Here is a 92,166-nt window from a genome sequence, read left to right as displayed (position 1 = left end):
TGCCCTCGGCACCGCCGAGATCGTCAGAGTGGCATGACACCAATGGGGAAAGGGGAAGTCACGCCTTAAGCCGGCGTTGCGCAACAACGCCCATCACGATCGCCGACATGTCCGCGAGGACTTCGTCGAGCGTGTCATGGGGGTGTTCCTGTCCAACTACGTGGAAACCGCCGCCTGAGCGCGCCTGATGTGCCCCGGCAGGGGCCATCATACCCGGGCCCGGGGCCTTGGCATATCTCTGATAGTTGACGGCTGCCGCGGGAGCGGCGCCGGTTCACGCTCCGCTCGGGTCGATAGATCGCCCCGTTCTTGTCACAGCATGATGTTTGTTCTGATAGGGCGCGGCAGATCATCACGGTATTCTCTTCGCCACGCGCAGTCTGCCGTCACTTGCGTAAAATGCGCTGTTGCCGACGGCACTGGGGCCGGTGGCGTTTGCCGCTCAGCTTCAGTGTTTCCAGAGGTTGCACAAAGTCCTACGCGGGCCGTACTGCCATAGCGCGTCCCATCCTTCTAAATCATTGAGATTTATCAGCTAGTAATGTCTCGAAGCTCAGGTCAATCGGCGACGCGAACCTTGCCATTGGTTTTGCGGAAATAGGGATCAAGACAGGTCATCTGCGCCTTGTTTCTGGTTTCTTCATCGCCTGGCACGGTCGAAGTTGGGGTCGGATACCTTTCGTGAGCAGAGAGGTGATGCCTGACATTTATTTCCGTACTATTTGTAAAATCATTCTGTTTTCATATAGTTGATATGCATATCTGATGTGATGGGGGAGGTGTGGGCTGCGGGCCTGTGCGGGGCGCGCTCGGCAGCCTGACGCGGGGGATCAGCCCCGTGGCGTTCCCTTGTAGGCCGGCCGTTTCATCTCGAAGAGTTCACCGCCGCGGAGATACCAGCCACCGCCGTGCATCCGCGCCACCAGGTCAAGCGCGGGAGCATCGACATGGCCGAGTTCCGGGTCAACCATGAAGCGGTCGGCAATGTGAACGGCGACGACCGTGCCGATCGCGATCATCTGCCTGGGGCCTGTCATCACCGCGCAGTGCAATTTGCATTCGAACGACACTGGCGCCTCGGCCAGACGCGGTGGTTGGATCAGGGTGGAGGCGGCGGTTTCCAGTCCTGCCAGTTCGATTTCACTTACCTCTGGCGGCGCATTGACCGAGGTCTGGTTCATCTTTTCCGCCAGATCGGCCGAGACCAGATTCACCACGAATTCGCCGGTGGCCTGGATATTCTCGGCCGTATCCTTCAGACCGCGCGTCGGATCCGGCTGCAGCCCCAGCGCCAGTGTCGGTGGTTCCGATCCCATCACGTTGAAAAAGCTGAAGGGTGCGACATTGACGACGCCATCCTGCGACCGGGTCGATACCCAGGCGATGGGGCGCGGGGTCACCGTGGCGGTCAGCAGCTTGTAGATGAACTGCGCCGGGTGGTGCGAGCAATCGTAGAACATCGCTTATTCCTTGACGAGCCGCGCAGGCGGAGCGGCGCGGAGCTTCGGGGACAGACTGAGGGCCTGGAAATCGACATAGCGGTTGGTGATATCGAAATCAATTTTGCCGATGTGGGCGGAGGGGCTTTGCGGCATTGAAGGCCCCTCGATATCGGAGGAGGAAGGCTGCATCCGGCCCGGGAAAGGGTGTGGGATGAGATGGTCGAAGCGGTGGCCCCGGCACGTCGTGCGCCATGCTCGGGCCCGAGGGGCGTGGACAGAAGTCGCCAGGGATCACAGGTTGCAGGCGATCGTCCTTGTCCCGCCCTGGGCCATGCGTCCGGCTGTTTCTGGCCCGTGGAGCAGGGGGGGACGGAACGGGCAGGGCCTCTCTGTCAGACCGAGACCTTGGACAACAGCTCCTCCCGCCCGATGGCGGATTTCTCACCCTTCAGGATCACCTCGCCCCGGCGCAGCACCACGACGCGGTCGGCCAGCCGATAGGCGAAGTCGAAATACTGTTCGACCAGCACGATGGCCATGCCACCGCGGTCGCGTAGCAGTTTGATGACCTCGCCGATCTGCTGGATGATATTGGGCTGGATGCCCTCGGTCGGCTCGTCCAGCAGCAGGAGTTTCGGCTTGGTGATCAGGGCGCGGGCGATGGCGAGCTGTTGCTGCTGCCCGCCCGACAGATCGCCACCGCGCCGGGCGAGGAAATCCTTTAGGATCGGGAACAGCTCGAAGATCTCGTCCGGGATGACATGTTCCGAGGCGGGCAGGCAGGCATAGCCGGTTTCCAGGTTCTCCTTCACCGTCAGCAGCGGGAAGATTTCGCGCCCCTGCGGCACGTATCCCACGCCCTTGTGTGCCAGTTGATAGGAGGGCAGAACCCCCAGGGCTTCGCCATCCAGTTCCACCGAGCCGCCCGATCGCGGATGGGTGCCTGACAGCGCTTTGAGGAGCGAGGTCTTGCCGACCCCGTTGGTGCCCATCACACAGGTGACCTCGCCGGCCTTGGCCTCGAAGGAGATGCCGTTCAGGATCCGGCTGTGGCCGTAATGCAGGGTCAGGTTCTCGGTCTTCAGCATGTCGGCCTCTCGGGACGGTTGGCGGATGCGCGGCGCCACGGGTTGCGGGGGGCGGAGCTTGGTGGTTTTTCCCGCATCGCTCAGCGCCCCAGGTAGACGTCGATGACCTGCTGGTTCGCAGTCACGTGATCGAGGCTGCCTTCGGCCAGGACCGCGCCCTCGTGCAGCACCGTCACCTTGCAGTTCAGCCGGCGGACAAAGTCCATGTCATGTTCCACCACCACCACGGCGCGGGTTCTGGCGGCCTCGACCAGGATATCGGTGGTGTGTTCGCGTTCGGCCAGCGTCATGCCGGCGGCGGGCTCGTCCACCAGCAAAAGGCGCGGTTCCTGCGCCAGGAGCATGCCGATCTCCAGCCATTGCTTCTGGCCGTGGCTCAGCTCTCCCGACTTGCGGGAAAGCTGGTCGGCAAGGCCGATCTGCGCTGCCAGCTCCTCCACCCGGGCCTGATCCTGGGCGGCGGGGCGGTAGATCAGCACCGGGAAGGGGCCGCGCTTGTTCTTCACCGCCATCAGCAGGTTATCCTGAATGCTCTGATCTTCGAACACGGTGGGGCGCTGGAACTTGCGCCCGATGCCTTCCCGCGCGATCCGTGCCTCGTTCATGCCGATCAGGTTGATGCTCTTCTCGCCCCAGAGCACGCGCCCCGCATCGGGCCGCGTCTTGCCGGTGACGATATCCATGAATGTCGTCTTGCCGGCGCCATTGGGGCCGATGATCGCCCGCATCTCGGCCGGGCCGATGGTAAAGGAGAGGTTGTTGATCGCACGAAACCCGTCGAAGCTGACCGAGACGCCGGAAACCTCAAGAAGCTGACCTTTCATTCCACCGCCTCCTTCTCGCGCAGCGATCCCTGATCAGGGCCGAGGTCATCTCCATGCCGGTCGGGGCGGCGGCGATCGGCGATCAGATCGAACAGGCCACCGATCCCCTTGGGGGCAAATAGCGTGACCAGCACGAAGGATAGCCCCAGCACGATCAGCCACCAGTCAACCCATTTGACGGTATAAAAGCCCAGGTTGACGTCGGGCGCTTGGCCGCCGGTGAACCAGGTCGAGATCAGAGAGACGAAGACTGCCCCGATCACCGCGCCATAGAGCCGGCCGCGCCCGCCGATCGCCACCCAGACCGCCAGATAGATCGAGGCGATCGGCGCGATCTCGGCCGGGTTGATGATGCCGGCCTGCGGGTAATAGAGCGCCCCGGCGATCCCCGCGATCATTGCGGTCAGGGTGAAGATCACCAGCTTGTAGCTTTCCACCGAATAGCCCAGGAACCGCACTCGCGCCTCATTATCGCGAATGCCGCGCACCACCGATCCGAACTTGCCCGAGACCACCCAGGCCGCCAGAAGATAGCCGAGCCCAAGGGCGAGGGCCGAGGCCCAGAGGAACCAGACCGAGACTGTGGATTGCGGCACCGCGTTAAGCCCGGGCAGGTTCTGCAGGCCCGACAGGCCGTTGTTGCCGCGCAATCCGCTGTCGTTCTGGAAGAGGTAGAGCGACAGCGCCAGTGTCATCGCCTGGGTCAGGATCGACAGGTAAACCCCGGTGACGCGAGAGCGGAAGGCGAGCCAGCCGAAGATCAGCGCCAGAAGGCCGGGCAGGGCGACGACCAGAAACAATTGGATCGTCAGGCTGTCGGCGAAGGACCAGACCAGGGGAAAGTCGCTCGATCCCACCACGCCGAATATCTGGTTTCCGATGGCGTCGACCACCTCTTGCGGGGTGGGCGGGATCGGCGCCTCGGCCAGCGAGGTCTCGACGATGCCGCGGGTGCGTTCGTACATCAGCCACATGCCGATCATGTAGCCGCCGAGGCCGAAGAAGGCGAAATGGCCCAGGGAAAGGATACCGCAATAGCCCCAGACCAGATCCATGGCGACGGCCACCAGCGCCAGGCAGAGCGTCTTGCCCAGCGTCTTGACGAAGGACGTGGACATGAGGCCCACCCCGAAGCCTTCGGATACCGCCGTTACCCCCAGGGTGAAGAGCGCCAGCAGGGCGAGGAAGATCAGGACCGAGGGGTTGCGAAAGACGAAGGATCGGGTCATGCGCACGCCCTCCGGTTCGGGTGATGGTTCACCGGGGGCGTCAGTGGCATCGACCATTGGGTCCGCCCGGCGGCATCGTCGGGCAGCGCCGGCACTGCCCCCCTACGGGGCGGGCGCTTTTGACATGAGGTGGGACGGCGATCTGATGGTGCGCCGACCGCGCCTTCCTCAACCCCGCCCCGCGCGGCGCGGGCGCTGCCCTGAGTGCTTTGAAATGATGAGATAAACATGCTCAATCCCCCGCCGCGCGGCCCTTGAGCGCGATGATCCCGCGCGGCCGGAACTGGATGAAGATGATGATGAAGACGATCATATAGGTCTGTGCCGCCAGCGTGTTCGACGGGTTCAGCCATTCGATGCCCTTTTGCAGAAAACCGATCAGCGTGGCGCCCGCCAGCGTGCCCCAGACATTGCCGACACCGCCGACCACCACGGTCATGAAGCTTTGCACGATGTAATCCTGCCCAAGCTCGGATGTGACCTTGGCGAAAAGCCCGATGGCGACGCCGGCGATCCCGGCGATGCCGGAGCCGAGCCCGAAGGTCAGCATGTTGACCCGGTCGGGGTTGATCCCCATGGAGCCCGCCATCTTCGGGTTCTGCGTCACCGCCCGCGTCTCCAGCCCCAGCCGGGTGCGGTTCATGATCCAGAGGTAGATGGCCAGGAACACCAAGGCGAGCACGAAGATGGCGATGCGGATATAGGAAATCCCCACCACGTCGTTGAGTTCCCAGGCGCCGTCCAGCCAGCCCGGCGCGGTCAGCGGCCTTGCCTGGGTGCCGAATATGTTCTTGGCAAGCTGTTGCAGCGCGATGGAAATTCCGAAGGTCGCCAGTAGCGTTTCCAGCGGCCGGTGATAGAGCCAGCGGATCACCAGCCGCTCCATCGCCACGCCGGCGCTGAAGGTGACCGCGAAGGCCAGCGGAATGGCAAGGATGATCGACAGCGTGTAATCGGGCACGATCTGCTGCACCACATAACCGGTATAGGCGCCCATCATGATGAATTCGCCATGCGCCATGTTGATCACCCCCATCACCCCGAAGGTGATGGCGAGCCCGATGGCGGCCAGGAAGTAGATCGAGGCGAGCGACAGCGCGTCCAGTGTCAGATCAAGCGCCTGGTTGAGCCCGACGCTGGTGGAAATCGACGCAAGCGTCGTAGCTGCGGCACTGGTCACCACGGCAGAAGGTTCGTCATAGATTGCCCAGAACCGGCCGTTCTTCACTGCGGTTTCTGCATCCTCGCCGGGGGTGAAGGGCGGCACCAGACCGTCCCTGGCCAGGGCGGCATAAGCTCGGTCGCGGGCGGCTTGGGTGTTCAATTGGCCGATCGGTACGCCGCCGACGCGGCCACCGTCGATATGGGCGATCAGCGCCGCCTTGCGCTCGTCGATCGTGGGAATGGCGGTGGCGGCTCCGGCGGCGACCATCAGGGCATGGGCGTCGTGAACGGACAGCTCGGCGCTGCCGGGGCTGAGCTCGTGGGCGATATTGCCGCTGGGGGGGGCGGCCGAAAACATCACCTTGGTCGCCAGCAGCGGATTCAGCGCCGCCCGCGCATCCACCCCGATATCGCCCTTGAACGACCGGATGGCGGCGACGCGCTCGTTTTCGGCACTGGAGAACCGGATGGTCAGCAGCCGCAGCATGCGCTCCTTGGCGGCCTTGATCGCGGCGTCGGTCTCGCCTGCAATCGAGGCAGCAAGCGCCTCCAGGTGCGACGGTTCGGCATCGCGGGTAATGGCATCGAGCGCCTCGTGCCGCTTGGCCGGGTCGGGGTCGGTCAACTGGAACCGCACCAGCGCCGCGCCGATCAGCCCGCGCACCCCCGAATTGGGTTTGAGCTGTTTCAGATCAGCCCCCGACATGGCGCCAAGGTCGCTGCCACTGTCGAAATCGAAAAGCTCCACGCTATTGCGGTCAATCTCTTTGCCGCGAAAGAACAAACCGTCGCTCTGACGCTGATACATCTCCTTGGCCTGCCAGCTTTCCAGCACGGTCTGCGCCTGCGGCAGGCCAGAGCCGACGATGGCGTCGATGGCCTTCGCCACGGTTCTGCGCGAGGCTTTTTCGATCAGCGCGCGATGGGCCTGGAGGACGGGTTGGATGCCGCTCTCCTCGGCCGCGAGCGGGCCGGGAAACAGGGCGAGACAGGCCAGCGCGAGGCAGGCCAGAAGGGAGACGATCCGCGATCGTGTCGGCATGGGCGGCGCTCTGACTGAAAGAGACGGGGGATCACCCCGGGGGCGGCAAGGGCCCCGGGGTGCATGCGGACAGCCGATCAGTAGTTGGACTTGATCTGCACGCAGCTCTTGGTCTCGGTATTGTACATACCGCAGCCCAGATCCTTCCAATCCGAAGTCAGCACCGCCGATTCCGGCAGATAGTCGGTCCAGGCGTCGCCCGGCACCGGTTCGGTCTGGCTGATGACGTCGAACTGGCCGTCGGCCTGGATTTCGCCGATCAGCACCGGTTTTGACAGGTGGTGGTTGACCCCCATCTTGGCCGTGCCGCCGGTCAGGTTCGGGAATTCCTGGCCCCACATGTGTTCTCGTACCGCATCCACATCGGTGGTGCCGGCCTCGGTCACCGCGTTCACCCACATGTTGAAGCCGATGTAATGCGCCTCCATCGGGTCATTGGTGACGCGCTTGGGATCGCCGATGAAATCATGCCACTCCTTGATGAATGCGGCATTCTCCGGCGTGTCGGCCGACATGAAATAGTTCCAGGCCGCCAGATGGCCGACCAGGTTGGTGGTATCGAGACCGGAAAGTTCTTCTTCACCGACCGAGAAGGCGACGACCGGGATATCATCGGCCGAAATGCCCTGTGCCGCCAGTTCCTTGTAAAAGCCGATATTGGCGTCGCCGTTGATGGTCGAGATCACGCCGACCTTCTTGCCGTCGGCCCCCAGCGCCTTGACGTCCGAGACGATCTTGGACCAGTCTGAATGGCCGAAGGGGGTATAGTTGACGAAGATATCTTCGGCCGGGATGCCCTTGGCCTTCAGATAGGCCTCGAGGATGTTGTTGGTGGTCCGGGGATAAACATAGTCGGTTCCAAGCAGCGCGAATTTCTCCACCCCCAGTTCATCCAGGAAGTAATCGGTCGCCGGGATCGCCTGCTGGTTCGGCGCGGCGCCGGTGTAGAACACGTTTTTCGAGCTTTCCTCACCCTCGTATTGCACGGGGTAGAACATCAACCCGTTCAGCTCTTCCAGCACCGGCAGCACTGATTTGCGGCTGACGCTGGTCCAGGCGCCGAAGATCACATCGACCTTCTGCACTGTCAGAAGTTCGCGCGCCTTTTCGGCGAAAAGCGGCCAGTCAGAGGCCGGATCCACGACTTCTGCCTCAAGCTGACAGCCCAAGAGGCCGCCTTTCTTGTTCTGTTGGTCCACCAGCATAAGCATGGTGTCCTTCAGCGTGGTCTCGGAAATCGCCATCGTGCCCGACAGCGAATGCAGCACACCCACCTTGATCGGACAATCCGCGGCCATGGCCGCCGTGCTCAGGGCCGCAAGGGCAGTGGTCGCGGCCAGTGCGCGTTTCAAAAATGTCATCGAATACTCCCCGCGGGGTAAGAGACAAGGTTGAACGCATGTGGGCGCGCGCCTACATCTCCTCCCGCAACTTTTGTTGCACCCGTGCGGCGGCCGGACCGAATTCCACCTCAGATGGCCGTCACACACCCCCAGTCGTTTCCGTCATTCTTGTGTTGCGTGTCGCCGGGTGGTTTGGAAAGCGTCCTCGTAACCGGGGTTTTCAGGCAATCGCCGCCAAGGCCGGGAACCGTGTGGTGCCGCATTTTGCCCAATTTGCGGGCAATATTGCGTGGATGGACTGGAAAATAATCAAAGAGTGTCTCGGATTTTGGCTTCCGTAAGGGAAGTCTGGGCCGTTGGTCAGGCAGTCGGGCGCGTGTCACGGTCTTGCCGGCAGGGGCTTGCCGAGGCGCTGGAAGCACCGGGTGGGATTTAACGCCGGCGGCCAGATCACCAGCGGTCTGAAGCCTGCAGGCAGGTGACCATCGCGGGGGCGGGCCTGAGGCGAAGCCGTGGAGAAGAAGGCGACAGCCCTGGCAGAAGCACACGGGCCTTACCTGCAAAAGGCGACCGGCGCAGTGGTTTTCCCGGATGGATTGACTGGGCGCTTCGGCATAGGATCGGGCGAAACAAAGGATCCGAGGCGATGAACGGAAAAGCGAAATTCAACCTCTGGTACTGGGTGGCGGCCTTCTTCGGGCTGATGGTGATCCAGTATTTCTATGTCACGGCCACTCAGGTCGCGACCATTCCCTACAGCCAGTTCGAGAGCTATCTGAAAGACGGCAAGATTTCCGAAGTCGCGGTCTCTGATCAGTATATCCAGGGCAAGTTCAAGGAGCCGGTGGACAATCGCCCGATGTTCGTCACCACCCGGGTGGAGCCTGAACTGGCCAAGGATTTGCAACAATACGATATCGTCGTCAGCGGCCAGGTCCAAAGCACCTTCCTGCGCGATCTGGCGTCCTGGGTGATCCCGGTGGCGCTGTTCGTCGGCATCTGGATGTTCATGCTGAAACGCATGGGCGCCGGCGGCATGGGCGGCGGGCTGATGCAGATCGGCAAATCCAAGGCCAAGGTCTATGTCGAAAGCGATACCGGCGTCACCTTCGACGATGTCGCGGGCGTCGACGAGGCGAAGGAAGAGCTGGTCGAGATCGTCGATTTCCTCAAGAACCCGGCCGATCACAACCGTCTGGGCGGGCGGATGCCCAAGGGCATCCTTCTGGTGGGCCCTCCGGGCACCGGCAAGACGCTGCTGGCCAAGGCCGTCGCCGGTGAGGCGGGCGTGCCGTTCTTCTCGATCTCGGGTTCGGAATTCGTCGAGATGTTCGTGGGCGTCGGTGCCGCGCGGGTGCGCGATCTGTTCGAACAGGCGCGGCAGAAGGCGCCGGCGATCATCTTCATCGACGAACTTGATGCCATGGGCCGTGCCCGTGGCATCGGGCCGATGGCCGGCGGCCATGACGAGAAGGAGCAGACGCTGAACCAGCTTCTGGTCGAACTCGACGGGTTTGATAGCTCCTCCGGCCTGGTGCTGCTGGCGGCCACCAACCGGCCCGAGATCCTCGACCCGGCGCTGTTGCGCGCGGGCCGCTTCGATCGGCAGGTTCTGGTCGACCGGCCGGATCGGGTGGGGCGGGTGCAGATCCTCGATATCTACATGAAGAAGGCCAAGATCGCCTCGGACGTGGATGCCGAACAGATCGCGGCACTGACCCCGGGGTTCACCGGTGCCGATCTGGCCAATCTGGTGAACGAGGCCGCGTTGCTGGCCACCCGTCGCGATGGGCAGGCGGTGACGATGGAGGATTTCAACAACGCCATCGAACGGATCATCGCCGGGCTTGAGAAACGCAACCGGCTGCTGAACCCGAAGGAACGCGATATCGTCGCCCATCATGAGATGGGCCATGCGCTGGTGGCGATGACGCTGCCGGGGGTCGATCCGGTTCACAAGGTGTCGATCATTCCGCGCGGCATCGGCGCGCTTGGCTATACCATCCAGCGCCCAACCGAGGATCGCTTTCTGATGACGCGGGAGGAGTTGGAGAACAAGATGTGTGTGCTGATGGGCGGGCGCGCGGCGGAATGGGTGGTTTATCGCCATCTGTCCACCGGCGCCTCGGACGATCTGGTCAAGATCACTGATATCGCCCGCGCCATCGTCACCCGCTATGGCATGGACGACAAGCTGGGCCATGTGGCGCTGGAGCAGGACCGGCGCGCTTTCCTGGCCGGAGATCAGCCCTATTACGGCCCGCAGGAGCGCAGCTATTCCGAGGCGACGGCGGCGGCGGTGGATGCCGAGGTGCGCAAGATCATGGCCGGGGTCTTCGACCGGACCGTCAAAGTGCTGGAAGAGCGGCGGAATATCCTCGAGGCCACGGCGAAGCTATTGCTGGAAAAGGAAACGCTGCTGGCCAAGGACATCAAGTCGGTGATCGAGGCCGAGAGCGCGACGGCACCGGCTGCCGCCAGCTGATCTCCCCGCCAGGGGGGAGGAAGGACGCCATGCCGTCGACGCCGCAAAGGGGCCATCGGCGGCATGGTTTCGTTTCGGCCCCTATACGGGCTGCCGGTGTTCCTGTCGGGACATCAGCAGCATCAGCACGAAGCCGGTTACCGAGAGGAACAGGATACTGATGAGCAGCGGCCAGAGCGTGCCGTTGAACATCTGCCCCATCGGGGTGGCAAGGATCGCCGCCCCGACGGTGGCGACCGCCCCGATGATCGAGGCCGCCATGCCGGCGATATGGCCCATCGGCTCCATCCCGATGGCATTCAGGTTGCCCATCAGCGTGCCGGCCAGGAAAAACACCGCCGTCTGCCAGCCGAGAAAGGCCCAGAACAGCAGGTGCTGATCGCTGAGCGTGGCGGTGATCGCCAGCATCAGCAGCGTCACCACGATCTGGCTGCCAAGGGCCCAGGTGACGATCCGGCGCATGCCGATCCGGACCACGATGGCCGCGTTTAGCAGGCTGGCCGAGCCCGAGAACAGCGCAATGGCGCCGAAGTAGATCGGGAAATTCTCTCCCTCGTCGAAGATGATATCATAGACCGGCTGCACCATTAGGATCATGGTGAACAGCGAGGCCATGCACAGAAGTTGCACCATGATCGACAGCCGCACGGTGGGATGGCGGGCCATTTCGCCCAGGGCGGCGGCCATCAGCCTGGGCCGGATCGCGCGGCGGCTCTCGCGGGCCAGGGTTTCGGGCAGGCGTATCCCGAGCCACAGCACCGAGACCAGCGAGAACAGGATGAAGGCGAGAAAGATCGACCGCCAGCCGGCAAGTGCGATGATGCCCTGGCCCATCAGCGGCGCCAGGGCGGGGAATATGGTGAAGATCATCATCGCGAAAGACACGGTCTTGGCCATTTCGCGGCCGGAATAGAGATCGCGCACGATCGCCAGCGATACCACCCGCGGCCCGGCGGCACCGAACCCCTGCAGGACGCGGGCAGCCAGAACCACCTCGAGCGAGGTGCTGGACCAGGCGATGGCGGCACCGAGGATATAGGTCGCGGCCCCGGCCACGATCACTGGCTTGCGCCCGAAGGCATCCGACAACGGCCCAGTGATGAAAGTCCCTGCACCCATGCCCAGCACGAAGGCGGAGATGATCATCTGCGCCCGGTTGATCGCCTCGGGGCTTAGCTCGGCGCCGATCTCGGGCAGGGCGGGCAGCATCGAGTCGATGGAAAAGGCGATGGTGGCGAACATCATCGCGATCAAGGCGATGAATTCTTGACGTGACATCTGGTTCTTCATGCGGTCCCCCGTCTAACCCCGGGCCGGTATCACGCTCAGGGAACTCGCGCCAGATGGGAAAACCCTTGCCGGGTCATTCCGCCGGGGAAGGCCTGCCCCCGGGGGTGTCGGGGTCGTCGGGTTGATCGTCTTCGTTGGCGGTCTGGTTCTCGGGCTCGGAATGGCCGTGATGGCCCAGCCGGGCGATCAGCCATTCGGTCTCTTCCTCACGCTTGCGCATGTTATAAAGCGCGAACTGCTGGATCGCGACGGCGAAGATGCCAAGGCCGAAGAAGATCAGCAGCGTGGCGCCGATCTTGCCGATGACGGTGACCGGGACCAGATTGCCGTAACCGACGGTCGAGATGGTGACGACGGTGAAAAAATAGGAATCCACCCAATTCCAGCGTTCGACATAGTGAAAGAACACTGTACCCAGCGTAACCACGAACATCACGCTGTAGAACACCGTCAAGGGCTTGAAATACATCACCGGCTAAGCTGCTCCCCGATCTCCTCCATCACCTTTTGCCACAATTCCGCCGGTTGCGCACCTGGAACGGCATGCTGCCCGGCCACGATGAAGGTCGGGACCGAGGTGATCCCCATGTCACGGCTGTGGGCGTCGCGGGCGCGAATGGCCTCGCAATCGGCGTCGGAGGCCAGCAACTTGTGGATCACCGCGGCATCCATGCCGACACTGTCGGCGATATCGCTCAGAACCTCTGCATCGCCGATATCGCGGCCCTCGGCGAAATAGGCATGGAACAGGGCATCGACGACTTCATATTGCAGGCCCTCGATGCCGGCCCAGTGGATCAACCGGTGCGCGTCGAGCGTGTTGGGCGTGCGCGTCATCGCCGCCAGATCGAGCGGCAGCCCAAGGGCCTCGGCCCGTTCGACCATCGGCGCATAGGCAGCGGCCGCGTTTTCCTTGCCGCCGAATTTCGTCTCCAGGTAGGTCCGCCGGTCCATGCCGCCTCTGGGCATCTCGGGGTTGAGCTGGAACGGATGGAATTCGATCACGAAGGGATGCTCGGGCACGGTGGCCAGGGCGCGGTCAAGTTCGGCCTTGCCGATATAGCACCAGGGGCAGATCGGATCGGCCATGATGTCCAGCTTGACGGTCTTGCTTTGGGTCTCGGTCATGTGTCGGCTTCTTGCGGGTAATAGGCCTTGAGCGCCCGGCGCAGCAGTTTGCCGTTGGCGCCCGAGGGCAGGGTATCTAGATGGACGAAAGCCCGCGGTTGCTTGTAGCGCGCGAGCCGAGGTTCGAGATAGGCGCTCAGCTCCACCTCGGAAAGGGGGCGCGGGCCGGAATAGAAGGCGACGATGACGCGGGTTCCGGGCTTCACCTCGATCTCGGTGGCACCGACCTGCTCGATCCCCGGATAGGGGGCGAGTGCGGCCTCCACCTCGACCGGAGAGACGCGATAGCCGCCGGCGTTCATCATGTCGTCGTTGCGGCCGAGATAGGTGATTTCCCCATCAATGGCCATGGCGCCCTGATCACCGGTCAGGAACCAATCGCCATGAATGCGCGCCGCGGATTCCTCGGGCGCGTTCAGATAGCCCAGCATCAGACCTGGATCGCTGCGATGAATGGCGATGGTGCCGGGCTCGCCCTGCGGCACCGGCTTGTCGTCGGCGCCCAAGATGGCAATGCGGCGGCCCACCTGAGGCCGTCCCAGCGCAGCGCCCCGCGCCGGATGCGCCGGGCTGGATGAGATGAAGGTCGAACATTCCGACATGCCATAGGCCTCGTGCAGCTCGGTGCCGGTGGTCTCGACCCACTGCCGGTGCAGATCGGGCGAGAGCTTTTCCCCGGCGCTGAGCCCGTGGCGCAGATGCGGCAGGTCCAGCCGGTTGCGCCCGCGCAGCATACGGCGATAGACACCCGGGGCTGCGGCGAAGATGGTGGCGCGGTGGGCGGCGAGGATCTCGGGCAGGTGGGTGATCTCGGTTCCGGCTTCGGGGATCAGCGCGGTGGCGCCGATGGTCCAGGGGTCCATCAACCCGGTGCCGAGCGTATAGGTCCAGTTGAAGGCGCCGGCGTGGCACAGCCGGTCTTCGGACGTCAGCCCGTACCAGCCCTCGATCATCATCTGCCGGGCCCAGATGGCGCGATGCGCATGGGCGACGGCACGCGGATTGCCCGAGGTGCCCGAGGTATAGACGATATAGGCCAGCCGCTCCGGATCGCCCATGTCCCAGTCGCAGGGCGGCAGATCGCGCATCATTGCCAGTTCCACGAGCCTGATCTGGTTGGGGTGATCGGCGCAGGGGATCTCAGGATCGCGTAGCACCGCCGCCGGTGCCAGATCATCGAGCATCTTCTGCGTCTCTGGCGCGGTCAGCTGGGTCGAGGTCGGCACCGGCACCAGACCCACCGCCATGGCACCAAGATAGGCGATCGGGAAATCGACGGTATTGCCCAGCCGCATCAGCAGGATTTGCCCGGGCCGAAGTCCGCGCGCCAACAGCCCGGCGCCGGTGCCGCGCACCGCTTGCGCCAGTCGGGCATAGCTCCAGTCCTCCGACCCGCCCAGACGCAGGACCGAGAGGGCGATCTTTTCCGGCACGGCCTCGGCGTGTCGCAGGACATGCGCGGCCAGGTTGAACGGGGCGGGGCAGGGCGGCGGCAGCCCTTGGTCGAATACGGATTGCATGATCCATCGCTAGCCGGAGAAACCCCGCGTTGCAAGCGCACGGCGTGCCCCCTATAGAGACGATATGACGTCAAGGGACCCGAAATCCATCATCCGTATCGCCCGTGCCGGCGAACCCGAGATCTCGGCCGAGCCGCTGGACCTCGGGGCGCGGGTGCGCGAGCTGCGCAAGGCGCGCAACTGGACCCTGGAACAGGCGGCGACCCAGGCCGGACTGGCGCGGTCGACGCTGTCGAAGATCGAGAACGGCCAGATGTCGCCGACCTATGAGGCGCTGAAGAAACTGGCCGTCGGGCTGGAAATCTCGGTGCCGCAGCTCTTCACGCCGCCGCAGAAGGATCAGGTCAATGGTCGGCTGGCGCTGACCCGGTCGGGCAAGGGCGCGGATTATGCCACCGCCACCTATGAGCACGAGCTGCTGGCCGAGACGCTGACCAAGAAGCAGATGCTGCCCTATCGTGCCCGGGTGCGTGCCCGCAGCATGGAGGAATTCGAAGGCTGGGTCCGCCATGACGGCGAAGAGTTTCTTTATGTGCTGACCGGCGTCATCAAGCTTTATTCCGAGTTCTATGAGCCGATCGAGATGCGCCGCGGCGACAGCGCCTATTACGACGCCAGCATGGGCCATAACGTGATCTCGGTCAGCGAGGAAGATGCGACCATCCTCTGGGTCACCTCGCTGGTCTGACGCCGTGCCGGGCTTAACCCGGGAACCAGTGGCGGGTTCGGTTGGCGAACCAGACCAGTGACAGCATCACCGGCACCTCGACCAGCACGCCCACCACGGTGGCCAGCGCCGCGCCGGAGTTGAGCCCGAAGAGCGAGATCGCCACCGCCACCGCGAGTTCGAAGAAATTCGAGGTACCGATCATGCAGGCCGGCGCCGCGATGGCATGGCGCAGCCGCAGGGTGCGGGCCATGGCATAGGCGATGGCGAAGATGCCATAGGTCTGGATCAACAGCGGCACCGCGATCATGGCGATGGCCTCCGGCCGGGCGAGGATGGTTTCGGCCTGAAAGCCGAAGAGCAGCACCACCGTGGCCAGAAGGCCGATCGCTGACCAGGGCTTCAACCGGGCGACGAAGCCCGACAGGGCAGCCGGCCCACGTCGGTTCAGCCGGTGCCGGCTGAGCGCCCCGGCCGCCAGCGGCAGCACCACATAGAGCGCGACCGAGATCAGCAATGTCTCCCACGGCACGGTGACATCCGAGATCCCCAGCAGGAACCCGGCGAGCGGCGCGAAGGCAAAGATCATGATGACGTCGTTCAGCGACACCTGCACCAGGGTGTAGTTAGGATCGCCCTTGGTCAGTTGGCTCCAGACGAAGACCATGGCGGTGCAGGGTGCCACCCCCAGCAGGATCATGCCGGCGATATATTCGCCGGCGGTCTGCGGATCGACCCAGGGCGCAAAGATCACCCGGAAGAACAGCCAGCCAAGCGCCGCCATGGTGAAAGGCTTGATCAGCCAGTTGATCACCAGCGTCAGCACCAGCCCGCGCGGGGCGCGTCCGACATCGGAGATGGCGGCGAAGTCGATCTGCACCATCATCGGATAGATCATCACCCAGATCAGCAGCGCGACGACCAGGTTCACATGCGCGATCTCGAGCCCGGCGATGGCGATGAAGAGGCCGGGAATGAGGTTGCCCAATGTCACGCCGGCGAGGATCGCCAGCCCGACCCAGAGCGACAGAAACCGTTCGAAATTGCCCATGATCCACCTCTTTGCCCGATCTGCCTCGGATTTTTCCCGACCGGCGCCGGCGCGCTTTGCCCTGTGCTTAGGACGCGGAAAGGATGATGGCAATTCTATTTCGAGATTTCATGAAATAAATGTCAGTTCTCCTGCCACCACCAGGCGTCGGGCATGTATTCGACCCCGTCGCCATAGATCGGCAGCCGGTCGGCGGGGTATTTCATCTGCCGCACATGGGCGATGCGGCTGACGTCATAGGCCCAGATCGGGATCACATAGGCCCCCGCCGTCAGCACCCGGTCGAGTGCGCGGGTGGCGGCGGTGAAGTCCTCGGAGGTGTCAGAGGTCAGCATGGTGTCGATCATCGCATCGACCGCCGGAGAGGCCACGCCCATCAGGTTGCGGCTGCCTTCCTGATTGGCGTCGGCGCTGCCCCAGTAGAGCCGCTGTTCGTTGCCGGGCGACAGCGACAGGTCGCGGCGGAAGCTGGTCAGGTCGAAATCGAGCGCGGCGGTGCGGGTGGTATATTGCGCATCATCGACGGTGTCGGCCACCACCGCGATGCCCAGCCGGCGCAGGGCCTGGGTGTAAAGATCGACGACCCGCTGCATCTCGCCATCGGCCTGACGCAGCAGCACCGAAAGCCGCATCGGCTCTCCCTCGGCGTTGCGCAGCTCTCCGTCCACCACATGCCAGCCGGCCTGGGTCAGCAGTGCCATGGCGGCGCGCAGATTGGTGCGGTTGCGCGCGGTGCCGTCGCCTTCGGGCAGGGCATAGCCATCAAGCGCTCCGGGCGGCAGATCTGCGGCATAGGGCAATAACAGATCGCGCACCCGTCCGGTGGCGGGACCGGGACGCATCGCCAGCGGCGAGTTCGAGAAATAGGAGGTGATGCGCGGCTGCACCCCGCCGGTCATGGTATCGTTGATGTAATCGAAGTTGAACGCCAGGATCAGCGCCTGCCGCACTCGCCAGTCATCAAACGGGGCGCGGCGGCTGTTCATCACCAGCCCGGTCATCCCCGATGGGCGCTGGTTCGAGATCTCGGATTTCACCACATCGCCGCGCGTGACGGCCGGGAAATCATACTGCCTCTGCCATTTCTCGGCGTTGAATTCGCGCACCGCCGACAGCGCGCCGGACTTGAAGGCCTCGAACAGCACGGTGGCGTCGCCATAGAATTCGATCCGCATTTCGTCGAAATTCTCAGTGCCGCGGCGAAACGCCAGATCGCGCCCCCAATAGTCGGGGTTGCGTTTCAGGGTGACATAGCGGCCGGCCTCGAAACCGGTGACGACATAGGGGCCGGAACCGATCGGGGCTTCGCTCAGGCCGGATGCGGTGAAATCCTTTCCTTCCCACTGCGCTTTCTTCAGGATCGGGCGCATCCCGGCGATCAGCGCCAGCTCACGGTCCGGGGTGTTGAAGGTCAGCCGGACCCTGCGCGGGCCGGTCTGCTCGATCTTCGCCACCCGGCTCCAGAACCCGCGATAACGCAGATGTCCCTTGGTCCCCAGCGTCTCGTAGGACCAGATCACATCCTCGACCGTGACCGGTGAGCCATCGGAAAACCTGGCCTCTGGGCGCAGGGTGAACTCTACCCAGGAACGATCGGGTGGGGTTTCGACGGAGGCGGCCAGCAGCCCGTAAAGGGTAAACGGTTCGTCCCAGGATCGTCCCATGAGCGATTCGTAGCCCCAGAACCGTAACTGCCAGGGGGCGGTTCCCTTCTGCACGAAGGGGTTCAGGGAATCGAAACCACCGGTGTTCCCGAACACCACGCGGCCTCCCTTGGGGGCATCCGGATTGACATAGGGCAGCGCCTTGTAATCCGGAGGAAGCGCTGGCGCGCCATACATGGCGATCCCGTGTTGCGGCTGTGCCGGAGCGGTCTGAGCCAAGAAAAACAGGGTGATGGCGCCTGTCAGCGCCCGTATGGGAAGGAAAGGGCCGGGCCGCATGCTGGAAACAATCCCGTTCTGCTCTTGTTGTAATTGGTGCCGAAGCTACTTTGGGATTCTCGTGATATCAAACTTTTAGCTTGGAGAAGGGCGGGGAATTGCTTATAAAGGCCTCACTGCTCGATAGGTTTCTTGCCTGTATGAAACCTGCCTCAATAACTTAACGCCCGCTTCGTGCGGGCGTTTTTTTTTGGCAAAATCCCATCTCGGGGTTGGGCTGGCCGACAAAAGAGAATGCCCGCTGATCCGGGGCAGTGATGGCTTTTTAGCCATATAGAAAAGGGCTCGGACCGGGGCGTAGACATAAACCCCGCCGCGGATCATCGCACTGATGGTGCAGTGACGGGACGGGATGTCAGGCCGGACGCAACCGGGACAGGCGCCGCATACACGTGGCCGGGGGGCGACTCCACCCCGATTCTTCCACAGCCTGCACATCGGGCCGATTCTCGCCCGGGCCGGGGGCGAGATCGCCGCGAGATCATCGGCAAAGCGATTTGAAAGCGGGGAGGCAAGGCGTCGGGAGTTACGTATTTCTCACATTCTTTTGTCGTTCCTTTCGCAATCGCAGCATGGCAGGATGCCATCAAACATCGCAAGGAAGGAGCACATCATGTCATTGAGCGGAAAGACCGCCATCGTCACGGGGTCGAACTCGGGCATTGGTCTGGGAGTCGCCTGGGAACTGGCGCGGGCCGGGGCGGATGTGGTGCTGAACTCTTTCACCAACTCGCCCGAGGATTACGCGCTGGCGGCGCAGATCGCGCAGGAGACCGGGGTCGAGGCGCGCTATATCCAGGCCGATATGTCCAATGGTGACGATTGCCGGGCACTGATCGAAAAGGCCGGAAGCTGCGATATCCTGGTGAACAACGCCGGCATCCAGCATGTGGCGCCGATCGACGAATTCCCGGTCGACAAATGGAACGCGATCATTGCCATCAACCTGAATTCGGCCTTCCATACCACAGCCGCGGCGCTGCCGATGATGCGCAAGGCGGGCTGGGGCCGGATCGTCAACATCGCCTCGGCGCACGGGCTGACGGCATCGCCCTACAAGGCGGCCTATGTCTCGGCCAAGCACGGCATCGTCGGCATGACCAAGACGGTGGCGCTGGAAACCGCGCAGGAGCCGATCACCTGCAACGCGATTTGCCCGGGCTATGTGCTGACGCCCCTGGTCGAGGCGCAGATCCCCGACACCATGAAGGAATACAACATGAGCCGGGAAGACGTGATCAAGAACGTGATGCTTGAACGTCAGCCCTCCAAGCAATTCGCCACGGTGGAACAATTGGGCGGCACTGCGGTGTTCCTGTGCTCTGCCGCTGCGGAGCAAATCACCGGCACGACGATCTCCGTCGACGGTGGTTGGACCGCGCTTTGAGCGGGGCCAAGACGGTCATCAACCTTGCCCTTCAGGGCGGAGGCGCTCATGGCGCCTTCACCTGGGGGGTGCTTGACCGGCTGCTGGACGAAGAAGATATCGAGATCGCTGCAATCTCGGGCGCCTCGGCGGGGGCGCTGAATGCGGCGGCCTTCAAGGCTGGCATGGTCGCAGGCGGGCGTGATGGCGCGCGCGCCAATCTGGATTGGCTCTGGGGCCGGATGCACGGCATGGGCGACATGCGGCTGAGCCATTGGGTCGGCGTGCTTGAACCGGCGCAGGTGGCGCAGGCGATCGAATATTCTCTGCCGTTTTCAGTTGCAGACGCCTGGTCGCGATTGGTGTCGCCCTATGCCTACGGGCCGTTCTACATCAACCCGCTCGAGGTGATCGCCGAGGCGCTCGATTTCGATCACGTCTGCGCCAAGGCCGCACCCGAGCTGTTCATCTGCGCGACCCGGGTGCACAGTGGCAAGATCCGGGTGTTCTCCGGGGAAGAGATCAGCACCGACGCCATTCTGGCCTCGGCCTGTTTGCCGAACCTGTTCCAGGCGGTCGAGATCGAGGACCCCGAGACCGGTGAGATCGAGGCCTATTGGGATGGCGGCTATACCGGGAATCCGGCGCTGTTTCCGCTGTTCGACATGAATCTTCCGGCCGATATCGTCGTCGTGAACATCAACCCGCTGGAACGCCGCGAGGTGCCGATCACGCCGCAGCAAATCCAGAACCGGATCAACGAGATCAGCTTCAACTCGTCCCTGCTACGGGAATTGCGTGCGGTCAACTTCGTGCAGCGCCTGCTGGACGAGGGTGCGGTGAGTGAGCAGCGCATGAAACGGTCCTATATTCACATGATCGCCAATGACGAGCTGATGAACGCGCTGTCGGTGGCGACCAAGGTGGTGCCGACCCCCTATATCCTGCAGGAGCTGAAAGAGGCGGGCCGGCAATCCGCTGATGATTTCCTGGCCGCGCACAAGCAGGATCTGGGCAAGCGTAACAGTGTCGATCTGCAGAAGATGTTCAACTGATCCCAGACCGGGCGCGGGCGTCGCCGGCCAAGCCTGCGATCAGTCCGGGCTTTGTGTCGGATCCTTGGGGTTGGGATAGACCAGCCCCGCCGAGATCACCAGTTTGGCGGCGTCTTCGACCGACATCTCAAGCTCGATCACATCCTCCGCCGGGAAATAGAGCAGGAAACCCGAGGTCGGGTTCGGTGTGGTCGGCACGAAGATCGACATCAGCTTGCCCCCGGTCTCGGCCCGGTCCGAGATCTCGCCCTTGGCGGTGGTGGAGACAAAGCCGATCGCCCAGATGCCGCGGCGCGGATATTGCACCAGACAGGCTTTTTCGAACGAACGTTCGGACTGTGCGAAGACGGTTTCTGAGATCTGCTTGATCCCGGAATAGACCGATCGAACCACCGGCATCCGGTCAACCAGGCTTTCGGCGAAATTGATCAGGGACCGGCCGATGATCCCCTTGGCAACCCAGCCCACCACGATGGTGAACAGCAGGAATATGATGACACCGACACCCCGCAGGTTGATGCCGATATAGGTTTCCGGCCGCATCCGGTGCGGGACCAGCGGCAACACCACCCCATCGATCCAGCCGATGACGCTCCAGATCAGCCAGATCGTCAGTCCGACCGGGGCGATCACCACCAGACCGGTCAGGAATGACGCGCGCAGATGCGAAAACACGCCTTTGCGGCGATGCGGTTCCTCGTCAAATGGGGTATTCATCCGCGTCTCGTCCCTGTGAGGGCCCGGCGGGGGCCCTTGTGTGCGAAAAATATGCTCTTTGTCCTGCCGGTACAATGGCGCGGATCAGCGATTTCGTGTCAGGCGTTGAGCTTGCGCAAGGCTTGGGCGATCTCTGCGGCGACACGGGCGTTGTGACGCACCAGGGCGATATTGGCAGTGAGAGAGGCACCCCGGGTCTGTTCGAAAATCCGCTCCAACAGGAACGGGGTCACCGATTTTCCTGAAATCCCTGCCTCCTCGGCCTCGGCCCGGGCCAGGGCGATCACCGGGACGAGCTGGTCCGCCGGGATCTCATCTTCGGCCGGGATCGGATTGGCCACCAGCTGGCCACCGGGAAGCCCCAGTTCGCCCCGTACCGCATGGGCGCGGGCGATCTGTGTCGCATCATCCATCCTGAGCGGGGCCGAATAGGGCGATTGCCGCGACCAGAAGGCGGGGAAAACATCCGATCCCTTGACGATCACCGGAACACCAAGGGTTTCCAGTACTTCGAGCGTCTTGGCGATATCGAGGATCGCCTTCGGCCCGGCCGAGACCACCGTTACCGGCGTCTGCGCCAATTCCTGCAGATCGGCCGAGATGTCGAAGCTCTGTTCGGCGCCGCGATGCACACCGCCGATGCCGCCGGTAGCGAAGACGGGAATGCCGGCGTGATGGGCAGCGATCATCGTCGCCGCCACTGTCGTCGACCCGGTGCCGCCGGTCGCCAGGCAGGCGGCCAGATCGGCGCGCGACAGTTTCGCGACCCCGCGCGCCTGACCCAGTCGTTCGAGCTGTTCTGTCTCGAGCCCGATATGGAGCCGTCCGTCCAGCACCGCGATGGTTGCCGGCACCGCGCCGGCGGCGCGGATGTCATCCTCGACCTGCTTGGCGACCTCGACATTCTGCGGATAGGGCATGCCATGGGTGATGATGGTGCTTTCCAGCGCCACCAGGGGCTGGCCGTTCGATTTGGCGCGGGCGGCCTCGGCGGAAAAGGTCATGAAAAACATGGATCGGCTCCTTGGGAAACATAATGCGCGGCGGCATTTAGGGCACTGACGAAAGCCTCGGCGCGGGGGAAACCCGCCAGTTCGGCGGCAATATGGCTGGCCATGAAGGTGTCGCCGGCGCCGGTGACGCGGGCGATGCGGACCTGCGGTGGGGCCAGGGCGCGCAGCCCCTCGGCGCTGGCCTCGGCGGCCTTGTTGGCGCCATCCGTCACCAGCACGCGGGACAGCCCCAGTGATATCAACGCCTGGGCGGCGTCTTCGGCATGGGGGAAGCGGTTGTCGCACAGCAGCCCCGCCTCTTCGAGGTTCAGATAGAGCGTGGCGCGCGGATGGGCGAGAAAGGGTTTGAGCCGCAGCGCCTTGCCGGGGGAGGCCGGCGCCACCCGCAGATCGGCGGCGGCGAAGGCGTCGGAGGTGGCGATCTGGGCGAGGAGCGTTTCGGTCAGATTGCCGTCGAGCGCGATGGTGCCCTGGAAAGGCGCGTGGGGTCGACCGAGCGGTCCGTCGGTGACCGGGTCGAGGATGCGCGCGCCGGCAGTTTCCAGCGTCTTGGCGTCGGCGATGGCGGCGATCAGCCCGGCGCTGTCCTCGACCGCCATGTAGCGATCGGTGGGCAGATCCGCGGGGCGGTGGATGTGGTCGGTGATCATGCCGAGCTGGGCGCAGGCCGTGATCAGTTCCTCGCCCTCGGCATCGCGGCCGATGGCCGTCAGCAGCGTCGGGCGCACCCCGTGACGCGCCAGCGCCATGGCGATGTTCATCGCCACGCCGCCGGGCAGGCGGGTGATCTTGCCGGGCACATCGGCACCGGCGTGCATCGGTTCCGGCGCGCGGCCGATCACGTCCCAGAGGACCGAGCCGATGCAGAGGAGGGGGGCGTGGGGCGCAATGGTCATGCGGTCAGCTTTGACGGGTTTCCGCCCGATCGGCAAGCCGGCGCGCGCTGCATCCGGGCATGAACGCGCCCCTTGCGGGGCGCGTGCCTCCGGTGGGGATATTTGCAGCCAGAAAAAGGCGGCCCCGCAAAAGGGTCGGCGGTTCAGCCGAGCGGCGCCAGCAGCTGCTTGAGGGCAAGGAGCGGATCCTCGGCGCTCCAGATTTCATCGCCCAGGCCGAAGAAATCGGTGCAGGGGGCGAGGGCCGCGACCAGATCGGGAGTCAACCCGCCCTCGGCCACCACCGGCACTTCGATCACTTGGCTCCACCATTGGAAGAGGTCGAGTTCGGCGACGCTGCCGTCGTCCAGGGCCGAGGCGCCGAGCGGACCGAAGGCCACGTAATCGGCGCCGGCCTCGCCCGCGGCCATGCCGTCATGGCGCGAGCCGCCGCAGAAGCTGCCGACGATGGCATCGGCGCCCAGGGCCTTGCGGGCGGCGCGCACCGATTTGGCCGCATCGCTCAGATGCACGCCGTCAAGGCCGAGCCGTTCGACCATCAGCAGGTGATCGGTGATCACCAGGGCGATGTCGCGGGCATGTGCGACTTCGCGCAGGGTATCGGCGGCGCGCGCGATCTCTGCCTCGTCGCGAGTGGCAAGGGTCAGGCGGATGCAGGCGATCTCGGCCCCGTCGAGCACCCGGGCCATGCGGTCGGGAAAACTGTCCAGGTCGAAGACGGGCGGGGTGATCAGGTAAAGCTGTGGCTGCTCGGGGGCGTCCATGACGGCGATCCTTGAGTGTGTTTCGGGGCGGTTTAGCGGATTGGCGCGCGGTTGAAAACGGTTTTGCGCGGGCACGGTGCTTGCCCCCTGCGGCGCAGGGCAGTATGGCGGGGACCGATCCGAGCCCTAAGGAGCCATCATGCCCACCGATACGCCGCAGCCCACCTTTGTCCTGGTCCGCCCACAGATGGGTGAGAACATCGGAGCGGCGGCGAGGGCGATGTGGAATTTCGGGCTGGACCGGATGCGTCTGGTGTCGCCCCGCGACGGTTGGCCCAACCCGAAGTCGGTGGCGATGGCAAGCGGTGCCGGGCGGCTGCTGGACGAGGCGGGGCTTTATCACGATCTGGCCGAGGCGGTGGGCGATTGCTCTTATGTCTTCGCCACCACGGCACGGCAGCGGGGATTGACCAAGCCGGTCTTTAGCCCCGAGCGTGCGATGGCGGTTGCAGCCGAAAAGATCGCCGCTGGCCAGAAGGTGGCGGTGCTGTTCGGGCCGGAACGCGCCGGGTTGGAGAATGAGGACGTGGCGCGCGCCAATGCCATCATCTCGGTGTCGGTGAACCCGGAGTTCGCCTCGCTCAATCTGGCGCAATGCGTGTTGCTGACGGCTTATGAATGGCGCCGTCAGGTGACCGAGGTGCAGCATGAGGTGATGGAAATGGCCCGCGCCGAATGGGCGAGCGCGCTGGAGATCGAGAAGCTGGCCGAGCATTACGAGGAGCGGATGGAGGAGGCCGGGTTCTTCTTCCCCGAGGCCAAGGCCGAGAGCATGAAGATCAATCTGCGCAATCTGTGGAGCCGGATGCCGCTGACGAGCGCCGATGTGCAGGTGTTGCACGGGGTGATGCGGCAGATGGTGCGCTGGAAGAACCGCGGCGATTGAAGAGCCGCGCCGTCGGGGTCATTGCCGGGCCCTTGCCGGGCGCGTCACGACCGGTCAGTTATTCTGTCCCCAGGGCTGTCGCTGCCGTCCTTGTCCGGGGTGCTTCCAATTCTGATTGGGCTGTGGTTGCTTTTGCATGTTCTGCCGTGGGTGGGCGGGCTGCTGCAGCTGTCGGTTCGGTGATTGAAACCGCTGCGGTTGTGTTTGTCGCTGTTGCATCTGTTGGTGCTGCAGGTGCTGTTGTGTCCGGTTGGGTTGATAAAACCCCGGAGGCGTGGTGTTGGGCAGGTCGCCGGCGCGCGGCGGTGTGCGCAGGCCGGGCCGCATCGGCGCCAGCGGATGGACCGCAAGCGGTTTGGGAAACTCGACACGCGGAGGTTGCGGCCGCAGGATGATCGGTGGCCGGCTCAATTCAACCCGGGGTCTGCGGTTGATCAGGTAATTCGCGGAGACCCAGAGGATGGCGCCTTCCGGGGTGCGGATTTGCGCCCAATTGCCTTGCTTTGTGATGATGGAGAGTCGGGTGCCCGGGCGCAGGCGCTGATAGGCGGTATAGCGGGTGCCGGGGCCACTGCGCGCGTTCAGGAAGACGCCGTCTTGCACATAGAGATAGCTGTCGGCCCGTAGGGCGCCGGCCGAAAAGCTCAGTGAGGCGGCAACAAGAAGCGGGGTGAGGAATTTGCGAAGCATTTGGAACCTCCTGAAATCCGGCGTTGGGCCGTGGCGGCGGCTGCACCCGTCAAGCTTTAGATCCTGGGACCAGAGAAGTTAAGCGGCGCGCAGGCCGTGGCGGCGGATCGGCTGCGCCCCGCTTATGGGCGCGGGTGGGGCTGATCGTCGTCAGGGGACGTGGCGGCAGGGGCCGGCACCGGTGCGGCGGCCCCATCCCGGGGCTTTAACCACCATATAGCTGTGAGGCAGTCGGCACGGCAGCTCTTTTGCGATGCGGATTTTGCCCCGAGTTCCCGAGGTGGCATCACGGCAAGCTCTCTATCCCGTTTCGCCCGCTGCTTTGCCGTGCCCCTCGACCCGGCAGCGGATGCGGCGTTCGGGGATGGGGCGCAATCAGGGAACGCAACATTTGAAACTCCGTCGTGAGTGGTTTGCGCGATATTGTCAGTTGAACGTCCGGGGCAGGGAATTCCGTCGCGGGTTTTCCTCTCCGGGCCCGATCATGCTCAACCTCGTTCCGGGCAAGACGCATTGTCCTGCGGTGTCGCGCGGTTTACATGGGGGCAGACGCAAGCAAGACAGCAGGATTGGGCGATCTCATGGCGACCAAACGCTCTATTTTCGAAGAGGTGGGCGAAGGCAGCAGCCCGGCAACCCCGGCCGAGACCGGGGCCATCGACCGTGGCCGGCGCGGCGCGCGCCGGGGCATCCGGGCGTGGCTGGCGGTGATCTTCGTCCTTGTGGTGGCGATGATCGCGGTGGGCGGGCTGACCCGGTTGACCGATAGCGGGCTCAGCATCACCGAATGGCGCCCGGTCACCGGGGCGATCCCGCCAATGACCGAAGTCGACTGGCAAGCCGAATTCGACAAATACAAGCAGATCGACCAGTGGCGCATCGAGAACCAATGGATGCAACTGTCCGATTTCAAGGAAATCTATTGGTGGGAATGGAGCCATCGGCAACTGGGCCGGCTGATCGGGCTGGTCTGGGCGCTGGGGTTCTTCGGCTTTCTGGTCGCCCGGCAGATCCCGCGCGGCTGGGCCGTTAAGCTGATCATCCCGGGCGCGCTTGGCGGGCTGCAGGGGGCGATCGGCTGGTGGATGGTCTCCTCCGGTGTGACCCAGGGCGAGGGGATGACCTCGGTCGTCTCCTATCGGCTGGCGACCCATCTGGGGCTGGCCTTCATCATTCTGGGCGTTCTGGCCTGGGACATCTTCCAGCTTGGGCGGGAGGAGCGCGACCTGATGCAGGCGCGGCGGCTGCGCGAGGCCAAGCTATTCAGCCTGTCGACCGGCTGGCTGCATATCGCCTTCGTGCAGATCCTGTTGGGCGCGCTGGTTGCGGGGATCGACGCCGGGCGGTCCTATACCGACTGGCCGCTGATGGGCGGGCAGGTGTTGCCGCCCAAGCCCTTCATGATCGAACCGCTGTGGCGCAATTTCTTTGAAAACCCCGGGCTGGTGCAGTTCATCCACCGCTGCTGGGGCTATTTCCTGTTCCTTTTCGGGATTGCGGTCTGGCTCAAGGGGCGCCGCTCGGCCCATGGCGCCACGCGGTTTGCCTTCAACGCGGCGATGGCGGCGCTGCTGGTCCAGGTCGGCCTGGGCATCATGACGGTGATCTATGCCGCGCCGCTCCATGCCGCGATCACGCATCAGCTTGTCGCCGTGCTGGTCTGGGTGCTGATCCTGCGGGCGCGGTTCCTGTCCGCCTATCCGCGTGTCCAATCCGTTCGGGGAGATGTGAAATGACCGCCTATGACGATCTGTTGGCCTTCACCCGCGACACCATCGCTTTGGGAGAGATCGCAGGCCGGCTTGGCTGGGATCAGGAGACTGTGATGCCGCGCGGTGCCGCCGATCAGCGGGGCGAGGAGATGGCGGCGATCGAATCCGTCCTCCACGCCCGCCGCACCGATCCGCGCGTTGGCGAGTGGCTGGAGGTGGCCGAGGCGCCGGATGAGGTCGGCGCCGCGCAGCTGCGCGAGATCCGCCGCGTCTATGACCGCACGATGAAGATCCCCGCCGCCCTCGCCACCAAGCTGGCGCAGGTCACTTCTGTTGCCCAGGGCAAATGGGCGGCGGCACGGGCGGCCGAGGATATCGCCGCCTTCCTGCCGGTCCTGCAAGAGGTCGTCGCGCTGAAGCGCGAGGAGGGCGCGGCGCTGGCCGCGGGCGGGTCCCTCTATGACGCCATGCTGGAGGATTATGAGCCCGGCACCAGCGCGGCCGAGATCGCGGCGACCTTCGATGCCATGCGCCCGCGTCTGGTGGCGCTGCGGTCGGCCATCCTCGAGAAACCGGCACCGGCTGCGCTGAGCGGCTATTACCCGGCCGAAACCCAGATGCGGATGACCCGCGAACTGGCCGAGGTCTTCGGGTACGACATGACGCGCGGGCGGATCGACAAGGCGGTGCACCCGTTCAGCTCGGGTTCGGGCAACGATGTGCGGATCACCACCCGCACCGATGAGGATGACCCGTTCAACTGCGTCTATTCCACCATCCACGAGACAGGCCATGCCTGTTACGAACAGAATGTCGATCTGGCCTATCTGCTGACGCCCTTGGGGCGCGGCGTCTCGATGGGGGTGCACGAAAGCCAGAGCCGGATTTTCGAAAACCAGCTTGGCCGCTCGCGCGCCTTCACCGGCTGGCTTTTCGACCGCATGGGAGAGGCCTATGGCGATATCGGCGTCCCGGATGCAGATGCCTTCTACGCCGCCGCCAACCGGGTGCATCCGGGCTTTATCCGCACCGAGGCGGATGAGGTGCAATATAACCTCCACATCATGCTGCGCTTCGATCTGGAACGCGCGCTGATGGCGAATGATCTGCAGGTCGGCGATCTCGAGGCGGCGTGGAACGATCGCTTCCTGGCCGATTTCGGCACCGCGGTCGACAAGCCCTCGAACGGGGTGCTGCAGGATGTGCATTGGTCGGTCGGGCTGTTCGGCTATTTCCCGACCTATGCGCTGGGGAACGTCTATGCCGGCTGCCTGCACGCGGCGCTGCGCCAGGCGCTGCCCGACCTCGACGCGCAACTGGCGGTGGGTGACACCTCCGGCGCCACCGGCTGGCTGAAGGACAACCTGCAACGCCACGGCGCCCGCTACGCCCCGCGCGAGGTAATCACCCGCGCCACCGGCGCCGCGCCCACCGAGGCGCCGCTGATGGAGTATCTGGAGTCCAAATTCGGCGCGCTCTACGGGCTTTGAGCGGGGACAGCGAGAGACACAAGGGGCGGGTCAGTGACCCGCCTTTTGTGTTTGGGGGGGCGGGGGCGAATGCAACGGCCCAGAGCCGCCTTTCGTTGCTGTGATGCGCAACGGCGGCTTTTCGGCCGACTGCTCTGTCTACACCTTCAGACCTCTCCCAATGGTCAGTCTTGCAACAGTCGTCCCCTTGCACATGGCCAACACGATAGTTCGATCGCGGCGAACTCCAGTCGCAAAACATCGCCACGGGATGACGATGAGACGGTTGTCGACCTTCGCGGCGCTATCTTCTATGGTGACGAAATCCAAAGATAACATGGCACCCCGCCAAGCAGGCCAGGACGCAAGAGATATGGAAGCAAAAGACCTCAGGCACTCTGAATTCTCTAACGTCCTGGAAAAGCACTACTCTGGGCGTGCGTCTGATTTTTCGAAGAGATTCCTAAAGTGGTTTCTTGAGAACATTTTTAGGCTCGATGAATTTGCAGCCGATGATGCTTGCGTTGACGCGAAACACGACAAAGGCGTGGATGCAATTTACGTCGATGATGTTTCCGAAGTTGTCTATGTAATACAGGCCAAGACAAAAACGAGTGACAAGGCTGAACTTGGAGATACTGAGCTAAAGGATTTTTACGGGACGCTGGTTCAATTTGGTAGTGCGGAGAAAATTGAGGAACTCGAAAAGGAAACAAAAAATGAGCGACTTAGGCAAGCGATAACCAGAAATGAGGTGTCCGAGAAGGTTGCCGCCGGCTATGATGTGCAAGGTGTCTTTATCACCAACGTTCCGGCGAATGACGATGCTTACAACTACATTGAAAAAGCCGAGGTTATCGATCTGCATGACGCTACAGAGATTGCCGCGGATTATGTCGATTTGGATGTCGACGGTGGCATCTCCGAAAGGTTTGATTTCGACGTTTCCGATAGCGATGTCATCGAGTATGACGCTGGAGGCGCTTCCGCCCGAATTTTTCTCGCATCTGCCTTGAACCTCACAAAAATGAAGGGAATTTCCGACGGCGCCCTTTTCGAGCAAAACGTCCGATTGTCCTTGGGGAACACAAAGGTTAACAAGAGCATCAAGGCAAGCATTCGCGAAAAGAAAGAGCACGGAAACTTTCCATTGTATCACAATGGAATAAATGTTCTCTGCCGAGAGATACTCGAAGAAAGTGACCAAACCATTTCAGTCGAAGACTATGTGGTAGTTAACGGCGCACAAAGTCTTACCTCATTGCTCTCCGAGCGAGCTAAAATCACTGATGATCTGAAAATTCTTGTCAAACTCATAGAGGTCAAAGGCGACGTTTCCCTATCCCAGAAAATCACACGCAACAGCAATAACCAGAACGCGATCAAGGCTCGCGATATGAAGTCCAACCACAACTTGCAGCAACGTCTCAAAGCTGAAGTTAGCAAAGTAAGTGATGGCAATTTTGCGTATGAGATAAAGCAAGGCGAGAGCAATAAAGGGAAGGAAATTATTTCTAACGAAGCTGCTGGCTTGGTGTTGCTGGCTGCGGATCTTGAGCAGCCTTGGAGTTGCCATCAAAAATACAAAGTCATGGACGACCTCCATTCCGAAATCTTCGGTCGACCAGGCGTTACAGGTGCAAGAATTCTTGCACTATGGGAATGTTTCCAGGAGATACCTACAGTCTTGGACGAGCTGGAAAATAAACCGTTCGCAAATTACGCCCTTACAAAATATTTTATTTTCTTTGCTGTGATCCAAATCATTAAGGATAGCTCGGAGGGTGCGCACATCCTAAAATCACTGGATGAGTTCTCAAAGAACGACCAACTTGATGAGCTTGCCGCAGGCTTTGCGATCTTGGCTCGGAATGCTGCGATTGATCTGAATGCTGAGCTTGCGCCGGAAGAAGACGATTACTTCGACTACAAAAGCGATCTCAAGAGCCCAAAATGGTGTAGGGCCATGTCGGCAAAACTGCTCGCTCAGCATAAGAAGGATGTTCGGCGCGATAAGGCTGATTCAGTAGCTGATGCCTTCGATGAGTTGCTTGAATAACTGGTGTCTTTTCTTGACATAATAGCTTCGTTGACGCGATCACCCATCTCTTGTCGCAAGGCCGCAGCGAGCTTGTAGGTCGGATCAATGCTTTGGCTCAACCAATCGGTACGCCTTTTTGAATGTTCCCCTTCGTATTGCGGACTTTCCTCCCGAGTGCGGCGAACTTCCGCTCCCCGCCCGTTGTAACAGCCGCGCCAAGCCCAGCGAATAGCGGCCTAGCCAAGGCGTCCCCATTCTCCGCCAGAACGCACAACCTTCCCCCCAACAAAAAAGGCGGACCCAAAGGCCCGCCTCTTCCAATTCCCAAACCCTCGAACGGCTCAGCTTTCCGCCTCACCCTCGTCCTCGTCCCCTTGATCGGCGATGCGGGCGACGCTGACGACTTCCTCGCCGCCACCGGTGTTGAACACCTTGACGCCGCCGGCGCTGCGCGAGCGGAAGGAGATGCCTTCGACCGGCACCCGGATTGACTGGCCGGTCGAGGTGGCCAGCATGATCTGGTCGTCCGTCTCCACCGGGAAGGAGGCGACGATGGGGCCGCCGCGCATGGTCTTCTCCCAGGCGGTGACGCCCTGGCCGCCACGGCCGCGCACCGGGTAATCCTGCGACGAGCTGATCTTGCCCAGACCGCGGGCGGTGATGGTCAGGATCAGGTTCTCGGCCGCCGACATCTCGGCATAGCGGTCCTGGCTGATGGTGGCGTTTTCGTTGATCGCCTCGTCCTCGCTGGCCTCGGCGTCATCGGCCAGGCCGGCCACGGCGCGGCGCATCTTGAGATAGGCGGCGCGTTCGTCGGAATCCGCCTCGAAGTGGCGGATTACCGACATCGATACGACCTTGTCGCCATTCTGCAGCCTGATCCCACGCACGCCGACCGAATTGCGGCTGTTGAACACCCGCACATCGGTGGCCGGGAAGCGGATGGCGCGGCCTGAATCGGTGACCAGCATCACATCGTCATCGTCCGAACAGATGCGGGCGTTGATCAGTTGCGTGCCCTCATGCTCGTCCTCGAACTTCATCGCGATCTTGCCGTTGCGCATGATGTTGGTGAAGTCCGACAGCCGGTTGCGGCGCACGGTGCCGGCATCGGTGGCGAAGACCACCTGCAGATCGGCCCATTCCTCTTCCGGGCGATCGACTGGCATGATGGCAGCAATCGACACGCCCTGCGGGATCGGCAGGATGTTGACGATCGCCTTGCCCTTGGAGGTGCGTCCGCCCGCGGGCAGGCGCCAGCATTTGAGCTGATAGACCATGCCATCGGTGGTGAAGAACAAAAGCGCGGTATGGGTATTGGCGACGAAGAGGGTGGTCACCACATCCTCGTCCTTGGTCGACATGCCGGACAGGCCCTTGCCGCCGCGCTTCTGGGCGCGGAAATCGACCAGCGGGGTGCGCTTGATATAGCCGCCCGAGGTGACGGTGACGACCATATCCTCGCGTTCGATCAGATCCTCGTCGTCCATGTCACCGGCCCATTCGGTGATCTCGGTCCGGCGCGGCACGGCGAATTGATCCTTCACCTCGATCAGCTCGTTCGAGATGATCTCGAGGATCCGCTCGCGCGAGCTGAGGATGTCGAGGTAATCCTTGATCTTGGCGGCGAGCTCTTCCAGCTCGTCGGTGACCTCTTTCACGCCGAGTTGCGTGAGGCGCTGCAGCCGCAGTTCGAGAATGGCGCGGGCCTGAAGTTCGGACAGGTTATAAGTGCCGTCCTCATTCATCGTATGGGACGGATCGTCGATCAGCCGGATATAACCGGCGATCTCATGCGCCGGCCAGCGCCGTTCCATTAGCCGTTTCCGCGCCTCAGCCGCATCGGCGGAACTGCGGATCGTCGCCACCACCTCGTCGACATTCGACACCGCGACGGCCAGACCGCAAAGGATATGGCTGCGATCGCGGGCCTTGCGCAGATCGAAGGCGGTGCGGCGGATCACCACCTCTTCCCGGAAGTCGAGGAAGGAGGTGAGGAAGCGGCGCAGGGTCAGGGTTTCCGGCCGGCCTCCATTCAGCGCCAGCATGTTGCAGCCAAAGGAGGTCTGCATCGGCGTGAAGCGATAGAGCTGGTTCAGCACCACCTCTGCGGTGGCGTCGCGCTTCAGCTCGATGACCACCCGCACGCCGTTGCGGTCGGATTCGTCCTGCACATGGGCAACGCCTTCGATCCGCTTTTCGCGAACCTGTTCGGCGATCTTCTCGATCATCGTCGCCTTATTGACCTGATAGGGGATCTCTTCGACGATGATGGCGTAACGATCCTTGCGCAGTTCCTCGATCCGGGTCTTGGCACGGATGATGACGCTGCCACGGCCCTCGAGATAGGCCTTGCGTGCGCCGGAGCGGCCCAGCATCAGCCCCCCGGTGGGAAAGTCAGGGCCGGGGACATATTGGATCAGCTGTTCGCTGGTCAGATCCGGGTCCTGGATCAGCGCCAGGGTGGCATCGACGACCTCGCCCAGGTTGTGCGGCGGAATGTTGGTTGCCATGCCGACAGCGATACCGCCGGCACCATTGACCAGCATGTTCGGGAACCGCGCCGGCAACACCGTCGGTTCACGGTCCTTGCCGTCATAGTTGTCCTGGAAATCGACGGTTTCCTTTTCGATGTCGGCCAGCATGAAGGCGGCCGGCTTGTCCATCCGGACCTCGGTATACCGCATGGCCGCCGGGCTGTCGCCGTCCATCGAGCCGAAGTTGCCCTGACCGTCCAGCAGCGGCAGCGACATCGAGAAGTCCTGCGCCATCCGCACCAGAGCGTCATAGATCGAGGCATCGCCATGGGGGTGGTATTTCCCCATGGTGTCGCCCACGGGGCGCGCCGATTTGCGATAGGGCTTGTCATGGGTGTTGCCGGTCTCGTGCATCGCGAAAAGGATGCGGCGGTGCACCGGCTTCAGCCCGTCGCGCAGATCGGGGATCGCGCGGCTGACGATGACCGACATGGCATAGTCCAGATAGGACGTGCGCATTTCGGACTCGATGGTAACGGTCGGCCCCTCGTAGGCGGGGCGTTCGGGCGGCATTTCGTCCGTGTTTTCAGGGGATTCCGGCGTATCGCTCAAAGCTCGTGCCCGTTTCTTGTGCAGGTTCTATATCTTGTGGGAACACCTTATCAGACCCGGCATATAGGGTGCAATGGCCCATTCTGCGATCCATTGGCAGCCACTGAACTCCTCTGCCAACATGCTGTTTTGATTGAAAACTTTGATTTTTTGACGATCATGATCGGGCAAGGCAGCATCAACGGACAAGGAGGCCGGAGAATGACAGAGCCCCGGGGGATGAGCGAAACCGAACTGCTTCTGAAAGGATATGGGCTGACGACGGCGGAATTCTTTTATCGCATGCCCGACTACATCCATGTCCTGAACAGCTTTCTGTGGCAGGAGTACGATCTGGCACCCGATCATCCGCGATTGTTCCAATTCGTCGACTTCTGGCAGAAAGAGATCGACGGACCGCTGCATTCCGTGCGCTTCACTCATCGAAAGCTGATCGGTCCGGGCGAATGGCGCAATGTGGTGGGGGAATTCACCCTGCACTGACGCCGCACTACCACCGTGGCGACACAGGGTATTCGCAGGGGCTCAGGCGGAACAGCTCGCTCCGCCGAGAACGCAGAATTTCGCGCAATGCGGGTGGTTCAGTGCCACAGGGCGATCGGCGGCCGCGAGAGTTTCGCCCAGATCGAATTGCGGATCATAAGGCAGCAGGGTGCAGGCCACCACCGTGGGGAGGCGGGCGCCGCGGCGTTTCACCACCATCCGGGACGAGGCACACATCACCGTGTCGGGCGATTTCTTCAGGATATCCCAGCAGGCGGTGGTTATTTCTGGCACTTCGACGTTCAGGTCCATTTCGGGAAACAGCAGCGTCTGGCCGGGGTCGAAAGCGTCGATGTCATAGCCGCGCGCGGCGAATAGGGCGGCATATCCGGCGCGGGCCGTGGCGGCGTCCTCGTGCCAGAGACTGCGGCCTGCGACGGTCATCCGGATGCCCTGCGCGGTCAGCCAGTCCATGCCCTTGAGGGTGCGTTCGAAACTGCCAGAGCCGCGCTCGGCGTCGTGGCGCGCCGCCCCATGGTGATCGAGAGAGACGCGCAGCGTCAGCCGGTCGCCAAAGCGCGCCGCTAGATCGACAAGCCCCGCCTTCACCTTCGGCCGCATCATCGGTTGCATGGCATTGGTGAGGATCAGCACCTGATGGCCGCGGGTCAATGCGGTCTCGGCCAGCGCGATCATCTGCGGGTTCATGAAAGGTTCACCCCCGGTGAAGCCGATTTCACACCGGCGCGCTTCGCCGGACGCCAGTTGATCGAGAAACCCCGACACCTCCCGCGCGGAGATATAGACCAGCGCGTCATTGGTGGGGCTGCTGTTGATATAGCAATTGGCGCAGGTGATGTTGCACAGGGTGCCGGTATTGAACCAGAGCGTCTCAAGGCGGTTCAGCCGGACCGAGGCACGCTCCTGGCCGGTCGCGGTTTTGGCCGGGTCGGTAAATTTACCAATATTGGCGGCGGAACTGTCTTTCATGGCTGTCTTTTCCTTCACAACCGGCAAGTTTGTTCTAGCCTGAGTGACGCCGAGACGTAAAGTCGCGCAAAAAACAGCCTTAATGCCGAACCGCTCTCCCGCAGCCCGGGGAATGTGCTAGGAGGGGGCAGGATGGTACTGGGTGAACGCCAGGAGGAAAGAAATGATTGCGCGCGCAAGACCGGTCGATCCTTTCGATCTGGTGATCTTCGGGGCCACCGGGGATCTGGCACGGCGCAAGATTCTGCCGGCGCTGTTCAAACGGTTCTGTGCCGGCCAGGTGCCGGCCGAGGCCCGTATCATCGGCGCGGCGCGCAGTGATCTGAGCGTACAGGCGTTTCGCGATCTGCTGACCGCAAGTGTGACCGAATACGCGCCCGAACACGTGCGGGAGCCCGGCATGCTCGACCGGTTTCTTGAGTGCCTTGTCTATCAAAAGGTCGACGCGCGCAGCGCCGAAGGCTGGGGCGAACTGGCCGCCTTGCTGGTTCTGGATCGGGTCAGGGCATTCTATTTCTCGGTCGGGCCCAGCCTGTTTGCCGATCTGGCCCGTCGGATTCGTGAATACGGCATGGTGACGGATCAGACTCGCATCGTGGTGGAAAAACCCTTCGGGCAGGATCTGGAAAGTGCCAAGGCATTGAATGCGACATTGGCCAGCCATTTCGACGAAAGCGTGATTTACCGGATCGACCACTATCTGGGCAAGGAAACGGTCCAGAATCTGATGGTGGTTCGGTTCGGGAATATGCTGTTCGAACCGCTTTGGAACAGCCAGTATGTCGATCATATCCAGATCACCGTGGCCGAATCCGTCGGCGTCGGGGGCAGGGCGGAATATTATGATCGTGCCGGCGCGATGCGCGACATGGTGCAGAACCACCTGATGCAGCTTCTGTGCCTGATCGCGATGGAGCCGCCGGCGAAATACGATCCCGATGCGGTGCGCGACGAAAAGCTCAAGGTGATCCGGGCCCTTGATCCGGTGAAGCCGCATCACATCGTCCGTGGCCAGTATGTCGCCGATCCCGAGAGGCCGGAGCTGGGTCTGGGGTATCGTGACGAGGTTGGAAATCCGCGTAGCAGGACAGAAAGCTATATCGGGCTGAAGGCCCATATCAGCAACTGGCGATGGGCCGGGACGCCCTTCTACCTGCGCACAGGCAAGCGGCTGGTTGCGCGATCTTCGGTGATCAACGTGCGGTTCAAGGACGCGCCGCATTCGATGTTCGGCGCCCAGCCCGGGCAGCATTCCAATGTGTTGTCGATCCGGCTTCAGCCGAACGAAGGCATTACTCTGCAGGTGACCATCAAAGAACCGGGGCCGGGCGGGATCCAGTTGACCGACGTGCCGCTGGACATGACCTTTGCAAAGGCGCTGGGGCCGGACGGTCGCGATCCGGCCGATGCCTACGAACGGTTGATCGTGGATGTGATCCGGGGCAATCAGACGCTGTTCATGCGCGGTGACGAGGTCGAGGCCGCCTGGGCCTGGACCGACCCGGTGATCGCAGGCTGGCAATCGTGTGGCGATGTGCCCAAACCCTATGTGATCGGCAGCACGGGGCCGGCGGATGCCGATTTGCTGATGAAGCGCGACGAACGCCGATGGCGGGGGATAAACCCATGAAATTTCTCGAATATCCAGATCGTGAAATGCTGGCGATGGATTTGGCCAACCAGTTGGCAGGGGATCTGAAATCGCATTTGACTGTGGCCGAGACCGTTGCCTTCGCGGTGCCTGGCGGCACCACGCCGGGGCCGATATTCGATGCGCTTTGTGCCGCGGATCTGGAGTGGGAACGGGTGCATCTGCTGCCCACTGACGAACGTTGGGTGGCGCCCGACCACCCGCGATCGAACGCCGGGCTGATCCGGTCGCGGCTGATCACCGGGCGGGCGGCCGTGGCCGGTTTTCTGCCGCTGTGGGAACCGGAGGAAACCCCTGAGGCGGCCTTGCCCGCAATCATCGCGCGGGTCCGGCCGGAGCTGCCGCTGTCGGTGCTGTTGCTGGGGATGGGGGAGGATCTGCATGTCGCGTCGCTGTTCCCTGGCGCCGAGTGGCTGTCTCTGGCGCTGTCAGAAGACGCGCCGGCGGTGGTGGTGTTGCGGCCCGAAACCGTTCCCGAGGCACGCATCAGCCTGACCGCGCCGGTTCTGAACGGCGCGTTGTCGAAACACCTCGTCCTCTATGGTGAAGCCAAACGTGCCGCGCTAGAGAGGGCGATGACATTGCCTCCAGAAGAGGCGCCGGTTCAGGCGGTCCTGAAAAACACGACGGTCCATTGGGCGGATTAGGTTCAAGTATAAGAGGTTACAACATGTGGGAGGACCTGAAGGCCCTTCGGCAGACCAAGCGGAAGCACAACCTGGTTGCGCTCTTCGGCGCCGATCCGGCGCGGGCAGAGCGTTTCACCATGCAGGCCTGCGATCTCCGCTTGGATATTTCGAAGACCCATATCGACGACGAGGTCCTCGAGGCCCTGACCGCGTTGTGTGACCGCAACGGGCTTGCCGAACGCCGCGAGGCGATGTTCGACGGGGCCAAGATCAACGAGACTGAAGGCCGGGCAGCCTTGCATACGGCGTTGCGCAATTTCTCGGAGGAGCCGGTGCTGGTCGATGGCGCCGATGTGATGCCCGATGTGCGTGACTCGCTGGAGCGGATGTCGGCTTTCGCGCGTGATGTGCGTTCCGGCCGGCTGCGGGGCACCGGGGGAAGCTTCACCGATGTTGTGAGCATTGGCATTGGCGGGTCGGACCTGGGACCGGTGATGGCGACACTGGCACTGGCGCCCTATCACGACGGGCCGCGGCTGCACTATGTGTCGAATGTCGACGGGGCGCATATCTTCGATACGCTCAAGGGGCTGGATCCGACGCGCACCTTGGTCAACGTCGCCTCCAAGACCTTCACGACATCGGAAACCATGACCAATGCGCACACCACCCGGGCCTGGATGCAAGCCGGCGGCGGGGATCCGGCGCAGCAGTTCATGGCGATTTCCTCAGATGCGGCGCGGGCCACGGAATTCGGCGTGCCGCTTGAACATATCTTCGGCTTCAGCGACTGGGTCGGTGGCCGCTTTTCGATCTGGGGGCCGATCGGTCTGCCTGTGATGTTGGCGGTAGGCCCCGAGCATTTCCGGGAGTTCCTGCACGGCGGCTATCAGATGGATAGCCATTTTCGCAGCGCACCCTGGGCCGAGAACCTGCCGGCCTTGCTGGCGTTGGTCGGGCTCTGGCACAGCCGGGTCTGCGGCTTTCGCAGCCGGGTGGTGGTGCCCTATGACCAGCGGCTGGCGCGGCTGCCGGCGTATCTGCAACAGCTCGAGATGGAATCGAACGGCAAATCCGTCGGCATGGATGGCCGCCCGGTGCGCGGCGCCACCGGCGCCATCGTCTGGGGCGAACCGGGTACCAACGGGCAGCACGCCTTCTTCCAGCTCCTGCATCAGGGCACGCAGGCGGTGCCCTGTGAATTCCTGGTCGCGGCCAGGGGGCATGAGCCCGAGCTGGCGCATCATCACCGGCTGCTGGTGGCCAATTGTCTGGCCCAGTCGCAGGCGTTGATGATCGGGCGCAGCCTGCGGCAGGCTCGCGCAATGGCCGCCGAGGCCGGTTTCACCGGTGTCGAGCAGGAGCGCCAGGCGCGCCACCGGGTGTTCCCGGGCAACCGGCCGTCGATCACGCTGGCCTATCCGCTGCTCACCCCGGGGGTGCTGGGCCAGATCGTGGCGCTCTACGAACATCGGGTGTTCGTAGAGGGGGTGATTCTCGGTATCAATTCTTTCGATCAGTTCGGTGTCGAACTGGGCAAGGAGATCGCCACATCGCTGGGGCCTGTTCTGGAACATGGCCATGGGGATGTGGAACTGGACGGATCGACCGCCGCGCTGATCGCCTATCTGCGCGACGAAGCGGGCAAGGCCCAGTCGGGCGGGGCCCCGGGCCTCAGGTTCGGGCCGCCGGATCCCGAGAGGCCGCGGCGGTCTTAGCCCTCACGCGCGGGCATCAGCCCTCGAAGCGGGCGCCCTCGACGTCGGTCAGATAGGCACGCAGTGCCTCTGGGATGGGATATCGGTCATGGCTGTCTGGGGTCTGCATCACCGCCACCAGTTTCAGCGTGGCGCGCAGGTCGCCTGACCAGATCTGTTGATCGAACACGATCGAGCTGTTGCGAAAGCTCTCGGCGCGCGAGGTCACGACATAGGATTCGTTCTCGAGCATCTCTTTGACATAGCGGATCGTGGCGCTGTGCACGGCCACCCGGGGCCGGGGCAGCCCGTCGAACAGCGGGCGCCAGACGTTGAACATATGTTCCACCCGGGCACGTTCGAACCAGTCCATATAGGCCTTGTTGTTGACGTGATTCTGGGTGTCCAGTTCGGAAAACCGCACCCGGTCGGCAATCGCCAGCGGTTGCGGGTCGCTCAGACCTTGGGCCAATTGCTCCTCGGCGGTCAGCGGGGTGAGATATCTCAGGGTCATGCCGGCTTGCTAGCGGCCCCTCCGCAGTGGGGCAAGGGCGTTTCTGCGTTGCGGCATCGTTGTCCGCGGGCGGGAGGCGGCGGCGCGCGCCGGGCGGGCAGGAATGGCGTTTTCTTGGTGTTGTGCCCGTACGTCGCTTATTGCCAAGCCCCCGGGTGATTTGGCAGGACTCCGGATATGGGAGGAGGGGACTGCAGCGGCCGTGATCGCCGTGATTTCTTCCTCATGAGACGATGGATGTGACGGGCAACCGCCCGATCCGATTTAAAAGGAGGAGTCTGCCATGCTGGGTCAGATGATGACCAAACCCCTGCTGATCTCGTCGCTGATCGAACATGCGGCACGGTATCACGGGGATACGCCGATCGTTTCGGTGAACACGACCGGCGGCGGCGTCGAACATACCAACTGGGCCTCGGTTGCAATGAACGCCCGCAAGCTGGGCTCGGTTCTGAACCAGATCGGTCTTGATCCGCAGGATCGCGTCGCCACCATCGCCTGGAACAACCGCCGGCACCTGGAAATCTATTATGGCGTTTCCGGCGCGGGCTTTGTCTGCCACACCATCAACCCGCGTCTGTTCCCTGAACAACTGGTCTATATCGTCAACCACGCCGAAGATAAGGTGTTGTTCATCGAGGAGACCTTCCTGCCGCTGGCGGTGAACCTGCGCGACCAGATGCCGACACTGGAACACATCGTGATGATGGGGCCGCGCAACGAGAAACTGGCCGCCGAACACGACTGGCTTGAGTTCTATGACGACTTCATCGCGCCCGGCGACATGCATTTCACCTGGCCTGAGTTCGACGAGCTGACCGCGTCCAGCCTGTGCTATACCTCGGGCACCACGGGCCACCCCAAGGGCGTGCTCTATTCGCACCGCTCGACGATGCTGCACAGCTTCTCGACCAATTCGCGCGACGTGATCGGCTATTCCGCGGCTGACGTGGTGATGCCGGTGGTGCCGATGTTCCACGTCAACGCTTGGGGCGCGCCCTATGGCTGTGCGATGTCGGGCAGTGCGATGGTGATGCCGGGGCCGGATCTGCATGGCGAGGCGCTGGTGAAGCTGATCGACAACCATGGTGTGACCTGCGCCATGGGCGTGCCGACGATCTGGCTGGGGCTTTTGGCCTATGCCAAGAAATCCGGCTCCCGTCTGGAAAGCCTCGAGCGCACCGTGATCGGCGGTTCCGCGTGCCCGCCGTCGATGATCACGGAATTCCGCGAACTCTATGGCGTCGACACCATTCACGCCTGGGGGATGACCGAGCTCAGCCCGCTGGGATCGGCCAACCATCCGCTGGCCAAACACCATTCTCTGCCGCCGGAAGAACAGCAGCGCCTGCGCGAAAACCAGGGCCGTCCGCCCTTTGGGATCGATCTGAAGATCGTCGATGACGATTATCACGATCTGCCGATGGATGGTGTGCTGCAGGGCGATCTGCTGGTGCAGGGACATTGGGTTCTGGACAGCTATTTCCGCATGGAAGATACCGAGATCCTGCATGATGGCTGGTTCGCCACCGGCGATGTCTCCACGCTGGATCCAAATGGCTATATGACCATTCGCGACCGGTCGAAGGACATCATCAAATCGGGCGGCGAATGGATCAGCTCGGTCGAACTGGAGAATATTGCGGTGGGCCACCCGAAGCTTGCCAATGCGGCGGTGATCGGCGTCGAACATCCGAAATGGGACGAACGCCCGGTACTGATCGCGGTGGCTGCCGAAGGCGAAACCCCGACGGCCGAGGAACTGCTGGCCTATTATGACGGCAAGATCGCCAAGTGGCAGATCCCCGATACGGTGATCTTCGCCGATGCGCTGCCGTTGAACGCCACTGGCAAAGTGCTCAAACGCACCCTGCGCGAGCAATACGGCAAAGTGCTGATCGAGGCCGCCAGCTAAGCCGGCGCTGCCGATCGGTTTGAACAGACGGCCCGGGGACGGTTTCCCGGGCCGTTTCTTTTGCCCTGCCACCGGGCAGGGAGCAGGGCGGTTTCTGGACGAAGGCTCTGCGGTCCCTTGGCTGGCCGGCGCGCGGTTGGGGGGCTATCGGGGGGCATCCTTGGCCTGGCTCGGGCTCTGGCCGGTCCAGCCGCGATAGGCGCGCCAGAAGGCGGTGCCATCGGCATAGCCCAGTGAGATGGCGATTGCCTCGACGCTTGATCTCCCATCGCGCAGCAGCAGTTCGGCCCGCTCCTGGCGATAGGCCTGCAACAGCCCGCTCAGGGTTTCGCCCTCCTCGGCCAGGTGGCGCTGCAGACTGCGGGGCGAGGTCTGCAGCAGGCCCGAGATCGTGGTCAGGTCGATGGGACGGGCCCCGAGGTAGAGGGCGATCAGCGCCCGGACCTGGTCACCGGTCGAGTGATCGCGATGGGCTTCTTCGAACAGGCCGGCAAGGTGATGGTCGATCAGGTCGAGCATGTCGGGATCTTCGCTGCGATGGATCCGGTCTGCATCCTGCGCGTCGATGACCAGCATGTTGACCGGCTGGGAATAGAGCACCGGCGCATCGAACCAGTGCTCCGCCTCGTTCGGAACCTCCGGGGCGGGATGGGTGAAATGCACCTCGTCCGGGCGCCAGCGCAGGTCGAACCCCTTGCGGATCAGGCTGCACATGCCGGCGAGCGAGAATTCGCTGTCCTGACGGCTGGTGCCGATCTGCGGTGCGGTGAGCATGTAGCGCAGGATCAGATGCGGGCCGTCCTCTTCCAGGCTGACCTGGGTGCCGCTTTGCAGCGCCGAGGAAAAACGGGCCAGGCTTTCCAGCCCGCGGCGGATGGTGGCGCATTGCGCTGCCCGCAGCCCCATCGGGCCAAGCCCACCGGGACGCAGCCGCGATCCCAGTCTGAGCCCCAGGCCCGGGTCGCCCAAATGGGTGGCCGCATCCTCGAATAGCGCCAGGTAGGATTGCAGCGGAACCGGGGCGTAATGGTCTTCCAGAAGCCGCGAATCAAGGCCGTGACGGTGCAACAAGATTTTCAAGCCGCTCAAATCATCGGCAAAGGCCTCGAAAATGGGCCTAAGAATTACCGCTCTGACAGACAGCAATTTCGGCAGCGGTGCCCCGGGCGTCGACATTTTGCATGGCTCCCCGTTTGTAAACGCCATTTGGCGCAGACTATCGGATTCATGGCGTGGGCTGCAATGGTCCTGCAGGTGGTCCGCCGCGCTAACAGGATTCCATCCATAACAAATGTGCAACAGGGGCGCGCAATGACCGACATGACTGGCGAGAGCCGACTCCAGGGGAATTCCATAGGCCTTACTCATATTGTTTTCTTTGTGGTGGCGGCAGCCGCGCCGATGACGGCGGTGGTGGGGGCGACGCCTCCGGCCTTTGCCTTCGGCAACGGTGCCGGCGTGCCGGGAGCCTTCGTGCTGGCCGGGGCGCTCTATCTGCTGTTCTCGGTGGGATATACGGCGATGACGCCCCATATCTCGGGCGCGGGTGGTTTCTTCAGCTATATCTCCCGCGGGCTCGGAGGCGCCGCCGGGATCGCCGGCGCATTGATGGCGCTGGTGGCCTATTTTGCGATTCAGCTTGGTATCTATGCGCTGTTCGCGGTCTTCACATCGGCCACTCTGGCGCCTCTGGGTGTCGATCTGCCCTGGTGGATCTGGGCGCTGGCAGCGCTGGCGGCAGTGGTGGTCCTCGGACGGCGCAATATTGCCATCTCGGGCCGTATCCTCGGAGCCTGCATGGTGGCAGAGCTGCTGATCCTGCTGCTTCTGGATGTGGCGATCCTGCTGCATGGCGGCGGCCCGGAGGGGCTGAGCCTGGCCGGGTTCCGTCCCGCCGATGTCTTCGGTCCGGGGCTGGGGGTCAGCATGGTCTTCGTGCTGGGTGCCTATGTCGGCTTCGAGGCCACCGCGATCTTTGCCGAGGAGGCGCACCAGCCGCATCGGACCATCCCGCGCGCCACCTATGTCGCGGTCTTGCTGATCACCGTCTTCTATGCCCTCTCCACTTGGGCGATCTCGCAATATTATGGGCCGTCCACCGTGCGCGAGGCGGCAAGCGCCTCGCTCGAGGGGTTCTATTTCAACGCCGCGGCAGAGCTGTTGGGGCCCTGGTCGGTGCAGGTGATGAACCTGCTGCTGTTGACCAGCCTGTTCGCCTGCCTGCTGTCCTTTCACAACACTCTGAACCGTTATTTCTATACCCTGGCCTGCGAAAGCCTGGCCTGGCGCGCAATGGGACGGGTGCATCCAGAACACGGTTCGCCGCATGTGGCGGGGCTGGTGCAGGCGGTGCTGGTGGCGCTGATCCTGGGCGGTTTCGCGCTGGGGCAGGCAGATCCCTATACGGTGGTGTTCTCGTGGATGGCGGGGCTTGCCGTGCTAGCGATCCTGGGCACGCAGGTCCTGGTCTCGGTCTCTGTCATCCGGTTTTTCCGCCACCAGCCGCATGCACGCTCGGGGCTGGTGGTTCTGGTCGCGCCGGCCCTGGCGACGCTTGGGCTGGGGGCGGCCTTCGTTCTGGTGGGCGCCAATATCTCGCTTCTGACGGGCAGTGACAGGCTGATCGTGCGGGCCTTCCCGGTGCTGGTGGTGGCCGTCGGACTGGTCGGCGCGCTGCTGGCGCTTGGCATCCGGCGGCGCGACCCGGCGCTTTACGTCAATCTCGGCCGCAGTCTCGACTGATCCCGGCCCTTTCCCAATCGCTTCAACAAGAGGATACCACACATGACCGATCTGCCCGATCTGCCAAAGATTGATTTCATCTACCTGTCGGAAGAGGACATGATCCGTGCCGGCGTCACCGACATGCCGGCCTGCGTCGACTGCATGGAAGAGATGTTCGCGCTGCTGCACCACGGCGATTACCGCATGGCCGGGGCAAACAGCGACAGCCATGGCGCCATGGTGACCTTTCCCGAAAATTCGCCATTCCCCACCATGCCGAAACCCACCGCCGACCGTCGGTTCATGGCGATGCCGGCCTATCTGGGCGGCAATTTCTGCACCGCCGGGGTGAAGTGGTACGGATCGAATATCGCCAACCGGGAAAAGGGGCTGCCGCGGTCGATCCTGACCTTCGTGCTGAACGATGCCGATACCGGCGCGCCGCTGGCCTTCATGTCGGCCAACCTTCTGTCGGCCTATCGGACCGGCGCGGTGCCCGGTGTCGGGGCGCGGTATCTGGCCCGCAAGGATTCCCGCGTTGTTGGCATCTTTGGGCCGGGCGTCATGGCGCGTACCGCACTGGCGGCCTTTATCGCTGCCTGCCCGAATATCGACACGGTCAAGGTGAAGGGGCGCGGTCAGCGCAGTCTCGATGTCTTTATCGCCTGGGTGAAGGAGAGTTATCCGCAGGTGAGCAGGATCGAGATCGTGGACGACATTGAAGCGGTGGTGCGTGACAGCGATATCGTGACCTATTGCGCCTCGGGCGAGGTGGGGAACCCGGCGGACTACCCTCTGGTCAAGCGGGAATGGGTCAAGCCGGGCGCCTTTCTGGCGATGCCCGCGCCGTGCAATTTCGACGCCGGGATGGAGGCGCCCGAGATCCGCAAGGTGCTTGACAACACTGGCCTTTACGAAGCCTGGTACGAAGAGGTCCCGAAACCCGCGCACGAGGTGATCCCGCTGGTCGGTGTCAAGTTCATGGACATGATCGCCGCAGGCGCGATGTCGCCCGATGCGTTGGAGGATCTGGGCGCCATCGTCGCGGGAGCGGCTCCGGGGCGGCGTTCGGACGACGAGATCGTGCTGATGTCGGTCGGTGGCATGCCGGTGGAGGATGTCGCCTGGGGCACCGTCATCTATCGCAATGCCATCGAGAAGGGCATCGGCGTCAAGCTGAACCTGTGGAAAGAGCCGGCGCTGCGCTGACCCCGTCCCCCAAGGCCCTGGACCTGCGCCCGGGGCCGTTTCCCCGACACTGGGCCGCCCAGATCGCGGCCATCCGAACACAGGACAGATCATGACGAAAATCATCAAGCTCAAGACCGGATCGAAATTCGAGGATCACGCCAGCTACTCCCGCCTGGTTGCGGTGGATAACTGGATCTTCGTGTCCAACACCGCCGGGCGCAATCCCGAGACCAAGGAAATCCCCGAAGATGTGACCGAGCAGACGCTGCAGGTCTTCGCCAATATCGAAAGTGCCCTCGGGGCGGTGGGCAGCAGCCTGGCCGATGTGGTGGCCAGTCGCATCTTCATCCAGGATCCGACGGATACCGAAACGGTGATGACCACGGTGGGGCAGAAGTTCCGCGGTATCGACCCGACCGCAACGGTCACCTGTCCGCCGCTGGGCTCGACGATATACAAGGTCGAGATCGAGGTGACTGCCTTCCGGGGCGCCGCCGATGCCGATGTCGAGCGCAAGACCATTTCGGTCTGACACTTTCAAAGGAGGATCGAGCCATGGCACCGCGGATAGAGCCGGTCGAGACGTCGCAGGAGATACCCGCGCGCTGCCAGGTGGTGGTGATCGGCGGCGGTATCGTCGGGGTGACCGCCGCCCTGACGCTGGCGGAACGCGGCATACCCGTCGTGCTGCTGGAAAAGGGCCGTATCGCGGCGGAACAAAGTTCGCGCAATCTAGGCTGGGTGCGCAAGACATCGCGCGGGGCGGCGGATGTACCGATGGCGCAGGCGGCGGACCGGCTTTGGGCCGATCTGCCGGCGCGCATTGGCAGGACGGTGGGCTATCGGCAGGCGGGGATCATGTTCCTGGCCCGGAGCGAGGCCGAGATGGAGGTGCATCGGGCCTGGCTCGCTTCGGTCGAGGCGCTGGGACTGGATGCGCGCCTGTTGTCGCCGGCGCAGATCGACCGATCTGTTCCGGGCGGGCAGGGGCGTTGGGCCGGCGGTCTCTTCACGCCCTCGGACGGGCGGGCAGAGCCGACCCTGGCCACCAGCGCCATTGCCGCAGCGGCACAGGAAAAAGGTGCGGTCATCGTCGAACATTGTGCGGTGCGGACGGTGCAGACCAGCGCCGGACGGATCAGCGGCGTGGTCACGGAGCGTGGCGAGATCGCCTGCGATCAGGTGCTATTGGCCGGCGGCCTGTGGTCGCGCCGCTTTCTGGGCAATCTTGGCATCGGCCTGCCGATCCTGCCACTGACCTGTTCGGTCTTTCGCACCGCCCCGATGGAGGGGCCGACGGATATCGCGGTGGGCGGGCCGGATTTCTCGTTCCGCAAGCATATCGACGGCGGTTTCATCGTCACCCAGCGCGGTGCGCTGTCCAGCCCGCTGGTGCTGGATCACCTGCTGGTCGGTCGGCGGTACATGCATCTTCTGCGCGATCAGCGCGGCCTGCTGCGCATTACGCTGAACCGCCAGAGCCTGACCGATCTGCGTCTGGCGCGGCGCTGGTCGGGCAAGCAGGTCTCGCCGTTTGAAAAGCTGCGGGTGATGGATCCCCCGACGCTGCCAGCGCTGAACCGGGAAGCTATGGAAAATCTCTCGGCCGCCTGGCCGGCCTTTGCCAACGCCCGCATTGTCGAGGCCTGGGCCGGCACCATGGATATCACGCCGGATTCCCTGCCGGTGATCGGGCCGGTGGCCTCGATGCCGGGGCTGACGCTGGCCACGGGGTTTTCGGGGCATGGGTTCGGAACCGGGCCGGCGGCGGGACAGCTTGCCGCCGATCTGGTCTCCGGCGCAGAGCCGCTGGTCGACCCGTCCCCCTATCGGCTGGAGCGGTTCTGACACTCCGGCGGGCCGGCGGCATCGGGCTATCTGCAGTCCGAATTATCCATGGTGTCGTCGGCCATCTGGGTGTTGCACCGGATGGCACCCTCCAGCGTGGTCCCTTCGAGGCTGGCGCCTTCGAACACCGCTCCGGTCAGATTAGCTCCGGAAAACGAAACGTTTTTCAATCGGCTCCCGACGAAACTGGCGCCTGTCAGATCGGCGTTTTCAAATGAGACATCAGTCAGATCGGCCCGCGAGAAGATCGAGATACTCAGACGGGCGCTATCAAATCTGGTGCGCTGTAGAGCCGCCCCGGTGAAGTCGATACCGGTCAGCTTTCCGCGGGCAAAGTCCTGATCCGAGAGAGAGCATTCCTTGCAATTCCCCATCATCCTCACCCGGCTGCGATCCTCGCTTTCAGCGAGGGCGGGGATGCAGGAAGCGAACAGCGCCGCCGTCAGGAACGCGGCTTTCCGGCCAGTTTGAGAGCGGTGAATTTGCATTTGGGATCCCTTGATACAATGGCCGACGCGGGGGCGGGAATTCTGCCTCCGCACCGGCCTGTTACATCTGATTTGCGCGGGCCGTTTCAAGGGGGGGAGCAAGAAGAACCTTCACATGGCCGGGGCTGTGATCCGCCCCGGTGATTGCGATGCATCGTCCTGTCCTGGACTGCCCGGATGCGGTTGCAATCTGCTCCGGGCGCAGGATCATGGGTTGAGGCCGAAATATTCCTCGGACAGAGCGCGCAATGTGCCGTCTTCCCGCGCACCGACGACTTCAATCGTGATATCGCGTCGCAACGGGCTGCCCGGGGGCAGGGCAAAGCCGTATTTCTCGGGGTTGAAAACGGCGCCGACCACAGTGAGCGGTTCGTCAGGGTGAGTGTGGGCGTAATATTCCAGCACCGGCTTGTCGCCGATGATGGCATCAACTTCTTCATCCAGAAGCGCCTGCGCAGATGCGTTGATATTGGGGTAGGCGGTCAGGTCGAACCCGTTGTTCATGGCGAAGCCCTCGGCGGTGCTACCGTCCGCCACCGCCACGTTCAGCCCGGGCAGATCCGACACGCTGCGGATATCGTTCTTGATGGACAGGGTGGTCATGACGCTGGTGATGGTCGAGGTTACGAAGGCCACGACGATAACGCCGAAGACCAGCCACAGGCCTTGCCACATCCGCCCGAGCCATCCGAACAGGTTCTTGCGTTTCGGAGGCTTGCCCGAGGTGGCCACCGTCATGACGGTATAGAAGCTTTCAGCGAAACCGTTGCGGAAACTTTTCGGAAAATCCTTGTCGAATTTCCGGTCGAACAGGGTGAAGCAGAGCGAGGCGACGAGGATCGCGAAGGCGAGCCAGCCGTAAGCGCGCAGAAAACCGGAATCCCTGAGGCCGGTGAAAATGCTCCAGAAACTGGCGCCGGAACTGTCATTGACCATGATGCGCAGGCCGGAATCGTACCAGGGCTGGGTGAAATCCACCCGCGCCGCCCGTTCCTCGGTGACGGTCAGATTGCTGACGGCGACATCGGCATTGCCCGCCGCAGTCGCGTCGATCATGCTGCGGACGGTATCGTATTCCTGATAGGTGAACTCATAGCCGAGTTCCGTTGCCACGGTCTCCCAGAGATCTATTGCCAGGCCCGAATAGACGCCGTCCGAGAGGATGACGAACGGCGGGCTTTCATGCACCGCGACGGTCAGAGGCTTGGATTGCTGGGCATGCACCATGCCCCCCCAGTTGATCAGCGCGAGGACTGTCAGGGAGAGGAAACACAAGACGCTCTTTCGATATCCTGTGGGGCGCTCGAGAGGGATCATGGAAACTGTCCTTGTAAATAGATCTGTGGGCAAACGGAGATGCGACAGCCTGGGTCAGGGGATCGTGGCTATTGTCAAAAAAGCGCCGAAAATGACAAGGTGGATGCCTCCCTGCATGATGGTCGTGCGTCCCATCGCGAGGGACAGGGTGCTCATGAACAGGGTCAGGACCAGCAGCACGATATGTTCGGCATCCAGCCCCAGAACCAGGGTGTGACCCATCGCCACCGATACCAGCGCGACGATGGGGATTGTCAGGCACAGGCTGGCCAGTGCGGATCCCATTGCCAGGTTCAGACTGGTTTGCAACCGATTCTGCATCGCCGCCTTCACCGAGGCGAGCCCCTCGGGCAGCAGTACGATCAAGGCGATGACGACCCCGACCAGGGCCTCGGGCAGCCCGGCACCCAAGATCGCATGGCGGACCGGCGCGGCCAATGCCTCGGCCAGCAGGACAACCGCGACAAGAGAGACGGGCAGGGCGATCGCCGAGACAATCAATGTGGGCCTCGAAACCTCGTGATGTCTCTCCGGCTCGGTGGCAGGGGGCCGGGACAGTTCGATCGGTTCGAGAAAATCACTTTGGTGCGACACCATCTGCACGAAGAGAAAGAGCAGATAGAGCAGAAGCGAGAACACGGCGACGAAGATGAGCTGTTCCGGAGCATAGACCGGGCCGGGGATCGCCTCGGTATAATTGGGCAGGATCAGGCCCAGAACCGCCTGGGTTCCCAGAACACCCAGCGCCGCAGCGGTGCCGCGTGGCTGAAATCCCTGCTCATGATAGCGCAGCCCGCCAATCAGAAGGCAAAGCCCGACGATCCCGTTCAGCACGATCATGATCGCCGCGAAAACCGTATCGCGGGCCACGCTGCTGTCGCCGGAACTGTCCGAGAACAAAACCGATACGATCAGCGAGACTTCGATCAGCGTCACCGCAAGGGCGAGAAGAACCGATCCGAAGGGTTGTCCGATGCGGTGGGCGATGACCTCGGCATGGTGCACTGCCGCGAAGACCGAGCCGAACAGGACGGCGGCGGAAATCAGATAGAGCGCCGCGGGCGGGTGATCGTGATAGACTGTCTCGAGAACTCCGACGGTTCCCAGCCCCAGAAGCGGGGCGAAAAGCGTCCATGCGGGAGAGCCGATTGCTTTCATGAGGAGCGGGTTCCTTGCAACATTGGGTCATGGCGCCGCTGTTTCGATCGTTTCAGATCCCTTACGGGAAAATCGCCGGGCGCATGATCTGGTCTGTCTGGCTGGGTAAATTCTTGTGACATAGGCAAAGGGGCGTCGGGCTGTCGCGCAGGTCTCGATGTGTGAAACGTCAGGGCCAGGGGGCCGGAGGGCTCGATGGAAATCTTCGGGGCACCGGTTCGGTCGTGATCGGACTGGCGGTGCGTCCGCTTGCGACAGTCGGTCAGAAATCCGGTTGCGGCCTGTATTCCCGGGGGCGGCGCATGGGGTCGCTTTGCGGGCGGGAAATGCGAACTCGCAGCATAGGCTTTACCTTTGGCAGAAACGTAGAAAGCTGTTGTCCAATGCTTAATCTCCGGCGATCCGTGGCGTCAACCGCGCGCCGGCCGGGGCCCGGACTTCCCCTGCGGTATGCATTGGGCAAATCTTGCGTCAAGGGGGCCAATCGCTCAACTTCTGATAATGTCATTAGAAGTTTTCTTGACATCGTAGGGGGCTAAAGACAGCCTCACAAAAGGTTTTTTCCTTCTGTTTAAATCGCCGGTTCCGATCTGGCGTCTATTAGGATGAGGAGTTTTGGATGTGCCAAGCTTGTTTTGAGGCTGCCACTCAGTCTGGTGCGATGCATTTCTGCCAGTGCGGAACGCCGGAAACGCTTGCGGCGATGCGTCGGGTCGAGGTTGATCTTTCCCGTCGTCAGATGCTGGGCGGGATGACATCGGTCGTCGGCATGTTCGCGGGCTTCGGTCTCGCCTCGAAAGAGGCGCAGGCCGCGGGCGCGGGACGTCCGCTGCTGCTGACCAACCTGCGCTTTTTCGACGGCACCCGACTGGTGCTGCACGATGGCATCGACATTCTGATCCGGGATGGAAGGATCGCCGCATTGCCGGCGCGTGGGCAGGGGCCTGAGGACGCCGAATGGATCGACTGCGGCGGGCGCACCGTCGTGCCCGGGCTGATCGACACCCATTGGCACACCACGCTTGTCGCCGTCAGCCAGATTGCCGCCATGACGCAGGACATCGGTTTCGTGCATCTGATGGCGGGGCGAGAGGCCGGCGCCACCCTGCTGCGCGGCTTTACCACGGTGCGCGATGTTGGCGGCCCGTCCTTCGGCCTGAAGGCTGCGGTCGATCGCGGCGTGGTGGCCGGGCCACGCATCTTCCCGGCCGGCGCGATCATCTCGCAAACTTCGGGCCATGGGGATTTTCGTCTGCAGAACACGCTGCCGATGATGCCGATCGACCAGCCCGACTATGCCACCAAGGTCGGTGTCTCGGCCCTGGCCGATGGGGTGCCCGAGGTATTGCGGCGCACGCGGGAGCAGTTGATGAAGGGCGCCAGTCAGATCAAGATCGCCGCAGGCGGCGGGGTCGCGTCGAAATACGACCCGCTGGAATCGTTGCAATTTACCGAAGCCGAGATGTCAGCCGCCGTCGATGCCGCGCGCGACTGGGGCACCTATGTCTGCGCCCATGTCTATACCTCTCCCGGCATCCAGCGCTGCATCAAGGCTGGGGTGAAATCCATCGAACACGGGCAACTGGCCGATGAGGACACCGTCCGGATGATGGCCGACAATGACATATGGTGGTCGATCCAGCCCTTCCTGGCGGATGAGGACGCGAACAAATACGATGACCCCAAGGCGATCGCGGCGCAGAAGGAGGTGGCCGAAGGTACGATGCGCGCCTTCGAATGGGCCGACAAGCACAAGGTGAACTGGGCATTCGGCACCGACATCCTCTATAGCGGCGGCGCCAGCCAGGGCCGCCAGCTTGCCAAGCTCGCCCGCTTCATGACGCCGCTTGAGGCGCTGCATCGCGCCACCGGGGCGGCGGGGGCCTTGCTGGCGCTCTCCGGGGCGAGGGCGCCCTATGACGGGCGTCTGGGGGTGATCGAGGCCGGTGCCTGCGCCGATCTTCTGGTAATCGACGGCGATACCGAAACCAGCCTGGATTGGCTGAAGGAGGAGAACAACCTGCGGCTTATCATGAAGGGCGGTCAGCTCTTCAAGAACTCGCTCTGAGCGGGGCCTGCAGGATGCGGAACCTTTTCGCGGCGGTGGGGATGACAATGCTCGCGCTGCCTGTCGCCGCCGCAGAGTGGCGGGGGCAGATCACGCCCTACGTCTGGGGGACCGGTCTTGGCGGCGACATCACGCCCTTTGCCGGTGCGCCGACGATATCGTTCGACAAGTCGTTTTCCGATCTGATGGAGGATCTGGACGGTGCCTTTTTCCTGTCGGGCTTTGCCCGGCGCGACCGGCTGGTCCTGATGGGGGATTTCAGCTGGTCGTCGAGCTCGAAATCAGGACGACTTCCCCCGGGGGTGCCGGCTGAGGGCAAGGTGAGCCAAAGCTCCCTGACCATGTTGGCGGGGTATCGTGCGGTGGCAGACGAGCGGTTGACGCTCGATCTTCTGGCGGGCGCCCGGGCCTGGGACATCAAGGGCAGTGTCTCGGCGGCGGGGGGCGCGTTGAAATCATCGCCAAGCGAGAGGTTCGCCGACCCGATCCTTGCACTCAGGGCCAATGTCAGACTGGCGCCGCGCTGGAGCGCGCTGGTCTATCTGGATTTCGGGGGCTTTGGTGTCGGCTCGGAACAGACCGATCAGATTGTCGCCACCGCGAATTATCGGGTCAACGAAGGACTTTATGCGTCCGTGGGGTATCGGTATCTGAGCGTGGATTATCGCAACGGGGGAACCCGCCTGGACGTGACCATGTCGGGGCCGCTGGTTGGTCTGACCTGGCGGTTCTGAGTGGGCGAGACGATCAGGGCATGATCAACCATCCGTCCTGCGATCCGCAACCGGCGCCCCAAAGCGCGTGGTTCTGTGTGATGTACGATGCTTGCGGACGTAATGAGATCAGGACAACTGGCGCGCAGTGGTGGATCAGAAGCGACACGACTATAAGGACGCGGGTATCATGTGGAACTTGGCGACGCACCAGCGCTGCGGGGGGTCGGCAGGGGCTCAGACCCGTGGAAACCGGGGTTGGGGCAATATGGAAGCAAATAATTCGAGTGAGTTCTCCGGCTCCCTTTGACTTCGAACCGGGCGAATAATGGAAAAAGGAATGTGGTAATGAAATCTTCCCTGGCTTTCGCGGCGGCGTCGCTTCTTGCTCTGGGGTTGGCGGCTTGCAATCAAGGCGCTCAGGACGAACCGGTCAGGATCCTGAAAAGCGATGGCGAGACCGTGGTGCTGCGCGGCCTGATCGACGCCACCCGGAAAACGCCGCCGCCGCGCTTTGAGGCTCTCGCCGCCCGCGAGTGCGCCCGGGCTGGCAAGACGCCGGTTTTCGTGTCGATGACGCAGCAGACGACATTTGCCTTTGATGTGGTCTTCGACTGCGCGGCAAAAGGGTAGGCGCGAACTGCTCGCCCCAATGGTCGGCGGATGATGTCGCCGGTGAAACGAGGGGTCGGGCCCGGCGGGGTATCCATCTTGCCGGCCTCCGTTCTTCGCGGAGGGGCCATCGTTCGTGGGCTGATCGGCAATGGCGACGTGGGGGTGCACCCCGCCCCGGACCACGTCAGTTCTGGTTCGGGGGCACGCGTCCCTGGGAGGCGCGGGAGGTTTTGGCTTTGGGTGAAGATGCCGCTCCTGGCCAAGTGCATGTCTCAGGCCAAGCGGATCGAATGAACGCCCGGCGGGCAAGCACGGGGGGCGAAAGGATCGCCCCCCGTGCGGTTTATGCTGAAATGGCGAGTTCGGTCATCATGCCGCTGGCGAGATGGCCCATATGGTGGCAATGCAGCATCCAGGGCGCCACTTCTCCGGCGTCGAAGGCGATCGTCACGCTGCCCATGGCAGGCACATGGACGGTGTCGCGCATCGCTCCGGAAAATCGGGTGCCGTTCACCTCGACCACCTGGAAGACATGGCCATGCAGGTGCATCGGATGCGCCATCATCGACATGTTGTGGAACATCAGTTCCACCCGTTCGCCGCTCTTGGCCCTGACGGGAACGCGGTTTTTCCAGACCTGGCCGTTGATGGTCCAGAGATAGGGCTGCATCGACCCGCCCAGCATGACCATCTGGCCGTTTTGCACTGGGCGATCCGGCAACGGGGAGACCGCGCGGAGTGCCAGCTCCTGAGACATGTCCCCGGCGACGGGCGGATGCACCGCATCGGAGAGCCCGCTCAGCCGTGGCACGGCGGCCCCCCGCGGTGCGAGGATCAGGCCGCTGCGTTCGCGCGCGCCCTCGCGCAGCGCCAGCACCGGCAGCGCCGCGCCGTCGGCGGGCAGGTCGATCTCGATATCGAGCCGTTGCGCCGGAGCGACAGAGAAGCGCGTGCCCGCGAGTGGCGCCACCGGTTCGCCATCCACTGCGACAAGCCGTCCTCCGACCGCGCCGAGGTCGATCCAGAAGGCCGTCATCGAGGCGCCATTGATCACCCGCAGCCGCACCCGGCCACTGCGCTCGACCGCGACCACATCCGGGTCGTCCAATGTGCGATCATTGACAAGGTAGGCGTCGAAGTCGAAATCGTTCAGGTCCATGGCCATGCCGCCGGCACCGGGCATCGTCGCGGACATGTTGCCCATGCCCTGCATGCCCGACATTGTGCCCATGCCTCCCGCCATTGGCATCGCCGAATGGCCCATCGTCGTGTGATCCGTCGCAGAGCCACCGGTCACTTCGACCAGGACGTCCTGCGGCGTGCGGAAGGCAAAGTCGTGCAGGAACATCACAACCTCCTGACGGTCGGCGGCGAGCTCCTCGGCGCTATGCACGATCAGCGGCGCGGCGAGCAGGCCGATCTCCTGCTCGGGGATGTGGCTGTGCATCCAGAAGGTGCCGGGACGCGGCACGAAATCATAGGCGCGGGTTTCGCCTGGTGTCAGCATCGGGTTGGTGTTGGGAACGCCGTCCTGCGCATTGGGCGGGATCTGTCCGTGCCAATGCACGATCGTGTCGAAATCGAGCGTATTGGTCAGATCGGTGCGGAAGCGCTGGCCGGGCTCTAGCGTCAGGCCAAGGCCGCCTTGCGCGTTGGTCAGGCCGAGCACAGTGGCGGCGCGGCCATTCACCTCGATGACGCGGGTGGTGGCCGAGAGCGCAAAGCTGTCAGGTGTGGCCCGCACTCGGGCGGGCAGGACGAGGGACGCCGCAGTCGCGGCAGAGGCGGCAAGGAAGCCGCGGCGGGAAATCAGGGTCATGATGAACTCCAGAACAAAGTTGGGGGCCGAAGGCCGGGTTGTTCGGGAGTTACAGACGTGGTGGACGCGGTTCGGGAAGCGGCCAGAGCGAGGGGGCGGTTTCGGCGAACCGATGCACCGGCAGCGCGGTATCGCGCGTCCCATGTGGCGCGGGTGCCGCAGCGCCTGGAAACATGCTCAGCCCGAGACAATGCGCGCGGCAAATCTCGTCTTGCGGCAGGGGCTGGCCGGGATGGCCCGGGGCGGCGGTGTGGCAGGTTTCATGGCTCGCCATGGGGCGCATCCGCCCGGGCGTGGGCAGAGGGCAAGCCGATAGTGACCGCGAAAGCGATAATCACGAAGAATCGCAAGAGGGTAGCCATGATTGACATATGCGTAGCCTACCCACTTTGTCGGCGCCCGTCAGATGAAATTTCCGTCATCGCATGTCATGTGTGGTGACCCAGGTACGGGGGGCGCCCCAAACGCTTTGCCGTGCCAAAAGCTCCATGGCCCGCCGCAGGCAGGGGAACACAACCACCACCTAAGTGTCAGGTCGGAAAAATCGAAATATCATGGAAATGGAGCGGGTAACGGGAATCGAACCCGTAACTTAAGCTTGGGAAGCTCGCGTGATACCTTTTCACCATACCCGCGCTCTGGAGCGACTGGATAATCGCGCAGGCAGCGGGCGTCAAGAGGGGGAGGCGGGCTTGTCGGTCAAGTTTTTTGATGCCGCTCCGGCAGGTTCTCCGGGCGATAGCCCGAATGGCCGCGTTTGCGGGCGAAGACGCTGGCATCGACCTCATGGTCTTCGGGGACGCGGCGCGGCTCCGCCCGGGGCAGATACCAGCGCGGCCCGACGCCCGGGGCGGGCCATTCCCGGCGCAGCCGGGTTTTCGGCACCCATTCGAGAATTTGCCAGGGGAAGGTGAGCGAGGGGTGCAGGGGCGCCATCGCCAGCGGATCCTCCCAGCCGCAACCGGGTGTCCAGCCTGGTGGTGGCCCGAGCGGTGGCAGTGTGTCGCGAAAGGCCTGGTTCAACCGCAGCGGCTTGCCCGGATCGGTTGCATCTTCTGCATCGGCGCGCGCCTCTGCCGCCGCCAAAGCATCGAGCATCCAGGCCATGGTGCGCTGGCCGATGCCGATCCCGTCGATCATGGTTCCGCCGATGTCGCTGTGATAGCCGGGAAACCACCGTTGCGTGACGATCTGATCGCGGCGCCGACCTGCCTTGAACCGGTTGCCGTAATAGTCGCCTCGCTGCCAGGGCAGGGGGCGGTACATGGTGCGCCGCTCGTCCAGGGCGAGCGCCTGCAGCACGATCCGCACCGAGGGATTGCTGAGCACATTGGCGTGGACCGCCAGATCCATCACCGAACCGTAGCGCCGAAGACTGCGCAGCGGGCGGCTGAAGCGGGCCATGGAAGCCACCGTGTCAAACAGCCCCAACGCCCGTATCGGCACCGAGGCGCGTGGTGAAAAGGCATCGTGATACTGACGCAGGCGACGAAAGACCACATCGGGATCGGTGTCGCGGTCTGCCTCGGTCACACTGCGATAGGCTCGAAACGCTTCGGTGACGATATGCAGCTTTTCCGGGGCCAGCAGTCCGAAGTTGTTGAGAAACCCGGCGAGGATCCGCGCCGCATAGGCGCCGCGCGAAAATCCGAAGATATAGATCTGATCCGCCTCGGTCCGCTCGGCCTGGAACTGCGGGCGTGCAAGCCCCAGCACCTTGGCGGTCTCGCGCAGCTCGCGGCGCCGGGCGCTGGCCGCGGCGCTCTTGTCGCCGGCGCTCTGATAGGTGCGCGACAGGAAGGCGTAGGCATCGAGAACATCGTTTTCCAGGCCGAGCCCAAAGGCCAACCCGGCCAGAGAGCGCAGCTTGCGCGCCGCCTCCCAAAGGATCAGGCGCGGTCCTTCAAGCGTGCCGATCCCTGGCACGTAATGGACGATTTGGTCCTGCGTTTCGGTCAGCCCCTTGTAAAGGCGCAGGATATTGCTTTCCCGGTCGCCGACCTCGTTGCCGGTTCCGTCAAAACAGATGATGATCTTGCGCGTTGCCATGTCCGCCCCTCCGCGGCCCTGACCAATCCGGGCCCCGTGCCAGAATGGTCAGAGCGCCGCCGTGAGGCAAGTCATCTGGCGCCGATTGCGGAGCTCGCTGGGCGGAAACGGCCCCGGCTGTCCTATCCCCGCCGCCTGCGGCGGCGGCCGCCGGTCTCTGCCCCGGCATTGAAGGCAACCTGCGGCAGCGTAACGATTCTGGCAAGCTCCGGGAACGGATCGGTCTTGTGCGGGATCGCGTTGGCCGCGACGAAATGCTCCTGAAACTTCGGTTCGATCGCGGTTTCAACCTTGGTGATCTGGCGCACCATGCGCTCGACCTCGGCGCGGGCGGCGATATTGCACAGCGCAATGCGTGCGCCGGTTCCGGCGGCATTGCCGGCGCTGGACACTTTGTCGAGCGGTGCGTCGGGGATCATTCCCAGCACCATCGCATGTTTTGATGAGATATGCGCGCCGAAGGCGCCGGCCAGAACCACCCGATCGACATGGTCGACACCCAATTCGTCCATCAGCAGACGCGCCCCGGCATAAAGCGCCGATTTGGCAAGCTGGATCGCCCGGATATCGCCCTGGGTCACGGAGATCACGGGGCCGCCCTCGGCGCTGCCGTCGTGGATCACATAGGCATGGGTGCGCCCCTGCGGAACGCAACGGGCCGAGCCGGTCTGTTCCGCCGAACCGATCAGGCCGCTTTCGTCAAGCAGGCCGGCGATGCGCATCTCCGCCACCGCCTCGATGATGCCGGAGCCGCAGATGCCGGTGATGCCGCTGCGCGCCATCGCCTTGGCGAAACCGGGCTGATCGGACCAGAATTTGCTGCCGATGATGCGAAAGCGGGGTTCCTTGGTCTCGGGGTCGATCCGGATCGCCTCGATTGCACCCGGGGCGGCGCGCTGGCCCGAACTGATCTGCGCCCCCTCGAAGGCCGGTCCGGTCGGCGACGAACAGGCCAGCACGCGATCTTTATTGCCCAGCAGCAGTTCCGCATTGGTGCCGACATCGACGATCAGCACCAGATCTTCGGATGTCTGCGGCTCTTCCGCCAGCGCCACGGCGGCAGCATCTGCACCGACATGGCCGGCGATGCAGGGCAGGATATAGATCCGTGCCCGCGGGTTGATCGCCGTCAGTCCCAGATCGCCGGCGCCCAGCCGCAGCGCTTCGGCCGTGGCCAGTGCAAAGGGGGCCTGTCCCAATTCCACCGGGTCGATGCCCAGCAGCAGGTGATGCATCACCGGATTGCAGACGAAGACGGTTTCAACGATCAGCGCCGGGTCGATTTTTGCCTGCTCGGCGATCTCGCTGGCCAGATCGTTCAGCGCCGCGCGCACCGCTGCGGTCATCTCTTCGGCGCCGCCGGGGTTCATCATCGCATAGGAGACCCGGCTCATCAGATCCTCGCCAAAGCGGATCTGCGGGTTCATGATCCCGGCCGAGGCCACCACGGCGCCGCTGTCGAGATCGGTCAGATGCGCGGCGATGGTGGTCGAGCCCAGATCCACCGCCAGCCCGTAGAGCCCGCCCTCGTGCAATCCGGGCCAGATGTCGATCAGCCGCGCCGGCCCGCCGTGATGGTCGCGAAAGACAGCGACGCTGACCTGCCAGCCGCCCTTGCGCAGCGCCGGCTGCAGCCGGGCCAGAAAGCTCGGGTCGGCCGTTGCCGCCTCGACACCCCATTGACTGCGCAGGGCGCGTTCCAGGCGTTCCAGGTCTCCGGTTGGCGTGTGCATGTCAGGCTGATCGACCTGGACCAGAAAGAGCCGGGTCGCCGGATCCATGCTGATCGCCCGGTCAGAGGCCTCCTTGCGCACGACCTGACGATGCACCTGGCTCTCGGGGGGGACGTCGATCACCACATCGCTCTGGATCGTTGCCTGACAGCCCAGGCGACGCCCCGGTTTGATGCCGCGTTTGTCCTTGTATTGCTGTTCGACCGTGTTCCAGGGCGATAGCGCGTCCTCGGCAACGTGAACCCCGTGTTTGGGGAAATCGCCGTAGGCCGGGGTGATCTGGCATTTCGAACAAATGCCGCGCCCGCCGCAGACGGAATCGAGATCGACGCCAAGTTGCCGTGCGGCGGTCAGAACAGGCGTACCCGCCGGAAAGCGTCCGCGCTTGCCGGAGGGGGTGAAGATGACGAGCGGATCCTGGGTCATGGGACTTTCTGCGCTATGTCGGGCCAGACTACAGCGCGGGGCCGGTGGCGGTGGCGGGTTTGCGGCGCTTTGCGGTCGGCCCGCGACCTCTCAGCGTGCCCCGAGCCAGGCGCGCAGAACCAGCGTTGCCAGGCAAAGCGCGGCCACGGGCCAGAGCGCAATCCCCGACACCGCCCCCCAAAGCGCCAGTGTCGCCGCCGGCAGCAGCGGCCAGCCGCCGGGCATGAAGCGGTCGCGCACCAGCCAGAGGCCGGCAAAATAGAGCGCGACGGCGGCGGCGACATATTGGCCGGCCTGATCTGTGGTCAGTTGCGAATGATGGTTGATCACGTCGAAGGTGGCGCCAAGGCCCGCGGCCAGCAGGGCCCCGGCGAAGAAGTAGACGACATGGCCATAGCCCCAGATCAACGCGGTCGACAGCCGGCTGGAGACCAGATGTTCGGCCTCGAGGAAATAGAGCCACCAGAGAGGGTGAAGACAATCATAAGGCTGGCGAGGGCGGCCGAGATCAGCGCCCAGTCGAAGCCGTGGGAATAAAGCGGTCCCATCATGAAGGAGATCGACAGCAGGATCTCGCCCAGGATGAAGATGTTCAACAGGCCATAGCGTTCGATGATGTGGTGACGGTGCCAGGGGGTGGCCCTGTATCGCTCGGCCAGCGCCGGAACGGCGAGCTCGACCATAAAGATCGCGATGCCGCCGATGAAGAAGGCGGCCCCTCCCGGTGGCGAAGAACAGAAACAAAAAGTTCGGCAGCATCTCGGCGCCGTGATGGGCGCTGATCTCATGGTGAAACGCGGCGGTGATCGCTGCGATGGCGATGACGCTGATCAGATCGAAGAACAGTTCGAGCTGGGTGGCGGCGCGGTGGTGTTCATGCGGGTCGCGCGGCCGCAGCGGCCGGATCATCAGAAACAGGGACAAGGAAAATACTCCGTTCGCCTGGTCCCTTAAGTCTAGGGCGATCATGGCGCTGCGACAATCTGTCAAAAGATTGTGCGCCAGACGCAGGGCAGGTTTGTTCAAGGCGCCGGCAATGGCCTGATCCGGGGGAGGGCATGGCGAATTGGCCTTTCCTCTCCCCCCCATCCATGCAATAGGGAAGCGCCAAACGATCCACCCCCTGGAGATGTCCTATGGAGATTCGTGAGGCCCTGACCTTCGATGATGTATTGCTTGTTCCGGCGGCTTCGTCGGTGTTGCCCTCGACGGCAAACACTGCGACGCGCGTAACCAGCCGTATCAACATGAATATTCCGCTTCTGTCCAGTGCCATGGACACTGTGACCGAGGCCCGCATGGCAATCGCCATGGCCCAGGCCGGCGGCATCGGGGTGATCCACAAGAACCTCGACGCCCAGGCCCAGGCCGAAGAGGTCCGCCGGGTCAAGCGGTTCGAAAGCGGCATCGTCTACAACCCGATCACCCTGACCCCGAACCAGACTCTGGCCGATGCCAAGGCGCTTTGCGATCGCTACGGTTTCACCGGCTTCCCGGTGGTCGATGATATGGGCCGTGTCGTCGGCATCGTCACCAACCGCGACATGCGCTTCGCCGGCGACGATACCACCCCCGTCCATGCGATGATGACCGGCGACAACCTGGCCATCCTGCGTGAACCCGCCGACCGGGCCGAGGCGATCAACCTGATGAAGGAACGGCGGATCGAAAAGCTGCTGGTCACCGATCGCGACGGCAAGCTGACCGGCCTGCTGACGCTGAAGGATTCCGAAAAGGCGGTCTTGAACCCCACCGCCTGCAAGGATGATCTGGGCCGGCTGCGGGTGGCTGCGGCAACCTCGGTGGGCGATTCCGGCTACGAACGCTCGAGCGAGCTGATCGACGCCGGTGTCGACATTCTGGTGATCGACACCGCGCACGGCCATTCCGCCGGCGTGCTCGACGCGGTGACCCGCGCCAAGACGCTGTCGAATGATGTGCAGATCATCGCCGGCAACGTCGCCACCGCCGATGCGACCAAGGCGCTGATCGACGCCGGCGCCGATGCCGTCAAGGTCGGTATCGGGCCGGGCTCGATCTGCACCACGCGGATGGTGGCGGGTGTCGGTGTGCCGCAACTCACCGCGATCATGGATTGCTCGCGCGCTGCCGGCGATGTGCCGGTGATCGCCGACGGGGGCATCAAGTTCTCGGGCGATTTCGCCAAGGCCATTGCCGCCGGGGCGTCCTGTGCCATGATCGGTTCGATGATCGCCGGCACGGACGAGGCCCCGGGCGAGGTGGTTCTGTATCAGGGCCGTTCGTTCAAATCCTATCGCGGCATGGGCAGCCTCGGCGCCATGGCACGCGGTTCGGCTGATCGGTACTTCCAGAAGGATGCGGCCAGCGACAAGCTGGTGCCGGAAGGCATTGAAGGCCAGGTGCCCTACAAGGGGCCGGCGGCGACCGTGATCCACCAACTGGTCGGCGGTCTGCGCGCCGCCATGGGCTATACCGGCAACGGCACCATCGAAGAGATGCGCAAGAACTGTAATTTCGTGCGGATCACCGGCGCGGGCCTGAGCGAAAGCCATGTCCATGACGTGCAGATCACTCGCGAAAGCCCGAACTACCGGATCGGGTGAGCGTGATGGCGCCGCCGATCACCCGTTTCCGTGCCGGCCTGACCGAGGTTCTCTGCCTGACCGACGGTCAGCTCGATCTCGGCACCGGGGTCTTTCCCGAGGCCGATCCGGAGTGGGTGGCGGCGGTGCTGCCCCAAGGGCTGAAGCCCGAGGTCAACGTGTATCTTCTGCGCCATGCCGATGGCACCCTCGATCTGGTCGATGCCGGCTGCGGGTCGGTGATCTATGAGGGGGCCGGAGGCCGGCTTCTGGGGCTGCTCGACGGTCTTGGCGTCGCCCCGGAGGAGATCGACAGGGTGATCTTCACCCATCTGCATGGCGATCACGCCGCCGGAACGTTGCATCCTGATGGCATTCCGGTGTTTCCTGCGGCTCGATTGGTGATGCACGCCGCCGAACAGGCCTTCTGGCAGGGGCGAGAGGAGACCGTGGGGGGGCGGCTGCTAGCGGCCTGCGCCGAGCAGGTCGAGGTGGTCGGAGATGGCGACAATCTGGGGCAGGGGCTGCAGACCTGGCATTTGCCAGGGCATACGCCCGGCCATATGGGGCTGCGGTTCGACAGCGGCCTTGCGCTGATTGGCGATGTGATCCATTGCCCCGAGCTGCAACTCCCCGATCCCGACATTCACACCCGCTATGACGTCGATCCGGCGCAGGGCGATGCCTCGCGTCGTCTGGCGCTGCAGACCATCGTCGACGACGGGCTGGTGTTCAGTTCCAGCCATCTGACCGGGGCGGAGAAATTCCTGCGGCTTGAGGTCGAGGGCAATGGATACCGGAGCATCGCACCGTGACCCCCGCCGCACGCGTCGCCGCCGCCATCGAAATTCTTGATGCCATCCGTGCCGGAAGCGCCGCCGAACAGGCGCTGACCGGTTGGGCCCGGCGCAGTCGCTTTGCCGGATCGAAGGACCGCGCGGCGGTGCGCGATCATGTCTTCGATGCGCTGCGCGCGCGCCGCTCGCTGGCGGCCCTTGGCGGGGCGGAGACCGGGCGCGGGCTGATGCTGGGGCTGTGCCGTCGCGACGGGATCGACCCCGGAACGCTGTTCACCGGCGAGGGGCATGCGCCGGCGCCGCTTTCGACCGAGGAACTTGCCGTCGGGCGCGCGCCTGCGCCGGGACCGGAGGCGATGGACATCCCCGATTGGCTCTGGCCTGTCTTCTCCGAAAGTCTGGGCGAGCGGGCAGAGGCCGCTGCTCGGGTGCTGCAATCGCGCGCCCCGGTGCATCTGCGCGTCAATCTGGCCAAGGCCTCGCGCCAGGACGCCATTGCTGCCCTGGCTGCCGACGGGGTCACCTGCGTGCCCCATCCCGCCGCCGAGACCGCGCTTGAGGTCATCGAGGGCGCGCGGGCGATCCGCAATTCAGCCGCCTATCTCGACGGTCGGGTCGAATTGCAGGATGCCGCCAGCCAGGCGGTGGTCGCGGCGCTGCCATTGCGCGACGGCATGCGGGTGTTGGATTATTGCGCCGGTGGCGGCGGCAAGACGCTGGCGCTTGGCGCCCGGGCGCGGCTGAGCCTCTTTGCCCATGACGCCGCGCCGCGCCGGATGCGCGATCTGCCCGCCCGGGCCGATCGGGCCGGGCTCAGGGTGACGCTGCTGGACGGTGATGAGGTCGGCCGCAAGGCGCCCTATGATCTGGTGCTCTGCGATGTGCCCTGTTCCGGCAGCGGCTCGTGGCGGCGGGCACCCGAGGGCAAATGGCTGCTGACGCCGGAGGGGCTCGATCAGCTCAATGCCACGCAGGACCAGATCCTCGATCGCGCCGCCGGGCTGGTGGCGCCGCAGGGGATGCTGGCCTATGCCACCTGTTCCCAGCTCGACCGCGAGAACGGTGAACGGATCGACGCCTTTCTGGCTCGTCATCCCGGTTGGCGGTGCGATTGGCGCCGGAGCTGGCCGGTTGAAGGCGGCACCGATGGCTTCTTTGCAGCGCACTTGACCCGCGACTGAAACGCCCATTAATCTACCCTTGGTGGAAAAGATCAGCGTTAATATGGGTTTAACTGTTCAGCCGCGAAATAGTAGGCCTCAATGCCACCCGACTCCGTGCTGTACGATCTCTGGCACGGCGTCATTATTCGAGGGACGGAGCCCGCAGTGACCAGCCGCCCGATCACGGTTCGAAACCTGTTTCAACTTGCCGCCCCGACCGCGGCGCGCATAGTCGGTGTCTTGGTGCTGGCGTTGTGCCTGATCGTGGGCGGTGTGATGCTGGCCCCGGCGGGGTTGCCGCAACTGGCGGCGCTGGCCGCCGGGGGCACGCTGATCGCCGTCGGTCTGGGGCTCTGGGTCCGCCGGCAGGTGAGCCGTCACGCGCTGTCGCTGGCGAATGATCTGCTGGAGGGATTTATCGACAAGGACGCGGTGCCGAGCTTTGTCGTCGATGCCGAGGGGCGGATAAGGGCGCGCAATACCGCCGCCGAGAAGCAGTTTCCCGAAACCGGGGAGGCGACGCTGGCGGCGACGCTCAGGTCAGTCTTCGCCAATCCTTCGGCAGTGCTCTACCGGCTGCAAAGCCGTGCTGCGCAGGCCGGTGCAGCGCGCGAGGTTCTGGTGACCCGGCGTGGGCATGTACGGCTGGCGGTGCATCAGATGGGCGATCAAGGATTTTTGTGGCGGGTCGAGGATATGTCGGAACGGCCGCATTCCGCCCGCGGTGCCGAGGCGATGCCGGTGCCGGTGATCACCCTGGGGCGCGGGGGGGCGGTGTTGTTCATGAACGAAGCCGCCCGGGCCATCGTCGGCCAGAGGGTCAAATCGCTGGATCGCCTGTTCCCGGCGCTGCCGGTCAGAACCGGAGAGGTCAACGTGATCTCGACGACGGGGGGGCTGCGCGACGTGCTGGTCTCGGAATTCCAGGGCGCGGCGGGTCGGGTCGAGCTGTTTTTGATGCCGATCGAGGGCAAGATCGGTGCCGCCAAGGCCTCGGGCTTTGACACGCTGCCGGTGCCGATGCTCAAGCTGGCCCCCTCGGGACGGATATTGGCAGCCAATCGTCAGGCGGTAGAGCTCTTGGGGGCACCGGTGGGGTCCGAGGCGATGATCGGTAGCTTCATGCAGGGGCTGGGCCGGCCGATCGCGGACTGGCTGCGGGATACCGCCCGTGACGCCGGAGCTCATCCCAGCGAATTCCTGCGGCTGACCCGCAAGGATCGAGAGGCCTTCGTTCAGGTCAGCCTGAGCCGCGTGGTGGAGGAGGGCGAGCCGATCCTGATCGCGGTGATGAATGACGCCACCGAACTGAAATCCCTCGAGGCGCAATTCGTCCAGAGCCAGAAGATGCAGGCGATCGGCCAGCTTGCCGGCGGGATCGCGCATGATTTCAACAACCTGTTGACGGCGATTTCAGGGCATTGCGACCTGTTGCTGCTGCGGCACGATCAAGGCGATCAGGATTACGGCGATCTGGTGCAGATCCGGCAGAATGCCAATCGTGCGGGATCGCTCGTCGGCCAGTTGTTGGCCTTCTCGCGCAAGCAGACGCTGCGCCCCCAGGTGGTGGACCTGCGTGATACGCTATCCGATCTGACCCATTTGTTGAACCGTCTGGTGGGCGAAAAGGTCACCCTGACGCTGAGCCATGATCCGGTGTTGCGGCCGATCCGCGCCGACAAGCGGCAGTTGGAACAGGTGCTGATGAACCTCGTGGTCAATGCCCGTGACGCGATGCCCCAAGGGGGCGAGATACGGATCGAGACCGAGGTGCTGAGCCTGGACATGCCTCTGGAACGCGATCGTGCCACGGTGCCGGCGGGGGATTACGTCACCGTCAAGGTGCGCGACGAGGGCGTTGGCATTCCGCGTGACAAGCTGCAGAAGATTTTCGAACCCTTCTATACGACCAAGCGCACCGGCGAGGGGACCGGACTGGGGCTGTCGACCGCCTATGGCATCATCAAGCAGACCGGTGGGTATATATTTGTCGATTCCGTCGAAGGGGTGGGCACTGAATTCACCCTCTATTTCCCGGCCTATGAACCCCGAGAGGAGGATCAGCCCGCACCCCAGGCCGCGCCGGAGGCCGAGGCCCCGCAGCAGGGCGAGGGGGTGATCTTGCTGGTCGAGGACGAGGCGCCGGTGCGCGCCTTTGCCTCCCGCGCGTTGCGACTGCGTGGCTATACCGTTCTGGAGGCCGAATCCGCCGAGGACGCGCTTGAGATTCTGGAGGACCCGGGGCTGATGGTCGATGTCTTCGTTACCGATGTGGTGATGCCCGGCATGGACGGCCCGAGCTGGGTACGCAAGGCACAGGACCAACGTCCCGACGTGAAGGTCGTTTTCGTGTCGGGCTATGCCGAGGGCGCCTTCGAGGAGGACGCGCCCGAGGTGCCCAATTCGGTTTTCCTGCCGAAACCCTTCTCACTCACCCAATTGGCCGAGACGGTCTATCAGCAGATGCATCGTCCGAGGCTGCATTGACAACCGCTGCGGACCGCGATCACCTGATCGAGTCGTAAAGGGCGAACTCCTCGGCGCATTTGCGGCGCAGCTTCGCTTCGGTCGATGCAGAGAGCTCGAGGGGCATCTGCGGAGAGACATTTTCACGCGCGGTGTCGATGGCCATGCCCAGCCGTTCCTCCAGAAACCGGCGCAACCGGTCGGGGTCCTCATAGCGGAACAGATGTGTCACCCGGGTGCCGTTGGGCCGGGGTTCAAGGAATTTCGCCTGGCTGCCGACCCGGGCGAAAGCGGGCGGTTCCCCCTTTGCATAGGCGTTGACGAAATCATCGAAGCTGATGTCATGGGTGGAGTTCGGCTTGCCCGCCATGAAGGGACGGCGGCGGTATCTATACCAGCTTCCCAACCAGCTTATCGGTTCACGCATTACCGCCAGCGTCTCCATCTCGGCATGGCAGACCTTGTCGAACATCGGGCGAAAGAACCGGTTATAGCGGTAGACGGGCGCATGTTTCAGTTCCGGCGGATCTGAGATGACGATATCCGCGCGATCCCGTAGGGCGGTCTGATAGGCGGTGGTGCCGGTTTTCGGCACCGACAAAAAGACCAGTCGTTCTTTATAAAAAACAAGCATTTAGCCTTCTACCTCTTGCGGTGCGGGCCGCCAAGTCTGGCGTAAACGCAAATTTAACTAAAATCGGAAAATGCTGGAGGTGCAAGTTTACGATTGAAATGTTCCCTTTTTACCCCCATAAGGAACAAGAGGTGAACAAACGCGCGATTGCCGCCCGGTGACGGGTGTGCCACAACAGAGGGCGAATGGGACAATGGCGGATCTTTTGACGATGAGCAGCAAGAGCGACAAGGCGAGCGCCGACAAGCAGAAGGCGCTGGACAGTGCGCTGGCCCAGATCGAACGGCAGTTCGGCAAGGGCTCGATCATGAAACTCGGGGGCGACAATGCGCTGCCCGAAATCGAGGCGAGCTCGACCGGGTCGCTGGGGCTGGATATCGCGCTGGGGATCGGCGGTCTGCCGATGGGGCGGATCGTCGAGATCTATGGCCCGGAAAGTTCTGGGAAAACCACGCTGACGCTGCATTGCATCGCCGAGCAGCAGAAACGTGGCGGGGTCTGTGCCTTCGTCGATGCGGAACATGCGCTGGATCCGCAATATGCCCGAAAGCTCGGCGTCGATCTGGACGAATTGCTGATTTCCCAGCCTGACACCGGCGAACAGGCGCTCGAGATCACCGATACGCTGGTGCGATCCGGGGCGGTGAACATGGTGGTGGTCGATTCGGTGGCGGCCCTGACCCCGAAGTCCGAGCTTGAGGGCGATATGGGCGATTCCAGCGTTGGCGTGCAGGCCCGCTTGATGAGCCAGGCGATGCGCAAGCTGACCGGGTCGATCAGCCGATCGAATTGCATGGTGATCTTCATCAACCAGATCCGGATGAAGATCGGCGTGATGTTCGGCAGCCCAGAAACCACCACCGGCGGTAACGCGCTGAAATTCTATTCCTCGGTGCGTCTGGATATCCGTCGCATCGGGTCGATCAAGGATCGTGATGAGGTTGTCGGCAACGCCACCCGGGTCAAGGTGGTCAAGAACAAGGTGGCGCCGCCCTTCAAGCAGGTGGAATTCGACATCATGTATGGTGAAGGCATCTCGAAAATGGGCGAGTTGCTGGATCTCGGGGTCAAGGCCGGGGTGGTCAACAAATCCGGCGCCTGGTTCAGTTATGGTGATGAGCGCATCGGACAGGGGCGTGAAAATGCCAAGCAGTTCCTGCGCGAGCATGAGACCATCGCCTTGGAGATCGAGGATAAGATCCGGGCATCTCACGGCCTGGAATTTGACATGGCTGACCGCTCTGACGAAAACGACGATATTCTCGAGGCATAAGCTTTCGCGGGCATGGGATGCGTGCCCGAGATAACTTCGAAGCGCAGCTTTCCGTTCCGTCACGCCGTTCCACTGCTGCCTCTGAATGGTTGTGCTTCTGATGGCGCGGGCGAGCCGTCTGTGCCGGTTCATCTGCGCGGGGTGGTGTGTTTCCGGCTCAGCAGGGGCGTCGCCTTGCGGTCTCCTGCAGCCCGCGGCTGGCTTTCTCGTGAGCTTCTGATCTGATCGGGCGGGCTCTGCCGCTTTCTTGATCGGCCGCCAGGGGATTCGCCTGCACCGCTGGCGTGCCATGTGTGCAGGAGGCCCCCCGGTTCTGTCCCGCCGAGGGTGACGGCGCTGCCAGCGATGGCCCGCGGTCGGGGGATGAGCTGCCGGAGGTTCCGGATCGGTCGTCATGGCTGCGGCGCGATCCTCGCGAAAACAGGATGCAGCAGGGCCAATGCGCTGCGATCCGGGCCGGCTTGCCCCATTGCAAGACGGTTTGCCTGCGATCCCGCCGCAAACCGGGCCAGCGGACGGTGGACAGGACATCGCGCGGGAGCTAAATCAGCGGGAGCCTAACGAACCGGAAAGTGCCGCCCGCCATGCAGAGTCTGAACGACATCCGCTCGACCTTCTTGTCCTATTTCGCTCGGCAGGGGCATGAAGTCGTCCCCTCCAGCCCGCTGGTGCCGCGCAATGACCCGACGCTGATGTTCACCAACGCCGGCATGGTTCAGTTCAAGAACCTGTTCACCGGGGTCGAACATCGCGATTACACGCGCGCCACCTCGGCGCAGAAATGCGTCCGCGCCGGTGGCAAGCACAACGACCTCGACAATGTCGGCTATACCGCGCGTCACCACACGTTCTTCGAAATGCTGGGGAATTTTTCCTTCGGGGATTATTTCAAGGAAGACGCGATTCCCTTCGCCTGGGAGCTGATCACCAAGGAGCTGGGGATCGACAAAAACCGGCTTCTGGTCACCGTCTATCACACCGATGACGAGGCCGCCGCGATCTGGAAGAAGGTCGCCGGTTTCTCGGATGACCGGATCATCCGCATCCCGACTAACGATAACTTCTGGATGATGGGCGCCACCGGCCCCTGCGGCCCCTGCACCGAGATCTTCTATGATCACGGAGATCACATCTGGGGCGGTCCTCCGGGCAGCCCGGAAGAGGATGGCGACCGTTTCGTCGAGATCTGGAACCTCGTCTTCATGCAATACGAGCAGTTCGAGGACGGCACGCGGCGCGAGCTGGCCGCGCAGTCGATCGACACCGGCATGGGGATCGAACGGGTTGCGGCGCTGCTGCAGGGCACTAACGACAACTATGCCACCGACCTGATGCGCAGCCTGATCCTGGCCAGCGCCGATGCCACCAGCACCGATCCTGACGGGACCGGGCGGATCCATCACCGGGTGATCGCCGATCACCTGAGGTCGACCTCTTTCCTGATCGCCGACGGCGTCATGCCCAGCAATGACGGGCGCGGATATGTGCTGCGGCGGATCATGCGCCGGGCAATGCGCCACGCCCACCTGCTGGGGGCCAAGGACCCGCTGATGCATCGCCTGGTGCCGGCGCTGGTTCGCCAGATGGGTGAGGCTTACCCCGAACTGGGCCGCGCCCAGGCGCTGATCGAAGAAACGCTGAAGCTGGAGGAAACCCGCTTCAAGCAGACCCTCGATCGCGGTTTGAAGCTGCTCGATGACGAACTGGCCGATCTGCCCGAGGATGCGGCGCTACCGGGTGAGGCAGCGTTCAAGCTCTACGACACCTATGGCTTTCCGCTCGACCTGACGCAGGATGCGCTGCGCGAAAAGGGACGTACCGTCGATACCGACGGCTTCGACAGCGCCATGGCCGAACAGAAGGCCAAGGCGCGCGCCGCCTGGGCGGGCTCGGGCGAGGCGGCGGATGCCACCATCTGGTACGATATCGCCGAGACCAAGGGCACGACTGAATTCCTCGGCTATGACACCGAGACGGCCGAGGGGCAGATTCTGACGCTGATCAAGGACGGCGCCGAAGTGACGGCGGCCAAGGTTGGTGAGACGGTGCAGATTGCCCTGAACCAGACGCCGTTTTATGGCGAATCCGGTGGTCAAGTCGGCGATACCGGCACCCTGCGCACCGACAGCGGCGTGGCACGGATCACCGACACCCGCAAGGCCGCCGGCGTCTTCATCCATTTCGCCGAAGTGACCGAAGGCTCCATCGCCGCGGGCGAGGGCGCGTTGCTTGAGGTCGATCAGGACCGCCGCTCGGCGATCCGGGCCAACCACTCCGCAACCCACCTGCTGCACGAGGCGTTGCGCCATGCACTGGGCGATCACGTGGCACAGCGTGGCTCGCTCAATGCTGCTGATCGGCTACGGTTCGACTTCAGCCATGCCAAGGCGCTGAGCCCGGAGGAGATCGCCCAGGTCGAGGCCGAGGTGAACGATTACATCCGGCAGAATACCGCGGTCGAGACCCGGATCATGACCCCGGACGACGCCCGTGAGCTTGGAGCCCAGGCGCTTTTTGGCGAGAAATACGGCGATGAGGTTCGCGTCGTGTCGATGGGCGTGCAGCCCGGCTCTGGCAAGGGGGCGGATCGGCAGACATATTCGCTTGAGCTTTGCGGCGGGACCCATGTGAAGCGGACCGGCGATATCGGCGAATTCATCCTGCTGGGCGACAGTGCCAGCAGCGCTGGCGTGCGCCGGATTGAGGCGCTGACCGGCCCGGGGGCCGAGGCCTATGTGGTGAAGATGCGCGGTATCCTCTCCGATCTCCAGAGCGAACTGAAGGCAGCACCCGATGAGATGGTTGAGCGGGTGCGTTCGGATCAGCATCGGATCAAGGAGCTGACCAATGAACTGGCGCAGCTTCGTCGGGAGTTGGCGATGGCCGGAAACGGCGTTGCTGCGCCCGAGGTCAAGGAAATCGGCGGCGTCAAGTTCGTGGCCCAGGCCCTGACCGGGGTGACCGGCAAGGATCTGCCGCCGCTGATTGACGAACACAAGGCGCGGCTCGGCTCCGGCGCTGTGCTGCTGATCGCAGATACCGGTGGCAAGGTTGCCGTCGCGGTTGGTGTCACGCCCGATCTGACCGACAAGATCAAGGCGCCGGAACTGCTGCGGCCGGCGGTGGCTGCGCTTGGCGGCAAGGGCGGCGGCGGTCGGCCCGACATGGCGCAGGGCGGCGGCAGCGATTTCAGCAAGGCCGATGAGGCGATCGCCGCGGCCGAGAAAGTGTTGGAGGGATAACGATGGGTGCACTCTGGATCGCGCATGTGAGCGTCACCGACGAAGAGGCCTATGGCAAATACGCCAAGCTCGCCGGGCCTGCCATTGCCAAACATGGTGGTGAGTTCGTCGCCCGGGGCGGTCGTTACGTGCAGCTCGAGGGCAAGGAGCGGCCGCGCAATGTCGTTGCCAAGTTCCCCAGCGTCGAGGCGGCGGTCGACTGTTATCATTCCCCCGAATATCAGGAGGCCCTGAGCCACGCGCGCGGCGCCTCCGAACGCGAACTGATGGTGGTGGAGACCAGCGACTAAGAAGACCCTCTGCCATTTCCGTCTCGCGTCGGGACAAGGAAATGTCGGGGCTCCGGCCCATCGGTCGGATATCGAGAAACGGAAAAGCGCGCGGGCCTGGGCCTCGCGCGCTTTTTCGTGCCGGCGACAATGTCCTGTCGGGGGAGCACCAAACTCCTGCCGGCGCCAAATGGAGCCGGACCGGTAAGGGGCGGCCATTGGCGAAAAGAAAAAGGCCGCTCCAGCGGAGCGGCCCTTGGACTTAGCCGATGGACTTGGCCATCCGCTTGCGTTCGTGCGGATCGAGATAGCGCTTGCGCAGCCGGATCGATTCCGGCGTCACCTCAACCAGTTCGTCATCGTTGATATAGGCGATGGCCTCTTCCAGCGACAGCGTGATCGGGGTGGTCAGCTTGACCGCCTCGTCGGTGCCCGAAGCGCGGACGTTGGTCAGCTTCTTGCCCTTCAGCGGGTTCACTTCCAGATCGTTATCGCGCGAATGTTCGCCGATGATCATGCCCTGATAGACCTTGGCCTGGGCGCCCAGGAACAGCTTGCCGCGCTCTTCGAGGTTCCACAGCGCATAGGCCACGGCCTCACCGTCTTCCATCGAGATCAACACGCCCTGGCGCCGGCCCGGGATCGGCCCCTTGTAGGGGGCCCAGGAATGGAACACGCGGTTCAGCACGCCGGTGCCGCGGGTGTCGGTGAGGAACTCACCATGATAGCCGATCAGGCCGCGCGACGGCACATGTGCCACGATCCGGGTCTTGCCAGCGTTCTGCCTCATCTCGGCCAACTCGCCCTTGCGCGTTCCGGTGATCTTTTCGATCACGGCGCCGGAATATTCATCATCGACGTCGATGGTGACTTCCTCGATCGGCTCCAGCTTCTGGCCGTTCTCTTCGCGCATGATCACCTGCGGGCGCGAGATCGACAGTTCGAAGCCTTCGCGGCGCATGTTCTCGATCAGAACGCCCATTTGCAATTCGCCACGCCCCGAGACCTCGAAGGCCTCGCCGCCTGGCGTGTCGGCGATCTTGATGGCGACGTTCGATTCCGCCTCTTTCATCAGCCGTTCACGGATGACGCGCGATTGCACCTTCTTGCCTTCGCGGCCCGCCAGCGGGCTGTCGTTGATGCCGAAGGTGACGGTGATGGTCGGCGGGTCGATCGGCTGCGCATCGAGCGGTTCGTCCACGGCCAGGGCGCAGATCGTATCAGCGACGGTCGCCTTCGACATGCCGGCGAGGCTGACGATATCGCCTGCGATGCCTTCGTCGATGTCCTGCTGGCCGAGGCCGCGGAAGGCCTGCACCCGGGTGACGCGGAACTGTTCGATCTTCTGACCGATGCGAGAGATCGCCTGAACCGTCTGGCCGACCTTGACCTTGCCGCTTTCGATGCGGCCGGTCAGCAGACGGCCAACGAAGGGATCCGATCCCAGTGTGGTGGCCAGCATGCGGAAATCATCGTCCTGATGCTGGATCTGCTTCGGCGCCGGCACGTGGTTGACGATCAGGTTGAACAGCGCCGACAGATCCTTGCGCGGCCCGTCCAGTTCGGCATCGGCCCAGCCGGAGCGGCCCGAGGCGTACATATGCGGGAAATCGAGCTGGTCGTCATCCGCGTCGAGCGAGGCGAAGAGATCGAAACATTCGTCCAGCGCACGGTCGGGTTCGGCATCGGGTTTGTCGACCTTGTTCAGCACCACGATGGGGCGCAGCCCCAGCGCCAGCGCCTTGGAGGTGACGAATTTGGTCTGCGGCATCGGGCCCTCGGCGGCGTCCACCAGCAGCACCACACCATCGACCATCGACAGGATCCGCTCGACCTCACCGCCGAAGTCGGCGTGGCCAGGGGTGTCGACGATGTTGATGCGCGTGCCTTTCCATTCCACCGAGGTCGGCTTGGCGAAGATTGTGATGCCGCGTTCGCGCTCCAGGTCGTTGGAGTCCATGGCGCGTTCTGCCACGGCCTGGTTTTCGCGGAAGGCGCCCGATTGTTTCAGCAGCTCGTCCACCAGGGTGGTCTTGCCGTGGTCAACGTGCGCGATGATCGCGATATTGCGAAGGTCCATATGTCATGCCTCGAATGCGGGAATTGATGCGCGCATAACGCGCTGCAGCGCTGAACGCCAGTGCAAAACGCGTGATCAGTGCCCGGTAGAGCCCGAGAACAGGTTGATGACCGCGATCCCGGCGATGATCAGCCCCAGACCCAGCATTGCCGGCAGGTCGAGCTTCTGACCGAAGACGACGAAACCGATCATCGCGATGAAGACGATGCCGAGACCGGACCAGATCGCATAGACGATGCCCACCGGCATGGTCCTGAGCACCTGGGCCAGCAGGTAGAAGCTGATCGCGTAGGACAGCACCACCAGGATCGAAGGCATCAGCCGACTGAATTGCTGGCTGGCCTGCAGGGCCGAGGTGCCGATGGTCTCTGCCGCGACGGCGAGGATCAGGTAAAGATAGTGGGCGGGCATGGCGGTTCTCGAACGGACAAGGGCGGCGGGCCGAACAGCCCTCCAATGTCCTGTATACAGAGACGATGCCCCGGGTAAAGCGCGGGGAAGGCCGCGCTGTGTCAGGTGGCGATATAGCGGTCGCGGCGGTGATTGAAGGCAATCACCATGTTCAGCACCACCGCACCCAACAGCGACCACAGCACGGTTTCGGTGGGAAACAGGAAGAAGCCCATGGAAAAGATCAGCGCATCGACGGCCAACTGCACATAACCCGCCTTGAAGCCGGTGGTGTCCTGCACCAGCAGCGCCACGATGCCCAGCCCACCCAGCGATCCGTTGTGGCGGAACATCGCCAACAGTCCCAACCCGGTGGCGGCACCGAACACCAGGGCCGCCAGCGGCTGAGACATCGGCCCCACCGTCCAACCCAGTGGCAGCAGCTCGGTCACCACCGACAGCAGCGTCACCGACAGCGCCGATTTCATCGTGAACTCCAGCCCCAGCCGGCGATAGGCCAGCAGGTAGAAGGGCAGGTTAATCAGGAAAAAAACCGCACCGAAAGACCAGCCGGTAAGATAGGACAGGATCACCGCAAGCCCGGCTGTCTGTCCGGTGATCAATCCGGCGCTGGTCAGCACATGAATGCCGACGCCGGACAGGAAGATTCCCAGGCTCAGCCCTTGGACATCGTCCAAGGCACTGTGATTTATGGATTTTTCAATGTTGCTCTGCATCGCCGTTCCCACAGTCTGTTGCGGTCTACGTTGTTGTTTGCATATGCAGAAAATAGGACAGAAGTACTGACCAGTCAATTGGGCGCGGTCCGGCCCCCAGGATATTCGCGGCTACGGCAATGAAAATGCCCGAAACCTCGGCAGAGGTTCCGGGCAGATGAATGCCGCTTGTGACCAGGCTTAGCCGGCCAGCGCCTTGTTCAGGTTCTCGTCGATCTTCTCGAGGAAGCCCATCGTGGTCAGCCACTTCTGATCCGGGCCGACCAGCAGCGCCAGATCCTTGGTCATCCAGCCCGATTCCACGGTGTCGACGATGACCTTTTCCAGCGTCTCGGCGAAATTCTTCAAGGGCTCATTGCCGTCCAGCTTGGCGCGGTGTTTCAGCCCGCCGGTCCAGGCGAAGATTGAGGCGATCGAGTTGGTCGAGGTTTCCTTACCGGCCTGATGCTGGCGATAGTGGCGGGTGACGGTGCCATGCGCCGCTTCGGCCTCGACGATCTTGCCGTCGGGCGTCATCAGCTGCGAGGTCATCATGCCGAGAGAGCCAAACCCCTGCGCCACAGTGTCGGATTGCACGTCACCGTCGTAGTTCTTGCAGGCCCAGACATAGCCGCCCGACCATTTTAGCGACGAGGCAACCATGTCGTCGATCAGCCGGTGTTCGTACCAGATGCCCTTTTCCTTGAAGGCCTCGGCAAATTCCTCATCAAAGACCTGCTGGAACAGATCCTTGAAGCGACCGTCATAGGCTTTCATGATGGTGTTCTTGGTCGACAGATAGACCGGCCAGCCCAGGTTCAGCCCGTAGTTCAGTGAGGCGCGGGCAAAGTCGATGATCGACTTGTCGAGATTATACATCGCCATGGTGATGCCGGCCGATGGGGCGTCATAGACATCGCGCTCGATCACGGTACCGTCCTCGCCCTCGAACTTGAGGGTGATCTTGCCGGGCCCTGGGAAGCGGAAGTCAGTGCATTTGTACTGATCGCCAAAGGCATGGCGGCCGACGACGATCGGCTTGGTCCAGCCGGGCACCAGGCGCGGCACGTTGCGGCAGATGATCGGCGCGCGGAAGACGACGCCACCCAGGATGTTGCGGATGGTGCCGTTCGGGCTCGGGTACATGCGCTTGAGGCCGAATTCCTCGACCCGCGCTTCATCCGGGGTGATGGTGGCGCATTTGACGCCGACGCCGACCTCTTTGATCTTCATGGCGGCATCCACGGTGATCTGGTCGTCGGTGCGGTCACGCTCCATGATCCCCAGATCGTAATAGAGCAGATCGACGTCCAGATAGGGCAGGATCAGCTTTTTCTTGATAAAATCCCAGATGATCCGGGTCATTTCGTCGCCGTCGATATCGACGATCGGGTTGTTCACCTTGATCTTGGTCATCGGTGTGGTCCCTGTGCTGCGGTGGAGGAGGAGGCTCCGATAGGGGAGTCGCGCGCGGTTTAGCGCAATTCCGCTCTGCGGAAAAGATTGTATGCGAAAGTATACAGATTTGTCGCATCGCCGGCACGCCAATTGTGCAGACCGGTGGCAGACCGGCGGCTCAGCCGGCCTGTTTGCGCATGTGCTTGTCGAAGAAATCGGCCAGCCTCGGGCGCAGCCAGGACCACAGGCCGGGCGCGCCGCGATTGATCGGCTTGCCGACCCGGGTATCGAGCTGATCGAGCGTCACCTTGTATTCGACCCAGCTACCGCCGCCGTTCTCCAAGTTGATCACCGGGCTCTGAAAGCGGTCGATGGCCTTGGCGAATTGCGCATCCGGGGTTTCGGCGGCTTCGAACTCCTCCCAAAGGGCGAGGAAATCCACCCCCTGATCGCCGGGCAGCAGGCCGAACAGCCGGCGGGCGGCGGCGGCTTCCTTGGCGGCCATGGCAGCGTGATCGACGTCGCCGTGGATCGGCGCGTCGCCGGCGTCGATTTCGACGATATCGTGCAACAGCAGCATCCGGATCACCCGGTCGATGCTGACGTCAGGCGCCGCCTGATCGGCCAGAACCATGGCATGAAGACAGATGTGCCAGCTATGTTCGGCGGAATTCTCGCGGCGCGACCCGTCGATCAGCGGCGTCGCGCGCAGCACGGATTTCAGCTTGTCGGCTTCTTTGAGAAAATCGACCTGCGCGTCGAGTCGCGCGAGTCTTGGGTCGGTCATGGGATATGCCTTTCCCGCCGCCCGTGTCCCTCGGGGACCGGCGCGGCGCTGGTCCCCGGGGTGGAGTTATCGTGTGTTCTCGGTCAGGCGGCGTTTGACGTAATCGCTGACCGTGCCGATCATCGTGTCCATATGCTCCCCCTGGAAGAAGTGGTCTGCGCCCTCGATTTCCTCATGGGTGATGGTGATGCCTTTCTGCTCGTGCAGCTTGTTCACCAATGCGGTGGTGTCAGCCGGGGGGGCCACCCGGTCGGCGGTGCCGTTGATGACAAGGCCGGAGGACGGGCAGGGGGCCAGGAACGAGAAGTCATACATATTCGCCGGCGGCGAGACGCTGATAAAGCCGGTGATCTCGGGCCGGCGCATCAGCAGTTGCATGCCGATCCAGGCGCCGAAGGAAAAGCCTGCGACCCAGCAATGTTTGGAGTTGTTGTTCATGGACTGCAGGTAATCCAGCGCCGAGGCCGCATCCGACAGCTCTCCGATGCCCTGATCGTATTCACCCTGGCTGCGGCCCACGCCACGGAAATTGAACCGCAGAACGGTGAACCCCATGTTGTAGAAGGCGTAATGCAGGTTATACACGACCTTGTTGTTCATCGTACCGCCGAATTGCGGATGGGGATGCAGCACGATGGCGATCGGCGCGTCCTTTTCCTTCTGCGGGTGATAGCGGCCTTCCAGGCGGCCTTCGGGTCCGGCGAAAATCACCTCGGGCATATTTGGCGTCTGTCCTGTTTTGGTCGGAAGGCATCCGGGATATTCTTGACGAAATCGCTAGGATACCTTAGAACGTTTCTAAATGGCGCGGAGCGCGGTTTTGTGCTGCTAGGCGGAGATACGCATTGACAGGCGCAACGTCAAGAATCTCGCGAAAAAACGGGTGTGGAGGCGATCGGGAATGAAGCTGTCAACCAAAGGACGTTACGCGATGGTCGCTTTGGCCGATATCGCGTTGCAGCCCGAAGGGGCGCTGGTGACGCTGGGAGATATCGCGCAGCGTCAGAAGATCTCGCTGCCGTATCTTGAGCAGTTGTTCGTCAAGCTGCGGCGCGCCGATCTGGTTGCCTCGGTACGCGGCCCCGGTGGTGGCTATCGTCTGGCCCGGCCGGCCGAGGATATCCGGGTGGTCGATGTGCTGGCGGCGGTCGACGAGACGGTCGATGCGATGCACAAGGGCGCGGGCGCCTCGGGCGGATCGTCGGGCAGCCGGGCGCAATCCCTGACCAACCGACTGTGGGAAAGCCTGAGCGCGCATGTCTATGTCTTTCTGCATCAGACCAGCCTGGCCGACGTGATCGGCAACGGGCTGGCGCCCTGTCCCGCGGTGCCTTCAATCTTTTCGGTCGTCGACGCGGAGTGAGAGAAATGTCTTTCTCTGCCAGAACTTACCTTGATTACAACGCCACCGCACCACTGCGGCCCGAGGCGAAAGCGGCGATGAGTGCGGCGATGGATGTGATCGGCAATCCCTCCAGCGTCCATGCCGAGGGACGCGCCGCCAAGGCATTGATCGAACGCGCGCGCGGCCAGATCGCCACAGCCTTCGGCGCCGATGGGGCCGATGTGATCTTTACCTCCGGCGCGACTGAGGCGGCCTCCCTGGCCTGTGCCGGGCGCGGGCTGCACGGGGCGAAGGTGGAACATGACGCAGTGCGCGCCTGGATCACCGATGATCTTGCCGTCGATGCCCTGGGCCATGTCACCGTGACCCATCCAGGGCAGAGCGTACTGCAGATGGCCAATTCGGAAACCGGCGTGCTGCAGACCCTGCCCGATGGGCTGGCGGTCACCGATGCGACCCAGGCCTTCGGCAAGATCCCGGTGGCCTTCAACTGGCTGGGGGTCACCATGGCGATGCTCTCGGCCCACAAGCTGGGCGGGCCCAAGGGAATCGGCGCGCTGGTGATCCGGCGGGGCACCGATCTGGCGGCGCAGATCCGCGGTGGCGGTCAGGAGATGGGTCGCCGCTCCGGCACCGAGAACATCGTCGGGATCGCCGGTTTCGCCGCCGCAGCCGAGGCGGCGGCGCGCGATTTGGCCGATGGCGTCTGGGAGCGGGTCGAAAAACTTAGGGATATTCTAGAGTCATCTATTGCGGGCGCCGCCCCACAGACTATTTTCGTCGGAAAAGCGGCGGCGCGTCTGCCCAATACCTCGTGCTTTGCCACTCCGGGATGGAAGGGTGAAACGCAGGTGATGCAGATGGATTTGGCCGGCTTCGCGATCAGCGCGGGCAGCGCCTGTTCCAGCGGCAAGGCGCGCCCCAGTGATACGCTCGGTGCGATGGGATACGATGCGGCCACGGCCAGCGGTGCAATCCGCGTTTCCATCGGCCCGGCGACGACGGAAGAGGATGTGCTGCGCTTCGCCGAAGCGTGGTGTGACAAGGAAAGAAAACATCGCGCCCGCGCGGCGTGAGGTCAGGAGTGAAACAGATGGTCGCGATAGATCATACCGAGGTCAAGGAAGGTGTCGATCAGGAGACGGTCGACGCGGTGCGCGAGGTTGGCGGTACCTATAAATATGGCTGGGAAACCGAGATCGAGACCGATTACGCCCCTAAGGGTCTGACCGAGGATATCGTTCGCCTGATCTCGGCCAAGAACGAAGAGCCGGAGTGGATGACCGACTGGCGGCTCAAGGCCTATGCCCGCTGGCAGCAGATGAAGGAACCGGCCTGGGCGATGGTCGATTACCCCGAGATCGACTTTCAGGATCAATATTACTACGCCCGCCCCAAGAGCATGGAGGTCAAGCCCAAGTCGCTGGACGAGGTCGACCCCAAGCTTCTGGCCACCTATGCCAAGCTGGGCATCCCCTTGAAGGAACAGATGATCCTGGCTGGGGTGGAAGGCGCCGAGGAGATGCCGACCGAAGGCCGTAAGGTCGCGGTGGATGCGGTGTTTGACTCGGTTTCGGTCGGCACCACCTTCCAGACCGAGCTGAAGAAGGCCGGTGTCATCTTCTGTTCGATCTCCGAGGCAATCCGTGAACACCCGGAGCTGGTGAAGAAATACCTGGGCTCCGTCGTGCCGGTATCGGACAACTTCTATGCCACGCTGAACTCTGCCGTCTTCTCGGATGGGTCCTTTGTCTACGTGCCGCCGGGCGTGCGCTGCCCGATGGAACTGTCGACCTATTTCCGGATCAACGCGGAGAACACCGGCCAGTTCGAACGCACGCTGATCATCGCCGACAAGGGGTCTTACGTCTCCTATCTGGAAGGCTGTACCGCGCCCAAGCGCGACAAGGCGCAGCTGCACGCCGCGGTGGTGGAGATCATCATCGAAGAAGACGCCGAGGTGAAGTATTCGACCGTCCAGAACTGGTATCCGGGCGACGAGAACGGCAAGGGCGGCATCTATAACTTCGTGACCAAACGTGCCGATTGCCGTGGTGACCGGGCCAAGGTGATGTGGACCCAGGTCGAGACCGGCTCGGCCGTGACCTGGAAATACCCCTCCTGCATTCTGCGCGGCGACGATACCCAGGGCGAATTCTATTCCATCGCCATCGCCAACAATTACCAGCAGGCCGATACCGGCACCAAGATGATCCACCTGGGCAAGCGCACCAAGTCGCGCATCGTGTCCAAGGGGATTTCGGCGGGCAAGGCGCAGAACACCTATCGCGGGTTGGTCTCGATTCACCCGAAGGCCAAGAACAGCCGCAACTATACCCAATGCGACAGCCTGCTGATCGGCGACAAATGCGGCGCCCATACGGTGCCCTATATCGAGGTCAAGAACAACTCGTCGCGGGTCGAACACGAGGCGACCACCTCGAAGGTGGATGAGGATCAGCTGTTCTATTGCCGCTCGCGCGGGATGGACGAGGAGGAATCCGTGGCGCTGGTGGTCAACGGTTTCTGCAAGGACGTGCTGCAGGCGCTGCCTATGGAATTCGCCATGGAAGCGCAGCAACTGGTCGCGATCAGCCTTGAGGGCTCGGTGGGATGATGACGGGCGGCGCCGAACAGATGGATGCGCAGTCACGGGCAGGGCGCCGGCTGCTGTCCGAACGGGTGGCCTATCTGCGTGACCGGCTGATGCCGGCGCGGCCGCTGCACATTCTTGATGTCGGCGCCAATCCGATCAATGTTCCGGATTACGATCCGTTGCTGGATCTCGGCGGATGCGAGGTCTGGGGCTTTGAGCCCGACGATGAGGCCTTTGCGGCACTCGGCGCGGATCAGCGTCCGGGGACCCATTACATCAATAAGGCCGTAGGCACCCCCGGCGCCGCCAACTTCTATCCCCATCCGCAAAGCGGACTGGGGTCGCTTTATCCCATTCAGCGGGAGTCGGTGGCCTTTCTGGGGCACCGGGGATGGTATCGTGACGATATCACCCCGATCCCGGTGGAGGTGGTGGCGCTTGACGATCTCGACGATCTGCCGCCGCCCGACATGCTGAAGATCGACGTGCAGGGGGCCGAGCTTGATGTGATCCGCCACGGGCGAGAGAAGCTGTCTCAGGCGGTCTGCGTGGTGCCCGAGGTGCGGTTCTACCGCATCTACGAAGGAGAGCCGCTGTGGGGCAAGCTGGACGTCGAATTGCATCAGCAAGGCTTCGTGTTGCACAAGCTGATGTTTTCGAAAGCCGCAATGATCGAGAATTCCAAGGCCGGGCGGCTGAAGGGAAAATCTGTCCGCAGTCAGTTGATCGATGGGGACGCGGTCTATATCCGCAACCCCGAAACCCCCGATGACTGGAGTGACGAGCAGTGGAAACAGCTTGCCATCGCCTCAGGGGCGGTCTTCGACAGTTTCGATCTGACGATCCACTGTCTCGACCGACTGGAAGAGCGCGGTGTGATCGGGCCGGAGGTGGCCGATGGGTTTCTGGATTGTTTGCCGGAGTGGATGAAAAAGTAAGCCCAAGCGGCTGATTTTTCATGATGAAAGGATATCAGGATGATCGTTACCACTACCCCCGGTATCGACGGGCACCGGATCAGCGAATACAAGGGGATCGTCGTCGGCGAGGCCATCCTGGGGGCCAATGTGGTCCGTGATTTCTTTGCCGGCATCACTGATATCGTCGGCGGCCGCTCCGGCGCCTATGAAAAGGAGCTGGGCCGAGCCCGGGCCACCGCATTGGCCGAAATGGAGGGGCGAGCGGCAGCGCTTGGGGGCTCCGCGGTCGTGGGGGTCGATCTGGATTATGAGGTCATCAACAACATGCTGATGGTCAGCGCCTCCGGCACTGCGGTGGTGATCGAACGGGCATGACCCAAGCCGCCCGCCAAATCGACCGTCCGGTCCTGACCTTGCCGGTGCCTGAGGCCGAGGCCTTGCGCGCGGCCTATGCGCAGGCCGGGGTCATCCTGGAATACGGTTCCGGCGGCTCGACGGTTCTGGCGGCGGAAATGCCGGGCAAACATGTCACTTCGGTCGAAAGCGATCGGAAATGGGCGCGGATGATGAAGGAGTGGTTCATCACCAACCCGCCAGCCGAAGGCTCGAGCGTCGATATCCACTGGAGCGATGTCGGCAAGACCGAGGATTGGGGCCACCCGAAGGACGATAGCGATTGGCGCAAGTTCCCGAACTACCCCCTCAAGATCTGGCGGAAAAAGGATTTTCGTCATCCGGATGTGGTGCTTGTCGATGGACGTTTTCGCATCGGCTGCGCCTTGGCAACGGCCTTTTCGATCCTGCGCCCGGTGACGCTGCTGTTCGACGATTACACCAAGCGGAGCTGGTTTGCGCGGGTTGAGGAGTTTCTGGGCACTCCGATGATCATCGGCCGGATGGCCGCGTTCGAAGTGGCCCCGATGGCCATTCCGCCCGACCGGCTGTTGCAGGTCATCAAATACATGACCCGGCCCTGACGCCGGGAAAGAGATAGGAACATCGCCCGGGCAAGACCCGTGGCCGTGAGACAAGAAAGAGGAAAAAATGCTGGAAATCAAAAACCTGCATGCGCGACTTGAAGAAGAAGGCAAGGAAATCCTGAAAGGGGTCGACCTGACGGTCGAACCGGGGACGGTGCATGCCATCATGGGGCCGAACGGCTCGGGGAAGTCGACGCTCAGCTATGTTCTGTCAGGCCGTGGCGGCTATGAGGTCACTGATGGCTCGGCCACCCTCGACGGTGAGGACCTGCTGGAGCTGGAACCCGAGGAACGCGCCGCCGCCGGTCTGTTCCTGGCCTTCCAATATCCGGTCGAAATCCCCGGCGTCGGCAATATGACCTTTCTGCGCACCGCTGTGAACGCGCAGCGCAAGGCCCGTGGCGAAGAGGAACTGAGCGCCTCCGACTTCCTCAAGATCGTGCGCGAGCGCGCCAAGGCGCTGAAGATCGACGCCGATATGCTGAAGCGTCCGGTCAACGTCGGCTTTTCGGGCGGCGAGAAGAAGCGCAACGAGATCCTGCAGATGGCCATGCTGGAACCCAAGATGTGCATTCTGGACGAAACCGATAGCGGGCTGGACGTGGATGCGATGAAGCTGGTGTCCGAGGGCGTGAACGCGCTGCGCGATGGCAAGCGCGGTTTCGTGGTTATCACGCATTACCAACGTCTTCTGGATCACATCAAACCCGATGTCGTGCATATCATGGCGAATGGTCGCATCATCAAGACCGGTGGCCCCGAGCTGGCGCTGGAGGTCGAGACCAACGGCTATGCCGACATCCTGAGCGAGGTGCAGTGATGGCTGCGCTTCCCGATCCCAAGGCGCTTGAAGCGCTCGAGGTGCGGATCGCCGGGCTGAGCCTGCCTGAGGACGGCTGTCTGGCGCCGGCACGCAAGGCGGCACTGTCCCGCCTGAGGCAGATGGGCCTGCCGCAGCGGCGTGACGAATACTGGAAATTCACCCGCCCCGATACGCTGATCCAACCCGATCCGGTGCCGGCGCCGGCCTTCGTCAATGACGAGGGCCCGATGTTCGATGCGGTGGAGCGGCTGAAGATCGTCTTCGTCGATGGTATTTTCGATCCGGAGGCCTCTGACGAACTGGCGATGGAGGGGGTCACGATCGAGCGGCTCGCCGATGTCTGCGACAAGGACATCCATTGGGCCAAGGACTTGTACGGCGTTCTTGAAACGAACGGTCAGACCCCAGTGGCCCGTCCCTTGGCGGCGCTGAACAGCGCATTCGCCACGGACGGTCTGGCGATCCATGTCACCGGCACCCCGGCGCGACCGATCAGCATCGTCTACAAGCACCGCTTGGAAACCTCTGACGCGCTGTTGCATCACCTGATCCGCGTCGATGCCGGTGCTGAGCTGACGTTGCTGGAAAACGGCCCGGCGGCGGCCCGGTTCAACAAGTGCACCGAAATCGACATCGCCGACGGTGGCAAGTTGCATCATGTGCGCGCCCAGGGCCGCGATCACGAACGCCGGACGGTGACCCATATGTTCGCCCGTCTTGGCGCTGAATCGGTCTATAAATCCTTCACCCTCACGGTGAACGGTGTGATGACCCGCAACGAACAAGTGGTCGAATTCACCGGCGACGATGCGGTGGCCCATGTCGCCGGCGCCTGTGTCGGAGACGGCGATTTCCATCACGACGACACCGTTTTCATCACCCATGACGCGGTCGGCTGTGAAAGCCGGCAGGTGTTCAAGAAAGTGCTGAAGAACGGCGCGGTCGGCGTGTTCCAGGGCAAGATCCTGGTCAAGCCCGGCGCACAGAAGACCGATGGCTATCAGATCAGTCAATCGCTGCTGCTGGACGACGATAGCCAATTCCTGGCCAAGCCTGAACTTGAGATCTATGCCGACGACGTGGCCTGTTCGCATGGCTCCACCTCTGGCGCGATCGACGAAGAGGGGCTGTTCTATCTGCGCTCGCGCGGGGTGCCCGAACGCGAGGCGGTCAGCCTGCTGACGCTGGCCTTCCTGGCAGAGGCGCTGGACGAGATCGAGGATCCGCGTCTGTCGGACGATCTGCTTGAACGTCTGCGCGGCTGGCTGCTGCGGCACGGCTGATGGCGGTGACCACCGATATCCTGGCCTCTTACCGGGGGCCGGGGCGCGTGGTGGCTCGGCTGCTGACCGCAGGCCAACGTGAAGACCGCGCGCTGGCCATCCTGATGGCGGGTTGTGTGCTGGTCTTCGTGGCGCAATTGCCCCGCCTTGCGCGCGAGGCGCATCTTGCGAGCCAGGAACTGAACCCGACCCTGGGCGGCAGCCTGCTGGCCTGGGTGATCATTGCGCCCTTGCTGTTCTATGTCCTCGCTGCGTTCAGCCATGTCGTCGCGCGGCTTTTCGGCGGGCACGGCGGCTGGTATGGGGCGCGGCTGGCGCTGTTCTGGGCGCTGTTGGCCTCGTCGCCGCTGATGCTGTTGCACGGGCTTGTCTCGGGGCTGATCGGCCCGGGACCCGGGCGCGACGCGGTGGGGCTGATCTGGTTGGCGATCTTTTTGTGGTTCTGGCTGGCAGGCTTGTGGCGGGCGGAAAGGACACCGGTGTGAACGGAAATTACTGGCGCGATCTTGTGACCCTGTCGCTGACCGATCCGGCCATGGCGGCGCGGCAGCTGATGGCATTGAACCTGCGGCGTGATCTGCTCTGGACCGGGCTGGCGCTGACCGCGGTCCTGAATACACTGATCTACAGCCTGTCAGGCCTGCTCTCGGGGGCGGCGATCTTCGGGGCTTTCGGCTCACCCTTCTTCTATCTCGGGATCATGGCTGCCAGTCTGGTGCTGACGATCCTGTGCTTTTATCTGGCCGGTCGCATGCTGGGCGGGCAGGGCCGGGTCGAGGATCTGCTGGTCGCGGTCCTGTGGCTGCAGGTACTGCGCATGGGGGTTCAGGTGATCGTGCTGATCCTGGGCACGCTGTCGCCGGCGCTGGGGGTGGTGGCGGTCTTTGCCGCCATGTTCATCGGCCTCTTCATCACCGTGCATTTCCTCAATCAGGTGTTCCACTTCAATTCTCTGGGCCGGGCGGCAGGAACGATGATTCTGTCGATCGTGATCATGACGGTCCTGATGATCCTTCTCCTCGCGATCGTCGGGGGGACACAGCCGGGAGGCTCTTTCAATGTATGATGTGCAGAAAATCCGTGCCGATTTCCCGATCCTCGCGCGCGAGGTGAACGGCAAGCCGCTGACCTATCTGGACAACGGCGCTTCGGCACAAAAGCCGCAGGTGGTGATCGACGCGATCACCCAGGCCTATTCTATGGAATATGCCAACGTGCACCGCGGGCTGCATTTCCTGTCGAATCTCGCAACCGAGAAATACGAGGCCGTGCGCGGCATCGTCGCCCGGTTCTTGAATGCAGGCCATGAGGATGAGATCATCTTCAACTCCGGCACCACCGAGGGGATCAACATGGTCTCCTACGCCTGGGCGGCACCGCGGTTGCAGCCTGGCGACGAAATCGTGCTGAGCGTGATGGAGCACCACGCCAATATCGTGCCCTGGCATTTCCTGCGCGAACGGCAAGGCGTGGTGCTGAAATGGGTGGATACCGCGCCCGACGGGTCGCTTGACCCACAGGCGGTGATCGACGCCATCGGGCCCAGGACGAAACTGGTGGCGGTGACCCATTGTTCCAACGTGCTGGGCACCGTGGTGGATGTGAAGGCGATCACCGCAGGGGCCCATGCCAAGGGCGTACCGGTGCTGGTCGATGGCAGCCAGGGCGCGGTCCACATGCCGGTCGACGTGCAGGATATCGGTTGCGATTTCTATGCCATCACTGGCCACAAGCTCTATGGCCCCTCGGGGTCCGGTGCGATCTATGTCAAGGCCGATCGGATGGCCGAGATGCGCCCCTTCCTGGGCGGCGGCGACATGATCCGTGAGGTGACCAAGGATCAGGTGATCTATGCCGACCCGCCGTTGAAGTTCGAGGCCGGCACCCCGGGCATCGTCCAGACCATCGGCCTGGGGGTGGCGTTGGAGTACATGATGGGCGTCGGCGTGGAGAATATCGCCGCGCATGAGGCGGGGCTTCGTGATTACGCCCAGGCGCAGTTCGCCAAGCTGAACTGGTTGAACGTGCAGGGGCAGGCGCCGGGCAAGGCGGCGATCTTCTCCCTGACGATGGAGGGGCCGGCGCATCCGCACGATATTTCGACGATTCTCGACAAGAAGGGGGTGGCGGTGCGTGCCGGGCACCATTGCGCCGGTCCGCTGATGCAGCATCTGGGCGTCAGTGCCACCTGCCGCGCCTCGTTCGGGATGTATAACACCCGAGAGGAAATCGACCGGCTGATCGAGGCGCTGGAACTGGCACGAGAGCTGTTCTCCTGACTGTTTCCTGATCGTTTTCTCGATCTCGACACGTCAAAAAGCGACATTTTCGCGTCGTTATTGGCAACCTTCGTGCGATACCTCTAGGTTTCTCCTGTCTCAGAAACAGGGGGAGCCGATGACCGTATTGACTGAAGCCGACCAGATTTCCGAAATCGCCTTCGGGTTCATGGGGTCGAAGGCGCTGTTTGCGGCACTGGGTGCGGGGGTTTTCACCCATCTCGCCGACGGGCCGCAAAGCTGCGCCGAACTGGCCGAAAACTGTCCTTTGGACGAGGCGCGCACCGAAACCCTGATGACCGCGCTGGCGGGGCTCGGACTGGTTCAGGTGCAGGGCGACGGGCGCTTCGCCAATTCGCCCGCCGCCGACAGCTTCCTGGTCAAGGGGGCGAAATACGACTTCGGCGATTATCTGCGGCTACAGGTGGGCCAGCAGATGTATGGGCTCTTGGACCAGATCGACGATGCCCTGCAGGACAATCTTCCCGAGGAAGCGACGGCCTCCTATGCCGAGTGGTTTTCCGATCCGGAGGAGGCGCGGCTCTATTCCGCCAGCCAGCATTCGGGATCTCTGGGACCGGCGCGTCAGTTGGCGCGCCAGATCGACCTGTCGGGGGCGAAGACGCTGCTGGACGTTGGCGGCGGCACCGGGGCCTTTGCCATCACCCTATGCCAGGCTTTCCCCGATCTCACCGCCACCATCGTCGATTTTCCCAATGTCGCGGCGCTGGGGCGGAACTATGTCGCCAGGGCCGGGCTGTCGGATCGGATCGCCTACGTCGAGGGCAATGCGCTGGAAACCGCCTGGCCGGGGGCGCAGGATGCGGTGCTGATGTCCTATCTGTTTTCCGGCGTGCCGGGGGAAACGCACGATGGGTTGGTCGGCCGGGCGTTTGATCATCTGGCCCCCGGCGGGCGGTTTCTGTTGCACGATTTCGTGGTGCGCGCGGATCGCACCGGCCCGAAGCTCGCCGCGCTTTGGCAACTGCAGCACACAGCATTCACTCCGCGTGCCCGGTCTTTGGATGAGGGGTGGCTGAAACAGGCGCTGGCCAAAGCCGGGTTCAGCGATATCGACGTCGGCGTGATGATTCCCAAAATGACCATGCTGGCGAGCGCGGTGAAACCGGCGCAGGAGGGGGAGCCCGCGAAATTGGCCGGAGCATAGCGCGAGCGCCGTTCCGCCGAGATGGCGCGCTTGCGCATGACGGATATGTGCAGCGCCATATTTATGCCCGGATGATGTTTTTATATATCAAGGCTGTAACAATAACCTTTGCCTGACTACCTAAACGGTCAGCGTGGCGGGCCGTAATAGGTAGAAGACATCAAAATGACAGGCACCTACACTGCTCCGATCCCGATGCGTGGCGATATGCTGGCCTCGGTCAGCTCGTATGGCCAAACCAGTAACCCCGGGCAGCCGGGGTTCGCGATGGAGCTGTACGATGTCGAGGCGCTTGGCAGTGCCAGCGATAACTATCGCTTGGTGTGGTATCAGAACCTCAACCAGACCGCGACGGAATTCCAGAACGGGCAGATGTGGCGGCTGGAGGTTTATGACCCGTCCAAAGACCCCGACGGCGATCCCTCCACCGGCGATTCCGGCTGGTCGGCCGTGCCCGGATTCAAACATTTGGTGCCGGCCCATGACATCGTCGGCGGTCTTGGCGGGGGGGATGAATATGTCATGCTGCGCGGCAGCGGCGGCTATCTTCTTTATGACCTGAACGGCAATCTGCCCGAGGAGCCGACCCATCTGACCTATTCCGCCGAGAATGAGAACGGTGATCCGGATCTCGGCGATAATGACGGCAACCTCGATTTCGAGGATATGGTCAACGCGACGATGCCCTGTTTCCTGCCCGGCACCCGTATCGAGACCGTCGATGGATGGCGCCCGATCGAAAGCGTGCGCCCGGGGGACCTGGTGATGACGCTGGACCACGGACCGCAGCCTCTGGCGATGCTGGTCCGCCGCACGGCTGAGCTGCGCGATGGCGACGAGAGGCTGGCGCCGGTTGTGTTGCCACAGGGCTGCCTGGGCAGTGGCTTGCCGGTGCGGGAGCTGCGCTGTTCGCCGCAGCATCGCCTGCTTCATGCCGGGGCGCAGAACCAGTGCCTGGTCGCAGCCAAGGCCCTGCTGGCGCGGCCGGGAGTATCGCGTGGGCCGGCCCGGGGCAAAGTGAGCTATATCAATCTGGTCTTTCCGCGCCATGAGATCGTCTTTGCCGAAGGCCTGGCGGTTGAGAGCTTTTATCCCGGACCCGAGGCGTTGAAAGGGGTGAGAGCGGTCGATTTGTTGCTGTTGCGGGCGCTTTTCCCGCAGCCACCACGCCGGGCACGGCATTTCGCGAAATGCGCGGATTGGCGCAAACGGCTGGCGCGCCGACCTGCGGCCTTCAAGCCGCTGGCGGCGACGGTCATCGCCTGATCCGGGGCCGGCCTGTCGCACCTTGCGGCGCTTTTCGCCGGTAACGCCGCACTGGCCGGTTGACACAAGCATGGGTTCAGCGCTTGAATCGCGGCCATGACGCAGACCGTTTTTCCCTCTGTGACCTATTCCCGCCGCCTCATCTGAGCGCGGCATCCCCTTATCACGACATGCCGCCGCCGGGGGCATGTCAGGTCGGCTCCCGCGTCTGCGGTGAGGAGCCCCGAGAATGCCCCCCGATCCCTTTTTCCGGTCCACATCCTTCGGCACCATTCGTGCGGCGCGACCGCAAGACTGTGCCGATATCCTGCGCATGGCCAGGCGGTTGGCCCGGCATCACCAGGATGCCTGCGGGTTAACGACAGAACATATCGTCCGCGATGTATTTTGCCACCCGCGCTGGCTGCATCTGCTGGTGGCTGAACGGCAGGCGAAACCGATCGGCTATGCCGTGCTCTTTGGCACCGCCCAATTTCAGTTCGGTCGCCGTGGGATGGAGCTGCATCACCTGTTCACCGAGAAACACATGCGCGGGCAGGGGGTGGGGCAGGCACTGGTCGAGGCTTGCCTGACTTTCGCGTCGGGGCTGAGCTGCGATTACCTGACCGTGGGCACCGACCCCGACAACCTTGCGGCCCAGGGCTTCTACCTGCGATTTGGATTTCAGCGCCGACCGAGTTTTCCCCCGCGTTTCGTTTTCCACCTGGATGGGCGGGTTGCCGGTCCCGGGATATCGGAAAGATAGAGGAAAAGCCGATATCATCGGCACTTGCGGCGGAAAATCGGGGCGGTCGGATATCCCCGGTTCCACTGCAAGTGTCATTTCTCCGCAAACGGCATGTCGCAGGACACGCGCAATTTTCCATGCCGATCACCGGGCGACAGATGCGGGGGCTGCGCCGGATCGAGTGTGAAAACATGCCAGGTTATATTCGACTTCCTCAGCCTGCCGGGCATAAAATTCAGGGAGCCTGTCGAGGTATTTTCCTGGGGCATTTGGCGCAGATGGCCTGCCTCGCAGCGGGAACGGGAATGGGCCCGAGATTTGGGGGCTTGCGGGCGAATTATGCACCAGATCCCCCTTTAGACAGAAATTGACTGGTTCCTTCTGAAGATGTGCGATCAATTCATCAAGTCAACGATCAAGCCAGAACTCAAGTCATTGAAATAAAATGAAATTCCCAAGAATATACAGATATTCATTTTTGATGAATTTCGGGAAACTCAATTGGATATATAAAACTATTTATGTTTTTCGGCGCCTTGAAATTGGCATCTCAGGCCTCTTGAAAAAAATAATCGAGAGAATGATAAGGAGATAAGTTTTGCGGAGGCGTGAGTGCATGGTCAAGATCGTTGACAAGGGAAATAACAACCGGGTGATCGGAAATCATGATGACAATCCTGATCTGACCATTTTCTTCATAGGGTCGGCATTGTTGCAGAACTCTGGCTAGGAAGGATTCACATCGTGAATCCATGGCGTTAGATGGTTCGGATGAGCAAGCCCACAGCCGCCCGCTATCGCACCACGAACTGGTCCAGCTACAACTCAGCGCTCAGGAAGCGCGGGTCTGTGCTGATCTGGCTGGACAAGGACATGACCTGGCTCGCGCCGGGTGGGGGACGGCCTGGGCGCCCGCCGATCTTTTCGAATGCGGCGATCCAGTTCTGCCTGTCGGTCAAGGTGCTGTTCAAGTTGCCGCTGAGACAGACGGCGGGGATGGTCGCCAGCCTTTTGCACCTGGCCGGGCTGGACTGGCCCGTTCCCGATTATTCCACCCT

Annotated in this window: 81 protein-coding genes and 1 tRNA gene; 43 read left to right on the top strand and 39 right to left on the bottom strand. The window is 63.1% G+C overall.

Annotation, left to right across the window (positions count from 1 at the left end; genetic code table 11):
• Window positions 1-830 precede the first annotated feature (830 nt).
• The 7 genes from G455_RS0114125 to urtA form a co-directional block, all read right to left on the bottom strand.
• A complete protein-coding gene (locus tag G455_RS0114125) occupies window positions 831-1,460 on the bottom strand; it encodes a flavin reductase family protein (protein WP_028094299.1) in 630 nt (209 codons plus the stop codon).
• Between the two features lie 3 nt (window positions 1,461-1,463).
• On the bottom strand, window positions 1,464-1,595 hold the full coding sequence (locus tag G455_RS27110) for a hypothetical protein (protein ID WP_268246079.1): 132 nt from the start codon (window positions 1,593-1,595) through the stop codon (window positions 1,464-1,466).
• Window positions 1,596-1,834: 239 nt separating this feature from the next.
• A complete protein-coding gene (urtE, locus tag G455_RS0114115; RefSeq protein WP_028094298.1) occupies window positions 1,835-2,530 on the bottom strand; it encodes an urea ABC transporter ATP-binding subunit UrtE in 696 nt (231 codons plus the stop codon).
• A gap of 80 nt (window positions 2,531-2,610) precedes the next feature.
• On the bottom strand, window positions 2,611-3,354 hold the full coding sequence (urtD, locus tag G455_RS0114110) for an urea ABC transporter ATP-binding protein UrtD (RefSeq protein WP_028094297.1): 744 nt from the start codon (window positions 3,352-3,354) through the stop codon (window positions 2,611-2,613).
• The gene (urtC, locus tag G455_RS0114105; protein WP_028094296.1) at window positions 3,351-4,583 is read right to left on the bottom strand and encodes an urea ABC transporter permease subunit UrtC; all 1,233 of its coding nucleotides are present in this window, start codon (window positions 4,581-4,583) and stop codon (window positions 3,351-3,353) included. Before urtC ends, urtD begins: the two co-directional genes overlap by 4 nt.
• A gap of 232 nt (window positions 4,584-4,815) precedes the next feature.
• A complete protein-coding gene (gene urtB, locus G455_RS0114100) occupies window positions 4,816-6,789 on the bottom strand; it encodes an urea ABC transporter permease subunit UrtB (protein ID WP_035366778.1) in 1,974 nt (657 codons plus the stop codon).
• 77 nt (window positions 6,790-6,866) lie between these two features.
• The gene (gene urtA, locus G455_RS0114095; protein WP_028094294.1) at window positions 6,867-8,150 is read right to left on the bottom strand and encodes an urea ABC transporter substrate-binding protein; all 1,284 of its coding nucleotides are present in this window, start codon (window positions 8,148-8,150) and stop codon (window positions 6,867-6,869) included.
• 628 nt (window positions 8,151-8,778) lie between these two features.
• Here urtA and ftsH point away from each other — a divergent pair.
• Window positions 8,779-10,617, top strand: a complete 1,839-nt coding sequence (gene ftsH / locus G455_RS0114090) for an ATP-dependent zinc metalloprotease FtsH (RefSeq protein ID WP_028094293.1) — start codon at window positions 8,779-8,781, stop codon at window positions 10,615-10,617.
• Between the two features lie 81 nt (window positions 10,618-10,698).
• On the opposite strand, the gene G455_RS0114085 is transcribed toward ftsH, so the two are convergent.
• The 4 genes from G455_RS0114085 to G455_RS0114070 form a co-directional block, all read right to left on the bottom strand.
• Entirely contained in the window at window positions 10,699-11,895 is a 1,197-nt protein-coding gene (locus G455_RS0114085) for a multidrug effflux MFS transporter (RefSeq protein WP_229861789.1), read from the bottom strand.
• Between the two features lie 85 nt (window positions 11,896-11,980).
• A complete protein-coding gene (locus G455_RS25650; RefSeq protein ID WP_051312508.1) occupies window positions 11,981-12,376 on the bottom strand; it encodes a potassium channel family protein in 396 nt (131 codons plus the stop codon).
• Window positions 12,376-13,035, bottom strand: coding sequence for a DsbA family oxidoreductase (locus G455_RS0114075; RefSeq protein ID WP_028094291.1), 660 nt, complete (start codon window positions 13,033-13,035; stop codon window positions 12,376-12,378). The genes G455_RS25650 and G455_RS0114075 overlap by 1 nt, the downstream gene beginning before the upstream one ends.
• Window positions 13,032-14,555 carry a class I adenylate-forming enzyme family protein gene (locus G455_RS0114070; RefSeq protein WP_028094290.1) on the bottom strand — a complete coding sequence of 508 codons (1,524 nt, stop codon included), beginning with the start codon at window positions 14,553-14,555 and terminating at the stop codon, window positions 13,032-13,034. Before G455_RS0114070 ends, G455_RS0114075 begins: the two co-directional genes overlap by 4 nt.
• A gap of 64 nt (window positions 14,556-14,619) precedes the next feature.
• On the opposite strand from G455_RS0114070, the gene G455_RS0114065 reads away from it, so the two are divergent.
• Window positions 14,620-15,243: a helix-turn-helix domain-containing protein gene (locus tag G455_RS0114065; protein ID WP_028094289.1), complete on the top strand. Its 624-nt coding sequence runs from the start codon at window positions 14,620-14,622 to the stop codon at window positions 15,241-15,243.
• Between the two features lie 13 nt (window positions 15,244-15,256).
• On the opposite strand, the gene arsB is transcribed toward G455_RS0114065, so the two are convergent.
• Window positions 15,257-16,273 (bottom strand): ACR3 family arsenite efflux transporter, encoded by a 1,017-nt coding sequence (gene arsB, locus G455_RS0114060; RefSeq protein ID WP_028094288.1) that lies wholly within the window; start codon window positions 16,271-16,273, stop codon window positions 15,257-15,259.
• 122 nt (window positions 16,274-16,395) lie between these two features.
• Entirely contained in the window at window positions 16,396-18,216 is a 1,821-nt protein-coding gene (locus G455_RS0114055; RefSeq protein ID WP_035366777.1) for an extracellular solute-binding protein, read from the bottom strand.
• 613 nt (window positions 18,217-18,829) lie between these two features.
• Here G455_RS0114055 and G455_RS0114050 point away from each other — a divergent pair.
• Entirely contained in the window at window positions 18,830-19,603 is a 774-nt protein-coding gene (locus tag G455_RS0114050; RefSeq protein WP_028094286.1) for a 3-hydroxybutyrate dehydrogenase, read from the top strand.
• Window positions 19,600-20,637 carry a patatin-like phospholipase family protein gene (locus G455_RS0114045; RefSeq protein WP_035366775.1) on the top strand — a complete coding sequence of 346 codons (1,038 nt, stop codon included), beginning with the start codon at window positions 19,600-19,602 and terminating at the stop codon, window positions 20,635-20,637. The genes G455_RS0114050 and G455_RS0114045 overlap by 4 nt, the downstream gene beginning before the upstream one ends.
• Window positions 20,638-20,676: 39 nt before the next feature.
• Here G455_RS0114045 and G455_RS0114040 read toward each other — a convergent pair whose 3' ends face one another.
• The 4 genes from G455_RS0114040 to G455_RS0114025 all read right to left on the bottom strand — a co-directional run bounded on the left by G455_RS0114040 (window position 20,677) and on the right by G455_RS0114025 (window position 24,027).
• Window positions 20,677-21,354, bottom strand: a complete 678-nt coding sequence (locus tag G455_RS0114040) for a DUF502 domain-containing protein (protein WP_028094284.1) — start codon at window positions 21,352-21,354, stop codon at window positions 20,677-20,679.
• Between the two features lie 98 nt (window positions 21,355-21,452).
• Entirely contained in the window at window positions 21,453-22,367 is a 915-nt protein-coding gene (locus G455_RS0114035; RefSeq protein WP_028094283.1) for a pseudouridine-5'-phosphate glycosidase, read from the bottom strand.
• Window positions 22,355-23,263, bottom strand: a complete 909-nt coding sequence (locus G455_RS0114030) for a PfkB family carbohydrate kinase (protein WP_028094282.1) — start codon at window positions 23,261-23,263, stop codon at window positions 22,355-22,357. Before G455_RS0114030 ends, G455_RS0114035 begins: the two co-directional genes overlap by 13 nt.
• 143 nt (window positions 23,264-23,406) lie before the next feature.
• Entirely contained in the window at window positions 23,407-24,027 is a 621-nt protein-coding gene (locus G455_RS0114025; protein ID WP_028094281.1) for a thiamine phosphate synthase, read from the bottom strand.
• A gap of 139 nt (window positions 24,028-24,166) precedes the next feature.
• Between G455_RS0114025 and G455_RS0114020 the strand changes: the two genes are divergently transcribed.
• Window positions 24,167-24,913 (top strand): RNA methyltransferase, encoded by a 747-nt coding sequence (locus tag G455_RS0114020; protein ID WP_028094280.1) that lies wholly within the window; start codon window positions 24,167-24,169, stop codon window positions 24,911-24,913.
• A 54-nt stretch (window positions 24,914-24,967) separates the two neighbouring features.
• Here G455_RS0114020 and G455_RS0114015 read toward each other — a convergent pair whose 3' ends face one another.
• Window positions 24,968-25,603, bottom strand: coding sequence for an SH3 domain-containing protein (locus G455_RS0114015; RefSeq protein WP_028094279.1), 636 nt, complete (start codon window positions 25,601-25,603; stop codon window positions 24,968-24,970).
• A 581-nt stretch (window positions 25,604-26,184) separates the two neighbouring features.
• On the opposite strand from G455_RS0114015, the gene ctaA reads away from it, so the two are divergent.
• The 3 genes from ctaA (at window position 26,185) to G455_RS0114000 (ending at window position 30,843) form a co-directional block, all read left to right on the top strand.
• Window positions 26,185-27,339, top strand: a complete 1,155-nt coding sequence (gene ctaA / locus G455_RS0114010) for a heme A synthase (protein ID WP_028094278.1) — start codon at window positions 26,185-26,187, stop codon at window positions 27,337-27,339.
• Window positions 27,336-28,805 carry a carboxypeptidase M32 gene (locus G455_RS0114005; RefSeq protein ID WP_028094277.1) on the top strand — a complete coding sequence of 490 codons (1,470 nt, stop codon included), beginning with the start codon at window positions 27,336-27,338 and terminating at the stop codon, window positions 28,803-28,805. The genes ctaA and G455_RS0114005 overlap by 4 nt, the downstream gene beginning before the upstream one ends.
• Window positions 28,806-28,965: 160 nt before the next feature.
• Complete coding sequence (locus G455_RS0114000; protein ID WP_161629396.1) at window positions 28,966-30,843, top strand: AIPR family protein; 1,878 nt, start codon at window positions 28,966-28,968, stop codon at window positions 30,841-30,843.
• Window positions 30,844-31,166: 323 nt separating this feature from the next.
• Here the strand turns inward: G455_RS0114000 and gyrA are convergent, their stop codons facing one another.
• Window positions 31,167-33,875: a DNA gyrase subunit A gene (gene gyrA / locus G455_RS0113995; RefSeq protein WP_240474629.1), complete on the bottom strand. Its 2,709-nt coding sequence runs from the start codon at window positions 33,873-33,875 to the stop codon at window positions 31,167-31,169.
• Window positions 33,876-34,115: 240 nt separating this feature from the next.
• On the opposite strand from gyrA, the gene G455_RS0113990 reads away from it, so the two are divergent.
• A complete protein-coding gene (locus G455_RS0113990; RefSeq protein WP_028094274.1) occupies window positions 34,116-34,397 on the top strand; it encodes an usg protein in 282 nt (93 codons plus the stop codon).
• A gap of 42 nt (window positions 34,398-34,439) precedes the next feature.
• Here G455_RS0113990 and G455_RS0113985 read toward each other — a convergent pair whose 3' ends face one another.
• Window positions 34,440-35,387 carry a radical SAM protein gene (locus G455_RS0113985; protein ID WP_028094273.1) on the bottom strand — a complete coding sequence of 316 codons (948 nt, stop codon included), beginning with the start codon at window positions 35,385-35,387 and terminating at the stop codon, window positions 34,440-34,442.
• 163 nt (window positions 35,388-35,550) lie between these two features.
• Here G455_RS0113985 and zwf point away from each other — a divergent pair, with 163 nt between their 5' ends.
• The 3 genes from zwf to pgi are packed head-to-tail and all read left to right on the top strand — an operon-like array spanning window position 35,551 to window position 39,385.
• Entirely contained in the window at window positions 35,551-37,017 is a 1,467-nt protein-coding gene (gene zwf, locus G455_RS0113980) for a glucose-6-phosphate dehydrogenase (RefSeq protein ID WP_028094272.1), read from the top strand.
• Window positions 37,014-37,685 carry a 6-phosphogluconolactonase gene (gene pgl, locus G455_RS0113975; protein WP_028094271.1) on the top strand — a complete coding sequence of 224 codons (672 nt, stop codon included), beginning with the start codon at window positions 37,014-37,016 and terminating at the stop codon, window positions 37,683-37,685. Before zwf ends, pgl begins: the two co-directional genes overlap by 4 nt.
• Window positions 37,686-37,708: 23 nt before the next feature.
• On the top strand, window positions 37,709-39,385 hold the full coding sequence (pgi, locus tag G455_RS24155) for a glucose-6-phosphate isomerase (protein WP_084437076.1): 1,677 nt from the start codon (window positions 37,709-37,711) through the stop codon (window positions 39,383-39,385).
• A gap of 16 nt (window positions 39,386-39,401) precedes the next feature.
• Here pgi and G455_RS0113965 read toward each other — a convergent pair whose 3' ends face one another.
• Window positions 39,402-39,878: an acyl-CoA thioesterase gene (locus G455_RS0113965; protein ID WP_028094270.1), complete on the bottom strand. Its 477-nt coding sequence runs from the start codon at window positions 39,876-39,878 to the stop codon at window positions 39,402-39,404.
• A gap of 283 nt (window positions 39,879-40,161) precedes the next feature.
• Between G455_RS0113965 and G455_RS0113960 the strand changes: the two genes are divergently transcribed.
• Window positions 40,162-41,793: a long-chain-fatty-acid--CoA ligase gene (locus G455_RS0113960; RefSeq protein WP_028094269.1), complete on the top strand. Its 1,632-nt coding sequence runs from the start codon at window positions 40,162-40,164 to the stop codon at window positions 41,791-41,793.
• A gap of 144 nt (window positions 41,794-41,937) precedes the next feature.
• On the opposite strand, the gene G455_RS24150 is transcribed toward G455_RS0113960, so the two are convergent.
• Complete coding sequence (locus tag G455_RS24150; RefSeq protein WP_161629395.1) at window positions 41,938-42,873, bottom strand: AraC family transcriptional regulator; 936 nt, start codon at window positions 42,871-42,873, stop codon at window positions 41,938-41,940.
• Window positions 42,874-43,104: 231 nt separating this feature from the next.
• Between G455_RS24150 and G455_RS24145 the strand changes: the two genes are divergently transcribed.
• The 4 genes from G455_RS24145 (at window position 43,105) to G455_RS0113930 (ending at window position 47,556) form a co-directional block, all read left to right on the top strand.
• Window positions 43,105-44,535 (top strand): APC family permease, encoded by a 1,431-nt coding sequence (locus tag G455_RS24145; RefSeq protein ID WP_035366772.1) that lies wholly within the window; start codon window positions 43,105-43,107, stop codon window positions 44,533-44,535.
• 42 nt (window positions 44,536-44,577) lie between these two features.
• Window positions 44,578-45,726, top strand: a complete 1,149-nt coding sequence (locus G455_RS0113940; protein WP_205620475.1) for a tyramine oxidase subunit B — start codon at window positions 44,578-44,580, stop codon at window positions 45,724-45,726.
• A gap of 91 nt (window positions 45,727-45,817) precedes the next feature.
• Entirely contained in the window at window positions 45,818-46,240 is a 423-nt protein-coding gene (locus tag G455_RS0113935; RefSeq protein WP_028094266.1) for a RidA family protein, read from the top strand.
• Between the two features lie 23 nt (window positions 46,241-46,263).
• Window positions 46,264-47,556 carry an NAD(P)/FAD-dependent oxidoreductase gene (locus tag G455_RS0113930; RefSeq protein WP_028094265.1) on the top strand — a complete coding sequence of 431 codons (1,293 nt, stop codon included), beginning with the start codon at window positions 46,264-46,266 and terminating at the stop codon, window positions 47,554-47,556.
• A 26-nt stretch (window positions 47,557-47,582) separates the two neighbouring features.
• Here the strand turns inward: G455_RS0113930 and G455_RS24140 are convergent, their stop codons facing one another.
• The 3 genes from G455_RS24140 to G455_RS0113915 form a co-directional block, all read right to left on the bottom strand.
• Window positions 47,583-48,044 (bottom strand): pentapeptide repeat-containing protein, encoded by a 462-nt coding sequence (locus tag G455_RS24140; RefSeq protein ID WP_051312506.1) that lies wholly within the window; start codon window positions 48,042-48,044, stop codon window positions 47,583-47,585.
• Between the two features lie 207 nt (window positions 48,045-48,251).
• Window positions 48,252-49,361 carry a transporter substrate-binding domain-containing protein gene (locus G455_RS0113920; protein WP_028094264.1) on the bottom strand — a complete coding sequence of 370 codons (1,110 nt, stop codon included), beginning with the start codon at window positions 49,359-49,361 and terminating at the stop codon, window positions 48,252-48,254.
• A 54-nt stretch (window positions 49,362-49,415) separates the two neighbouring features.
• Window positions 49,416-50,519: a calcium:proton antiporter gene (locus tag G455_RS0113915; RefSeq protein WP_028094263.1), complete on the bottom strand. Its 1,104-nt coding sequence runs from the start codon at window positions 50,517-50,519 to the stop codon at window positions 49,416-49,418.
• Window positions 50,520-51,138: 619 nt separating this feature from the next.
• On the opposite strand from G455_RS0113915, the gene G455_RS0113905 reads away from it, so the two are divergent.
• From G455_RS0113905 to G455_RS0113895, 3 genes are all read left to right on the top strand, one after another.
• A complete protein-coding gene (locus G455_RS0113905; RefSeq protein ID WP_028094262.1) occupies window positions 51,139-52,587 on the top strand; it encodes a metal-dependent hydrolase family protein in 1,449 nt (482 codons plus the stop codon).
• 14 nt (window positions 52,588-52,601) lie between these two features.
• Window positions 52,602-53,321: a hypothetical protein gene (locus G455_RS0113900; protein WP_035366769.1), complete on the top strand. Its 720-nt coding sequence runs from the start codon at window positions 52,602-52,604 to the stop codon at window positions 53,319-53,321.
• Between the two features lie 327 nt (window positions 53,322-53,648).
• Window positions 53,649-53,933 (top strand): hypothetical protein, encoded by a 285-nt coding sequence (locus G455_RS0113895; RefSeq protein ID WP_028094260.1) that lies wholly within the window; start codon window positions 53,649-53,651, stop codon window positions 53,931-53,933.
• A 325-nt stretch (window positions 53,934-54,258) separates the two neighbouring features.
• Here G455_RS0113895 and G455_RS0113885 read toward each other — a convergent pair whose 3' ends face one another.
• From G455_RS0113885 to G455_RS27100, 7 genes are all read right to left on the bottom strand, one after another.
• Window positions 54,259-55,734, bottom strand: coding sequence for a multicopper oxidase family protein (locus G455_RS0113885; protein WP_028094258.1), 1,476 nt, complete (start codon window positions 55,732-55,734; stop codon window positions 54,259-54,261).
• 49 nt (window positions 55,735-55,783) lie between these two features.
• Entirely contained in the window at window positions 55,784-56,008 is a 225-nt protein-coding gene (locus G455_RS0113880) for a hypothetical protein (RefSeq protein WP_028094257.1), read from the bottom strand.
• Between the two features lie 287 nt (window positions 56,009-56,295).
• Window positions 56,296-56,369: transfer RNA gene (locus G455_RS0113875), tRNA-Gly, on the bottom strand.
• Between the two features lie 64 nt (window positions 56,370-56,433).
• Window positions 56,434-57,783 (bottom strand): T6SS phospholipase effector Tle1-like catalytic domain-containing protein, encoded by a 1,350-nt coding sequence (locus G455_RS0113870; RefSeq protein WP_028094256.1) that lies wholly within the window; start codon window positions 57,781-57,783, stop codon window positions 56,434-56,436.
• A gap of 122 nt (window positions 57,784-57,905) precedes the next feature.
• On the bottom strand, window positions 57,906-59,942 hold the full coding sequence (locus tag G455_RS0113865; protein WP_028094255.1) for an ASKHA domain-containing protein: 2,037 nt from the start codon (window positions 59,940-59,942) through the stop codon (window positions 57,906-57,908).
• Between the two features lie 90 nt (window positions 59,943-60,032).
• Window positions 60,033-60,350, bottom strand: a complete 318-nt coding sequence (locus tag G455_RS27105) for a low temperature requirement protein A (protein WP_028094254.1) — start codon at window positions 60,348-60,350, stop codon at window positions 60,033-60,035.
• Entirely contained in the window at window positions 60,347-60,625 is a 279-nt protein-coding gene (locus G455_RS27100) for a low temperature requirement protein A (protein WP_028094253.1), read from the bottom strand. The genes G455_RS27105 and G455_RS27100 overlap by 4 nt, the downstream gene beginning before the upstream one ends.
• A 10-nt stretch (window positions 60,626-60,635) precedes the next feature.
• On the opposite strand from G455_RS27100, the gene G455_RS26700 reads away from it, so the two are divergent.
• The 5 genes from G455_RS26700 (at window position 60,636) to G455_RS0113830 (ending at window position 66,953) form a co-directional block, all read left to right on the top strand.
• Window positions 60,636-60,896, top strand: coding sequence for a hypothetical protein (locus tag G455_RS26700; RefSeq protein ID WP_028094252.1), 261 nt, complete (start codon window positions 60,636-60,638; stop codon window positions 60,894-60,896).
• Between the two features lie 182 nt (window positions 60,897-61,078).
• Window positions 61,079-62,527 (top strand): IMP dehydrogenase, encoded by a 1,449-nt coding sequence (gene guaB, locus G455_RS0113845; protein ID WP_028094251.1) that lies wholly within the window; start codon window positions 61,079-61,081, stop codon window positions 62,525-62,527.
• 5 nt (window positions 62,528-62,532) lie between these two features.
• On the top strand, window positions 62,533-63,321 hold the full coding sequence (locus G455_RS24135) for an MBL fold metallo-hydrolase (RefSeq protein ID WP_051312504.1): 789 nt from the start codon (window positions 62,533-62,535) through the stop codon (window positions 63,319-63,321).
• Window positions 63,318-64,484 carry an RsmB/NOP family class I SAM-dependent RNA methyltransferase gene (locus G455_RS0113835; RefSeq protein WP_028094250.1) on the top strand — a complete coding sequence of 389 codons (1,167 nt, stop codon included), beginning with the start codon at window positions 63,318-63,320 and terminating at the stop codon, window positions 64,482-64,484. The genes G455_RS24135 and G455_RS0113835 overlap by 4 nt, the downstream gene beginning before the upstream one ends.
• 147 nt (window positions 64,485-64,631) lie before the next feature.
• On the top strand, window positions 64,632-66,953 hold the full coding sequence (locus G455_RS0113830) for an ATP-binding protein (RefSeq protein WP_051312502.1): 2,322 nt from the start codon (window positions 64,632-64,634) through the stop codon (window positions 66,951-66,953).
• A gap of 19 nt (window positions 66,954-66,972) precedes the next feature.
• Here G455_RS0113830 and G455_RS0113825 read toward each other — a convergent pair whose 3' ends face one another.
• A complete protein-coding gene (locus tag G455_RS0113825) occupies window positions 66,973-67,566 on the bottom strand; it encodes a hypothetical protein (RefSeq protein ID WP_028094248.1) in 594 nt (197 codons plus the stop codon).
• Between the two features lie 193 nt (window positions 67,567-67,759).
• On the opposite strand from G455_RS0113825, the gene recA reads away from it, so the two are divergent.
• From recA to G455_RS0113810, 3 genes are all read left to right on the top strand, one after another.
• Window positions 67,760-68,839: a recombinase RecA gene (gene recA, locus G455_RS0113820; RefSeq protein ID WP_028094247.1), complete on the top strand. Its 1,080-nt coding sequence runs from the start codon at window positions 67,760-67,762 to the stop codon at window positions 68,837-68,839.
• Window positions 68,840-69,423: 584 nt separating this feature from the next.
• Complete coding sequence (gene alaS / locus G455_RS0113815; protein WP_028094246.1) at window positions 69,424-72,081, top strand: alanine--tRNA ligase; 2,658 nt, start codon at window positions 69,424-69,426, stop codon at window positions 72,079-72,081.
• Between the two features lie 2 nt (window positions 72,082-72,083).
• Window positions 72,084-72,371, top strand: a complete 288-nt coding sequence (locus G455_RS0113810; RefSeq protein WP_028094245.1) for a DUF1330 domain-containing protein — start codon at window positions 72,084-72,086, stop codon at window positions 72,369-72,371.
• Between the two features lie 241 nt (window positions 72,372-72,612).
• Here G455_RS0113810 and typA read toward each other — a convergent pair whose 3' ends face one another.
• The 6 genes from typA to G455_RS0113780 all read right to left on the bottom strand — a co-directional run bounded on the left by typA (window position 72,613) and on the right by G455_RS0113780 (window position 78,441).
• Complete coding sequence (typA, locus tag G455_RS0113805; protein ID WP_028094244.1) at window positions 72,613-74,430, bottom strand: translational GTPase TypA; 1,818 nt, start codon at window positions 74,428-74,430, stop codon at window positions 72,613-72,615.
• A 75-nt stretch (window positions 74,431-74,505) separates the two neighbouring features.
• Window positions 74,506-74,841 (bottom strand): DMT family transporter, encoded by a 336-nt coding sequence (locus G455_RS0113800; protein ID WP_028094243.1) that lies wholly within the window; start codon window positions 74,839-74,841, stop codon window positions 74,506-74,508.
• A 101-nt stretch (window positions 74,842-74,942) separates the two neighbouring features.
• Window positions 74,943-75,557, bottom strand: a complete 615-nt coding sequence (locus tag G455_RS0113795) for a YitT family protein (RefSeq protein ID WP_028094242.1) — start codon at window positions 75,555-75,557, stop codon at window positions 74,943-74,945.
• 180 nt (window positions 75,558-75,737) lie between these two features.
• The gene (locus G455_RS0113790) at window positions 75,738-76,952 is read right to left on the bottom strand and encodes an NADP-dependent isocitrate dehydrogenase (protein WP_028094241.1); all 1,215 of its coding nucleotides are present in this window, start codon (window positions 76,950-76,952) and stop codon (window positions 75,738-75,740) included.
• 160 nt (window positions 76,953-77,112) lie between these two features.
• Entirely contained in the window at window positions 77,113-77,721 is a 609-nt protein-coding gene (locus tag G455_RS0113785; RefSeq protein WP_028094240.1) for an HD domain-containing protein, read from the bottom strand.
• 66 nt (window positions 77,722-77,787) lie between these two features.
• Window positions 77,788-78,441 carry an alpha/beta hydrolase gene (locus G455_RS0113780; RefSeq protein ID WP_028094239.1) on the bottom strand — a complete coding sequence of 218 codons (654 nt, stop codon included), beginning with the start codon at window positions 78,439-78,441 and terminating at the stop codon, window positions 77,788-77,790.
• Window positions 78,442-78,622: 181 nt separating this feature from the next.
• On the opposite strand from G455_RS0113780, the gene iscR reads away from it, so the two are divergent.
• The 15 genes from iscR to G455_RS0113700 all read left to right on the top strand — a co-directional run.
• Window positions 78,623-79,084 (top strand): Fe-S cluster assembly transcriptional regulator IscR, encoded by a 462-nt coding sequence (iscR, locus tag G455_RS0113775; RefSeq protein WP_028094238.1) that lies wholly within the window; start codon window positions 78,623-78,625, stop codon window positions 79,082-79,084.
• Between the two features lie 5 nt (window positions 79,085-79,089).
• Window positions 79,090-80,142, top strand: a complete 1,053-nt coding sequence (locus G455_RS0113770) for a cysteine desulfurase family protein (protein ID WP_035366766.1) — start codon at window positions 79,090-79,092, stop codon at window positions 80,140-80,142.
• Between the two features lie 17 nt (window positions 80,143-80,159).
• A complete protein-coding gene (gene sufB, locus G455_RS0113765) occupies window positions 80,160-81,683 on the top strand; it encodes a Fe-S cluster assembly protein SufB (RefSeq protein WP_028094236.1) in 1,524 nt (507 codons plus the stop codon).
• Window positions 81,680-82,600 (top strand): FkbM family methyltransferase, encoded by a 921-nt coding sequence (locus tag G455_RS25645; protein ID WP_051312500.1) that lies wholly within the window; start codon window positions 81,680-81,682, stop codon window positions 82,598-82,600. The genes sufB and G455_RS25645 overlap by 4 nt, the downstream gene beginning before the upstream one ends.
• A 39-nt stretch (window positions 82,601-82,639) precedes the next feature.
• Window positions 82,640-82,957: a heavy metal-binding domain-containing protein gene (locus G455_RS0113755; RefSeq protein WP_028094235.1), complete on the top strand. Its 318-nt coding sequence runs from the start codon at window positions 82,640-82,642 to the stop codon at window positions 82,955-82,957.
• Window positions 82,954-83,559 (top strand): hypothetical protein, encoded by a 606-nt coding sequence (locus G455_RS0113750; RefSeq protein ID WP_028094234.1) that lies wholly within the window; start codon window positions 82,954-82,956, stop codon window positions 83,557-83,559. The genes G455_RS0113755 and G455_RS0113750 overlap by 4 nt, the downstream gene beginning before the upstream one ends.
• Before the next feature lie 67 nt (window positions 83,560-83,626).
• Entirely contained in the window at window positions 83,627-84,382 is a 756-nt protein-coding gene (gene sufC / locus G455_RS0113745) for a Fe-S cluster assembly ATPase SufC (RefSeq protein WP_028094233.1), read from the top strand.
• The gene (locus G455_RS0113740; protein ID WP_028094232.1) at window positions 84,382-85,668 is read left to right on the top strand and encodes a SufB/SufD family protein; all 1,287 of its coding nucleotides are present in this window, start codon (window positions 84,382-84,384) and stop codon (window positions 85,666-85,668) included. The genes sufC and G455_RS0113740 overlap by 1 nt, the downstream gene beginning before the upstream one ends.
• Window positions 85,668-86,153 carry a hypothetical protein gene (locus tag G455_RS0113735; protein ID WP_028094231.1) on the top strand — a complete coding sequence of 162 codons (486 nt, stop codon included), beginning with the start codon at window positions 85,668-85,670 and terminating at the stop codon, window positions 86,151-86,153. The genes G455_RS0113740 and G455_RS0113735 overlap by 1 nt, the downstream gene beginning before the upstream one ends.
• On the top strand, window positions 86,150-86,734 hold the full coding sequence (locus G455_RS0113730) for a YIP1 family protein (protein WP_028094230.1): 585 nt from the start codon (window positions 86,150-86,152) through the stop codon (window positions 86,732-86,734). Before G455_RS0113735 ends, G455_RS0113730 begins: the two co-directional genes overlap by 4 nt.
• The gene (locus tag G455_RS0113725) at window positions 86,727-87,947 is read left to right on the top strand and encodes a cysteine desulfurase (protein ID WP_028094229.1); all 1,221 of its coding nucleotides are present in this window, start codon (window positions 86,727-86,729) and stop codon (window positions 87,945-87,947) included. Before G455_RS0113730 ends, G455_RS0113725 begins: the two co-directional genes overlap by 8 nt.
• A gap of 118 nt (window positions 87,948-88,065) precedes the next feature.
• Window positions 88,066-89,115 carry a methyltransferase gene (locus G455_RS24125; protein WP_051312498.1) on the top strand — a complete coding sequence of 350 codons (1,050 nt, stop codon included), beginning with the start codon at window positions 88,066-88,068 and terminating at the stop codon, window positions 89,113-89,115.
• A 165-nt stretch (window positions 89,116-89,280) separates the two neighbouring features.
• Window positions 89,281-90,381 (top strand): Hint domain-containing protein, encoded by a 1,101-nt coding sequence (locus G455_RS25640; RefSeq protein WP_051312496.1) that lies wholly within the window; start codon window positions 89,281-89,283, stop codon window positions 90,379-90,381.
• 229 nt (window positions 90,382-90,610) lie between these two features.
• Entirely contained in the window at window positions 90,611-91,126 is a 516-nt protein-coding gene (locus tag G455_RS25635) for a GNAT family N-acetyltransferase (protein WP_051312494.1), read from the top strand.
• A gap of 753 nt (window positions 91,127-91,879) precedes the next feature.
• A partial coding sequence (locus G455_RS0113700; RefSeq protein ID WP_205620474.1) for a transposase occupies window positions 91,880-92,166 on the top strand: 287 nt, incomplete at its 3' end.

This window comes from Pseudodonghicola xiamenensis DSM 18339 (genome assembly GCF_000429365.1).
In the GTDB taxonomy this organism is placed as follows: Bacteria; Pseudomonadota; Alphaproteobacteria; order Rhodobacterales; family Rhodobacteraceae; genus Pseudodonghicola; species Pseudodonghicola xiamenensis.
The sequence above is the reverse complement of the archived record's forward strand: the minus strand, read 5'-3'. Positions and strand labels throughout refer to the sequence as shown.

Excerpts from the sequence above, each read along its gene's own strand:
- G455_RS0114125 (WP_028094299.1), bottom strand. The coding sequence starts at position 1,460 with ATGTTCTACGATTGCTCGCACCACCCGGCGCAGTTCATCTACAAGCTG.
- G455_RS27110 (WP_268246079.1), bottom strand. The coding sequence starts at position 1,595 with ATGCCGCAAAGCCCCTCCGCCCACATCGGCAAAATTGATTTCGATATC.
- urtE (WP_028094298.1), bottom strand. The coding sequence starts at position 2,530 with ATGCTGAAGACCGAGAACCTGACCCTGCATTACGGCCACAGCCGGATC.
- urtD (WP_028094297.1), bottom strand. The coding sequence starts at position 3,354 with ATGAAAGGTCAGCTTCTTGAGGTTTCCGGCGTCTCGGTCAGCTTCGAC.
- urtC (WP_028094296.1), bottom strand. The coding sequence starts at position 4,583 with ATGACCCGATCCTTCGTCTTTCGCAACCCCTCGGTCCTGATCTTCCTC.
- urtB (WP_035366778.1), bottom strand. The coding sequence starts at position 6,789 with ATGCCGACACGATCGCGGATCGTCTCCCTTCTGGCCTGCCTCGCGCTG.
- urtA (WP_028094294.1), bottom strand. The coding sequence starts at position 8,150 with ATGACATTTTTGAAACGCGCACTGGCCGCGACCACTGCCCTTGCGGCC.
- ftsH (WP_028094293.1), top strand. The coding sequence starts at position 8,779 with ATGAACGGAAAAGCGAAATTCAACCTCTGGTACTGGGTGGCGGCCTTC.
- G455_RS0114085 (WP_229861789.1), bottom strand. The coding sequence starts at position 11,895 with ATGTCACGTCAAGAATTCATCGCCTTGATCGCGATGATGTTCGCCACC.
- G455_RS25650 (WP_051312508.1), bottom strand. The coding sequence starts at position 12,376 with ATGTATTTCAAGCCCTTGACGGTGTTCTACAGCGTGATGTTCGTGGTT.
- G455_RS0114075 (WP_028094291.1), bottom strand. The coding sequence starts at position 13,035 with ATGACCGAGACCCAAAGCAAGACCGTCAAGCTGGACATCATGGCCGAT.
- G455_RS0114070 (WP_028094290.1), bottom strand. The coding sequence starts at position 14,555 with ATGCAATCCGTATTCGACCAAGGGCTGCCGCCGCCCTGCCCCGCCCCG.
- G455_RS0114065 (WP_028094289.1), top strand. The coding sequence starts at position 14,620 with ATGACGTCAAGGGACCCGAAATCCATCATCCGTATCGCCCGTGCCGGC.
- arsB (WP_028094288.1), bottom strand. The coding sequence starts at position 16,273 with ATGGGCAATTTCGAACGGTTTCTGTCGCTCTGGGTCGGGCTGGCGATC.
- G455_RS0114055 (WP_035366777.1), bottom strand. The coding sequence starts at position 18,216 with ATGCGGCCCGGCCCTTTCCTTCCCATACGGGCGCTGACAGGCGCCATC.
- G455_RS0114050 (WP_028094286.1), top strand. The coding sequence starts at position 18,830 with ATGTCATTGAGCGGAAAGACCGCCATCGTCACGGGGTCGAACTCGGGC.
- G455_RS0114040 (WP_028094284.1), bottom strand. The coding sequence starts at position 21,354 with ATGAATACCCCATTTGACGAGGAACCGCATCGCCGCAAAGGCGTGTTT.
- G455_RS0114035 (WP_028094283.1), bottom strand. The coding sequence starts at position 22,367 with ATGTTTTTCATGACCTTTTCCGCCGAGGCCGCCCGCGCCAAATCGAAC.
- G455_RS0114030 (WP_028094282.1), bottom strand. The coding sequence starts at position 23,263 with ATGACCATTGCGCCCCACGCCCCCCTCCTCTGCATCGGCTCGGTCCTC.
- G455_RS0114025 (WP_028094281.1), bottom strand. The coding sequence starts at position 24,027 with ATGGACGCCCCCGAGCAGCCACAGCTTTACCTGATCACCCCGCCCGTC.
- G455_RS0114020 (WP_028094280.1), top strand. The coding sequence starts at position 24,167 with ATGCCCACCGATACGCCGCAGCCCACCTTTGTCCTGGTCCGCCCACAG.
- G455_RS0114015 (WP_028094279.1), bottom strand. The coding sequence starts at position 25,603 with ATGCTTCGCAAATTCCTCACCCCGCTTCTTGTTGCCGCCTCACTGAGC.
- ctaA (WP_028094278.1), top strand. The coding sequence starts at position 26,185 with ATGGCGACCAAACGCTCTATTTTCGAAGAGGTGGGCGAAGGCAGCAGC.
- G455_RS0114005 (WP_028094277.1), top strand. The coding sequence starts at position 27,336 with ATGACCGCCTATGACGATCTGTTGGCCTTCACCCGCGACACCATCGCT.
- G455_RS0114000 (WP_161629396.1), top strand. The coding sequence starts at position 28,966 with ATGGTCAGTCTTGCAACAGTCGTCCCCTTGCACATGGCCAACACGATA.
- gyrA (WP_240474629.1), bottom strand. The coding sequence starts at position 33,875 with ATGCCGCCCGAACGCCCCGCCTACGAGGGGCCGACCGTTACCATCGAG.
- G455_RS0113990 (WP_028094274.1), top strand. The coding sequence starts at position 34,116 with ATGACAGAGCCCCGGGGGATGAGCGAAACCGAACTGCTTCTGAAAGGA.
- G455_RS0113985 (WP_028094273.1), bottom strand. The coding sequence starts at position 35,387 with ATGAAAGACAGTTCCGCCGCCAATATTGGTAAATTTACCGACCCGGCC.
- zwf (WP_028094272.1), top strand. The coding sequence starts at position 35,551 with ATGATTGCGCGCGCAAGACCGGTCGATCCTTTCGATCTGGTGATCTTC.
- pgl (WP_028094271.1), top strand. The coding sequence starts at position 37,014 with ATGAAATTTCTCGAATATCCAGATCGTGAAATGCTGGCGATGGATTTG.
- pgi (WP_084437076.1), top strand. The coding sequence starts at position 37,709 with ATGTGGGAGGACCTGAAGGCCCTTCGGCAGACCAAGCGGAAGCACAAC.
- G455_RS0113965 (WP_028094270.1), bottom strand. The coding sequence starts at position 39,878 with ATGACCCTGAGATATCTCACCCCGCTGACCGCCGAGGAGCAATTGGCC.
- G455_RS0113960 (WP_028094269.1), top strand. The coding sequence starts at position 40,162 with ATGCTGGGTCAGATGATGACCAAACCCCTGCTGATCTCGTCGCTGATC.
- G455_RS24145 (WP_035366772.1), top strand. The coding sequence starts at position 43,105 with ATGACCGACATGACTGGCGAGAGCCGACTCCAGGGGAATTCCATAGGC.
- G455_RS0113940 (WP_205620475.1), top strand. The coding sequence starts at position 44,578 with ATGACCGATCTGCCCGATCTGCCAAAGATTGATTTCATCTACCTGTCG.
- G455_RS0113935 (WP_028094266.1), top strand. The coding sequence starts at position 45,818 with ATGACGAAAATCATCAAGCTCAAGACCGGATCGAAATTCGAGGATCAC.
- G455_RS0113930 (WP_028094265.1), top strand. The coding sequence starts at position 46,264 with ATGGCACCGCGGATAGAGCCGGTCGAGACGTCGCAGGAGATACCCGCG.
- G455_RS24140 (WP_051312506.1), bottom strand. The coding sequence starts at position 48,044 with ATGCAAATTCACCGCTCTCAAACTGGCCGGAAAGCCGCGTTCCTGACG.
- G455_RS0113920 (WP_028094264.1), bottom strand. The coding sequence starts at position 49,361 with ATGATCCCTCTCGAGCGCCCCACAGGATATCGAAAGAGCGTCTTGTGT.
- G455_RS0113915 (WP_028094263.1), bottom strand. The coding sequence starts at position 50,519 with ATGAAAGCAATCGGCTCTCCCGCATGGACGCTTTTCGCCCCGCTTCTG.
- G455_RS0113905 (WP_028094262.1), top strand. The coding sequence starts at position 51,139 with ATGTGCCAAGCTTGTTTTGAGGCTGCCACTCAGTCTGGTGCGATGCAT.
- G455_RS0113900 (WP_035366769.1), top strand. The coding sequence starts at position 52,602 with ATGCGGAACCTTTTCGCGGCGGTGGGGATGACAATGCTCGCGCTGCCT.
- G455_RS0113895 (WP_028094260.1), top strand. The coding sequence starts at position 53,649 with ATGAAATCTTCCCTGGCTTTCGCGGCGGCGTCGCTTCTTGCTCTGGGG.
- G455_RS0113885 (WP_028094258.1), bottom strand. The coding sequence starts at position 55,734 with ATGACCCTGATTTCCCGCCGCGGCTTCCTTGCCGCCTCTGCCGCGACT.
- G455_RS0113880 (WP_028094257.1), bottom strand. The coding sequence starts at position 56,008 with ATGGCGAGCCATGAAACCTGCCACACCGCCGCCCCGGGCCATCCCGGC.
- G455_RS0113870 (WP_028094256.1), bottom strand. The coding sequence starts at position 57,783 with ATGGCAACGCGCAAGATCATCATCTGTTTTGACGGAACCGGCAACGAG.
- G455_RS0113865 (WP_028094255.1), bottom strand. The coding sequence starts at position 59,942 with ATGACCCAGGATCCGCTCGTCATCTTCACCCCCTCCGGCAAGCGCGGA.
- G455_RS27100 (WP_028094253.1), bottom strand. The coding sequence starts at position 60,625 with ATGGTCGAGCTCGCCGTTCCGGCGCTGGCCGAGCGATACAGGGCCACC.
- G455_RS26700 (WP_028094252.1), top strand. The coding sequence starts at position 60,636 with ATGCCGCCGATGAAGAAGGCGGCCCCTCCCGGTGGCGAAGAACAGAAA.
- guaB (WP_028094251.1), top strand. The coding sequence starts at position 61,079 with ATGGAGATTCGTGAGGCCCTGACCTTCGATGATGTATTGCTTGTTCCG.
- G455_RS24135 (WP_051312504.1), top strand. The coding sequence starts at position 62,533 with ATGGCGCCGCCGATCACCCGTTTCCGTGCCGGCCTGACCGAGGTTCTC.
- G455_RS0113825 (WP_028094248.1), bottom strand. The coding sequence starts at position 67,566 with ATGCTTGTTTTTTATAAAGAACGACTGGTCTTTTTGTCGGTGCCGAAA.
- recA (WP_028094247.1), top strand. The coding sequence starts at position 67,760 with ATGGCGGATCTTTTGACGATGAGCAGCAAGAGCGACAAGGCGAGCGCC.
- alaS (WP_028094246.1), top strand. The coding sequence starts at position 69,424 with ATGCAGAGTCTGAACGACATCCGCTCGACCTTCTTGTCCTATTTCGCT.
- G455_RS0113810 (WP_028094245.1), top strand. The coding sequence starts at position 72,084 with ATGGGTGCACTCTGGATCGCGCATGTGAGCGTCACCGACGAAGAGGCC.
- typA (WP_028094244.1), bottom strand. The coding sequence starts at position 74,430 with ATGGACCTTCGCAATATCGCGATCATCGCGCACGTTGACCACGGCAAG.
- G455_RS0113800 (WP_028094243.1), bottom strand. The coding sequence starts at position 74,841 with ATGCCCGCCCACTATCTTTACCTGATCCTCGCCGTCGCGGCAGAGACC.
- G455_RS0113795 (WP_028094242.1), bottom strand. The coding sequence starts at position 75,557 with ATGCAGAGCAACATTGAAAAATCCATAAATCACAGTGCCTTGGACGAT.
- G455_RS0113790 (WP_028094241.1), bottom strand. The coding sequence starts at position 76,952 with ATGACCAAGATCAAGGTGAACAACCCGATCGTCGATATCGACGGCGAC.
- G455_RS0113785 (WP_028094240.1), bottom strand. The coding sequence starts at position 77,721 with ATGACCGACCCAAGACTCGCGCGACTCGACGCGCAGGTCGATTTTCTC.
- G455_RS0113780 (WP_028094239.1), bottom strand. The coding sequence starts at position 78,441 with ATGCCCGAGGTGATTTTCGCCGGACCCGAAGGCCGCCTGGAAGGCCGC.
- iscR (WP_028094238.1), top strand. The coding sequence starts at position 78,623 with ATGAAGCTGTCAACCAAAGGACGTTACGCGATGGTCGCTTTGGCCGAT.
- G455_RS0113770 (WP_035366766.1), top strand. The coding sequence starts at position 79,090 with ATGTCTTTCTCTGCCAGAACTTACCTTGATTACAACGCCACCGCACCA.
- sufB (WP_028094236.1), top strand. The coding sequence starts at position 80,160 with ATGGTCGCGATAGATCATACCGAGGTCAAGGAAGGTGTCGATCAGGAG.
- G455_RS25645 (WP_051312500.1), top strand. The coding sequence starts at position 81,680 with ATGATGACGGGCGGCGCCGAACAGATGGATGCGCAGTCACGGGCAGGG.
- G455_RS0113755 (WP_028094235.1), top strand. The coding sequence starts at position 82,640 with ATGATCGTTACCACTACCCCCGGTATCGACGGGCACCGGATCAGCGAA.
- G455_RS0113750 (WP_028094234.1), top strand. The coding sequence starts at position 82,954 with ATGACCCAAGCCGCCCGCCAAATCGACCGTCCGGTCCTGACCTTGCCG.
- sufC (WP_028094233.1), top strand. The coding sequence starts at position 83,627 with ATGCTGGAAATCAAAAACCTGCATGCGCGACTTGAAGAAGAAGGCAAG.
- G455_RS0113740 (WP_028094232.1), top strand. The coding sequence starts at position 84,382 with ATGGCTGCGCTTCCCGATCCCAAGGCGCTTGAAGCGCTCGAGGTGCGG.
- G455_RS0113735 (WP_028094231.1), top strand. The coding sequence starts at position 85,668 with ATGGCGGTGACCACCGATATCCTGGCCTCTTACCGGGGGCCGGGGCGC.
- G455_RS0113725 (WP_028094229.1), top strand. The coding sequence starts at position 86,727 with ATGTATGATGTGCAGAAAATCCGTGCCGATTTCCCGATCCTCGCGCGC.
- G455_RS24125 (WP_051312498.1), top strand. The coding sequence starts at position 88,066 with ATGACCGTATTGACTGAAGCCGACCAGATTTCCGAAATCGCCTTCGGG.
- G455_RS25640 (WP_051312496.1), top strand. The coding sequence starts at position 89,281 with ATGACAGGCACCTACACTGCTCCGATCCCGATGCGTGGCGATATGCTG.
- G455_RS25635 (WP_051312494.1), top strand. The coding sequence starts at position 90,611 with ATGCCCCCCGATCCCTTTTTCCGGTCCACATCCTTCGGCACCATTCGT.